Source organism: Corynebacterium sp. LaCa_205, from assembly GCF_057458085.1.
Map to the genome: position 1 here is coordinate 2,050,976 of NZ_CP190931.1, position 115,343 is coordinate 2,166,318.

Here is a 115,343-nt window from a genome sequence, read left to right on the forward strand (position 1 = left end):
GGAACGGGTTAGCCTTCTGGAAGACCATGCCGATGGTGTTGCGTACGGATACTGGGTCAACCTTTGGTCCGTAGATATTGGTGCCATCGAGCAGGATTTCACCCTTTACCGAGGCGCCGGGAATGACCTCGTGCATACGGTTGATGGTGCGCAGCACGGTGGACTTACCGCAGCCGGAAGGGCCGATGAATGCGGTCACGGCCTGGGCCGGGATCTGCATATTCACGTTCTGCACGGCGTGGAAGTCGCCGTAGAAAATGTTCACGTCATTGAGCGCGAGCTTAGACATTTGGGAGTTTCTCCTCTAGCAAGTGTATGGCGGAATCGAGTGTTACGGCGTTTTACTTCTTAACCGAGAACTTTGCGGACACGATGCGGGCCGCAATATTGAGGACGGCGATGAGGATAACCAGCGTCAAAGCTGCACCCCAAAGCTTGTCCAGCACGGCTGGCTGAGCGCCGGCCTTGTACATATCCAGCATCATCAACGGGAGCGAGGACTGAGATCCCTTGAAAGCGTCCCAATTGATGACGGAGGAGGAACCAACCAAGACCAGCACCGGCGAGGACTCACCCATCACGCGGGCAATCGCCAGCATGATGCCGGTGACGATGCCGGACAGGGCGGTAGGCAGAACGATACGGGCGATGGTCTTCCATTTTGGTACACCGAGCGCGTAGGACGCCTCACGCAAGTCCATTGGGACCACGCGCAGCATCTCTTCGGTATTGCGCACCACAATCGGAATCATCAGCAGTACCAGGGACAGCGCCACGGCGAAGCCAGAGCGGCCGAAGCCGAAGAGGGTAATCCACATGGCGAAGATGAACAGGGCTGCGACGATGGAAGGCACACCGGACAGGATGTCCACCATGAAGGTAGTGATGCGGCCAAGCCATCCACCCTTGGAGTACTCCACCAGGTAAATAGCGGTGAAGATGCCGATGGGAATGGAGATGACGGAAGCCAAAATGGTTTGCACGAAAGTACCCACGATTGCGTGGGCAGCACCGCCGCCAGCCGAGCTATTCATGATGCCGCGCTGGGAGGCGGTCCACCACTCAGGGTTGAGGATTACGCCACTACCGCGGGCGATGAGTTCCCACAGAACCCACACCAGCGGGACCATAGCCAAAATCATTGCGCCCCAGACCACTGCAGTGGCGATGTTATTGGTCATCTTGCGGGAGCCGGAGATGTCCAGGAATGTCGCGCCGCCTTGGGAGGCAGGCTTGGCATTAGTTGTCGTAGTCATTGATCCTCCCCTCCTTACTTCTTCTTCACGATGGCGCGGGCAATTGCGTTGACCACGAAGGTCAGCAAGAACAGCATGAGGCCGGCGGCGATGTAGGCACCAGCGCGCATCTCGTTACCGAACTCGGCAGATGCCAGGGCGATGGCCGTGGCGAAGGTCGTGCCGCCATCGAAAAGCGAGAAGCGGAAGTCAATCAGCGGGGAGACGACCATGTACAGCGCCATGGTCTCACCCAGCGCACGGCCCAGGCCGAGCATGGAGCCTGCGATATAGCCGGACATGCCGAATGGCAGCACGGTCATGCGGATAACTTCCCAACGGGTAGCGCCCAGCGCCAGGGCGGATTCCACCTGGCCTGGAGGGGTCTGCACGAAGACCTCGCGGGCGGTGGCCGCGATGATCGGCAGAATCATCACGGCGAGCACGATGCCACCGGTAAACAAGTTGCGGCCGGTAGCAAAAGAGGGCGAGTTATCGAAGACATGGAAGAGGAAGAAGCCGCCGGCCCAAGACTCCATCCAGGAGTAGAAGCCGGATAGCGCCGGGCCGAGAACCTGCCAGCCCCACAGACCATAAACAATGGAAGGAACCGCAGCGAGCATGTCCACCAGGAAGCCGAGAGGTTTGACCAAGCGGGCAGGCGCGTAGTTGGACAGGAAGATGGCAATGGCCAGGGCCACCGGCATAGCCAGCAGGAGGGCGAAGACGGAGATAAGGACGGTGGTACCGAACATGGTCGGGATACCGAACTTCATCGCAGAAGTATCGGTGGTCTCCCAACGGCCACCATAGGTAAAGAAACCCAAGATGCCGCCGTCGTTGACTCCCAGGGCGGGAACTGCACGCCACAGCAGGAAGGCGGCAATAGCCGCAATCATGACGGTAATAAGTGTTGCCGAAGCAGTGGACAGGAACTCAAAGACACGATCGCCTGGGCGCTTTACGCCGCTATTGGAGCTGGTGGTAGCTACTTCTTCGTGTCCGCTGGTGGAGACTCGCTCGGCAGCGGTGATATTCGCGTCCGCCTGCTCTGGAGCCGTGGTGAGATTATTGTCTGCCATGAGACTGTTAATCCTTTTCAGCGTTGAAAATGGAACATATCGTTACATACCTGCGCCCCCAAAGCGCGAATCGTGTGCGGCAGTGGGGGCGGGAGGTATTAAGCTTTTACAGCTTTAGCGCTTACTGCAAAGCGTCAACAGCAGCCTTCAGCTTGTCCAGGTGAGCACCCTCAACCGGGATGAAGCCTTGCTCAGCCAGCTGGTCGTCCTGGTGATCCAGGACGGTGGTGAAGAAGGACTTGACCAGCTTGGAGGTCTCCTCATCGTAGCCCTTGGAGCAGACGATGTTGTAGGTGGTCAGGATGAGCGGGTATGCACCCTCGTTATTGGAGGAGAACAGTGCCTCAGAGTCAACAACCATGTTGTGCTCGGAGTCGGTCTTCTTGAACTCCAGGTTTTCCAAAGCCTTGTTGACGGACTCGGTGGAGAGCTCAACTGGGCCGTGGCCGAAGTCAATCTTGGCCTTCTTAACGCCCTCGCCTTCCTTCTGGTCTGCAAAGCCAGCCTCGACGTAGGTGATAGCACCGTCGATGCTTGCAACCTGGTCAGCAACGCCGGAGGAACCGTTAGCGCCCTCACCAACAGAATCCGGGAACTGCTTGCCCTCGGAGTCCCAGTCGCCCGTAGCGGCCTTCAGGAACTTCTGGAAGTTTGCGGAGGTACCGGACTCGTCGGAACGGAAGATGACGGTGATGTCCTTGTCCGGCAGGTCGGTGCCCTCGTTGTCAGCGGCGATAGCCTTGTCGTTCCACTTCTTGATTTCGCCCTTGAAGATCTTGCCCAGGGTCTTGGTGGAAAGGTTGATCTCGGTGTCACCCAGGTTGTAGGCGATTGCAACCGGGCCGATGGTGGTTGGCAGGTGCCATGCCTCGTTGCCGTCGCAACGCTTAGCGGCAGCCTCGACCTCGCCCTCGTCTTCCTTCAGGGCGGAGTCAGAACCAGCGAAGTCAGCCTGGCCGTTGGTGAAGGCCTCAACGCCGGCGCCGGAACCGGAAGCATTGTAGGACAGGGAAGCGTCTGGGTGATCCTCGGAGAACGCGGTTTGGAAGTAAGACATTGCGTTCTGCTGGGAGGATGCACCGTCGCCGACGAGCTCGCCGGAGACGTCCTCGCCGCCAGCGGAATCGGAGGAGGAGCCAGACTCCTCAGAGCAAGCTACGAGAGCGGTAGAGGTTGCGGCTACGATGCCGAAGATTGCGGCGGTGCGCTTGAAGTTGCGAATCACGGGAAAACCCTTTCCGGTGCAGATCAGAGATTGATTGTCCGAGGAAACCGCATCTCCTAGAGAGATATTTCCCGCATCCCGCTTCGCTTTCTGGGGCGAGATGCAGGTGCGCAGGTGCGGTTAACTCACAAGGTGTAAAGCTATCCGCAGGATCTGACCAAAAGGGTGCCAATAGGTGAACACTGAGTGAACAAACACGGCTCACCCCATGACTTTAATCACATACACCCCATACGACGTGTTCTTCATCAACTTTAAAGCCCAGGCGCTCATATGCTTTCAGCGCCGGATCATTGTCCGCTTCCACATAAAGAATTACCCGCTGAGCACCCTTTTCCACCATGCGACGCAGACCAATCTGCAGCAGCGGTCCACCCAATTTCTTGCCGCGATAGTCCGCAGCCAAGCCCACCACGTAGACCTCACCGAATCCCGGGGCTTCCTCCGCATGCCATTTGGTCCAGTGGAAGCCGGCTAGGACCGGATCTCCTGCCGTATCCCACAAGAAGAGCAGGTCAGCGGGATCAAACCAATCCGCCTCCATGCCGCGGTGCAGGCGATCTATATCCCAGCCACCTTGCTCAGGGTGCCAGGAAAAAGCCTCATTATTTGCCTTGAGCCACTGCTCCTCCACAAACTCCTGCCCCCATTTTGCTACCGACTCGGAGTAATTGAGCGCCGTCAAAGGCACGTCCTCGGGACGGGCGACAGCAGCGAGCTCTTCTCCCCCAATACCCATAACCACTAGCTTACGGGTGACCTGCAGACCTCGGGAGTGTGCCAGGGCCTGTGCGGCCGGCAGGTTCCCGTGGGCCCAGGCCTGGAGATTGGGGGTTTCCGCGGCGGCGTCGTAAAGCAAAGCCCCATAGCCCTGTCCGCGGAAATCCGGGGCGATAAATAGCTCGGCGGTGGAACCATCCAGCCCAGCCACGCCGCACGGCTTCTTATCTACCCACGCCACCAAGTGGCGATGCTGCAGGCGGGAATCAGTGAGGCCATTAAGGAACTGCTCTGAAAGGGGCGCCATTCCATCCACACGTTCGGCCTGCTCAGCAAGCTCTTCTAGGCGGCTCTCCAGCTCCGGGGAGTCCGGCAGGTTTTCTTCCGTGATACTAAAGGCATTGCTAGTCATAGACCCCAGAATACGTAGGGTAAGAATGAAGGGGTGAGTGTTCTAAGAATTGACCGGCGCATCGTACACATCCTCCTCGTGGTGTGCGTATTCATTGCGGCCTGGGTGGCGGATGCCTGCGTGGCTATGCACACGGAACACAAGGTGGCACAGGCCGTAAAAGCCAATTCACGGCTGGAAAATACGCCAGATGTCTTTATCGGTGGCACCCCCTACGTGTGGGCTGCGGCCTCGAAGGAAATTCCCTATTTGGAGGTCAAGGCGCTCGACGTGGAGGTGCCCAAGCTGGGAATGGTCAATGCTTCGACCGTACTGCGCGATATTACAGTGACCCCAGAACAAGTAATGAACGGCGATATTGAGGGCGCGCCTGTTTCTACCTACTCGCGCGGCATTTCCTTAGACGGGGTGGCGTTGGGCCGCCTGCTGGGAATTACCGATCTATCCATTGCCAACCCAGACGATATCTCCCCTTCCGGTGGCACCTCCGCGGAAGCTGAGCTGACAGGCACCCTGCCTGGCGATACTCACAAGTCCACCGCCAAAGTCACCCTCCGCTTAGTCGGGCCGGAGTTTCGCATGCAGGTCTATGACACCGATGACGAGCGCCTGCAAAAGGCCTTTTCCCTCAACTTTGATACTCGCCAGCTTCCGCTTCCGGCCCAGGCTACCGCGGTAAAAATGCAGGGCGGCACCATCTCCTTCGAAATACAGCGCCGCAATATCAAGGTGCAGCTGGCCCAACTCTCTCCTCTGGAGATTGAAGGCTCGGAGCAAAGGGCCGTGGAAGAGGCAGAAAAGAAAGCCGCCGACACCAAGCACCGGGTGGGACCTGCGCCGCAGGCTAGCGCAGGCGGATAAAGTCCCGGAGCACTTCCTTCATCGTGCGCTTATGGACTTCTCTCCTATGCTGCGGGGCGAATACCTCGATGGCTTCCTTCACGGAGGCTAAGGTAACGGCATCGAAGCGCCCCTCAGATTCCCCGTCGGCCTGGAAGCGCTGCGGTTCGCGGCAGACCAGTTCGACGCGCATGGCATCGTCGAAGGCCACGGTCTTTTCTTTGGTGAGCTTATTGAGCCATCCACGTTTATCGGCACCAAAGAGGTGCAGCAGGCCGACGACGCCGCCAAGTCCGCTAAACTCCTCCAGGCCAAAAAGAGCAAGGCCCTCATCAAAAGAATTGCGCGGATTGGTCACAACCGGCAGAGGGCCTAGGAAGGTCCACGGGTTGGTATTGGAGGTAAACATGAGCGGCACATCGTCTTTGCGCAGCTGCTCGCCGATGCTGGATTCGGCCTTAACCGCAATATGCGGTGGATTCTTCCGCGCGCGGCTCCACGCCCGAATGGCAACATTGAGATAGCGCAGTGGAGTGGCAGAAAATCCTTGCTCGCGCGCTCGGTCCACGCGCGCCAAAACATCCGCATCCAAGCCGAAGCCGGCATTGACGGCAAACCAGCGATCGTTCCACGTGCCCAGGTAAATGGTGCGACGGAGGTTGCGCTCCAGCATGCGCGCCAATACGTGAGTGGCTTCCACCGGAGTGTTGGGAAAACCTAGAGCGCGCACGAAAACATTGGCAGACCCGGTAGGAATTACGGCCAACGCGGGGATGGAGTGGGGGTCGGGGCGCTGCCCATCGGCCGGGCCGAGGAGCCCGTTGACTACCTCGTTGACGGTCCCATCTCCGCCTACAGCGATAATGACGTCATAGTCATCCCTGGTCATTCCCTTGACCATCTCTTCGGCGTGGCCGGGGTGGTGCGTAAATTGCACCTTCAGGCGCAGCCCCTCCACCGCTTGTAGGCAAGGAACGATTTGGCGGAAAAGGGCGTTGGTTTGTGAGGTCGAGTTGGGATTCGAGATCATCAATGCATGCACGAGGCCCAAGTCTAGTAGTTAAATAGGCGGGTTCACGACTAGGCTGGACGCCCATGAGCGAAAATAAAAATGAAACCACTCCCGAAAACATCGAAACCACCGCGGCTTCCCACCCGGAAAATGATCCGGGAAAGCTCAACGGCAACGATGCCGTGAACCAGGCCGCCGAGCAGTGGAAAGACGCCGCTAGCCGCAATATCCCCGCTCTCGAGCTGGGCGATACCCCGGTACCGGACGATACCGCTAACCTGCGCCAGGGCCCATCGCTGCACGACGGCCTGCTAGGACTGCTCCCCCTCGTGGGCGTCTGGCAAGGCGAGGGCCAGGCACACGATACGCAGGGCCAGGAATATACCTTTGGCCAGCAGCTGGTCATCGCCCACGATGGCGAGAATTACCTCACGTTTAGCTCCCGTACCTGGAAGATTGATACCGAGGGCAAGCCGGAAGGCCCCTCCGTGCGCGAGACCGGCTTCTGGCGCATTTCTGAAAAGGATGAAATCGAGGTCACTTACACCTCTTCCAACGGCATTGTGGAAATCTTCTACGGCGAGCCGTTCAATGACCGCGCATGGCAGCTGGAGTCCGCCTCCACCATGGTCACCGAAACCGGACCGAAAAACCTGGGGCCGGGCAAGCGCATGTACGGCCTGATGCCCAATAACAACCTGGGCTGGGTAGACGAGCGCATGGTTGATGGGGAAATGCGCCCCTACATGTCCGCGGAGCTCACCCGTATCGCTGGCTAGTCCCCCAGCGCGTTATCAATAAGGTCTCGAATGACGTCCACGTTATCCGGGGCCTTTAATTTTTTGCCATTAAGCCGGGTGACCCGGGCGGCAACGCGCACCGAGGACACCAGCCACACTGAGTCCGCCTTTTCCAGATACTCCACGGTGAGCGGCTTGGCTTTGCAGCGATAGCCCTCCTTAGTGGCGTGGGCGAAAAGGGCCGCCTGCGTGGTTCCGGGAAGGATGCCGCGGCCGGCGGCGGTGCGCAGTTTCTCTCCCTTGACGGCCACCACGGTCGAGGTTGCGCCCTCGAGGATTTCTCCGGTGTCCGGATCGGTGAGGATGAGATCCTCAAAGCCCTTCTCTCGCGCCATGCGCAGCATCGCCATCGTGGCCGCATAGTTGAGCGTCTTGGCGGGTAATTCCTCAGCTACGTGCCACAGGCGCGGGCTGGTCATTACGGCTACGCCGTGCGCGCGCTGTTCTAGGACCCTTTCCTCGATGGGCTGCACCACGACCCAAGCGCTCGGCCGCCCCGTGGAGGCGCGTCCGCGGGTATAGGTCCAGGTGCATTTAGCATCCCCTGTCTCTTCCCCGCAGAAATCCGCAATTGCAAGGCGCGTGGCTTCTTCCCACTTCTCCATGGGTGGTTCCGGCAGATTCATGGTGCGCGCCGAATCGCAGAAGCGTTGCGCGTGCCGCTGCAGGTTAGCGGCTTTTCCTCCGCGTACGAGCAAGGACTCAAAAATGCCATCGCCGCGGGTGACCGCGGCATCATCCGCGTAGACGAGAGGCAGCGTAGACATATGCCTGCGTACCGACCCTCCAAAGGGCTCCACAACGTAGATGACCGGCTCTTTTCGCGGCGAGAACTTCATACCTTTGATTATGCCCTACCATCGGTAGTTGTGAGTTATTCTTCGCCTCTTCTGCAACGCACCGGTGCCGCGGAGCACCAGGGCGCAACCGTACTCGATGCCCAAGGCATGGCCTGGCACTATGGCAATCCGCTGGGTGAGCAACGAGCTGCCGATGGCGGCACCATAGTCATCGACCGTTCCCAACGCCGCGTCATCCGTGTCAGCGGCAAGGACGCCGCCGAGTTTCTTAATAATTTGCTTTCGCAAAAGCTGGATACCGCCCCCGTGGGCTTTAGCGCCGGTGCCCTTGACCTAGACATCCAAGGACATATCCTCCACCACATGGATATCGTCCGCACCGAAGACGCCTTTCTTATCGACGTCCCCGCGGCCCAATTCGACTCCCTTTTCAAGTTCCTCACCATGATGATCTTTTGGTCCGAGGTCACCGTAGAGGAGGCTGATATCGCCATCCTCACCCTCCTGGGTGAAACCGATATTCCCCTACCACCCATGGTGGAGTTTTCCCGCCAGGTTCAGTGGACCGGAATCAATCGCGTTGACCTGGGAGTTCCGCGCGAATCCTTGGTTGAGGCAACGAAGCTCTTGGAGGAATCCGGCGCGCGACTGGCCGGGCTTATGGCGTTTACCGCCGAGCGTGTGCGGGCCCGTGAGCCGGAGCTGGCAGCGGATCTAGATAATAAATCCATCCCCCACGAGGTACCGCAGTGGATTAGCCGTAGCACAGATAATCCGGCCCACGTCCACCTCGATAAGGGCTGCTACCGCGGTCAGGAAACGGTAGCGCGCGTGGAAAACCTCGGCCGCTCCCCTCGCCTATTGGTGCAGCTGCACCTCGACGGCTCAGCCCCGCAACGGCCGAATGTGGGCGATGACATTACTTTCAATGGACGTAAGGTAGGCCGCATCGGCACGATCGTGGATGACTGCGATTTTGGCCCCATTGCCCTAGGCCTCGTGAAGCGCTCTGCGCTGGACGCCGGCACCCTAGAGGTGGGCGATACGGCGGCTTCCATCGATCCTTCTTCCATCCCCGAAGATGAGGGCCCCAAGGCCGGACGTGAGGCGGTAAACCGGCTGCGCGGACGTTAGATCTCCCACTAGCTAGGGGGGCGGTGCGGAATTTTTTCGTCACACAGGCTATTGTGTCTTACAGGAAGATACTCAATAGACAAGTCGATGGGGCGCCCAAGAATCCCTGGCGCGCCCTACTAACCCAAGGGGGTCATGCACATGGGACGCGGACGCGCAAAGGCAAAGCAGACCAAAGTTGCACGCCAGCTCAAGTACAACTCACCCGAGATGGATATCGAGTCCCTACAACGGGAACTCGCCGCACAGCAAGAGGGTGACTCCCGCGATTATGAAGAGGATGACCCATACGCCGACTACGTCGATGAATGGGATGACGACCGCGACGAACGCTAATCTTCCGCTCGCCGCTGGATAGTTCAAGGGCCCTAGGATTTCCTAGGGCCCTTCCTCATGCCCTCCCCTAGCGGGGCAAGACACTATTAGAAATTTGGGTGCTCGCCGTGCATGAGCACGCGCGGCTCTTCGCCAGACGCGGAGCGAACGGTGCCCAGCTCCCACGCATCGATGTGGCGCGCAGTAAGCATCGCTAGGGCGCGGTCGCGGTCTTCAGGGTTGACCACGGCAATCATACCCACGCCCATATTGAAGGTCTTCTCCATCTCAGCCAGCTCCACCTTGCCCACTGAGGAAATGAGCTTGAAAATCTGACCCGGGGTCCACGAAGCACGGTTAATATCGGCGGCTAGGCCTTCCGGGATGACGCGCTCGAGGTTGCCGGCGAGCCCACCGCCGGTGACGTGGCAGAAGGTGGATACGGAGCACTCACTGGCCAAAGCCAGGCAATCCTTGGCGTAGATGCGGGTAGGCTCCAGCAGCTCCTCTCCGAGGGGACGGCCCAGCTCTTCTACGTGGCCGTCGAGAGGCATGCCAGCCTGCTCCAAAAGGACGTGGCGGGCCAAAGAGTAGCCATTGGAGTGCAAGCCGGAAGACCCCATGGCGATGAGCACGTCGCCATCACGGACCTTATCGGGGCCGAGCACGCCATCAGCCTCCACGACGCCCACCGCGGTGGCGGAGACATCGTATTCATTTTCTTCCATCATGCCGGGGTGCTCGGCGGTCTCGCCGCCCAATAGCGCGGCACCGGCCTGCACACACCCCTCGGCGATGCCCTTGACTACCTCGGCCACCTTTTCCGGCACGACCTTGCCCACGGCAATATAGTCCTGCAGGAAAAGCGGCTCCGCGCCGCAGACGACGAGATCATCGACGCACATGGCGACCAAGTCGATGCCGATGGTGTCGTGCTTGTCCATGGCCTGGGCCACGGCCAGCTTGGTGCCAACGCCGTCGGAACCGGCGGCCAGGATGGGCTCCTTGTAATCGCCCAACTTGAATAGGCCGGCGAAGCCGCCCAAGCCGCCTAGGACCTCCGGTCGGGTGGCGCGCTTGGCGTGCGGGGCGAAAAGCTCAACGGCGCGGTCGCCCTCTTCGATGCTGACGCCGGCTGCTGCGTAGGTATTGTCACTCATGGTTTCAAAAGTCCTTTGTTATTCGGTGCCGAGCAGGGTGCGCACGGCGTCTGCATTGGAGTTTCCGGCGGGCAGGCCGAGGGGGTACTCGCCCGTGAAGCAGGCGGTGCACAGCTCGGCACGGGGCTGCTCGGTGGCGGCCACCATCTCCTCAACGGAGACAAAGCCCAGGGAATCGGCGCCGATGGTGTCACAGATAGTGGCGCAGACGGTTTCCGGATCGTCGGAGGGGCTGGCATTGGCAATCAGCTCGCCTGGGGAAGCGAAGTCGATGCCATAGAAGCACGGCCACTTCACCGGTGGGGAGGCGATGCGCACGTGCACCTCAGCGGCGCCGGCTTCGCGCAGCATGCGGATGAGAGCGCGCTGGGTATTGCCGCGAACGATGGAATCATCCACCACGACCAGCTTCTTGCCGTTAATGACCTCGCGCAGCGGGTTGAGCTTCAAGCGGATGCCCAGCTGGCGCAGGGTCTGAGTCGGCTGGATGAAGGTGCGGCCCACGTAAGCGTTTTTGACCAAACCATGGGCGAAGGTAATGCCAGATTCGCGGGCGTAGCCCACGGCGGCTGGATTACCGGATTCGGGAACCGGGATGACGAGGTCCGCGCCCTCGGCCGGGTACTCGCGGGCTAGGCGGCGCCCGATGTCCACGCGGGAGGCATTCACGGAGCGACCCTTGATATCGCTATCTGGACGGGCCAGATAGACGTATTCGAAGACGCAGCCGTGACGCTTGGCCGGCGCGAAGTTTACGGAGCGGATGCCGGCCTCATCGATGGCGACGAGTTCGCCGGGCTCAATTTCGCGGATGAACTGGGCGCCACAGATATCGAGCGCGCAGGTCTCGGAAGCTACTACCCAGCCCTTGGCCAGGCGGCCAAGGACAAGCGGGCGCACGCCGTGTGGGTCGCGGGCGGCGTACATGGTGTGCCCATCAGTAAAGGTCAAGCAGAACGCGCCCTTAACTCGCGGCAGCAGGTCGCGGGCGGAGTCAAAGACGGAGGTGTCTTCATCCACGCCATCGGCAAGCAGCATGGACAAGCACATGGAGTCAGAAACGGATTCCTCGTGCGGCTTGATGAGGCCGCGTTGCACGGCTTCCTCGCGCAGCTCCAGGTAATTGACCAGATTGCCGTTGTGCCCAAGGGCAATGTCTACCCCGGTGGAGGAGGTAGAAAACATGGGCTGCACATTGGACCATTCCTTGCCGCCGGCGGTGGAATAGCGCGTGTGGCCCACCGCTACGTTTCCTTGGAGGGCAGACAAGGTGGATTCATCAAAGATATTGGCCACCAGGCCCATGTCTTTGAAGACGACGATGCGGTCATCATCGCCCACTGCAATGCCAGCGGCCTCCTGGCCGCGGTGTTGCAGGGCGAAGAGCCCAAAGTAGGTTAGCTTGGAGACTTCCTCCCCAGGAGCCCAGACGCCATAGACGCCGCATTCTTCGCGGGGCTCCTGCTCATTCTGATCGTCAAGATTGGTGATACTAGGAGTATGTACTTCTACCACGGCGTTTATATTAGCCTGTCGCGCCGCCGGAAACTAACGGAATGAGCGGCAACCACTGCGCGATTTCGCCCGCGCGGGAGCCGGAAGCATCCACGCGACCAGTGCCTACGGCCTCTTCCCAGTCCGCCAATCCGGTGGCAAGGCGCAGCCAGGTTTCCGGATCAGTCTCCACCACATTGGGTGGGGTGCCGCGGGTATGGCGGGGTCCTTCAATGCATTGCACCGCAACAAATGGGGGTACGCGCAGCTCCACGGAGTGACCCGGCGCGTCGGCTTCGAGGGTGCGGGCGGTGCGCCGGACGGCGTCGGCAAGCAGGGCCCTACCTGGCTTATCATGCTCCGCCGGGGCAGCAATCCAGTCTTTAATGGCCAAGACGGCCGCGCGGGTAGCGGCGGGATCGACGGGCTTTTTCATAACTACATCATAACTACTGTTATCTTGTTGTTTATGTCACCTACGCCTTCCGTTGCGGAAAATCAGAAATCGCCGGCGCTGACGCTGCGCTTTATGGCATCGCCAACCGACGTCACCATGGCCGGCGCCCCCGGCATCAGCGGCGGACGCGTCCTGGAATGGATTGATAAGGCCGCCTATGCCTGCGCCGTGCAGTGGTCCGGCCAGTACTGCGTGACCGCATACGTGGGCCATATTCACTTCACCCGCCCCATCCCTTCCGGGCACATCGTGGAGGTGCGCTCGCGCATCGCCATGACCGGCCGGTCTTCCATGCACATCGTCAATGAGGTGCTTTCGGCTGACCCGCGCGAAGGCATCTTCACCCGCGCCTGCGATTGCCTGGTCATCTTCGTAGCCAAGGACCCTGCCACTGGCAAGTCCACCCCGGTGCCGCCCTTCGTGCCGGAAACCGATGAACAGTGCCGCGTAGAAGAAGCAGCCAAGTCCCGCATTGAGCTGCGCAATGCCATCGAGGCGGAGATGGAAAAGCAAACCTATGACGGGCCTTCTGATGCACCGCGCATGGTCAATCGTTTCCTGGCCAAGCCCACCGACGTCAACTGGGGCGGCAAGGTCCACGGCGGCACGGCCATGCAGTGGATCGATGAGGCCGGTGCGGCCTGCACCATGGAGTGGTCCGCCGAACGCACCGTGGCCGTCTACGCCGGTGGCATCCGCTTCTACCGCCCAATTTCCATCGGTGACCTCATCGAGGTCGACGCCCGCATGATGCGCACCGATACCCGGTCGATGCAGATGTCTATCCACGTCCGCTCCGGCAACCCCCGCGGCGGCCGTGAGCACTTGCAAACCGCCATCCATGCCACCGTGGCCTATATCGCCCTCGATCATGATGGTCAGCCACAGGTGGCCCGCCCCTTCCATCCGCATACCGAGGAAGATAAGCGCTTGGCCGAGCACGCCACCGTGCTGCGCGAGCTACGCGCCAAGTACTCGCCAAAACCTTTGGTGGTGGCGCCGACAAATCAGCACATCGATTAACTGCTCTCCCCTCGTTTCGGTGTTAGCAAGTCCATAGTGGCAGCGGCAACCCCGTCTTTATGCTTTAGATGGATTTATACGCGGACGACGGTTTCCTGCCGTCTGCTCTTAAATCCACACAGAAACGAGGGAATATGCACACCCCAACGTTGCGCCGGTCGGTACGCACCGGCCTTGCCCTGATAGCTTCGGCCTGCCTCTTGGCGTCCTGCCAGAATCCGGATAACCGCCCAGCGGAAGAAACTTCGGCCACAACGCCCGAGTCTTCCGCCTCGCACAGCCCCACCAGTTCTGGGTCCGCCACCACGGAGGCAACCGAAACCTCCGCCACGGAAAGCGAGGGTCCACGCGCCACCGCCGAGGGACACGTGGTGGTCCTTTCTACCGGCGGCACTATCGCCAGCACACACGATAAGACTGGCGCGGTAGTACCTACCGTTACTGGTTCCAAGTTGGTGGAGCCGCTTTCTGGCACCTTTGACAACAACAAGCTCACCTTAGAGGTCAAAGACATTGCCAAGCTGGATTCTTCCGCGATGACCTTGGACGATACCGATAGCATTATCACGGCCGTAAACAAGGAACTGCGTCGCGATGATGTCGATGGTGTTGTGGTAACCCATGGCACCGATTCCATGGAAGAAACCGCCATCGCTGTCGATACCTTCCAAGACAGTGAGAAGCCGGTGGCCTTAACCGGTGCAATGCGCCCCTTTGATGATCCGAATCCAGATGGCCCGGATAACTTGGCGCTCGCGGTGAAGACCGTCACCGATCGCGCCAATAGGGGCCACGGCACGTTCATCGCCTTTGCGGATCATGTCATTCCTGCCCGCGGCGCTTTCAAGTCCGATACCTCCAAGGCCGATGGCTTTGCCAATAACAATGGCGAGAAGCAGCCTCAGCGCCCGAAGGCTCTGAAGTTTAAGCCGCTGGGCAATACCCGCGTCGATATTATCGCCGCCTACCCCGGCGCGCCAGCCGACCTTATCCAGCGCTCCCTCGATAGCGGCGCCGAGGGCATCGTCATCGAGGGCATGGGCGCCGGCAATATCGGCGACGAGCTAGCCCAGGCCGCTCAGGCCGCGGCCAAGAAAGTTCCAGTGGTGCTCACCACCCGCGTGGATCACGGCCCAGTGGAGGGCATCTACGGCGGGGCCGGTGGCGGTGCCACGCTTGCCGACGCCGGCGTTATCTCCTCTGGCACCCTGCGCGCTCCCCAAGCCCGTATGCTGCTTGCCGCCGCGATTACGACCGATACCGATCCCGCGGAGCTTTTCCCTGACGCTGACTAAGCAGCGCCTTGGACTACGACCATCCACACCGCCACGAGGTGCACCACCGCGGCCGCGATGGTCGCGGTGTGGAAGTGCTCGTGGTAGCCGTAGTAGCGCGCATTGCGCCCTGGCCACTTAAAGCCATAGACCAGCGCGCCTAGCGAGTACACCACCCCGCCGGCAAAGAGCAGCCAGACCACCGCGGCCCCTGCCTGCGTCCACAGTGTGGGCAGCAGCGGCAGCACCAGCCACCCCAGCGCTAGGTAGACCACCACGTCGAGCCAGCGCGGGTGGCTAATCCACACCAGGTTCAAAATCACGCCAAGAATCGCTCCTGCCCAGGCAACGCCTAGCATCCACGCCGCCTGCACCGGCGATAACACGATGAGACACAGCGGCGTATATGTCGCGGCGATAAATACCGAAATGGTGGCGTGATCTGCTCGCCGCCACCACTGCACGGCACGCGCACTAGCCCACGGGTAGCGGTGATAGAGCGCGGAGACGCCAAAAAGACCTACCAACCCCACGCCGTAGACAGTCACTCCAAGCCCTTGCCACCAGTGCAGCGTCATCCATGCATAGGTAATGAGCACGGTGGAGGCAATCACCGACAATAGCGCCGCTATTGCATGCCCCCAGCCACGGCTAAGCGGCCTAGGCCCGCGGTCCGCCATCCAATAGGTTCGCTGGACAAGACCCGGCCCCGGCGCGCTATCTGCATGCATCTGTGCCACGAGGTACTTCCCTTCTGCTAGCCGCAACCAACCCCAACAAGAAACTTACGATACCGTAAGTCTACGGGCGTGGCCGGAGGGCTTCAAGGAAAATCGCTTCGAAATGCTGCTAACTTTCCGCAGCCGAGCCTTCCTCTACCAGCCCATCAACAATGCGCACCGTCTCCATAGCCACGCGCGTGACCTTGCCTATCAGGTCCACGATGTAGCGCGGATTGCCCACCTCGTCGGCCCAATCGTTCGGGTCATTGACAATGCCCGAGGCCTTATCTTTCTTGACTTGGTAGCGGTCAATCAACCATGCCACCGCTGAGCGCGAGCCCAGCATGTACTCATCCGCCTCTGCAGGAATACCACCGATGGTCACCTGCTTGTTGTAGATAAGCTTGGTCACGTCATTGACATTCTTGCCTGTCTCCGCGTCCTTGCGCTTGGCCCACTTCATCTTGAGCACGCGCCACGTCTCACGGTCAGACTCATCACCCTTGACCTGAATGTCCAGCGGCCACGGTTCCACGGATTCATAGTTCACGTGCAGGTCCATTAATTCTTTACCAGCCGCAGCAAACTTGTCGAACTCCGCACGCGACGATGGCGTTTCAATATGCGGCAGCATCTTCTTCAAATCCGCCGCATACTTCGTGCGATAACCAGGATCATGCAGCTTGCCGTAGACAAAGTGGAAGATATCATCACCCGTAACGTCAGCGCCCAATGCCTCCCGATACAAGGCCTTAATCTCATCAGTGATGTTATCCACACGCACGTAGCCGTCAACAACCTCACCAACCTTGCCATAGATGCTGGCCTCGCCCTGCTTGACGACGTTCCCTTCACTAAACAGTCCTCCGTCGTCGGCCTCGACGGCGGACCAGGTGAAGCGGGGAAAGAATTGACTCGCAGTGAACACGTTCAAATCCGGAAGCAGAGTTGTTGCCAACAGACTGCCCGCAACGTTTGGATAAGGTCCGGCGATTGAGAACCCGATGTTGCTATGCCCCGTTGTTGGGAATATCGACGGGAGCTGGTATTGCCTATCATTCAAGGCTCGCTCAAAGTAGCCCATCTGCCTAGCGAATGGCCGATACAACGTTGGAAACACGCACCCACTATTGAGCTCAAGCTGCATGTTCTTAGCCGAAAGCCTTTTAAGAATTACCGTCCAGGAAATTCTTGATGCGTCTGCAAACTTCGGATTCCGCTGTAAAAACTTCGTAACATCTGCGTCTTTTGGCTTTATAATCTCCTCAGTTTCCATCCAGCCCTGAAGAGCATCTGTCGCTTCTGCATAGGTATCAGTGAGGACGCCAAGCTGGTTGAGAAGTTGGTCTTTCGTTTGCGCGTACGCCCAACTATCTCGCCCTGTCTTAAGTCCAGCAGAAAAAGTCTGGAAAATTTTTACGGACTTACCCTTTTTCTCACCAATAACCGGCCATTTTTCGAATTCTTCTGATCGCTGATTCAGCCAGTCACCTTCCTTGTTGGGTGTAATGGCTTGCCAGTCAATCGTTTCAATTGAGGAAGAGTCAACGACGCCAAGCTTCTCCTCGGCGGTGAGATAGTCGCCGATATCACGGTAGTGCAGCTCAAAGCCTGACTTTGTTGGATCTTTAATACCGACCATGACTGCAATCGTCGTGCGGCCACCATCCCGAAAAACGTTGCCAGCTTCTTTACGGCGCTGCTCTCCTGCAGTTCGAGCATTTCCACGCAAGTTAAAAATGTAAAGGTCGGTGAAGTCCTCGGCCATCGATAAGCGCACGCCGTCACCCGTGTTGCCGTCTATCCAGCCGCCGTTTGATACGAACGCGACCACACCTTGGTCACCGATGCGGTCTGTGGCCCAGCGGAAGGCGCGCAGGTACGAGTCGTACAAGGAGTTCTTATTAGTGGCTGTGGACTTCTCCGCATAGGTTTCTGCAATGCGTTTATCCAGGCTCGGATATTTCTGGTTGGCGTTCAAATCGTTGGCGGACTTTTGGCCGGCAGAATATGGCGGGTTACCAATCACCACGTTGATGGGCGCCTTCTTCTGACGCTCAATGGTGGCGTTGTTTTCGCGGAAGACTTTGAGATCCGGAATGTCGCCTTCTTCATGGATTTGAAAGGTATCCGCTAGAGCGATGTTGGTGAAGGGTACGTAGTCCGGAATTGGTTCCCCGTTGCGCTGCGCGGCTTCCTCGCGCAGCGCGTTGTAGGTGGTCTCAATATTGACCGCAGAGACGTAGTAGGCCAACAACATGATCTCTGTGGCGAAGAGCTCGTTGGCGTACTTGCGGGCTAGATCCTCTGGTTTGATAAGCCCGGATTGCAGCAAGCGGACCATGAACGTCGATGTACCCGCGAAGGGATCAAGGATGCTTACTCCCTCATCACTCAGGCCCCTACCGAAGTGTTTCTTGGATACGTCGTCGGCAGCGCGCAGGATGAAGTCCACGATTTCGACTGGGGTGTAGACGATGCCGAGCGCCTCAGCTTGTTTCTTGAAGGCCTTGCGGAAGAAACGCTCGTACAACTCCTTAATCACCTGCTGCTTACCGGAAGCGGAGGTCACCTCCGAAGCACGCACTCGCACGGACTCATAAAACTTCTCCAGGGATTCGGTCTCGGTATCGAGGTTCGCCTTGGACAAAGCCTTGACCATTTTCTCCATGACCTGGGCCACAGGGTTATGGGTAATGAAGTCATGGTTTTCAAACAGAGCATTAAAGACCGGTGCCGTAATCAGGTGCTGCGAGAGCATCGAGATGGCGTCCTCTTCGCTGATGCCATCGTTGAGGTTGTTACGCAGGCCTTCGACGAAGTCATCAAATTCGTTGCGGAGGTTGCCATCTGCGCTTTCAAGCAGCGATTTGATGCGGGTGATCTGATTCTCCGCGATGGTGGCCACGTCATCGGCCCAATCTTCCCAGTAGGTGCGGGTGCCGACTTTATCCACCAGCTTGGTGTAGATTGCCTCTTGCCATTGCTCTAATGAGAACAATGCAATCTGCTGCGTCATGGCCGTAGCATCGTCGAATGCCTCAGGGGACTTGGTGCTATCTGCCCCATCAAGCTTTTCTTTATCGCTTTTCTCTTTGTCACCAGACACGTGGTTGACGTCAATGGGCAGTTCATCTTGCGCATTCGCCCCGTTAAGCGCAATCGAATTCACCTTGGCGTTGAAACGATCATCGTGGGCGCGCAGCGCGTTGAGAATCTGCCACACCACCTTGAAGCGCTGATTATCGTTAAGCGCTTCCGAAGGCGAAACATTCGGTGGCACCGCCACCGGCAAGATGATGTAACCGTAATCCTTGCCCGCAGATTTACGCATTACGCGACCAACTGACTGGACCACGTCCACCATGGAGTTGCGTGGGTTAAAGAATACGACCGCATCCAACGCCGGCACATCCACGCCCTCGGACAGGCAGCGGGCATTGGTAAGCATACGACTTTCGTTTTCATCCGCCGGGGATTCGATCCAGGAAAGCTTGGTGCCACGCTCCATGGCGTTCATACCGCCATCAACGTGCTGTGCAGCAACGCGCAGATCAACGTTGGTCAAGGAGACATCATTCAGGACTGCCTTATCCTTAAGCAGCTCTTGGTGGGTGGCAATGAGCGAAGGATAAGTATCAGCGATAAGCTGTGAGGATTTAATGTCCTTGGCAAAGGCCACAGCGCGCTGCATAGCCTGGGCGTTTTCCTCAAAGCCGCCCTTCTTGCCCTGCAATTCACCAGAGCGCTTGGCCAAACCATTCCAAGCACCGATCATCGCCGAAGCCGTGGTGAGGTTTATCTGGTTGTCGTCGCTGCGAGCCATGGCCTCAGCAGCCACCGACTCATCAACCGTCATGACAAGAACCTTGTAATCAGTCAATAAGTCCTTATCCACTGCTTCCCCAAAGCCAAGACGGTAGAACTCGGGGCCATAGATGCCCTCATCATCCATGGAGGTCAACTCGGCGGAGTGCTCGGCGGCCTTGCCCTTTACCGCGTCGTCATAAAGCCTTGGGGTGGCAGTCATGTAGAGACGCTTAGAGGCCCTTATGTAGTTAGCATCGTGGATGCGTACAAAGTTGCTGGCATCTTCACCAGCCAAAGTGATCCCGGTGGTGCGGTGGGCCTCATCGCAGATGACCAAATCAAAATCATCTAGACCCTGCTGCTGGGCCTCGTGGACCGCTGGCAAGGACTGATAGGTAGAAAAGACGATATTGAGGCCCTTGGCGCGCTTGCCAGAAGCAAAGCGCTGCGTAATCTCCTCACCGTCCGTAGATACAGGAACCTCGAGGTCATAGACCGCAATGTCTTCCGCTTTCTTCGAAACCTTCGAATCCGAGCACACCGCGAAGGCACGCATGTCTAGGCGGCCTTGAGCAGTCCACTCCTTTAGTGTCTGCGACAACAAGGAGATGGAAGGAACGAGGAACAGAATGCGGGCTTTGCCACCATTCTCTTCTGCGACGCGCTCCGCCAGGCGCAGCGCGGTGAAGGTCTTGCCGGTACCGCAGGCCATGATGAGCTTGCCGCGGTCATGGGTCTTAAATCCTTCAATAGCCTTATCAATGGCAGTTTGCTGATGCGGGCGTGGTTCGAAAGTCTCGCGCTGCGAAAGGTTAATTTGGATATTTTTGTCTCGGACCTCAGAGCCCGGGAACGCCACGTCCCAGTTGATCGGGGACTCCGCAATGGTCGAAATGCCGATACGGCTGGTGGGAATCATCTGATTGGCTAACGCCGCTTCCGCATGTGAAGACCAATAATCAGTGGTGGAGATAATCATGCGGCTGCCAAAATATTCGCTGCCGTTTTCGGTCTCAAAGGAATGCCCTGAGGCCTCAAAGAAGGAATCGAGATGAGATTTCTGGATGCGAGCATTGGAAGCGTAGAACTTGCACTGGATGGCCATCCACGTGCCGTCATCCACGCGGCGGGCAACCAAGTCAATTCCCGTATCCGCCTTGCCGCCGTTATAGCGCCAATCAACCCAGCGGCTGACCTCATCAAATTGCGTTCTCAAAGTCGGATCGGTACGGAAAAAATTCACCATGAGCTTTTCAAAGGCGATGCCGTACTTCGCCTTTGGTTGGTTTTCGCGCAGCTGATCCAGTACCTCGGAGAATTTTGACATAACAGCATTATGCCTGACCTGCCAGCCATCCACTGGCTTACGCCGCCTAACTCTGGTCAATTTAGCACCGAGCGTTTAGGATCCTTCCCTTATAGGTCATCTTCTAAGTCATTGGCTTGAAAGAATTCAGTCATAGCCTGCAACAGGTGCTGGTTCCATACGCCGTGTGCGCTCAAGGCGGAAGCATGATCGGCATGCGGGCGCACGTACTCTTCAAGCTCTACGCCTTTGTCCTTCGCCCGCTGGCGAAAGTCATCGTAACTAGCCGGTGGAACTAACCGGTCGTGGTCACTGCGCACGATCATGATAGGCGGCATATCCGAGGTCAGATGCGTAGCTGAAGTCACGAAGTCCGCGCGGTCTGGATATTCCTTAGGCGTTCCACCCAGGTATTTCTCCACGGTATCGCGGGAGCCCTGCCCGGCATAGGGGTCGTCAGAATCATAAATGTGGCGCACATCCAAGGCCGGTGAATCCGCATAGACGGCGCTGGGAACAGCCGGCGTACCGGAACAGTCGGTGAAAGGCAGCTGGCTGGGGTGTGCGGCGACATCGGCAGTCGCGTTCAGGACCAACTGCCCACCGGCGGATTCACCATAGGTAAAGAAGCGCTCCGAGTCGCCGCCATAATCTGCGGCATGGGCGTTGACCCAGTTCATCGCGCAGCCCACCTGCCCCGCCGCCACCTTCCACGTGGGCTGTTCCCAGCTAGACAATGTGTAGTCAATGGATAATACGAGGTAACCACGCTGGGCCATCTGCCGCATATTGAAAGCCTGGGAGCGCTTAGTCATCTGGTCCCAACCGCCGCCGTGGACATACATCATCACCGGGTGCTTGTGCGGATGGCTGCTGCCGGAGCGAATACTGTGTGTCTCCGGAGAGTAGATATCCATGGTGAGGTCATCGCCGTTGAAGGAGTCATATGTCACCGTATGATCCGGGCCTTCATCGGCCTTCTCAATGCCGGTCCAAGTAAAGGTCGCCGGGATATCGACGTCGGTTCCCTGCTCTTTTGCGGCATGAATCTGTGTTCCCAATAAACCCACGCTCGCTACCAAGGCAATGCCAGCTAACACACTTGGCACGTAGCAGCTGCGCGAGGCCAACGCGCCCAGCACCGCCAAGATCACCAATACCAGCGCGATCAGCAACAGCGGCCCTATGTACTGCGGCCCGATGAGCGATCCAGCGCCCCAATATGAAATGTGCGGGGTAAAGGGCGAGACCGCTAGCCACAGCACCAGCATTGCTATAAGTGTCAACGGAATCGAGAGCAGCCGGGCGATAACCTTCATGCCCGCCAGGGTAGACCCCGGTGCTTAGAGTTCGTTGTGGCGGAGCCTACCTGGCCTTTGACAAAGACAAAGCAGGTTAGAAATACGACTTAGCTGGCTGTGTAGCTCGCCTACAACGCCACTGGCACGCTATCCCGAACATAAGTCGGAATGAATGTGTATTGTTCCCGTCTCCCCACACCTATAACAGAGGCCAAGAGCGCCCAGCATCAACTCGGCAGTGGCCACTCAGTAAACCTTGCCGATACTAAAAGGGAAGTTGGATGCCGAACTTATGTAGCAGACTTTCTATCTGCTGCCGGTTAATGTACACAGTTCCAACTGCAATAGTCAGTACGCTGAAGAGGGCACCAACTACCGCCCACATCTTCGGCTGTGAAGAGGCAACGCTACTTCCTGTTTGTGGCTTGTACCCGCTGTCCGCTGTGGAATCGATATGGGCTTGAGAGTGGTCAGAGATAGAACCAAGCGGCAGACAAGCGGACAGCTCATCGATGGTATAAAACGTCGAGCCCTCACTTATTGGCTCACACCCCTCCTTGAAGGGAATTTCCTTCTCGTTGTACAGCATGCGCACGAGGGTCTCGCCATTGTCATTCTGGAAGGCATCCCACTGGATATTTGCTCCCATCGGGGAGACCTTGTCACCACGCCAATCCGAGTTCTGCCAAGTGTAGAGCTCTCCTGCGGGAACTCCCTTCTCTGAGCCAGGTGTTTTCAGCAATGCGGCGAGCGGAATGATAGTTTCCGCGTGACCAAACCTATATTCCGCAGCTATATCACCACCAGCCGCGCGTTCCTGTACGCCCTCAATCATTTCCTCAAGCAGTGGCTCATAATTGTCATAAGAAACAGTGCGCCCCTCGATAGCCGGCCCTTTCTCATAGAAGTCTTCTACATCCAATAGGTATGCAAAGGTGGGCCCGCTCGCATCGTCCATGTACTGATCAAATATCCACCCCTCAGCAGGGGTTTTCTCCTCATGAGCAAGTGCTGGAGCAATGATGTACAGGTTGTAGAACTGCAGCGCGGCGTCCACTATTCCTTCTACTGTCTTGCCATCCTTTTCACGGGCGCTAAATGAAATGGACCCATCTTTTAGCTCATCGATAAAATCCGAGGTGAAAATCTTGGACAGCAACTCCTGCGATGCTTCTTGGGAGGCCGGCTTGGAATAAGCTTCCTGGATCTTTTCCTGTAGCTGCGGTGAGTCTTTCCACGCCGAATATTTTTCGTACGACGGTGACTTCTTATCTTTATGCGCATACATCAGGTCAGTGCGTGGCTCGATGGTGACATGCCCATCGTTGGTTCCGTCCACGAGGTTGTCAGCAAGAGTGGGAGCTTCCTTCAGCCACGCCGCACCGAAATTCCAACCAGAGTCATTAGCGCGGTCCTCACCCGAAGAGATGAATTTCACTTTTGAGTCGTCCCTGTCGATGCTGTGCATAAGCTCAGCATTGCGTTGCGCATTGCGCTGACCAATCCCCCGCAGTTCTTCCCGCCCAACTGCGGTGAGGTTTCCGTATCCGGCGTCTTGTCCGGCACCACCGGCCAATTCCTCATTCACGGAAATCATCGCTTCTACCTGCGGAATGAGCTTTTCTCCTAAATCCGTGAGCTCACCACGCTCCTGGGCATACTCCAGCATCTGCTGCGCGAGGTCGTCATACTTAAAGCTAGACAGTCCACGCGAGCCATGCCGATCCACCGTGGAGGTATAGATCTGTCGGAATCCTGCGGGAGCTTCGGAATACTCCCGCCCCTGCGGTTCATAGTGCTGCTTGGTGGAGTAATAGGAACCATGCTCGGCGGCCGTGGCTGGCACTGTTACACCAGAACACGCAACGGCGGCAATAAGAGCGAGAGTACGAATGCGCATTGGACGTTGGCTTCCATGAGTAGTGGATATCTTGAAGAGGGACACACTCACGGTAGGCCGCTGACGTTACGGAAAGGTTGCCTGAAAGGAAAATGATTGAAAAGAACTCGTCCCGACGCTGTTCTTAGCCTTTGTCACTGCTCCTACCGAGAATTAAAGCCCGGCCGAAGCCGGGCTTTCAGCATTGTCGCTTGGTTGCGTGTATGCAACGCCGGGAGATTTTACTCCACTACGGAGTTAGCACCCACCGCATGGTCGAAGAGGTCCGGCAGGGTGGCGGACCAGGCGGCGACCAACTGGGAGATGGCGACGGACTCGCCGCCGAGGGTGAGTGCACCGGTTTCGGTGGTCTCACCCACGATGGCGGCTGGGATGCCGAGCTCGCCGGCGCAGGCAAGCACCTGCTCGGCGCGGTCAGCGGTGGTGGCCACGAGCACGCGGGAGGCGGACTCGGAGAAGGCCGCGACGAATTCATCCTCGTGGACTGCGGAAAGGTCCAGGTTGAGGCCGAGGCCGGCGCCGTCGGCAGTCGCACTGGCGCGCTTAGCCATCTCAAAAGCAGCCACTGCTAGGCCGCCTTCGGACAGGTCGTGTGCGGCGGTAAGCAACTCATTGCCGTGGAAGAACTCAGCCAGGCGCTTCTCGTTGGCCATATCCACCTGCGGCGGCAGGCCATTGAGGGAGGAAGCATCGGAAGTATCGGCGCTTACCTGTTGCCAGATGGAGCCGCCGAACTCGTCCTTGGTCTCACCGAGGGCGATAAGTATTTCCTTTTCACCCACGGTGCCCAGCTCGTTGCCGATGGCCTTGTGCACGTCATCGATAACGCCCAGCACGCCAACCACCGGGGTGGGCAGGATTGGCTCCTCGCCGGTCTGGTTGTAGAAGGAGACATTGCCGCCGGAGACGGGGATGGAAAGCTCCACGGCGGCGTCGGCAAGCCCATGCACCGACTCGCGGAACTGCCACATCACGTCGGGGTTTTCCGGGGAACCGTAGTTCAAGCAGTTGGTAATCGCGACGGGCTTCGCACCGGTGACGGCGACGTTGCGATAAGCCTCCGCCAGCGCGAGGCGGGCGCCCATATTTGGATCCAGCTTGGTGTAGCGGCCGGAAGCATCGGCGGAAACAGCCACGCCGCGGCCGGTCTCCTCATCAATGCGCAGCACACCGGCATCCGCATGGTGGGACTGGACGGTGTTGCCGCGCACGTAGCGGTCATATTGGTTCATGATGAAATCGCGTGAGCACAGCGACGGGGAGGAAACGAGCTTCTGCAGGGATTCCACCAGACCACGCTTGTCGGTGCCCTGGTACTTCTGCAGCTCGTCCTGCCACTCCGGGCGGGCATAGGGGCGCTCGTACACAGGAGCCTCGTCCGCGATGGTGCCGGCGGGAGCATCCACGACGACCTCACCCTGGTGGCGGATAACCAGGTGATTGCCCTCGGTGACCTCGCCGATCTCGGCGCAGGTTACATCCCAGTGCGCGCAGATTTCGCGGAACTTCTCCACGTTCTCCGGAGACACAACGGCGCACATGCGCTCCTGAGACTCGGAGGCGAGGATCTCGGCCGCGGTCATATCCTTCGCACGCAGCGGTACATTATCGAGGTTGACCTCCATGCCGCCATCGCCGGCCGCTGCCAGCTCCGAGGTAGCACAGGCCAAGCCCGCACCGCCGAGATCCTGGATACCTACGACCACGCCGGCGTGGTAGAGATCCAGGCAGCACTCGATAAGAACCTTCTCTGCGAAGGGGTCGCCTACCTGCACTGCCGGCAGCTTGCGCTCGGCGCCGTCCTCGAAGGTATCGGAGGCCAGCACGGATACGCCGCCGATGCCGTCCAGACCGGTGCGGGAGCCGAAGAGCATGACCTTATTGCCCTTGCCGGAAGCAAAGGCTAGCTTCAAATCCTCCACCTTCAAGGTACCCATGCATAGGGCGTTGACCAGCGGATTACCGGCATAGGTCTCATCAAAGACGGTTTCGCCGCCAATATTGGGCAGACCCAGGGAGTTGCCGTAGCCGCCAATACCGGAGACCACGCCGGGCAGGACGCGCTTGGTATCGGGGGCGTCGGCAGGCCCAAAGCGCAGCTGATCCATTACGGCAATCGGGCGAGCGCCCATGGCCATGATGTCGCGCACAATGCCGCCCACGCCGGTGGCCGCGCCCTGGTAAGGCTCCACATAGGAGGGGTGATTGTGGGACTCCACGCGGAAGGTCACCGCGTTGCCGTCTCCGATATCCACCACGCCGGCGTTCTCACCGATGCCAGCGAGGATCTTCTCCCCCATCTCCTCAGTCATGGTCTCGCCAAAATAACGCAGGTGCGTCTTGGAAGACTTATAGGAGCAGTGCTCGGACCACATAACGGAGTACATGGTCAGCTCCGCATCGGTAGGGCGGCGGCCCAAGATATCGTGGATGCGCTGGTACTCGTCATCCTTCAGGCCGAGCTCCGCGTAGGGCTGCTGTTCATCCGGGGTGGACTGTGCCTTTTCTACGGTGTCATTATGAACGGTCATTAAAGTGGCCTCCTTAAACCGCCGGCGCCTGGGCGACGGCCTTGATGGCGGATACGAAAAGTCCCAGTCCGTCGGTGGATGGGCCGGTCAGCGTGTCAATGGCGTGCTCCGGGTGCGGCATGAGGCCCACGATGCGGCCAGACTCATCGCTGACACCGGCAATGCCGTTGACAGAGCCGTTGTAATTATCGGTATAGCGGAAGACCACGCGGCCCTCGCCCTCGATGCGGGCAATGTCATCATCACCGGCCTGGAAGCGGCCCTCACCGTGCTTGGCCGGCACCAGGATCTTCTGGCCCTGCTCAAACTCGCTGGTCCATGCGGTGGTGGAATTGGCCACCTCGAGGAAGGTATCGGTGCAGTGGAAGTGCAGGCCCTTATTGCGGGTCAGCGCGCCCGGCAACAGGCCCGCCTCCGTCAAAATCTGGAAGCCATTGCAAATGCCGAGCACCGGCATGCCCTGCTTCGCACGGTCAATAACGGACTGCATTACCGGCGCAAGCGCGGAAATAGCGCCCGAACGCAGGTAGTCACCATAAGAAAAACCGCCCGGCACTACGACCGCATCCACGCCGTGCAGATCGCTATCTGCGTGCCAGAGGCTTTTCACCTCTGCGCCGGCGGTGCGGGCTGCGCGAGCGGCATCCACATCATCCAGGGTTCCGGGGAAAGTGATTACTCCGATTGTTGCGGCCACTTACTTGACCTCCAGCCCAACAACCTCGTAGTCCTCGATGACGGTATTGGCCAGCAGTGTGGCGGCTACCTTATCTAGGTCCTCTGCGGTGACGGAGTCATCGACCTCGAGCTCGAAGCGCTTTCCCTGACGCACATCGCTGACACCGGATACCCCGATGCGACCCAGCGCGCGGACGACGGCTTGGCCCTGCGGATCCAGAATCTCCGCCTTGGGCATGACATTGACAACTACACGAGCCATGAAATATTTGCCTTACTGTATGGGGCTTTGGTCTGCGCGGCTTAGTCTAGTTGGCACCCCCGCCTTTTACCTAGACTCACCCCCGCTGTGTGGGTTTCACCCCGGTTGGGCAAACTCTACGTGAACCCCAAACGACGCTCTAGCAAACTTCGGCGTGCGCTCCCGCCTGGCCTGGCGCGGTGCTCTACTAATAGACGACGCACACTGTCGCTCTCTTTTTAAGGTTGAATCTATGTCTTCTCGCCGCCTCGGCGCGCTGGCACTTGCCACCGCCTTGTCTTCTGCCGCCCTTGCCGTTCCTACCGCCACGGCCGCAACCGATGGCTCCGCTGCCGTCATCTCCGAGGTCTACGGGGGAGGCGGCAATAAGGGCGCTGCCTTCACCCATGACTTCATCGAGCTCTATAACCCCACCGATGCTCCAATTGACCTGACCGGATACACCGTGGAGTACTTCTCCGCCTCCGGCAACACCGGCGGCAAGGTGGGGCTTTCCGGCACCATTGCCCCGCACGGCTACTTCCTGGTGCAGGGCGCGGCCGGCAATGGCGCGGGCGAGGCCCTGCCTGCCCCAGATGCCGAGGGCAGCCTCAATATGTCCGGCTCCAAGGGCTCCGTGCAGCTTGCCGACACCACCGGTACCCCCATCGACGCCATCGGCTACGGCGCCGCTTCCCTCAAGGAAGGCACCGCCGCCGCTGGCCTGTCCAATGCCAAGTCCGCCTCCCGCGACGCCGCGGGCACCGATAGCGATGACAACGCCGCCGACTTCACCACCGGCACCCCTACCCCGACCAATTCCGGTAACGAGGCCCCTGCCCCGCAGCCTGAGAATCCGGCCGAGCCCGAGCAACCTGCTCCCGAGGGCGTCACCGCCATCGCGGATATCCAAGGCACCGGCGCTGAGTCCCCGCTCAAGGACCAGACCGTTGCCACCGAGGGCGTCGTCACCGGCGTGTGGAGCCAGGGTGGCCTCAATGGCTTCACCATCCAGACGGGCGGGACCGGTGCCGAAGCTACCGATGCTTCCCAGGCCATCTTTGTCTACATGGGTGATAAGCCGGCCGACCAGTACCCTGACCTCGAGGATTCCGTTGCGGTCACCGGCAAGGTCTCCGAGTTCTACGGTTCCACCCAGCTCACCGCCTCCACGGTCACGCAGCTCGATACCCCGCTAGAGAAGGTCACCCCACTCAAGGTGGATCAGCTTCCCGATGGCAACGAGGCCCGCGAGCCCTTCGAGCACATGCTCATCCAGCCCGGCGAGCACACCGTAACCAATAACTACGCTCTCAACCAGTACGGCGAGATTGGCCTTGCCCCTGGCAAGGAAGCCTTCCGCCAGCCTTCCGATATCTTCTCCCCTTCCACGGATCCCAATTCCGATATCCAGAAGCTGACCAAGGACAACGCCGATAAACTGGTCACCTTGGACGATGGCCGCACCCGCGACTACTTAAAGACCGACCAGAATACCCCGCTGCCGTATATCGCCCAGGATGATGCCCACACCATCAAGTCCCTGCGTACCACCGATACCGTCTCTTTCCAGCACCCGGTCATCGTAGGCTTTTCTCACGAGCAGTGGCGCTTCCAGCCCACTACCCCAGTCACCGGCAACACCGCGGGCGCAGACCTGCCCATCTCTTGGGAGAACTCCCGCGAGGCTGAGCTGCACGCCATCGATGACGTCAAGGGCGAATACACCATCGGCGCCTTCAACGTTTTGAATTACTTCACCTCCCTGGGCGAGGAACTCGGCGGCAGCGCCTACACCGACCGCGAGGGCAATAAGGTCACGGTCAACCGCGGTAAGACCCGCGGCGCCTATACCCAATCCGCACTCGCGGACCAGGAACGCAAGATTGTCGCGGCCATCAACGGCCTCGATGCCGATGTCATCGGCCTTTCCGAAATCGAAGATGGCTACGCTGTCACCGGTGGCTTTGCCCAGCGCGATAAGGCACTCAAGCACCTGACGGAAAAGCTCAATGAGGCCGCCGGCTCCGATAAGTGGGCCTTCGTTCCTTCCCCGTCCAAGGACGCCGTACCAGACTCCCCGGATGTCATCCGCACCGCGTTTATCTACCACAAGGATGTGGTGAAGCCTGTCGGCGAGTCCCGCATCTTCCAGGACGATCGCTTCACCGGCACCGCCCGCGAGCCTCTTGCCCAGGAATTCCAACCGCTAAAGGAGGGCGAGGAGTCCTTCGTTGCCGTGGCCAACCATTTCAAGTCCAAGGGCTCGGTGGCCAAGGGCGATGCCGATTCCGGCGATGGCCGGGGCAATAACCCGAACGTGCGCAACGCGCAGGCACAGGCCGTCCTCGATGCCCTCCACAAGCAGGAAGACTGGAAGGATAAGCCGCTTTTCGCCCTAGGCGATTTCAATACCTATACTCACGAGACCGCGCTCGACGTCTTCCGCAACGATGGCTTTACCGTGCCCGCCGAAAAATATGGTGCCGATCCCTCCTACCAGTTCTCCGGCCTGCTTGGCACCTTGGACCACGTGCTGGCAAACAAGGTAGCCACCGGCACGCTTGACGACGCCCAAGTCTGGAACATCAATGCCGACGAACCCGTCGCCTTCGAGTATTCCCGCCGCAACTACAATATCGTCGACTTCTACGATGACTCCCCGTTCCGCGCCTCTGACCATGACCCAGTCAAGGTCGGTTTCACCCTCGGTGCGGACGACTCCGCCGGCCAGCCAGACGATCCTGCGGATGATCCTGCAGATGATCCGGCGGATAAGCCTTCCGATGAACCTTCCGATAAGCCAGAGGACAAGCCGTCAGAAAAGCCCGGTAAGCCTGGCTTCGGTTCCAACTCCAGCACTAGCTCTGTCGGCGCCGGTATCGCCGCTGCCATCGCGGCTATCGCCGGCCTCGTCGCCATCCCCGGCTTCCTCGCTGTGACCGGCAATCTCCAGAAGGCCATCCCGGCCCCGATCTGGGGCATGCTGCCGCAAGAAGTAAAGAACTTCATCACCAGCCTGCAGCGCTAATCGCCCACAGACGCAGACCCCGCTCGCTTCGGAGAAATCCTAAGCGTGCGGGGTCTTAATTTTTGCGATTTCAACGATTTCGTCCATCTAAAACACTACAACCGTTGACGGAAACAGGGTTTTAGATGGACGAAATCGTGCTACCGGACATAGACACCACCAACCATCCCCGCCACTTTTGTTCGCAGAACCTCTGACGAGGGAATGCGCTCCCTAATTTGGCAGGAAGGCGCCATAATCGGCAGGGGTCGCCCCAGCGTTAATAGCCCGGTCGGCAGCTTTGACGAAGTCATGGATCACCTTGCGGTCATCTAGGTTGCGGCCGGACACGGACAGGCGAACGGTATTGCCGCGCTGCGCGGACCGCTCTGCTGCACGAATGATGTTCTTGCGCCACCACTTAGCGGAGCCAAAGCCCTCGCCAAAGGACAAGTTACGGGCCTGGTGGAATTTGCCGGAATTGATCTGCAAAACACCGCGGGTAGAGGCTGCCACCTCAAACTTAAACTGTGGCAATACCTGCAGGGTGCCGGGAGACATGCGCCAGCGCGGCGGGGCGAAAATTGTGGGTTCGAAGCCGATCTTGGCCATCTGACGGGTCGCACCCGCGAGTCGCAGCTTTGCCTCGTGGGAGTCGAGATTCGCAAACTCTGCACGACGTCCCTGCACCGAGCGGTCGAAACCGTTGAGGATGAGTATGCGGCCGGCATCGGCTTGGTCTCGGAGCCAGCTTTTGGTGTCTTTATCTTTCGCAAGGTGCCAGTTGCCGTCGATATGCGGGGCAATAAGCAGGGAAACAGGAATCTCCTCTCGATCAAGGATCGAGAGGAGCCGGCTAGCCTGCTTCCGTGTGTCATCAAAGATGCTGGAGATCGATACCAGAAGGTGGCCATTCATAAGAAAAATTATCGCACAGGAATTTAGGATTCGCGCGCTGGCCCCCTATCCGGGTTTTACTTCTCCAGACCGGTGGCCTTATTGATCGTCCACGCATACTCGAAGGCGTTTTGGCGCCACTTTTCATAACGGCCGGACACTCCACCGTGGCCTGCAGCCATTTCAGTTTTGAGCAGGAACTCACCGCCGGTGGCCGTCGCCCGCAGCTGGGCAATCCACTTGGCCGGTTCAACGTAGAGCACGCGGGTATCGTTTAGCGAGGTAATAGCCAGGATGTCCGGATAGTCCTTGACCTCGATATTCTCGTACGGCGAGTAGGACTTCATGTAGTCATAGACCTCAGGATCGTGGTACGGGTCGCCCCACTCCTCCCATTCAGGCACCGTCAGTGGAAGCTCCGGCATGAGAATGGAGGTCAGCGGATCGACAAACGGCACGACGGCCTGGATGGCGGTAAAGCGGTCTGGGGCCATATTGGCGATTGCACCCATAAGCATTCCGCCGGCCGAACCGCCCTCGGCCACCATTTGGTCTGCGGTGGTCACGCCTCGGGCGATGAGGTCATCGGCAACGGCGATGAAGTCAGTAAAGGTGTTTTTCTTTTTGAGCATTTTGCCATCGTCGTACCATGTGCGCCCCATCTCGCCGCCGCCGCGCACGTGGGCGACCGCAAAAATCATGCCGCGGTCCATCAGGGACAGGCGGGTCACGGAGAAGGCCGGATCCACGCTGACCTCGTAGGAGCCATAGCCGTAGAGCAGAGTCGGATTCGGCTGGGTGCGGTCAAGATCGGCGCGATGGACAATGGAGACGGGGATGTCGGTGCCGTCGGCAGCCGTGGTCCACACGCGGTAGGCCACATAATCATCCGGATTATAACCACCGGGAACCTCTTGCTCCTTGAGCAGGGTGTACTCGCCGGTGTCCACGCGGTAATCGAAAAGCTGGGCGGGCTGGGTAAAGGACACATAGCTTACGCGAAGCACCGGCGCGTCCCACTCCGGGTTACCAGATACGGAAACGGTGAAAAGCTCTTCGTTGAAGTTGAGCTCTTCGAATTCGCCAAAGCCGTCGTTAATGCGCATGATGGCGGCACGGCCGATGCCGCCGCGGCGGTAACCCACCACAATTTGGTCGCGGTAGGTATCCACGCCCTCGATGCGGGTGGTTTCCTTATGAGGCAGCAGCGCGGGCAGATCCCGAAGAGCGGGCAGCTCGCCGTCGGCCTTGGTATAGCCCACCTCGAAGTTGGGGCCGGTGGCATTGTGGGTGACAATCCAGTAGTCCTCGCCCTTGACGACGACGTGATCGACGTCGTAGTCCACGCCGGATTCACGCTCCCACAGCAGGCGGAAGTCGCCCTCGGGGTTGTCCTCTTCGAGCACCCATACCTCAGAGGTCACCTTGGAGCTTATGCCAAGGAAGAGGTACTTATCAGAGCGGGCGCTGCCGATGCCGACGTTGAAGTGCTCGTCATCTTCCTTAAACACCTGCACGTCCTCGGACTGCGCGGTGCCTACCTTGTGGCGCCAAATGGTATCGGGACGCCATGCATCGTCGACGGTGGTGTAGAAAATAAAGCCGTCTCCAGCCCAGGTAGCGCCGTAGAAAATGCCCTCTAGGTGGTCGTCGAGAAGCTCGCCGGTCTCTAGGTCCTTGATGTAGAGTTCAAAGCGCTCATCTCCGGCAAAATCCACCGAATAGGCTAGGTAGCGGCCAGAATCAGAGATGGAGGCGGCACCGAACGCGAAGAAGTCCTTCCCCTCGGCCAACGCGTTGGCGTCAAGGATAATCTCTTCCCCGTCCGGGGTGCCTTCCTCCGGGATAACCGGGGCGGTCCAGGGGTCGGACCCCTCCTCTACTGGAAGGCGGCAGGAATAACCGTAGCTCTTACCTTCCTCAGTGCGGCCGTAGTACCAGTAATCGCCGCGGCGGGAGGGCACGGACATATCAGTCTGTTTGATGCGGGACTTAATCTCCTGGAAGATATTCTCCGTCATCTCCTCCAAGTGCGCGGTCTTCGCCTTGGTGTAATCATTTTCGGCGTTGAGGTAATCCAGGGTTTCCTGGGATTCCTTATCGCGCAGCCACTCGTAGTTATCCACGAACTCCCGGCCGTGGAAGGAACGGGTCACGGGGTGGACGGCGGCTACGGGGGCGGAAAGATTCTCGTTGCTCATGCCGTCCCACTGTACGCGTGGCACCCCGTGGTGCGGGAGCTTCGGCGGGGAGTTAGTCCTCGGGCGAGAGGAAATCAGCGAAATGCTTGCCGGACAGCCGCTCATAGGCCTCGATGTAGCGCAGGCGGGTGGCGGAAACGACGTCGGCAGGCAGCTGAGGTGGGGTGCCGTCGGCGGCTTGGTCCCATCCGGAGGCGTCGGAAGTCAGCCAATTGCGCACATACTGCTTGTCGAAGGATGGCTGAACCTCGCCCTCGACATAAGAATCAGCCGGCCAGTAGCGGGAGGAATCTGGGGTGAGGACCTCATCGGCCAGCACGAGCGTACCGTCCTGGTCGAGGCCGAACTCGAACTTGGTATCGGCGAGGATGATGCCCTTGTCCTCCGCAAGCGCGGCGGCCGTGGAGTAGATGCGCAAGGTGGCCGCGCGTAGCTCCTCGGCGCGCTCGGCGCCTAGCTTGTCCACCACGTAGTCGAAGGACACGTTCTCATCGTGCTCGCCCTGTTCCGCCTTGGTGGCCGGGGTGAAGATGGGCTCGGGCAGGCGGGAAGCCTCCACGAGGCCATCTGGCAGCTCGATGCCACACACGGTGCCATTGGCCTTGTACTCCTTCAAACCGGAGCCGGTGAGAAAGCCGCGGGCCACACACTCGAAGGGCAGCATGTCCAATTTCTTGACTACCATCGCGCGGCCGAGGCACTCGGCAGGGATGCGCTCATCATCGAGCGGGCCGGCCAGGTGGTTGGGAAAATCGATGGAATCGAAGAAGAACTTCGAGGTCGCGGTCAGCACGCGACCTTTATCCGGGATGGCCGGCTCTAAGGCGTGGTCGTAGGCGGAGATGCGGTCCGAAACCACCATCAGCAGGGTGTTTTCGTCCACATCGTAGATATCGCGGACCTTGCCGGAGGCAAGATGGGTATATGAAGAAAGCTCAAGACGCATGGCTTTCATTCTAGCGCCCAGGGGTGGCGAGTAGGTTTCGATCAAATAAGCCCCGAAATCCGCGCGGGATCCGGGGACTATTTGATCGAATTGCGAAGGGAGCCGGAAAATGCGGGCTAGAGGATTTCGCCCGGGGTATAGGCGGCGGCCTTGGGGTGCTCGCCTACCAAGGCGTTAATGCGGTTGAGCACCTGGTTGACCTGGGACTCGGCAGCGCCGATGAAGGCGTGCTTATCGGCCAGGGCGGCCTCGAGGTCGGACTCGTCCATGGGCAGGCGGTCATCGGCAGCAAGGCGCTGGACCAAGTCCTGCTCGCCGCCGTTTTCGCGCATATTAAGCGCAACGGCTACGGCGTTTTCCTTGATGACCTCGTGGGCAGTCTCGCGGCCCACGCCGGCACGCACGGCCGCCATGAGGATGCGGGTGGTAGCCAGGAAGGGCAGGTAGCGCTCCAATTCGCGGTCAATCATGGCGGGGAAGGCGCCGAACTCGTCGAGGACGGTGAGGAAGGTTTCGAATTGGCCGTCGAGGGCAAAGAAGGCGTCGGGAAGCGCGACGCGGCGGACGACCGAGCAGAAGACATCGCCTTCGTTCCACTGCTGGCCGGCCAGGTCTGCGGCCATGGTGAGGTAGCCGCGGAGGATGACCTGCAGGCCGCCGACGCGCTCGCAGGAGCGGGCGTTCATCTTGTGCGGCATGGCAGAAGAGCCGACCTGGCCTTCCTTGAAGCCTTCGGTGACGGTCTCATTGCCGGCCATCAGGCGGATGGTGGTGGCCAACGAGGACGGGGCGGCGCCGAGCTCCACTAGGGCGGAGATGGCGTCGAAGTCGAGGGAGCGTGGGTAGACCTGGCCCACGGAGTTGAAGATGCGGTGGAAGCCCAGGTAATCCGCGATGGCGGTCTCCAGGGAGGCAAGTTTGTCTTCGGAGCCGCCCATGAGATCCAGCATGTCTTGGGAGGTGCCCATCGGCCCCTTGATGCCGCGCAGCGGGTAGCGCGCGAGAAGGTCTTCGACACGCTCGATGGCCAGCAGCATCTCATCGCCGGCCGTAGCAAAGCGCTTGCCCAGGGTGGTGGCCTGCGCGGCCACGTTATGGGAGCGGCCGGCCATAACCAGAGACTGGTACTCGGCGGCATGACGGCCGATGCGGGAGACCACGGCAATGGCCTTATCGCGGATGATCTCCAGCGAGGTGTGGATTTGCAGCTGTTCCACGTTCTCGGTGAGATCACGGCTGGTCATGCCCTTGTGGATGTGCTCATAACCGGCCAACGCATTGAACTCCTCGATGCGGGCCTTCACATCGTGGCGGGTCACGCGCTCGCGCTCCGCGATGGACTCGAGGTTCACGTCTTCCACCACGGCCTCGTAGGCATCGATGGCTTTGGAGGGGATGTCTACGCCCAAATCCTTTTGGGCGCGCATAACCGCAATCCAGAGCTTGCGTTCCAGGATGATTTTATGCTCCGGGCTCCAGATGTTGGACAGCTCTGCGGAGGCATAGCGGGAGGACAGGACGTTGGAAATCTTCTTCTTTTCAGCCACGTGACTATTATTCCATGCCTGCCCCACCGCGGGGTGAAGGGTTAGAGAGAAATCTCACCGTCTTCTGCTCGCTTGCCGATGTCCCGGCGGACAAAACCACCCGCAAACTCGATGCCGTCGACGGTGGCGTAGGCGTCTGCTCGCGCTTCAGCCAGCGTGGATCCCTTTCCCAGCACGCTAAGCACGCGACCGCCCGCGGTGTGGTAGGCCCCGTCTGTGTGAACGGTGCCGGCGTGCAGGACGCGTTGCGGATCATCCAGCGCAGCTCCGGAGATGGCATCGCCCTTGCGCGGGGAGGCCGGGTAGCCTTCTGCCGCCATGACTACGATAACGGCGAAGCCATCCTCCCATTCCAGCGGCGCGAGCTCGGCCAGGGTGCCAGTCGCGGTGGCGTGGAGGGCCTCTGCTAGTGGGGACTTGAGAAGGGAAAGCACGGCCTGGGTCTCGGGATCGCCGAAGCGGCAGTTGAACTCGACTACGGCCGGGCCTTCTTCGCCCCACGCCAAGCCGGCATAAAGCAGGCCGGAATATGGGGTGCCGCGGCATACCATCTCCTTGGCCACAGGGACGCAAACCTCGTCCACGATGCGCTGCACGCCCTCCTCCGGCAGCCACGGCAACGGGGTGTACGCCCCCATGCCGCCGGTATTGGGGCCTTCGTCGTTGTCATAGGCGCGCTTGTGGTCCTGAGCTGGCAGCAGCGGGACGACGGTCTCGCCGTCAACCAGGCAGAAAAGCGAAATTTCAGGTCCATCGAGGAAAGACTCCAGCAACACCGGATTGCCGGCGGCAAGGACGGTATCTACGTGAGCGCGGGCAGCGGCGCGGTCCGCGGTGACCACCACGCCTTTGCCGCCGGCAAGACCATCGTCTTTGACCACAAACTGTGGGCCGAAGCGGTCGAGCGCGGCCTCAATGTCTTCCTCGGCCGCACCTGGGCGCAGCTGTTCCGCGCGAGCGGTCTTAACGCCTGCCGCCTCCATGACGTCCTTGGCAAAGGCCTTGGATCCCTCGATCTGGGCTGCTTCCTTGCTGGGGCCGAAGACCGCGATGCCGGCGGCGCGCAGGGCGTCTGCCACGCCAGCAACGAGCGGCACCTCGGGACCGATGACGACGAGATCTGCGGCGATATCCCGGGCCAGTTCTACCATGCGATCCACGTCATCTACCTGGGAGTATTCCGGGTGGACCGTGGCGAGAGTGGACATGGCCGCGCTGCCCGGCGCGGCGTGGATTTCGGTGCTCTGGGGGTCGGCGGACAGGCCCTTCACAAGGGCGTGTTCACGGCCGCCCGAACCAATTACGAGAATGCGCATGCCCACCATCATAACCAGCGGGTAGCCTGGCACACATGGCTTCTGTATTTAGCAAGATCATTAACGGTGAACTACCCGCTCGCTTTGTCTACCGCGATGAGACCTGCGTGGCTTTCCTCTCCATCGAGCCGCTGCGCTACGGCCACACCCTGGTCGTGCCCATCGAGGAAGTAGATAAGTGGACCGACCTGGATCCGCAGACCTGGGCCCACCTCAACGAGGTCGCCCTGGAAATCGGCGGTGCCATCAAGACCGCGTTCAATACCCCGCGCACTGGCTATATCATCGCCGGATTCGACGTCCCGCATACCCACATCCATCTCTTCCCTACCGAGAAGATGGAAGAGTATGACTTTGCCAAGGCCTTCGACGCCGATAACACCGACGATGCCGCGATGGATGAGGCGGCCGCCCGCATCCGCCAGCACCTGGGCTGCAACGAGGAAGGCTTTCGGGAGGAGGACTAGGACTCAGAGGGGGCGTCGGCAAGCGCGGGCAGGCGCACCGTAAAGGTGGTGCCGCGGCCGAGCTCGGAGTCGACGCTAATGCTGCCATCGTGCTGTTCCACTAGGGAGTGCACGATGGCCAAGCCCAAGCCGGAACCGCCGGTATCGCGGGTGCGCGAGGTATCCGCGCGGTAGAAGCGCTCGAAGATATGCGCCGCATCTTCTTTGGACATGCCTTTGCCATCATCGATGACATCGATCAGCACGTCATTGGCTTCACGGCGCAGGCGCAGCGTCACCGTGGCCCCCTCGCCGCCGTGGCGGATGCCATTGGTCACTAGGTTAAGCAGCACCTGGTGCAGGCGGCTGGCATCACCATTGACCACGGGGATGGACTTGGCATCATTGGCCACCGAAATCTCGCGGCCGGGGAAGGCCGCACGCGCGGACGAGCCTACGGACAGGGCCAGTTCCAATAGATCCACCGGACGCAGGTCGAGGCGTGTACCCTCGGCGCGGGTAAGCGCCAGCAAATCCTCCACCAGCAGGGACATGCGCTTCGATTCATCATCGATCTTAGAAAAGACCATGTCCACGTCCTTGGTGGCACCGGAGCGATAAAGCTCGGTATAGCCGCGCAGGCTAGTAAGCGGCGTGCGCAGCTCGTGCGAGGCATCACCTACGAAGCGGCGCATCTGTTCCTCTTTGTCCTGCGCACGCACGACGGAGCGCTGTAGCTGCCCCAGCATAATATTGAGCGCGGCGGCCAGCTGGCCCACCTCGGTATGCAGCGGCCACTTGGGAACGCGCTTGTCCAGGTCGCCCGCCGCGATTTCCGACGCCGTCTTTTCCACCACCCGCAGCGGCCGCAACGCCCTGCGGATAAACCAGAAACCCACGGCCGCAATGGCGGCCAAGGCGATGGCGGCGATGGTCACCTGCACCATCGCCAGGCCGTGCAGGATTTCCTTTTCATGGGTCATATCCTTAGCGATGACCGTGATGACGCCATTAGAATCCGCAAAAGCCAGCGCGCGCCACTTGGTATTGTTCTCGATGGACCCAACGGTGGTGGGATAGCCGCCAAGCGGGATATTCTCCGCATTCGGTGTGGTCGAAGACGGCCCCGAATAGCGGATGGTGCCATTGGGCAGGTAGTTCAGCACCACGTATTCGGTAGGCGGGCGCTTAGTGTGATCACCGATAAAGAAGTCATTGCTGATATCGCGTGCCCACGTAGTCGATGCGGAGCGCAGCTCATCATCGACGTTATTAAAGAGCACATTGCGCATAATGGAGTTCACCGCAAAGGACGAGCCTGTAATACCCAGCCCAGAGACTACGACAAGGAGGATGACCAACCACGTACGCAGCGGCATTGCCTGCGGAATCTGGGAAAACATCCGCCGCTTGGAGGACTTGTCCTCCCCCTCGTCTTGCCCTAGGCCTTCATGCCACATGGATTGCGGGCGCGCTGCCGCTGGCGCAGGCGCCTGGCCCTGGGTCTCCTGTGAATCTTCCATTACCACAGCACTTTAGGAGCGCGGGGTGCGCAGTACATAACCCACGCCGCGCACGGTGTGGATCAACTGGGTATCGCCCGTATCAATCTTGCGGCGCAGGTAGGAGATATAGGACTCGACCACGTTGCCATCGCCGCCGAAATCGTAGTGCCACACGTTATCCAAAATCTTGGACTTAGACAGCACCACTTCTTTGTTCTGCATGAGGTAGCGCAGCAGATTGAACTCGGTGGGGGAAAGCTCGATGAGCTCACCGGCCTTGGTGACCTCATGGGTGTCATCATTAAGCGTCAAATCTGCGTAGCTCATGGTGGCGTCGTTGGTGGATTCTTCCGCCGCACCACCGCGGCGCATGATGACGCGCAGGCGGGTGATGACCTCTTCCAAGCTAAATGGCTTGGTCACATAATCATCCGCACCGATGGTCAGGCCGTGGATGCGCTGGTCCACCCCATCCTTTGCCGTGAGGTACAGCACCGGGCCGTCCAGCCCCTCCTGACGCAGCTTTCCTAGCAGCTCGAAGCCGTCCATGCCCGGCATCATCACGTCCAGGATGTAGGCATCAGGGTTTACCTCACGGGCTACGCGCAGCGCCTCGTGGCCGGAATTGGCGCTGAAGACCTCGAAGTTCTGGAACTTCAACGATACGGTGAGCAGCTCCACAATATTGGGCTCGTCATCGACGACAAGAACCTTGGCGAGTTTTTTGTCTTCCATGTTCTCCTCAGACTCCCTTAAAGGTTGCGAATTTCTATCACGCAATCATGACACGCTTGCTTCCCAGCCTACTGAAGAGTTTCTGGCTGAATCCTGTGAACATAGATGCTCGCCCTGGTCGCCGCAAAAGAAAACCACGCCCCTCCCCTAGTGAGGAAGAGCGTGGTAACTAACGCGGCGCGCTATTTAGAAGTCCTGCGGGCGTGGGATGTTGCGCAGGTTGGACTTTGCCATGGTGATCATCTGGCCCACACCACCGTCCAGAACGGTGCGGGTTGCGGCCTTGGAGAAGCCCATGAGCTGCTCGATGGTCAGCGTTGGTGGCAGGGACAGGGCGTTGGGGTCAGTAACGACGTCGATAAGAGCCGGGCCGTTGTAGGCCAACGCCTTCTTGATCTGCTCCGGAGCTTCCTTCGGATCCTCGATGCGGAAGTGCTTGATACCGGAAGCCTCTGCAATCTTGGCAAAGTTGACAGACTCGTGGTCGGTCTCGTGCTCCGGTAGACCCTGCACCAGCATCTCCAGCTTGACCATGCCCAGGGAAGAGTTATTGAACACGAACATCTTGATAGGCAGGTTGTGGAGCTTTACGGTCAGCAGCTCACCCATCAGCATGGATAGTCCGCCGTCACCAGAGAAGGTGATGACCTGGCGGCCAGGGTTAGCGGCCTGTGCACCCAGCGCCTGTGGCAGGGCGTTGGCCATGGTGCCGTGGCGGAAGGAGCCAATCTGCTCGCGCTTGCCGTTGGCAGTGATGTAGCGAGCGCCCCACACGTTGCACATGCCGGTATCGACGGTGAAGATGGCGTCTTCATCCGCGTTCCTATCGATGAGGTCTGCAACGTACTCTGGGTGGATCGGGGTGTGCTTTTCCACGTTGGAGGTGTAGGCCTCCACGACGTGCTCCAGCTTGCCGTAGTGCTTCTTGAGCATCTTGTCCAAGAAGGAGCGGTCCTTCTTCTCATCCACGTGCGGCAGGATGTTCTCGATGGTAGCGGCTACGTCGCCGGTAACCGGATAAGAAATCTTGGTGCGGCGGCCGATGTGGGAGCCGTTGATGTCCACCTGTGCCACGTTGGCATCCGGCAGGAAGTCGTTATACGGGAAGTCGGTACCCAACAGGATGAGCAGGTCAGCCTCGTGGGTGGCCTCGTGTGCCGCACCGTAGCCCAGCAGGCCGTTCATGCCCACATCGAATGGGTTCTCGTACTGGATGTACATCTTGCCACCCAGGGCGTGGCCGATAGGAGCCTTAATCTTCTCCGCCAGCTTCAGCACCTGTTCGCGGGCATCCTTGGCGCCAGCGCCAACGAAGAGGGTGACAGTCTTAGCCTCGTTGATGGCCTGGGTCAGGGCCGCAGCCTCGGCTGGGTCCGGGAAGACGACTGGGCGACCAGTAGAGATCTTGGACTCCACAAAGGAGTCATCGTCGGCGTCCTGCATGGAGACGTCGCCCGGGATGACCAGGACGGAAACGCCGTTGCCTGCCATAGTGGACTGGATGGCATGGTGCAGGACAACACCGCCCTGCTCAGCGGAATTGACCATCTCGCAATAACCAGAGCACTCCTGGAAGATTGCCTCTGGGTGGGTCTCCTGGAAGAACTTGGAGCCGATCTGGCGGGATGGAATATGGGAAGCCAGTGCCAGAACCTTGGCGCCGTTGCGGTGGGCGTCATACAGGCCCTGGATGAGGTGAGTGTTGCCCGGACCGCAGGATGCAGCACATACTGCCAGCTTGCCGGTGGTCAGGGAATCTGCCTCAGCGGCGAAGGCTGCAGCCTCCTCATTGCGGACGTGAATCCACTCGATGGAGGAGCGACGAACTGCATCCACAATCGGATTCAGAGAGTCACCGACCAGGCCATAAATGCGCTCGACACCCTGCTTTTCTAGGGTGTCAACTAGCTGTTCTGCATAGTTACGTGCCATTAATTATCATCCTTAACTCTTAATTGGTGCTAATACCACTGTGCTACTTACACCGCAGGAAAGTCCACTATTCTCCTATACACTCACACACTGCGTCCAGCTGTGAGGAAGGTAATACTAACCTATCTTTGGCTGTAAACTATAACGACCGTTCGGTACTGTTTACTCTGCTATGAGTATCCACCCACCCCGCGCAGGAAGCGTTTCCACCCCGGCCTCCACGGCCACGCAGCGGTGGTCTTTCTGCGCCGTCATCTCTCTGGGGTTACTCATGGTTGGGCTGGATAATTCCATCCTCTACACCGCATTGCCGCAGCTATCGCAGCAATTGCATACCACCGATACCCAGCAACTATGGATTATCAACGCCTACGCGTTGGTACTCTCCGGTCTCCTTCTCGGCACCGGCACGCTAGGTGATCGCACCGGTCACCGGCGGATGTTCCTCATCGGTCTGGCCATTTTTGGCGGCGCCTCCCTACTCGCCGCCTATTCCCCCAGCGCCTGGGCGCTGGTCCTAAGCCGGGCTTTCCTAGGCTGCGGCGCCGCCATCATGATGCCATCGAGCCTTGCACTTATCCGCCTTACCTTTCCCGATGAGGTGGAGCGCAACACGGCCATTGGCATCTGGGGTTCTGTCGCCGTCATCGGCGCGGCGGCCGGCCCCACCGTGGGCGGCTTCTTTTTGGAGCACTTCTGGTGGGGCTCAGTATTCCTACTCAATGTCCCGGTCGTGGCCCTTGCCCTCGCGTTGACCTTGCTCCTAGCTCCGCCAAACGCCCCAAATCCCCTTAAACACTGGGACTTTCCTTCGTCCCTGTATTCCCTTATCACTCTTACCAGCCTGGTATTGGCCATAAAATCCCTGTCACACGCGTGGCCGGTGAGCGTCGCTGCGGCTGCCGTCTTCGTCTGCGGCGCGCTCGCCTTTGCCCACCGCCAGACCCGCTTGGCAGATCCCCTTCTGACCTTCGACATCTTTGGCTCCCGCGTCTTCAGCGGCGGGGCCTTAGCGGCCGGCGGTGCCATGTTCGGTATGTCCGGCCTAGAGCTACTCAGCACCCAAAAGCTGCAGCTTGTCGACGCCCTCTCACCCCTCCACGCCGGCCTTATCATCTCCGCCATGGCGCTATCTGCCATCCCTACCTCCATCCTGGGCGGCGCCACATTGCATCGCCTGGGATTCCTCCCGCTCATAAGCGGCGGATTCCTCCTTATGGCCACCGGCATGACCCTGCTGCTCGCAACCCGAGGCGAGACGCTTGCCCTACTCGTTGTCGCCCTCGTCCTCACCGGCCTAGGCGCGGGCCTTGCCATGTCCGTATCCTCAACCGCCATCATCAATGCCGCGCCCCTCCACCGCACCGGCATGGCCGCTGGCGTAGAGGCGGTCTCTTATGAATTTGGCACCCTGATTTCCATTGCCCTGACCGGAACCCTCGTGCCTTTACTCATGGCCCGCGAACTCCCACCTCACCTCGCAGAACTAGGAACCGACGCGCTGCATCACCCCGCTTCCCACGCGACCGCCGCCAGCGCCTACAATGCCGGGTATCTTTCCACCATTGGCGGCCTAGCTTGCTTCGCCTTGCTCCTAGCCGCGATAACCGCCTGGTGCTTCCGCGATAACCCCAAATCAGGAGATCCCCATGCCGCGAATCAACAAAAAGACCGCAGCCCTTGAAGCCGCGCTCGATATCATCGCCGCCGAGGACGTCTCCGGCCTTACCTATGACTCCCTTGCGCAGGCGACCGGCATGTCCAAGTCCGGTCTCATCTACCACTTTCCTACCCGCCACAACCTGCTGGTAGATTGTCACCGTTTTTGCGCTGAGCGCTGGGAAGAAGAGCTCGAGCAACTCGCCGGCGGCCGCCCTGCCAGCGAACTCAGTTGGGCCGAGCGCTCCCGCGCCTTGGTGCTCTCCATGGGCAAAAAGGATCCGCTCGTCAAGCTGCTGATGTGTGTGCACTCCCAGACTCACCCAGATTTTTCTGCCCAATGGGCAGATGTGGATGCACGGTGGATGGTGGATCCCTCCGCCGCCGAGACCGACGAGGATGACCTGCTCGTCATGTTGCTTAGTACGGGGCTGTGGGTGCACGATCACCTCAACCAGCGCAAGCTCTCCCCCGCTAACCGCCAACGCATGGTTGACCGGCTTTTTGGGCTTATTGATGCCCCCACAAAACACCACGAAGGCTAGGCCCACGCTGGACCCAGCCTCCTTTTGAGCTGGAGACGAGACTTGAACTCGCAACCTACGCATTACAAGTGCGTTGCGCTACCAATTGCGCCACTCCAGCACCGCGGGAGATATCCCGCTCGTTGCATAGTACCCGAGCACCAACGCTAAAGGGAAAGCCGGTCCCCCATCTATGCATTGACAGGGTACAGGGGCTAAAGTTCAGGCAGAATCTATCCCACTTTCTCAGCGCTTTTTCGAGGGTTATTTCCGTGTCATTTTTGTCCGCTATGCGGGAGCGCCTGCGCGCTTCCTCGGGCCAAGTAGCCATCATCGACGCGGCTAAAGCCGCACCGCCGCCATCGCCACTCGCCCCGGTCGATCTCCATGATGCCGCCCAGGTCACCGGCGTCATGGAGATCGCCGCCCGCATTGGTGAAATCCTCATCGGCGCCGGTACGGCTAACTCGGATGCCCGCGCCCAGGTACACCTGGCGGCATCTTCCTATGGCTTGCACTACTGCCACGTGGATATCTTGATGAATACCATCACCATCCACACCACCATCGGCACCGGCGAGCAGCGCCAAAACCTGCACGTCTTCCGTGTGGTGCCGAGCATTGGCGTGGATTTTTCCAAGCTCTCGGCCGTCGATAAGCTCATTCGCTCTATCCACTCCGGCCAGATGCCACCGGCCATGGCGGAGCAGCGCCTCGACGAGATTGACCGCATGCCCGCCCCTTATAAGCCGGCCACGGTCATGCTCGGCTGGGGCGCGATGGGTGGCCTGATTTCCATGATGCTCGGCGGCGATCTGCTCGTCGGCGTGGTGGCCTTTGTGGTTTCCGCCTTCATCATGGGTCTGAACGCTTGGTTGGCCAACTATCGCTTGCCGCCCTTCTATCAGAATGTGGTCGGTGGCTTCTTCGCTGTCTTCCCTGCCGCCATTTTGTACAACGTGGCGGCCTCGTTCGGCATTAATTTCTCGCCGGCACAGATCATCGCCTCCGGCATCATCGTGCTGGTAGCGGGTCTAACCTTGGTGCAATCGCTGGTCGACGGCATCACGCGCGCCCCCGTAACCTCCTCCGCCCGCTTCTTTGAGGCGCTGCTATCTACCGGCGCCATCATCGCTGGCGTGGGCGTGGGCATCCAGCTGGCTGATTCGCTGGGCTTTAACCTGCCGCCGCTGGCCACGCTGGCCCCGCCGGTCTACCACGAGATTCCGCTGCTGGTGGTGCTCGGTGGCACCGGCTCCGCCGCCTTTGCGCTAGCCTGCGGGGCTGCCTGGATCGAGATCACCATGTCGGGGCTTACCGCCGCGGCCGGCATGATCTTCTATTACTTCGTGGTGGTGCCGTTTGGCATCGGCCCGGTGATTGCCTCGGGCCTGTCCGCTGTGGTCGTCGGCCTGGCCGGCGGCTTGATGTCGCGCCGTTGGGGCATCCCGCCGCTTATCACCATGATCGTGGGCTATACGCCGATGCTCCCCGGCCTCATGCTCTACCGCGGCATGTACGCCTCGCTCAATGAGCAGATGATTACCGGCTTTACCAACATGGCAATGGCGCTAGCCATTTCCGGCGCCCTGGCCGCCGGAGTGGTGTTAGGCGAGCGCGTGGCCCGTCGCCTGCGTCGCCCGCAGTACTTCCGCCCCTACTCCACGTTCAAGCGCATCGGCCGCTTCTCCTTCCATAAGGCCACGCACTTGGCCCGCAAGGCCCCGCGAATCCCGCGCGTGCCCATGTCCCCGTTTGCCCCGCGCGTCAATCGCCCGGAGTTACCACCCAAGCTCGGGCCGAAGCAGCCGCAGCAGCACCCGCGCCACGAGGCCCAAAACCACGGGCCGCGTACCCGCTCCGCCGCGGACCTGTGGCCGGAGGATTCTCAGTGGCCGGCGCAGCCGCAGCAGCACGAGAAGACCACCTATACCGTGCCGGGCACCGAAACGTTTCGTGCCCAAAAACCGGAGCAGCCGGGCACCGAATCCGGACCCGAGCGGTCTTAAACGCCGCCGGTAGCGTACAATATTTGCTCTGATAGCTTTTCTTGCAAGCGCTTAAGTAGTTTCCACAACGTTCAGGAGGACACGTCGTGCCACCCAAGGTCCAAGACACCCACCCACAGGCTGACCAGAATCACGCCCTTGAGGAGGAGACCTCCCGCGCAGCCCGCCGCATCGTGGCCACCTACGCCCAAGACTTCCTCGACGGCGTGACCCTGATGTCCATGCTGGGCGTGGAGCCCAAGGGCTTGGTACACAAGAAGGTTCTGGCGGAGCAGGCCGATGCCGCCCCGAAGAAGTCGACCAAGAAATCCAGCAAGAAGTCCACGAAGAAGTCGACCAAAAAGTCCACCAAGAAATCGACAAAGAAGTCGACCAAGAAGGCCACGAAGAAAGCGACGAAGAAGGCCTCTAAGAAGGCAACAAAGAAGTCTGCTAAGAAGTCTTAAGTTATTCTTGCACCATGAGTGAGCATGGCAATGACTTCGTGGTGGTGGCCAACCGCCTGCCGGTTGATCTAGAAACCCGGCCCGATGGCAGCCATACGTGGACACCCTCGCCAGGCGGACTGGTCACCGCCTTGTCCCCGGTCCTGGAGTCCCATCAGGGCTGCTGGGTAGGGTGGCCCGGCGTGACTGACACCGCACCTGAGCCCTTCCGCACCGATGCCGGCGTGCTGCTGCATCCGGTCAAGCTCACCGAGTCCGATTTCGAGGGTTTTTATGAGGGCTTTTCCAATGCCACCCTGTGGCCGCTCTACCACGATCTCATAGTCACCCCTACCTACGACCGCGATTGGTGGCACGCCTATCGCGAGGTCAACCTGCGCTTTGCAGATGAGGTAGCCGAGGTCGCCGCCGAGGGTGCCACCGTGTGGGTCCAGGACTACCAGCTGCAGCTTTTGCCCGGCATCCTGCGCCAAAAGCGCCCCGATCTCACCATCGGGTTCTTCTTGCATATCCCCTTCCCCTCTGCCGATCTCTTCCGCCAGCTGCCGTGGCGCGAGGAACTCGTGCGCGGGCTGCTCGGCGCGGATCTCATTGGCTTCCACTTGGAGGCCAATGCCCGCAACTTCCTCGAGCTCGCCCACCGCCACGGCCTCGACGTGGAAGGCGAGGCCAGTACCCGCGAGGTCACCGCACATATTCACCTACCGCAGGGCCGCACCATCGGCGTGGGGGCTTTTCCCATCTCTATCGCCGCGAAGGACTTTGCCAGGTTCACTGCGGAGGATGAGCGGGACGTCGCCAAGCTGCGCGAAGAGCTGGGCTCGCACCAGCGCATTATCCTGGGAGTGGATCGCCTCGATTACACCAAGGGCATCCTGCAGCGGCTGACTGCTTTTGAGGAGCTGCTGGAGTCCGGAGCACTCGACCCGGAAGAAGTAGCAATGGTGCAGCTGGCCACGCCGTCGCGCGAGCGACTTGATCATTACAAGGCCACCCGCTCCAAGGTGGAAGAGGCCGTCGGCCGCATCAACGGGCGCTTTGCCCGCGTGGGACACCCGGTGGTGCACTACCAGCACCGGGGCGTGGCTAAAAGCCTGCTGCGCAGCTATTACCGGATGGCCGATGTCATGCTGGTCACCCCCTTCAAGGATGGCATGAATCTGGTGGCCAAGGAATACGTGGCCTGCCACGACGATGGTTCGGGCGCGCTAGTGCTCTCTGAGTTTGCCGGGGCTGCCGATGAGCTCAGCCAGGCCTACCTGTGCAACCCCTTCGATATCGAGTCCGTCAAGGCCGCCTTGCTCAATGCGCTCACCGCGCTTGACGATGCCCCCTCTGCCATGTCCCAGCGCATGCTCGCCATGCACCAGCAGGTCACTGAGCACGACGTACAGCTATGGTCCCAGTCCTTCCTGAGCTGCCTGCGCCATGCCGACGCCGAGGAGGCTGGCGCATGATTCCTCGCTGTGCCCGCCTCATTACTCCGCTCGCCGCTGCGTGCGCCGCCACGCTGCTAGTTGCCTGCGGCTCCGGCGAAGAAGAGCCCCAGGCCCCTGGTGATGAGCAGATCCTGGATAAACAGTGGCAGGTAGTCTCCATCAACACCACCCCGGATGCTGCCTCTACCATCCCGGAATCCATCCCGCAGGCACCCACGTTGAGCTTTGGTGAATCTACGCTGGTAGGCACCACCGGCTGCACCCAAATGGTGGGAAAGGTGACCTATTCCGCCGATGAGGAGCGCCAAAATATCCAGGATGGCAACCGCCTGCACTTTGATGAGGTGGATTATGACGAGACCGCCCAGGATTGCCATGGCGCGTCCGTGTGGGCCGATAACCTGCTGCGCAACTTGATATCCGCTGGCCGCGATTTCCACTACACCGTCAATAGCAATAACCAGCTGGTCTTAGAGCTGGTTACAGACGAGGTAGACTCGCCGTCTATCAAATTGGTTTCCCTCGGCAATTAAATACGTAGGCTGGAAGCCATGACGCTTTCCACCACCATCAAGGCCCTTGCCGCCGCCAAGCACCTCGCGGTGGTCTCGGATTTTGACGGCACGCTCTCCCCCTTTGCCACGGCCATCTATGACGTCGAGATGAACCAAGACTCCCTGCGCGCCTTGGATAAACTTGCTCATCTGCCGCATACCACCGCGGCCGTGCTGTCCGGCCGCCACCTCGCAGGCCTGCAGCGCGTGTGTCCACTGCGCGAGCCCGTGCTTTTTGGCGGCTCCCACGGTGCCGAATCCTCTTGGGAAGAAACGGATCTAACTCCCGCGATGCGCGAGCATCTGACCGCCAAGGAAACCGAGATCCGCGCAATTATGGAGCGCTTCCCAGGCGCGGATATCGAGGTCAAGCCGTTCCAGCGCGTACTGCACCTGCGGGCGCTCGAGGAATCCGATCCTGAGGCGGCCGCCCAGGCTTATGAAGCCGGTCTCGCACTCGATCCGGGCGGCTTCCCACGCACGGCCGGTAAGTCCGTCGTGGAGTTTTCTGCCACTCAGGCCACCAAGGGCACGTGGTTAGACGAGCTACGCGAGCGTACCGGCGCCACTGCCATGGTCTTTTTGGGCGATGATGTCACCGACGAGGACGGTTTCCGCGCCCTCCATCAGCCGCCGGACGTCGGTGTCAAGGTAGGCGAGGGCGATACGGCGGCCGTAGTGCAGCTTGCCGACGTCGACGCCGTCGCCCACTTCCTCACTGAGCTTGCCACCGCCCGCGCGGCCCATATAGGTCACTCCCGCGGCGACGACGCCTAGCCGGTAAACCCCGGCCTGCCCCGACTTAACGCGGTGGTGCCACGGTCCGCCCCGCCGCGAAATTCGTCCGCAGTACCCGCCGCGACACCGCCGGCACGGCCGCCGCCGCATTATCCGCGGCGGCGATGAGGTTAGAGAGCATGTGGCCGGCGGCGGCGCCTTTGGCCTTATTGGGCTGGATGATGGTCGTCAAGCCAAGGCGCTGCGCCGCATCGATGCCGTCAAAGCCGGTGACGGAAAGCTCACTGGGAATATCGATGCCCCGTTCGCGCGCATAGGTCATCACGCCCAGCGCCATGGAGTCGGTGGTGCACAGGACTGCGGTGAGGTCAGGGTGGGCGTCGAGAAGCAACTGCGCGGCCGCCCGCGTGGTTTGCGCATCATTGATGTGCTGGGTGACCACGGGCACGGTTTCCGGCGCGATCCCCGCCTGCGCAAAGACGTCCATGGCGCCCATGACGCGGGCGTGCTGCACGTGCATATCGGCCTCTTGCAACTCCTCCCAGGAAATGGGGCCATCGTGGCGCTCGCGTTTGAGGCGAATGGCCAGCACGCCAATCTTGCGGTGGCCGGCCTCCACCAGCGCGCGGGCGGCCGGAGCAATGGCGGCTCGGTCATCGATCCCTACAAAAGGCAGGCCCGAATCCGTCGGCTGATCGCAGACCACCACCGGCAGCCCGCGCCCGCGCGCCGCCTCCAGGTAGGCATCCCCGGCCGCCACGGAATAAACCACAAAACCATCCACGGCGGCCGAGCCGACCAAGCTGGTCGCCTCCGCTTCCCCCTCCGGGCCGGCCGGGATGAGGGTAAGCATGCTTTGCGCGCCGGCCGAGGCCTCCGCCATGCCGGCCAAGAAATCCACCGAGGCCATGTCTTCGAAGGCATAGGACAGGTGCTCAGTCAGCAGCACGCCCACCGCACCCGCACGGCGGGTGCGCAGGCTGCGAGCCGTGGGGTCCGGCCCGGGGTACCCTCGCGCTTTCGCCGCTGCCAGAATGCGCGCGCGCGTCGCGGCCGAGAGCTGGTCCGGCCGGCTATAGGCATTGGACACCGTCGTGCGCGAAACACCCAGTTCGGCGGCCAGCGAGGCCAGCGTCTTGCGGGTGGGGCTGCGTTTCACCATGGCCGTAAGCTTACCCCCGGCCGCGTTTTCAATACATATTCAATTGACAACAATTACCATCAACAGCACACTGGGAGCTATGCATAACTCACTTCGCGCAACCGCCACCCTCCTCGCGGCCGGCGGCCTCCTCCTCACCGCCACCGCTTGCTCCTCCTCTGACTCTCAAGACTCGGCCGCCGAGCCCGGCGCTCAGAAGAAAATCTCTATCGTCGCTTCCACTTCTATCTGGGCCGATGTTGCCCAAGCCGTGGCCGATACCGCCTCCGGCGTGGACATTGAGGTCAAACCCATCGTGGAGGGCAATGGCGTCGATCCCCACCACTTCGAGCCTTCCGCGGCCGATATCGCCAAGGCCGAAGACGCGGACCTGCTCGTAGTCAACGGCGGCGGCTACGATTCTTGGATTTACCAGGCCGTCTCCGAGCAAGACAACATCATCTCCGCCCTGCCGCTGACCGACCACGGCAAGCTGGCCGATGACCCCAATGTCATGACCATCGACGCCGCCAAGGCCACCGCCAAGAAGGACCCAAAGAAGGTCACCAATATCGAAGGCAACGAGCACATCTGGTACGACCCAGCTGCGCTCGACGAGGTCGCCGGTAATATCGCGGACCAGATCAATGAGCTCAATACCGATGCGCACGCCAGCACCGAGCGCGTGGACTCCCACGTCAACCGCCTGCGCGACAAGCTCAAGGAGCTACCGGGCGATCTCTCCTACGCCCAGACCGAGCCGATTGCGGACTACATCATGAAGTACACCTCCGGCAAGGACGTCACCCCAGAGGGCTACCGCAAGGCCACCATTTCTGAGGGCGAGCCCACCGCGGCCGACCTTGCCGCCTTCACCAAGGCCATCAAGGACCACAAGGTGGACCTTCTCATCTTTAACCCGCAGACCGAAACCGATACCGCCGGCCGTATCAAGTCCGCCGCGGAGGATGCGGATGTCAATATCGTCGAAATCGGCGAGACCCCGCCGGATGGCAAGGAGTTCTGGACCTACTATGACGAGGTCACCGACTCCCTGGGGAAGCTCTAGTGCTCATCCAATTTCATGACGCAGCGGTTGCCCCGCTGTGGTCCAGCCTTAACCTCGCCGTTGACCGCGGCGAGTTTATCGCCGTTTTGGGCCCCAATGGCGTGGGCAAATCCACCCTGCTCGGCACTATCTTGGGCACCCGCAAACTCACGGCCGGCAGCGTCGACGTAGACTGCCGCGTCGGATTCATCCCGCAGCAGCGCATGTTCCCGGCCGACCTGCCCCTGCGCGCCCGCGACTTAGTATCGCTCTCCCTTGCGCACGGCGCTTTCCGACGCCGCCGCCCTCCCCGCCACCGCGTCGACGAGCTCCTCGCCGAGGTAGGTGCCACCGGCCTGCGCGACCGCCGCGTAGGACAGCTATCCGGCGGCCAGCAGCAACTTATCCGCCAGGCCCAAGCGCTGGCCAATGACCCAGAGCTCATCCTTGCCGATGAGCCGCTGCTCTCGCTCGACCCGGCGCGCCAGCAAGACACCGTGGAGAAGCTAGATGCGCTACGCCGCGAGCGCGGCACCTCCATCATCTTTGTCACCCATGGCATCAATCCGGTACTCGGAGTGACCGATAAGGTGCTCTACCTTGCTCCCGGCGGTCATACCTTCGGCGCGGTGGATGAGGTTATGCGCTCCGATGTCCTTTCCGAGCTCTACGGTTCCAAAGTCAACGTCTTAAACGTCGATGGGAGGCTTATCGTTGTCTAGCTTTATGGAAGACACCCAGTACCTGCTCAGCGTGGATTTTGTGCAATCCTCGCTCATCGCCTCCGCGCTGCTGGGCATCCTGTCCGGCGTGATGACCTCGCTCATCGTGCTGCGCCAGATGTCTTTTTCCGTCCACGCCACCTCCGAGCTCGCGCTCATGGGTGCCTCCGCCGCACTACTTTTCGGTCTCAACTTGGGCTTTGGTGCCGTCGCCGGGGCCATCGTGGCCGCCATCATCCTCGCCGTACTGGGCTTTAAGGGCCAGCAAGACAGCGCCATCGGCGTGGTCATGAGCTTTGGTCTAGGACTGTCGGTGCTATTTTTGCACCTCTATCCGGGCAACGCGAATACCGCGATGACGCTGCTGACCGGCCAGATCGTCGGCGTGTCCTCGGCCTCGGTATGGCTTTTGGCCGCAACCACCGTAGTCATCCTCGCCGCCGTAGCCATCCTGTGGCGCCCCATGCTCTTCGCTTCGGCCGACCCAGTTATGGCCCAGGCGGCCGGCGTGCCGACCCGTTTTATTTCGGTCGCCTTCGCCGTACTCGTCGGGCTCGCGGCCGCTCAGTCGGTACAAATCGTCGGCTCGCTGCTTGTCATGGCGTTGCTTATCACCCCCGGCGCAGCGGCCGTGCAGGTTACTTCCTCGCCCCTGCGCGCGGTCATGTGGGCCACCATTTTCGCCGAGGTGTCGGCCGTGGGCGGCTTCATCTTATCGCTCGCGCCCGGTCTTCCGGTTTCGGTATTTGTCACCACCATTTCCTTTGTTATCTATCTGGTGTGCCGGCTCATTGGCTGGCGGCGCAATAAAAGCGCAGTGCGCGACGAGGTCGCCGCTAAACGCTTCCACGCCGACTGCCACACCACGGCCGAGGAGCACCACGCCGACTAAACTGGGCGGCTATGCACGTACACCGCCGCACCGCGGATGTGGATGGCCGCACCCGCCGCTTCCTCATCATCACGCCGGATAATCCCGGCCCGCATCCGGACCTGCTGCTCTTCTTCCACGGCTCGTTGCAATCCGGCAACGTGATGCGCCGCTTTACCAATGGCACCTTCGACGAGCTTGCCGATGCCACCAACACCATCCTCGTCTACCCCGACGGCGTGGATCGCCATTTCAATGATTGCCGCAGCATCCTACCGGTCACCGCCCGCACGGAGAACGTTGATGACATCGCCTTCGCCACGTATCTCGTTGAAGCTATGCAGCGCGAGTTCGGCACCGCGCGCACCTTTGCTTGCGGCTATTCCAATGGCGGTCAGATGGTGCTCCGCCTGCTTTTCGACGCTCCCTTTACCCTCACCCGCGCCTGCATCTTCGCCTCCACCTTGGGCGAGGGCGATAACCACGCGCCCAGCAACCCGGATGGCTACCGGCCCACGCCGCTGCTGTTTTTCCACGGCACCGCGGACCCATATGCGCCTTATGAAGGCGGTGTGGCCGGGCTGGACGCCGAGCGCACCCGCGGCCGCGTGCTCTCCGCTCCTGCCACCGCGGAGTACTTTGCGTTGGCCAATGGCTGCCAGCCACCGCGCGACTACCACCCCGCCCCGGATGTCACCGCCACCGAATACGCCGGCGATTTTCCCGTCGAACTATGGACCATGGAGGGCCTTGGCCACGTGATTCCCTCTAGCATGAGAACCGACCCGCGCATAGGCCCCAATACAGATTCCTTCCGCGCTGTGGATAAGGTCCGCGACTTTTTCGGACTCGGCACCGCGCAGTCCTAGTTATCCACAGCGGCGCGCCTTATCCCTCGCCCCAGCTCGCGTCCCGCACCTAATGTGTGGAGCCATGAACGCGCTGCACACTTTCTTGACAGGCCTGGCCGCCGGCATGGACATCATCGCCGACTGCCACGGCCTTTCCAAGCGCGCGCTTATCGACGCCGGCTGTCCCGATACCACCGCCACCCGCCTGCTCACCCTCGCCGATACCTACTTCGGCCCAACCGCGTTTAGCCGCCTCCAGCGCGAATCCATCGCCGCCGCTCGCACCAATGGGCACAGCCTTACCGCGCTGCTGGCCATCGAGCGCTACGCCACTCGGCTGAGAAATAAGCGTCAGGCCTGGGCGCTGCGGCGGGAACTGTGCGGGATGAAGGGGGATGCCTCGGACGTCGAAAAGCGGGGGCGTAAACGCGTGCGCGAGATTAAAGGCCCGCCGCAGCGCACACCCGGTGTCAAGCTCTACCGCCGCGCCGAGGGCCCCTGGACTATGACGATTACCGGCAAATCCGCCGATATTGCGGATATGCATGCCGCGCTGGATAAAGATGCCCCGCTAGATTCGGTGCGCAAGATTTTCCAGGGCAAGACCGCCGCCTCCGGTGCGTCCGTGACCACCAATGTGGTGCTGCGCTTGGACGAGCTCGACCGCGTCGTCGACTGCGCGGGCGATGACGTGACACTGCAGCTCACCAATGGCGCCCGGATGACCGGCGCAGACCTCGTGCGCCGCGCATTTACCGAGCATGGCTATGTCACCCTCATCCATCCCGTTAAAGGCCCGGTGAATCTGTATCGCACGGAGCGGCTCGCCTCACCCAAGCAGCGCACCATGGCGGCCGCGGAAAATCCCACTTGTCCTTGGCCCCAGTGCAATTATCCCGCCGACGAATGCCAAGTCCACCATCTCACCGCCTGGCGCCACGGCGGCGAGACAAACCCCGAAAACCTCACCATCGCCTGCCCGTACCACAACGGCGTCAACGACGATGACCCCAACGGCCCGCCAGTTCGCGGCCGCCTGGCCCGGGTGAATGGCACCATTAGGTGGCTGCCGCCCTGGGCAGAAGGCGGCTAGAAACTCTCGCTAGAGACTACTGGGCCGCGCGGCGCTGGCGTGCGAATTCGGAAAGCACAGAACCGGCCGCGACGGAAGCATTGAGGGACTCGACCCAATCCGTCATAGGGATGGACATGATGACGTCGCAGTTTTCCCGCACGAGGCGAGAAATCCCCTTGCCCTCGGAACCGATGACGATGACCACGGGGTCCGTCGCGCCGTTATATGTATCCAGCGTGTGCTCGCCGCCGGCATCTAGGCCGACGACCTGGTAGCCGCTCTTTTGGAATTGCTGTACGGTGCGGGTGATATTCGTCGCGCGGGCGACCGGCAGGCGCGCCGCCGTGCCGGCCGAGGTACGCCACGCCACGGCAGTCACGGATGCGGAGCGGCGCTCTGGGATGATGACGCCGTCGCCACCAAAAGCTGCCACAGAGCGAATCACCGCGCCGAGGTTGCGCGGGTCGGTGATGTTATCCAAGATTACGAACATACCCGGACGCGCACTTTCGGCCGCACGGGAAATGAGCTCGTCGACATCGGCGTATTTATACGGCGGGATCTGCAGCCCAATGCCCTGGTGCATGCCGTTGCCGGTCATGCGGTCCATCTCGTGGCGCTGCACCTCGATGATGGGGATATTGCGGGTATTGCACATGGCCACGGCCTCAGACAGGCGCTTATCGTTGCGGGTACCGGCCACGATATAGAGCGTGGTGGCCGGAACCTTGGCATGCAGGCACTCGATGACTGGGTTGCGGCCCACGACCATCTCGGCGGTCTCCTTTTGGTGACGGCCGGAGTTGCGGCGGTCGCGCTCCAGCTTGGCCTTGTGCTTGGCGTGGTAAATGCGGTCCTCTGCCTTGGGCGTCGGGCCCTTGCCGGCCAAGCCCTTGCGGCGCTGGCCGCCGGAGCCCTTGGTTGCGCCCTTCTTATTAGTTTTGCGGATTCCCGCGCCACCGCGGCCGTGGGTACGTGCCATAGTTTATTGTCCTTTCGGAGTGCTTAACGCTGCGCCAGCGACCAGGTCGGGCCGTCTGGGGTATCGGTGATGGTGATGCCGGCGGCCGCGAGGCGGTCACGGACGGCGTCGGCAGTAGCGAAGTCCTTGTCCGCGCGCGCCTGGGTGCGCCGCTCCAGTTCAGCCTGCACCAGCGCATCCAACGCGGCATCCGCCCCGCTAGCTTGCGCTCCATCTTCCCACTCCAGCGGGTCAAAGCCAAGTACGTGTGCCATCGCCCGTACCTGGCCGGCCAGCGTGCGCGCCCCGGCTTCATCGCCGGCGGCAAGGGCCTTATTGCCGGCGCGAACGGTGGTGTGGATTTCCGCCAGCGCCTTGGGCACCGCGATATCATCATTCATCGCGTCTTCAAAGCCCTGCGTCCACTCGCCCAGCTCCAGGTCATCGAAGTGAGCGAGGAAGTCCTCGATGCGGCGGTAGCCTGCGGCGGCCTCGGTCAGCGCGGCCTCGGAATACTCCAGCACGGAGCGGTAGTGCGCCGAGCCCAGGTAGTAGCGCAGCTCCACCGGACGCACCAGCTCGAGCATATTCGGAATAGAGAGCACGTTGCCCAGCGATTTCGACATCTTCTCGCCCGACATCGTCACCCAGTGGTTGTGCATCCAGTAGTTGGCAAACTTATCGCCGGCCGCGTGCGACTGAGCAATCTCGTTCTCGTGGTGCGGGAACTGCAGGTCCAGCCCGCCGCAGTGGATATCGAAATTGGAGCCCAGGTAATAGGTAGACATGGCCGAGCACTCCAGGTGCCAGCCCGGTCGGCCGTCGCCCCAGGGGGTGGGCCAGCTGGGTTCGCCCGGTTTCGCGGCCTTCCACAGGGCAAAGTCTTGGGCGCCGCGCTTGGCGGAATCTTCGCCCTCGCCCTGTTCCATTTCTTCTACCTTGTTGCCGGACAGCGAACCATAATCCGAGCCTTCGGCCTTGGTCCATGCGGCAACGTCAAAGTAGACGGAGCCTTCGGCGGGGTAGGCAAAGCCGGCGTCGATAAGCCGCTGCATATAGTCGACCATCTGGGTGACAAAGCCGGTCGCGCGCGGCTCTACCGAAGGCGGAAGCACGCCCAGGGTGTTATAGGCCTTGGTGAACTCGCGCTCATACGTGGATACCCACTCCCACCAGGGGCGATTATTCTCGGCCGCCTTGGTGAGGATCTTGTCATCGATATCGGTGACGTTGCGCACCAAGGCTACGTCATAGCCCTGGGCGAGCAGCCAGCGGCGCAGGATGTCGAAAGCGACGCCGGAGCGCAGGTGCCCGATGTGCGGCTGGGCCTGCGGGGTGGCGCCGCACAGATAAATCGAGGCATGGCCGGGGCGGATCGGCTCGAAATCGCGTTGGCTGCGGGTGGCTGTGTCATAAATGCGCAAAGTACTCACGCCACTTAGTCTAATTGACGCGTGCGCGGGGTTAGTGCGGTGGGCTAGGCGCGCCAGACGACGGCCGTAGCAACCGCCGCACGCCCCTCCTTACGGCCGGTGAACCCCAGGTGGTCCGTCGTGGTAGCAGATACGGACACGGGGGCACCAAGGATTTCGCTCAGTACGGCCTCGGCCTCTTCGCGGCGCGGACCCATCTTGGGGGTCTGGCCGATGAGCTGGGCGGCGGCGTTGCCGATGATAAAGCCCTCAGATTCGAGGAGCTGGCGGCATTCGCGCAGCAACTTCGCGCCGGAAACGCCATCGTATTCGGGGCGGCCGACGCCCACGAAGGAGCCGAGGTCACCGAGGTGGGAGGCGGATAAAAGGGCGTCGACGAGCGCGTGCGCTACAACATCCCCATCGGAGTGGCCCTCGCACCCGTCAACGCCTTCGAAGAGCAGGCCGGCGATCCAGCAATCCTTGCCGGCCTCGATTTGGTGGGCGTCGGTGGCAATTCCAACGCGCGGGATAATCGGATTAGTCATGGGTCTCCTCGGTCAGGGCGTGGGCCAGGGTGAGATCGATGGGCGTGGTGATCTTGAAAGCCAGGGTATCGCCCGGCACGGTTGCCACGCGCTCGCCGTGCCATTCCATGAGGCTGGCGTCATCCGTGGCGGTAAATTCGGGCTGCTGGGCCCAATAATCGAGGTTGGCCTGGCGCAGCGCGGACAGGCGGAAGGCCTGCGGGGTTTGCACTGCGCGCAGGCGGGAGCGATCGGGGGTGCTCAACACGGCCTCATCCGCGACTTCCTTGATGGTATCGGCCACCGGAACCACCGGCACGGCCGCGGGAGCGCCTTCCAGCACCCGCTTGGCGACGCCCCGCACCATCGCCGGCGGCGTCAACGCACGGGCCGCATCGTGGATGAGCACCACGGCATCCTCGTCCGGGATTGCTTGCAGGCCGGCCCACACGGAATCGGCGCGCTCGCTGCCACCGTGAACGAGGCGAATCGGGGCGGCGCTTGCAGCGTCAGTAGCACCAACGGCGTCGATGCGGCCGATAATACGCGCGGCCTCAGCCTCCATGTCCGGGCTGACCAGGACGATAATTTCATCGACTACCCCGGAGGCCAGCAATGCTCGCACGGAGCGTTCCAAGAGGGTGCGGCCGCGCAGCTCGACATAAGCTTTGGGCACCTCGGCGCCGAGGCGAGTTCCCTGGCCTGCGGCCGCGATGAGCGCGATGACGCGCGGTTTAGTCTTCGTCGTCGAAGGAGAGGTCATCGAGATCGATGTCGTTGTCGATATCGGTGGTGATGGACTTATCATCTACCAATCCGGCGGCGCGGTGGCGCTCGATGGTGGCATCGATTTCTTCCATCATGGTGTCGGCCTTCTTCTCATCGACCGGCTTGGCCAGTGCGAGCTCACCTACCAGGATGGTGCGGGCCTTGCCAAGCATGCGCTTCTCGCCGGCCGAAAGGCCGCGATCCTGGTCACGGCGCCACAGGTCACGCACGACCTCGGCGACCTTATTAATATCGCCGGAAGCCAGGCGCTCCTGGTTAGCCTTATAACGGCGGGACCAGTTGCCGGCCTCTTCGACGTCCTCGTCACGCAGCACGGAAAAGACCTTTTCTAGGCCTTCCTTGCCCACGACGTCGCGCACGCCGACGTTATCGGCGTTCTTGATGGGCACGCGGACGACCAGGTCGGACTGGTTGATGTGCAGCACCAGGTATTCGAGCGTCTCGCCGCCCATTTCGCGGGTCTCGATATCCTCGATGACGGCCGCACCGTGGTGCGGGTAGACGACGACCTCGCCGACCTTATACTCCATTGCCACTCCTTGTGTTCCCGATTTATCCCGGTTGACTAAGGCCCCTATTTTATCACGCACGGTCACCCCGACTGCGGATACCCCCGTATACCCCCACGGTCTACCCGCCCGATTTGGGACAACTGTGTACTTTATTGCGAAAGGGACTAGGCTAAAGCGTTGACAAGCCCTGTGATCGCAATTGATGGAGGATGCTCAACGTGCAGTCCCTGAAGTCCGCCGCCCGCCGCGGTGCCATTATTTCCGTTACCGCCGTCTCCGCTCTGGCGTTGGCTTCTTGCTCGGCGGGTCATGTCACCCAGACCGCTGAAAAAGTGGCTGCGGTCGATGGCGCTTCTGCAAGCACGGAAGATAATAAGGCTGCAGTTCGCGATGTCACCATCCTGGTAGAGCCGGACGGCACTGCTGCACTGAAGTTCAGCGCCATTAACCAGGGCTACGACACCGATGTCATTTCCTTGGAGTCCGTGAAGGTCGATGGCCAGCGCGTTGAGATGAAGCAGCCACAGCCGCTGCACCGCGATGAGTCCATCATCGCTGATTCTCAGAAGAACCTGGAAGCTAACCCCCAGCAGGATTCCGAAACCGTCCAGTACATCGCCACCAAGTTGAAGAATGATGACTACGGCTACGCCGGTGACCGCCCGGTTACCTTCGAGTTCTCCAATGGCTCCATCGACGTAAACGCCACCATCGCTGCCACCCAGATGCAGTCCGGCGAGTTCGACCGCGACGTCGAGTCCTCCGAGGGCTACACCTCCGAGGCTCCGAAGAACTAAGCCACACTACTTTCCAGCCCCGCTCCCAGCCCGTTTCGGGCTGGGAGCGTCTGTGTGTTTTAGGCTAGAAGCCATGGCCAAGAAAACCCGCCCCATCCATACCTGTTCCGAATGCGGCTACGTCTCGCCCAAATGGCTCGGGCGATGCCCGGACTGCGGTGCGTGGGGCACGCTGGAGGAAAAGGCACCGGTGGTGGCGGTGCCAGGGGCGTCGGCAAGCAAGGGCGTAGCCCCGTCGAGTCCGGCACAGCCGATTACCAAGATTGGGGCGCAGGCAACAAAGACGGTGCGCACCGGTATCGGCGAGTTGGATCGCGTGCTGGGAAGCGGCATCGTGCCGGGCTCGGTGGTGCTTATGGCCGGCGAGCCCGGCGTGGGCAAATCCACGCTACTGCTGGAAGTAGCCTCGCGGTGGGCACAGCTCGGCCGCACCGTGCTCTACGCGACGGCCGAGGAATCCGCCGGCCAGGTCCGCTCCCGCGCCGAGCGCACCGGCGCCTTGCAGGAAACTTTGTATTTGGCGGCCGAGTCCAACTTGGATGGGGTCTTCGGGCACGTCGATAAGCTGCAGCCTAGCCTCATCATCGTCGATTCGGTACAGACCATGCATGCCGTAGGTGTGGAGGGTGTATCCGGTGGCGTGGCACAATCGCGCGCGGTAACGGCCGCGCTGACGTCATTGGCGAAATCCACGGGCATTCCGGTGCTACTGGTCGGCCACGTCACGAAGGACGGCAACGTGGCCGGGCCACGCGTGCTGGAGCACCTTGTCGACGTCGTCTTAAACTTCGAGGGCGACCGCCAATCCAGCCTGCGCATGCTGCGCGGCATCAAAAATCGCTTTGGTGCCACCGACGAGGTGGGCTGCTTCGAGCAGACCTCCGGCGGCATTCGGGAGGTAGCGGATCCCTCCGGGCTATTCCTCTCGCACCGCGGTTCTACGCCGGATGGCTCGGCCGTGACGGTCGCGATGGACGGGGTGCGGCCGATTCTGGCGGAGGTGCAGGCGCTGACGGTGGACCCGGTGGCGAAAAACCCGCGGCGGGTGGTTACCGGGCTAGATTCCAACCGCGTGCCGATGGTGCTCGCGGTGCTCCAGGCCCGCGCCGGCCAGCGCACCAATGATAAAGATGCCTACGTCGCCACGGTCGGCGGCATGCGCATTACGGAAACCGCGACGGATTTGGCGGTGGCGTTGGCGACGTGGTCCTCGTTGCACGAGCAACCGCTGCGGGCCAAGACGGTTGTCATTGGCGAGGTGGGCCTGGCCGGCGAGTTGCGTCCAGTGCCCAATGTGGAGCGGCGCTTAATGGAGGCCGCGCGGCTGGGTTATAAGAACGCGATTGTCCCACGCGGGGAAATCGAGCCAGTAGACGGCATTCGCGTCCACCAAGCTGGGACGCTAGGGCAGGCCATCGCTGCGGTGGCGAGGTAGCACCTAGCGCAGCGTGAAGTCCTGCGGCGGGGAGGAGTTATCGCCGATGATGGTGTGGGCGAAGTAGGCGCCTGGCTCAGCCGCGGGGCGATTGGTGCATTCGCCTAGCTTGGAGGCTTGGCGGGACCATTCGGCCTCGAATTTTACGTCCTTGCCGGCCGGGAAAGTCTGCGAGCCGGTCTGCACGGAAGCATAGCAATCCGTATCGGACCACACGCGCTCGTTATCGGCCATCTTGTAGACTTCGAAGCGCAGCAGGTTCTTGTCTAGGTCGATTTTGCAGTCTGCGGCCGTGGGGTTGGTGACTGTCATGAAGAACTTCGGCAGTTCGCCCTCCGGCACGGAGTAATTCAACATGGAGGTGCGCACCTGGAGGTCTGCCAGGTCGCAGGTCTTTTTTGCGGCTTCGGAGCTCGCGGCCGCGGAGCTGGACGGCTCGCTTTCGGCAGACACGCTTTCCGACGCCCCCTCGGCCGACGCCTCCGCGGAGGTCGCGGAGGTTTCTGGGGCGGCAGAAGATGCGGTCTGCTCCGGCGTAGGCGCGGGTGCGGCGGTATCGGCCGGCTCATCGCTGCTGCCCCCGAAGGCAGCCACAGCCGCCCAGATCAGCACCACGACCAGCACGAGTACGATGATGAGCGCCGCTACTCGTCGGCGCTTGTAAATCTCTTCTGGTAGGGGCTTTTTCTGCGTCACGCTGTCAATTTTAAGCGGTGGGCACGGGCCGGTGCGCTAAGCCCGCGCCGCGTGTCAGGCGGGCTAGTCCACTCCGAAGGTCTGCAGGGTTTCCACGCTGGAATCTTCCAGCAGGTAGCGCGCGCCGATAACGCCCAGGGCACCCTCGTCGAGCAGTCGGCGGACGTTGGGCACGCTGGCAACCAGCTGGGCGACGGTCTGGCGGGTGTGCTCCCGCTCGACGTCGTCAGTCGTGGCATGTGGGCCCGCCACCAGTGCGGAGGCGGCAACCTTCTCGATGATGGGACGCTGCAGGCCGGTGGGCAGCTCGCCGCCGGACACAAAACCGGTAGCCGCGCCCACCGCGCCGCAAGATTGATGGCCGAGGACTACCAGCAGGTTGGGTTTGAGGGCGGCAAGGGCGTAGTCGAGGGAGGCTAGAACGGCGTCGTCAAGAATGTGGCCGGCAGTGCGGATGACAAAGGCATCGCCGAAGCCGATATTGAAGACGTGCTCGATAGGGGCGCGGGAGTCGGAACAGGAAATAACCACCACGCGAGGGTCCTGGCCGTGAGTTAGGCCCTCGCGGTTATAAATCTCGCGCACGTCGACGGTCTCGCCGTCCAATACGCGCTGATTTCCCGCCTTGAGGGCCTCCCATACGGCCTGCGGTTCGTGGGCAATATTACGTAAAGGCATAGGCCATATTCTAATGCCCTAGACTATCTCCCACGATGGATTCGCAAGCTCTTCTTTCCTGGTTCGATGCCAATGAACGAGACCTGCCCTGGCGCCGGCCTGGCACAAGCGCGTGGGGTGTGCTGCTCAGTGAGGTCATGAGCCAGCAGACCCCAGTCGCGCGCGTGGCTCCGGTGTGGGAGGACTGGATGCGGCGCTGGCCCACCCCGGCAGATTTTGCCCAGGCTACTCGAGCGGAGGTCTTGCGCGCCTGGGGCAAGCTGGGCTACCCGCGGCGCGCGCTGCGCCTGTGGGAATGTGCCGCGGCCATCGGCGAAGGCGAGGTACCGGCGGACGTCGATGAATTGCTGCGCCTGCCTGGCATTGGGGATTACACCGCGCGCGCCGTGGCCTGTTTTCATTTCAGGCTAAACGTACCGGTGGTCGATACCAATGTGCGGCGGGTGTATACCCGCGCAGAAGAGGGCCGGTTCCTTGCGCCGCAGCCATCGAAGCGGGAGCTGGCGGCCGTGGCAGAGCTTTTGCCGGCCGAGAATGGGCCGCGCTTTTCGGCCGCACTCATGGAGTTAGGCGCGCTGGTGTGCACGGCGAAGAATCCCGCCTGCGAGCAGTGCCCACTGCGCACTAGTTGCGCGTGGCAGCTGGCTGGTCGACCGCAGCCGAGTGCGGAGGAGCAGGCGCGGGCGAAAAAGCGGGTGCAGAAGTTTGTAGGCACAGACCGGCAGGTGCGAGGCAAGATTTTGGATGTGCTGCGCGCAGCGAACGGGCCGGTTCCGCAGTCCGAAATTGATGTGGTCTGGCCCGATGCGGCGCAGCGCTCCCGGGCGTTGGCTTCGCTGCTTGCCGACGGCCTCGCCGAGCAAAACGACGCTGGCCTGTTCCACCTCCCTATTTAGGGGGTTAATAATGGCCAGCTATAATCGCAGGTCGCGATCCAGGGCGTGTGATCTGGTTAACGCCAGCGGCCGCGGAAATTGAATCCGCCCGGCAGGTTCACCCACATGCCGCCGCGGGAATTAAAGGTGACCGGCCCTACCTTGGTAGACATCGACGCGCCGGATCCAGAGACGTTGATCCAGCTATTCTTGCCGGTCTTTTTTCTTGAACGATACTGAAGTCCCATAAGCATTTATTTTAGCAATTCCACTTCCACCGTTCCTACTGCGCAGTAGGTTTTGGTCATGGAAAAGATTTGTATGAGACTCCTCACAGTTTGTTCACTAATCCTCGGGTCGCTCTTTCTGCCGCCAGCTGCCAACGCGGCGGTGACTTCAGCTCACCCGGCGCCGCACCTGGCAGAATCGGCGGGCCAGGCGCAGGTGTTTACATATGACACCACCACCGATGCCGGCAAGCCGGTGCAAGCCTCGGCTACCTTGTACGAGCCCACTGCACCGTGGCGTGGCAAGGGCGAGCGCCCGACCATCGTCTTCGGACCAAGCACGCGTGGGCAGGGCGACCAATGCGCGCCGTCGCGCGCGGGCATGCAGCTGGGGTCGGTGGGCCTGAGCAAAGTGGGCTCTCCCACCATTAATGCCAGCTACGAGTACTCATTTTATATGATGGCCCTGCGCCACGGGGCACGCGTTATCGTTGCCGACCTTATTGGGTTGGGCATGCCAGGACACCACACGTATGTAAACCACATTGAAGAAGCACACGCGCTTCTCGACGCCGCCCGCTCCGGCCTAGAACTCGCGCACGCCCCGAAGGACGCCCCTATTGGCTTTGCGGGCTATTCGCAGGGCGGCGGCGCCTCGCTCTCCGCAGCCGAGTATGCCGAACGCTACGCTCCTGACCTCAACGTAGCCGGCACATACGCTGGCGCGCCGCCAACGGACCTGCCGGAGACTATGCGCAGCATTGACGGTTCAGCTATCGCCCACGTGCTGGGCTATGCCATTAATGGCTTTTCTGAGCGTAGCCCAGAATTCCGCGATGCAGTGTTGGCGGAACTCAACCCACGAGGCATTGACTTCTTACGTTCCGCGGCCACCAGCTGCACGGGCGATTCTGTTCTCATGTGGGGCTTTACAAATACCCGAATGCTTACCCGCACCGGGGAATCCTTGTCCGAGATTGTGGAACGCAAACCTGTCGTTAAGGAAACTTTAGAGCGCCAAAACCTGGGCAAAGCGGTGCCAAATGCACCGGTAATGATGGCTAGCTCACCTAGTGATGATTTAATCTCTCATGACCAGGTACGCAGGACTGCTGGAGCGTACTGCTCTATGGGCGGAACCATCGATTTCGTAGCCGCACCCGGCACCGCAACGATTCCACGCACTGGAATCGACCACGCCGTGCCCTTGTACCTAGAGATGCCGGTCGGGTTGCAGTATCTCTTTGACCGCTTTGAGGGCAAACCGGCACCCACTAACTGCACAGCATAAATAGATTCCTGGGCGCAAATAAAGCCGCCCAGTTCTCGCAGGGAAAGCGAGGGCTGGGCGGCTTTAAGGCGCTATAGCGCCACTACATCGGCTGGCCGGCGCCTGCTGGCGGCGGGTTATGGCCATCGTCATCGGAGTCGGAACCGGAGCCGGACTCTAGGTCGGTTCCGGCGGCGGTGGAGCCGCCATCGCCCGGAACGTCCGGGGTGATGGTGTCGGGCTCGCCGGCATCGGTGGAGTCGGCGTCGTTTTCGCGCACCTCGGCGTCGTCAAGCTGCGGCTCCTCGGTGTCCTCCGGCAGAAGCTTCGGGCGTGGGCTGAAGGTGAACTTCGCGCCAGTGTTGTCCTTGGACTCGCCGTCCCAGCCCTCGACGTCGACGGTGATGATCTCACCGGCGCCGATTTCGCCGAAGAGGATCTTCTCGGAGAGCTGATCCTCAATCTCGCGCTGGATGGTGCGGCGCAGCGGACGAGCACCCAATACTGGGTCGAAGCCTCGCTTAGCCAGCAGGTCCTTGGCCTTCTGCGTGAGCTCGATGCCCATATCGCGCTCATCCAGCTGCTTGGCCACGCGGCCGATGAGCAGCTCGACCATTTCCACAATCTGCTCCTGAGTGAGCTGGTGGAAGACAACGATGTCATCGATACGGTTCAAGAACTCCGGGCGGAAGTGCTTCTTCAGCTCGTCGTTGACCTTCTGCTTCATCCGATCGTACTGAGCATCCGCATCATTTTCGGAAGAGCCAGTAAAGCCCAAGCCCACCGGCTTCGAGATGTCCTGGGTACCCAAGTTCGACGTGAAGATGAGAACGGTGTTCTTGAAGTCAACAACGCGACCCTGGCCGTCGGTAAGCCGGCCATCCTCTAGCACCTGCAACAAGGTGTTGTAGATCTCCTTGTGGGCCTTCTCAATCTCATCAAAAAGCACGACGGAGAACGGCTTGCGGCGAACCTTCTCGGTCAGCTGGCCGCCCTCTTCGTAGCCAACGTATCCCGGAGGAGCACCGAAGAGACGAGAAGCGGTGAAGCGGTCGTGGAACTCGCCCATATCGATCTGGATGAGGTCATCATCCGAACCGAAGAGGAAGTTAGCCAGGGACTTCGACAGCTCGGTCTTACCCACACCGGACGGGCCAGCGAAGATGAAGGAGCCGGATGGACGGCGCGGGTCCTTGAGGCCTGCACGGGTACGGCGGATGGCGCGGGAGACGGACTTGACCGCCTCGTCCTGGCCAATGATGCGCTTGTGCAGCTCTTCTTCCATGTTGAGCAGACGGTTGGATTCCTTCTCCGTCAGCTTCAGGACAGGGATGCCGGTCCAGTGCGCCAGCACCTCTGCAATCTGGTCCTCGCCAACCTCGGCGATTTCCTCGAGGTCACCGGAACGCCACTGCTTTTCCTTCTCAGCGCGCTCCTCGCCCAGCTTGCGCTCCTTATCGCGCAGGCCAGCTGCCTTTTCGAAGTCTTGGGCATCGATGGCCGCTTCCTTTTCCTTGCGGACCTCAGCGATGCGGTCATCGACCTCGCGCAGGCCCTTTGGCGCGGTCATGCGCTTGATGCGCATGCGCGCGCCAGCCTCATCGAGAAGGTCAACGGCCTTATCCGGCAAAAAGCGGTCATTGATGTAGCGATCCGAGAGGGAAGCTGCAGCGTGCAACGCCTCATCGGTATAAGACACGCGGTGGTGAGCCTCGTATTTATCGCGCAGGCCCTTCAGAATCAAGAAGGTGTCATCTAGGGAAGGCTCGTCTACCTTGACCGGCTGGAAACGACGCTCGAGAGCGGCGTCCTTTTCGATGTGTTTGCGGTACTCATCCAAAGTGGTAGCACCGATGGTCTGCAGCTCGCCACGGGCCAGCTTTGGCTTAAGCAAGGAAGCTGCATCGATAGCACCTTCAGCAGCACCGGCACCGACCAAGGTGTGGATCTCATCGATGAACAAGATGATATCGCCGCGCTGGTTAATCTCCTTGAGCACCTTCTTCAGGCGTTCCTCGAAGTCACCGCGGTAACGAGAGCCGGCCACCAGGGAACCTAGGTCAAGCGAGTAGAGCTGCTTGTCCTTGAGGGTTTCCGGGACCTTGCCGTTGACGATGTCGAGCGCCAAGCCCTCGACCACGGCGGTCTTACCAACGCCCGGCTCACCGATGAGCACCGGATTATTCTTCGTGCGGCGAGAGAGCACTTGCATAATGCGCTCTACCTCGGACTCGCGGCCAACGACAGGATCAAGCTTGCCGTCCTTGGCAGCCTGGGTGAGGTTGCGGCCGAATTGATCAAGCACCAGGGAATTGGAACGCTCACCGGAACCACCGGAGCCGCCACGAGCGCCGGCGCCAGCACCTGCACCGACGGGACCGGAGCCTTGGCCATTGGAGGAGCCGCCCTCCTGCTGGCCGCCTTCGTAGCCGGACAGCAACTGGATAACCTGCTGGCGCACGCGTGGCAGGTCGGCGCCGAGCTTGGTCAGCACCTGCGCGGCGACGCCATCGCCCTCGCGAATGAGACCCAGCAGCAAGAACTCAGTACCGATGTACTTGTGTCCCATCTGCAGGCCCTCACGCAGGGAGAGCTCAAGAACCTTCTTGGCACGTGGAGTAAAGGGGATGTGGCCGGTGTGTGGCTGGCTACCCTGGCCGATGATTTCCTCGACCTCACGGCGGACATCCTCCAGGGAAATACCCATGGATTCCAGTGCCTTGGCAGCGACGCCTTCGCCTTCATGGATAAGGCCGAGCAAGATGTGCTCGGTGCCGATGTAATTGTGGTTAAGCATGCGTGCTTCTTCCTGCGCCAAAACGATGACGCGGCGAGCACGATCGGTAAACCTCTCGAACATGATTCCCCTATACTTTCGCTTCTAATGTGTCACCCACTCTAACGCGGCAATCCGCCGATCATTTCCGGTTTTACTCCCAGATGCCCGCAATACCGCGATAATTCCCCATCTTCGCAGCTCACACGGGTGTACGCCGGTAGCGAACAGGGGCACGGGCATGTAATCTGGAATCGTTTTATTGTTCCCCGCCCCTCTTCCGCACTGTTTAAGGAAATCTCCACCGTGCCGCAACTTCCTGAGTTCTTCGCCACCCAACACAACCTGCACGAATTGGCAGTAGTGGATGAAGCTCCTTCCTCTACACTCTTTGCCGTGGAAGACGGGGCCACGCACCAGCCGCTGAGCGTGGAGATTTTCGCCCCAGGAATCACCGGCATGGTGGAAAAGTCCACCGCGTTACATGGATTGCATCACCCGGCTATCGCACCGCTGGTAGGCACGGGCACTACCGCAGACGGGCAAGAGTTTATTGTGCGCGAGGGGTTTGTCGGCACCCAGCTTTCGCAAATACCCAATAATCTCAGCCGCACGGACGCGGCGGAGATCTTTGGCCCCCTGGCCGGTGCGGTGGACTTTTTGATCTCTCGCAAGCAGGCAGACTTTGCGGTTCATGGGCTGAGGGAGGCCCGGGTGGGCGTCGACAAGCAACGGCAGATTTCGGTACTGGCCGCGGCCGGCCCGTCTCCCGAGGAGCACGGCGAAGCGGTAGAGGCATTCGAGCAACTCGTCGCGCGCAAGTGCCCGGACTATAAGGCCACCGGCACGGCGGATAGCGCCAAGGATGTGGTGGCGCATCTGCGCCCGCAGGGAGAGTTCGATACCGCACAGATCCCGCGCGTGCAAGCCCCCGAACCGCGCCCCCAGCAGCAATTCGCCCCGCCGCAGCCACAGCCACAGCCGCAGCCGCAGCAGCAGGCGATGGCCCAGCCCATGGGGCAGCAACCCATGGGGCAGCAACCCATGGGGCCAGCGCCGCAGAAGAAGGGCAAGGGCGGTCTCATTGCGTTGATTAGCGTGTTGGCGGTGGCCGCGATTGCCGCCGCGGCGGCGCTGTGGTTCTTCTTGTCCTACCCCAGCTGGAATGACAAAGAACAAAACCTGGCGGATGCGTACCCGAACCTGGTGAGCTCCCGTAGCGGCCAGGAGGGCTTCGATGGGGCAAAGTGTTCCTCGCGTGAGCCGGAGTCTGGCCAGGAGGCCAAGATTTCCTGCGTGGGCGATGGGTTTAGCTATATCGTGACCTACTACCCCAGCATAGAAGAGCGCGATGCCATGCTTCCCGACGCCGAGCCGGTGGAGCTTTCCAATGACCAGTGCACCATCCAAAGCTATGAGACCACCGCGGATGTTCCTACCTACGTCATGGCCGTTGAAGGCACCCAATCCGCGTTCCTCGTGTGGGGCGATAAGGCTGAAAACGAGCGGCTGAACCTGCCGCTGTGCGCCTCTTAAATCGCACTCTCAGAGTTTCCGGCCCGCCGCGCATAGCGTGTGCGGGCCTTATTCCTGTCCTAGTGGCTACTCCGTCGACGGCACGCGCTTGAGGAAGGGGGCCAGCACAATAACCACCAGCGAGAGCACGCCTGCAAAAAGGAATGCCCAGTGCGCACCGTAAGCGGTGGCAGCAGCATCATTCATGCCTTGTGCCAGGCCAGACTTGGTGCCACGGCTAAGGAACGTCATCAAAAAGGCAGTGCCGGCCGCGCCCGCCAGCTGCTGCAAAGTATTAAGGATGGCGGAGCCGTGCGAGTAGAGCTCATCCGGCAGGGAGGCCAGGGACGTCGTCATCAGTGGCGTCATCATGAGCGCAATGCCGAGGGCGAATAGGACGTGCATAGCAATGACCATCCACACAGCGCTGTCCTCAGTGAGCAGGGTCATCAGCCACGTACCCGCGGCAAGGAGAAGGGCACCTGGAATCATCAGCGGACGGGGCCCGTGGACATCATAGAGGCGGCCTACCATCGGGGAGATGCCGCCTTGCAGCAAGCCGCCGGGCATGACGACGAGCCCGGTGACCAGGGAACTTACCGCCAAAGAGGTCTGCAGGTAGATGGGCAGGACATTGACCACGCCAAGCAATAGCCCGAACATCAAAAGCATGCCGAGTACCGCCACGGTGAAGTTCGGAACCTTAAATGGTCGCATATCCAGCAGGGCGCGATTGTCTTTAGCCAGGCGCACTTGCCGGAGGGTAAAAAGCGCCAAGGCCACAAGTCCTATGGCGAGGACGAGGATGTCTATGAGGCCTTCGCCCTCCAGAATATTTTCTAGGGACGATACGGCATATACCAACCCGCCAAAGGCAAGGACGGACAAAATAACTGAGGGGAAATCCAGCGGGGTATCGCGTTTATCGCCCACGTTGACTAGGCGGAGGTAGCCGGCGACGCCGATGAGGCCGAGCAGCGGAACCATGGTCCAGAAGATGACGTGCCAGGTGAACATGCTAAGAACCAGACCGCCCACCGTAGGTCCGAGCGCTGGGGCCACGGAAATGACCACGGAGATAATGCCCATGACGCTGCCGCGACGCTGCGGCGGGACGAGGGTCATCGCCACCGTCATCAAGGTGGGGATCATCAACGCAGTACCCGCCGCTTGGAAAACGCGCCCCACCAGCAAGATGCCGAAGGCTGGGGCGAGTGCCGCAAAGACTGTACCGGCAAGGAATACACCCGCGGAGGCGAGAAAGATCTGGCGGGTGGTGAATTTATCCATGAGAAAGCCGGTGGTCGGGATGACCACGCCCATGGTGAGCAGGAAAGCGGTAAGCAACCACTGGGCGGAGGTAGCCGGGATGTCAAAGTCCGCCATGATGGCAGGCAATGCCACCGAAAGGGCGGTCTCGTTCAGGATCATCACCATCGCACCAAGGACGAGGATGGTGAGGTTGATTTTTACCTCTGCGGAAATGTGCGGATCTGGTTTCTGAGACACCCAGATAGGATACTGAGGCCGCCGATATGGGGAAAGTCGGGGAGTATAATTTTAATGTCTTCCTCCGCGCGGTCAGACCGCGCCACCCGAATATATAGAGAGGCCATCCCAGTGCGTTTTCTCCAGGATTCCCGCCCGCCGTACGAATTGACCTATTCCGATGTGTTCATGGTGCCCAGCCACTCCGAGGTGGGCTCGCGCCAGTCGGTGGATCTCACCACTGAGGACGGCACTGGCAATACCATCCCGCTCATCGTGGCCAATATGACCGCCGTGGCCGGTCGCCGCATGGCCGAGACCATCGCGCGCCGCGGCGGGCTCACTATCCTGCTACAGGACCTATCCCTGGATGCGGCCGCAGAGACCATCGCCTCCGTGAAAGCGGCTGACTTGGTCTATGACACCCCCATTATCGTGAAGCCGCACCATACCGTGGGCTATACCAGCAACCTTTTGCACAAGCGCGCTCATGGCGCGGCCATCGTGGTCGACGGGGACATGCCCATCGGCATTATCACACCGAAGGATCTGCGCGGGCAGGATAATTTCACCGCCGTCGGCCAATTGATGACCACGGATCTGGTGACGCTGCCGGTAGGCATCGACCCGCAGGAGGCCTTCACCAAGCTGCGCAAAACCTCGCGGAAGCTGGCGCCGGTGGTCAACCCGGATGGCACCCTGGCCGGAATCCTCACGAGGAAGGGGGCGGTGAGGGCCAAGATGTATAAGCCGGGCGTCGACAAGCAGGGCCGCTTACACATTGGTGCGGCCGTGGGCATCAACGGCGATGTGGAAGGCCGCGCCCGTGCCCTAGCGCAGGCGGGAGCCGACGTCTTAGTCATTGATACCGCACACGGGCACCAAGACAGCATGCTCACCGCTTTGCGCAAGGTAAAAGCGCTGGACTTGGGGCTTCCCATTGCTGCCGGCAATATCGTCACAGCGGAGGGCGTGCGCGAACTGGCGGCCGCCGGCGCAGACATCATCAAGGTCGGCGTGGGCCCGGGCGCGATGTGCACCACCCGCATGCAAACGGGTGTGGGCCGCCCGCAATTCTCGGCCGTCCTGGAGTGCGCTGCGGCAGCCCGCGAGGTTGGCGCCCATGTCTGGGCCGATGGCGGCGTGCGCGACCCGCGCGATGTCGCTCTTGCCCTGGCCGCCGGTGCCTCCAATGTTATGATCGGCTCCTGGTTCGCCGGAACCTTTGAATCCCCAGGTGACCTGCACAAGGACGCCGATGGCACCTTCTACAAGGAGTCCTTTGGCATGGCTTCGCGCCGGGCGGTGCGCGGCCGCAACTCCGATACGGAGGCCTTCGAGCGCGCCCGTCGCGAGATGTTTGAAGAGGGGATTTCTACCTCGCGCATCTACCTCGACCCCGAGCACGGCGGCGTAGAGCATCTCGTGGACCGAATCATTTCTGGCGTCCGTTCCTCGTGCACTTACGCCGGCGCCAATTCCTTGGCTAGCTTCCACGAACGCGCCACCGTGGGTGTGCAGTCCGCCGCCGGGTTCGCGGAGGGGCAGCCGCGCGCCACAAACCGTTAATAGGCTGCATGCTACGTTGACAGATATGCTTTCTCGCTATGACCAAGCGGCCTCCCGCGCGGCCGCACAGGTTATGGGGCGCTACTCCACCAGCTTCTCGCTGGCCACGCGGCTCTTGCGCGGGCGGGTGCGCGCCGATATCCGCCACTTATACGCGGTGGTGCGCATTGCCGATGAGCTTGTCGACGGCGCCGCTGCCCAAGCCCACACCGACCCCGCCGCCGCTTTGGATGCCTACGAGAAAACCATCCTGGCCGCACCGCAGCAGCGACTGCACACGGATCTCGTGGTCCACGCTTATGCCTTAACCGCGCGTCGCTGTGGCTTCCCCCGCGAGTACCTTGTTGCCTTCTTTCACTCCATGCGCGCGGATCTTAAACAACGCGAGTATTCTTCGGCCGAGCTGCAGGACTATATCTACGGCTCGGCAGAAGTCATTGGGCTTTTGTGCCTACAGATTTTCCTAGCCGAGGAAAGCGTTTCACCCGCCGACCGCACTGCCATGGAACGCGGCGCCCGCGCGCTAGGTTCGGCATTCCAGAAGATAAACTTCCTGCGTGATTTGGGCGAGGATAGCTCTACTTTGGGGCGCACCTATTTTCAGCAGGCCCCATCCGGCCGGATTGATGAGGCCACCAAGTCCGCGCTCATCGCAGAGATCCGCCAGGAGCTTGCTACCGCCGCGCTCACCATCGACTTGCTACCTGCCTCCGCACGGGTTGGTGTGAGCGCGGCGGCGGATATCTTTGCCGAGCTGACCAATCGCCTCGCCGCAACCCCTGCTACGGACCTCGCCACCACGCGCGTATCCGTGCCCAACCACACCAAGGCTTGGTTAGCGGCCCGCGCAGTGCGCCGCCGCGGCCACAGCAAGCACGCCCCACACCCAGCCGAAGATTAAGGAGAACGTCATGCACGCCGTCGTCATCGGAGCCGGCATCGCTGGACTCGCCACCGCCGCCTTGCTCGGCCGCGAAGGATACGAGGTCACCGTGGTGGACTCGCTGGATGAGGTGGGAGGCCGCGCCGGCAGCTTTGCAGAAGACGGCTTTCGCTGGGATACGGGCCCGTCCTGGTATCTCATGCCCGAGGCTTTCGATCATTTCTTTGCGCTCTGCGGCACCTCTACCGAGGCGGAGCTAGATCTGGTGGACCTCTCCCCCGCCTACCGTGTTTTTCATGGGGATGCGCCCGTAGACGTGCACTCCGGTATCGAGGAAGTCACCGCGCTGTTCGAGTCCTTGGAACCCGGCGCGGGAGACAAGGTCCGGCAGTACTTGGCGCAGGCCAGCGATACCTATGACATGGCGCTCGAGCACTTCCTCTACACCACCTTCTCCGCGCCGCTCAATTTGGTGCACCGCGATATTCGCACCCGGCTTTCTCGCCTCGTGGCGCTGCTTGCGGCAAACCTGCAGCAGCACGTGGGCCGTAACTTCGCTGATGCCCGCCTGCGCCAGATTCTGAGTTATCCGGCGGTCTTTTTATCCTCCGAGCCGGCCGCCGCCCCAGCCCTATATTCCCTGATGAGCCACACCGACCTGGTGGAGGGGGTGCGCTACCCACAAGGTGGTTTCGCCGCCGTGGTCCAGGCCGTCTACCGACAAGCGAAGAAGTTTGGCGCCACCTTCCGTTTGGGCGAGGAGGTTACCTCCATCAAGGTATCTAATCGGCAGGTAACGGGCGTGCGCACGAACAAGGGCGCCATCCACGCCGATATCGTGGTCTCCGCAGCGGACTTGCACCACACCGAGACCCAGCTTTTGCCGCCGCAGCTGCGCACCTACCCGGAGCGTTACTGGGGCCGGCGCAATCCGGGCCTGGGTACCGTGCTCATCTTGGCCGGGGTGAAGGGCAAGCTGCCCGAGCTGGCACACCATACGTTGCTCTTTAGCAAGGACTGGGATCCGGATTTCCGCGCCGTCTATTCCGGCCCAGAGCCCTCCCGGCCGTTGGGGGCCTCCGAGTCCATCTACGTGTCCAAGACCTCCGCCACCGACCCAAGTGTCGCCCCCGAGGGCCACGAAAATCTCTTCATTCTGGTGCCGGTGCCGGCCGCGGAGGCGCCCGGGTTTGGCAATGCCTATCACGCTGAGGAGTCCGAGCGCGTTGCTGCGATTGCCGACGCCGCCCTCAACCGCATCGCGGCCACGGCCGGAGTGCCGGATTTGCGAGAGAGGGTCGTCGTCAAGCGCACGCTCGGCCCGGCCGATTTTGCCGAGCGCTACCATGCCTGGTCGGCCGGCTCCATCGGACCGGCACACACGCTGCGACAGTCGGCGTTTTTGCGCGGACGCAATGCCTCACGCAAGGTAAACGGCCTCTACTATGCGGGGGCTACCACCGTGCCGGGCGTCGGTGTGCCAATGTGCCTGATTTCGGCCGAGAACATCATTAAGCGCCTGCGGGGCGATAAATCCGCCGGCCCACTCGTGCGCTAAAAACTTAGATATCCAGGAGAACTACTCGCCCGCTGCCACTCGAATCCACGCATTTGGGCAAGCGGTTTTCCGGCTTTGCGTCATCTAAGAACTTTGGCGCGGATACATCGCACGCCCAACCTTCGAGCCTGAGGAAGCCGCGGGTATTTACTTCCTCCGGCTTAAAGTCGTGGTTCACGTAGCTATCTACGACCTGCATAGCTTTGGTGCAGTTCGTGCCATCGACTTGCACGTAGACGTTCTTTCGTCCCCATTTTGTATCCATCTGCCCACAGATAGTGCCCATTTTGGCGTTGCCGTTGGAATCGGGCTTAGGTGGGAAGGTATCGGAGTAGTACTGACCGTTGTCTTTTACGGTGAAATGATGTCCCTTCGCTGTGACCGTGAACTCATCCGAGTTTGGTGCCTCGAAGGTAACGCCTTCAATTTCTACCTTCTCCCCTGCCTTGAGCTGTTTCGACGGAGTCATATCACCTGGATCCACCGCGCCAGATGGGAAGAATCCCTCCCCCTTTTTGAAGCTGACCATATTAGCCTCCCACTGCGGCTGGTTTGGGTCTGGCATTAGGGGTGGATCTGCGAACTGCACGGTGCACCACGGGCCTGCGGAGAGCTCTTTAAAGGAGCACGAAACTTTTCCATCGGGACTTTTAACTCCCCACGCCTTCGACTGCGCGTATTCGGGGCCCTTCGCCAAAAAGTCCTCGGCCGAACGCATGGTCAGCCCCGAGGAATCCACCTTCTTTTCTGATTCGGTAGTTTCTTCCGCTGTGCTCTCTGGGGAGGAAGCTTCCGCCGAGCTAGTTGCGGTGCTTTCGGTCATCCGTGGACGGAATTGGGGCGCTTCCTCGTTACTGTCAGCAGAGGAACATGACGCAAGCCCAACGGCCAATACAGGTAGGGCAAGGATAGGGAGAATTCTTTTCATGCCTCGCATTTTTCCATGCGGTGAGAAACTGCGCTGGTCTTTTGCAGCAGGGGTGCAGGAACGAACATGAGCAGGAAATAGCAAAGCCGTCAGCCCGCGCGGGCTGACGGCCAAGCGATAGGACGCTAGGTGCTACTTCTGCTCGGGTTTGACCAGCGGGAAGAGCACGGTTTCGCGGATGCCCAGGCCAGTCAAGGCCATGAGTAGACGGTCCATGCCCATGCCCGTACCGGCTGTAGGCGGCATGCCCTGCTCCATAGCCGCGAGGAAGTCCTCATCCAGCACCATGGCCTCATCATCGCCACCGGCGGCCAGGCGGGCCTGATCCTCAAAGCGCTCGCGCTGGATAACCGGGTCCACGAGCTCGGAGTAGCCGGTTGCCAGCTCGAAACCGCGCACGTAGAGGTCCCACTTTTCGGTCACGCCCGGCTCGGAACGGTGCTGGCGGGTCAACGGGGAGGTCTCAACCGGGAAATTCTTGACAAAGATAGGGCCTTCGAGCTGGTCCTCGCACAGGACCTCCCAGATTTCCTCGACCAACTTGCCGTGGCCCCAGCCGCCGTCCTTAGGGACGTCGAGACCAATGACGTCTGCAATGCCCTTGAGCGTCTCGACGTCAGTATCGATGGTGACCTCCGGCTGGCCCGGGAACTTACGCTGCAGGGCCTCATTCAGGGAGGGGTACATCTCGATTTCCGGCCATTCTTCGCCACCGAAATCGAACTCGGTGCCATCGGCAAGGGTGACGGTGGTCGAGCCGAAGACATCGCGGGCAACAGCCTGGATGGACTCACGCGTCATGCGGGCACAATCGTTGTAATCGCCCCACGCAGCGTAGGTCTCCAGCATGGCGAACTCTGGCGAGTGGGAGCGGTCAACGCCCTCATTGCGGAAGTTGCGGTTGATTTCAAAGACGCGGTCAATGCCGCCCACGACCGCGCGCTTCAAGTACAACTCTGGAGCGATGCGCAGGTAGAGGTCAATATCCAGCGCATTGGAGTGGGTGATAAACGGGCGAGCGGCTGCGCCACCGTGCAGGGTCTGCAGCATCGGGGTCTCGATTTCTACAAAGTCCTGGCTTTCCAGGTAATTGCGCAGCGCGCGCATGACCTTGACGCGAATCATGGCGTTCTTGCGGGCATCTTCGCGGATAATGAGGTCGTTATAGCGCTGGCGCACGCGGGTATCTTCAGCCATATCGGCGAAGGACACCGGCAACGGGCGCAAGGACTTAGCGGCCATGGTCCATTCGGAGACCATGATGGACAGCTCGCCGCGGCGCGAAGAAATCACGCGGCCGCGCACGGAGATGAAATCGCCCAAGTCGACGTCGGACTTCCAGGCGTCGAGACGCTCCTTGCCTACCTCTGCGAGGGAAAGCATGGCCTGCACCTGGGTGCCATCGCCATCTTGCAAGGTGGCGAAGCACAGCTTGCCGGTATTGCGCATAAAGATAAGGCGACCAGCAATTGCGTGGGTGACCTCGGTTTCCTCACCAGCGGCAAGGTAGGTTACGCCTTCTTCGTTTCCCGGCTCTTCGCCTTCAGCCACGACGCGGAAATCATGGCGCAAATCCTTTAAGGAGATGGTGCGTTCAACGGTTACCGGGTAGGCCTCTACGCCGGATTCCAGCAGGCGATCGCGCTTTTCGCGGCGGATGCGCAGCTGCTCAGGGACATCGTTTACTTCATTATTCTTCTGCTCGCTCACGTTAGCCAAGGGTAGTCGATCCCCACCGCAGCACGCGATTTAGCCCACGCCACCCTCTCCCGGGAAAGGATTTACGCATAATTCACTTCACTGTCACCTCGGGGTCAACACACAGTTACGAAGATGACCTTTTATATATGGCTGTCCCCATATGCAATCAATATTTTTCGACATTTTTGGAGCAATACCCATGGCGCTTAAGGGCCGCAATCTTCTCTCTAGTCTCTTCGCATCCTCTCGTTCCAGTCTGACCTGCACTTACAAGTGTGGCAATGCGTGCTTCGGAGAGTGCGAGAACAAGTCCGATAACCCGTACTTCGGTGATCAGTTCTCCCGTCGTACCGCCCTGCGCGCGGGCAGCCTGTCCGTCGTAACCGTCGGCGGCGGCGCCGCGCTGGCTGCCTGCTCTAGCCCAGACGATGCTTCTACTGAGGCGTCTTCTTCCGAGGGCAAGGGCGGCAAGACCTCTGAGGCGAACGTCGAGCTAACCTCCGCAGAGGGCATGAAGTTTGACCCAGTACAGCCGAATGAAAAGGACGAAGTAGTCATCCCGGATGGCTACGAGCAGTCCGTGCTCATCGCGTGGGGCGATCCGCTGTTTAAGGACGCGCCGGAATTCGATGACAAGAATCAGACCGCCGAGGCAGCAGAGAAGCAGTTCGGATTCAACAATGACTTCGCCGGCCTCATCGAGCACCCGGACGATGACAACCGCCTTATCTACGTTTGCTCCCACGAGTACACCACCGAGCCGCAGATGTTCCCCAACTACGATGCGGACAACCCCACCGAAGAGCAGGCCAAGATTGGCTGGGCTGGCCACGGCCACTCCATCGTGGAAGTATCCAAGGTAGGAAACACCGGTGAGCTCAAGCGCGAGTTTGGCCCGCTCAACCGCCGCATTACCGCCACCACCGAATTCACCTTGGTCGGCCCGGCTGCCGGTTCCGATTTTGTGAAGACCTCCGCCGATAAGACGGGCAAGAAGGTCAAGGGCACTCTGAGTAACTGCTCCGGTGGCATCACCCCGTGGAACACCATGCTCTCCGGCGAAGAGAACTTTGACCAGTACTTCGCTCACGCCAAGCTGGATGACAAGAAGGCGCAGGAGTCCCTAGAGCGCTTCGGCATGGAAGATGGCGAGTCCCAGCGCAAGTGGGAGCGCTTTGATAAGCGTTTCGACGTCTCCAAGGAGCCGAACGAGCCGAACCGCTTCGGCTGGATCGTCGAGATTAACCCACTAGATCCTAAGTCCACCCCGGTCAAGCACACCGCTCTGGGCCGATTCAAGCACGAGGCCGCCAACATCCACATCGCCTCCGATGGCACCGTGGTGTGCTACGCCGGCGATGACTCCCGCTTCGAGTACATCTACAAGTTCATCTCCACCAAGAAGTACAAAGAGGGCGACATCGAGCACAACCTCACCATCTTGGACCACGGCACCTTGTACGTAGCCAAGGTAGAGGGCAACTCCCCAGCCGACGAGATTGACGGCTCCGGCGTACTGCCCGAAGACGGTGCCTTCGACGGCGAGGGCAAGTGGATTAAGCTGCTGACCTCCGATACGGAAAACAATAAGTTCGAGTCCCACGTCGACGGCATGTCTGCAGAAGAGGTTGCGGTCTACACCCGTGAGGCCGCCGATAAGGTGGGCGCGACCAAGATGGACCGCCCTGAGGATATGCAGGTCCACCCAGACTCGGAGAAGGTCTACGTTGCCCTGACCAACAATAAGTACCGTGGCGCTACCGGCGAGAACGCCAAGAAGAACAAGGAAGAGCCTATGGAATGGGCTCCTATCAAGGAGAACAAGAACGGCCTGGTCATGGAGATTGAAGATGACCACGCTGGCGAGAAGTTCACCTGGAACCTCTTCTTGGTCTGTGGCGATCCGAAGGAGGCTAATACCTACTTCGGTGGTTTTGACAAGGAGAAGGTCTCCCCGATTTCCTGCCCGGATAACCTGGCCTTCGATAGCCACGGCAATCTGTGGATCTCCACCGACGGTAACGCGTTGGAGTCCAACGATGGCCTCTACGCGGTGACCACCGAGGGCGATACCCGCGGTGAGCTGAAGTGCTTCCTTACCGTTCCGGCAGGTGCCGAGACCTGTGGCCCCATCGTCACCGATGAGCGCGTGATGGTCAACGTCCAGCACCCAGGTGAAACCGATGATGCCACCTTTGAAAAGCAGACCTCTCACTGGCCTGACGGTGGCAAGTCCACCCCACGCCCGGCAGTGGTTGTGGTGTGGAAGAAGGACGGCAATATCGGCGTCGATAAGAAGTAACCACCACCTGGTTTAAGTACCCACCGCGCGGCCCTTGTTCCTGCTCGAGCAAGGGCCGCGCTTTCGTCTATCCACGGCGACTGAACCAAAAGTCTCCGGGTACCCTTCAAATATAAATCCACCCATCGGTCTCCCCCACAGGCAAACACATATGTGAGTTATGGCATACTATTCGCACGTGTGATGCACGCCACCTGCCCGTCTGTGAGGAGACACACACTATGAACTCTCTTGTCCTCGCCGTCATCGGTATCGCGATGATGGTCGCCGGCTATCTGCTCTACTCCAAATTCCTAGGGCGAAGAATTTTCCGGCTATCCCCGAATTACTCCACCCCGGCCCACACCATGGAAGACGGCGTGGATTATGTCCCGACCAATAAATACGTCCTGTGGGGGCACCACTTCACTTCCGTAGCGGGTGCAGCACCGATCATCGGTCCTGCCGTAGCCGTTATCTGGGGCTGGGTACCGGCCTTTCTCTGGGTGACCATCGGCACCATCTTCTTCGCAGGTTTGCACGATCTCGGCGCTCTGTGGGCCTCCCAACGCCACAAGGGCCAATCCATTGGTACCTTGTCTGGGCGCTATATCGGCAAGCGCGGGCGCAACCTCTTCCTCATCGTCATTTTCCTGTTGCTTTTGATGGTGAATACTGCCTTCGCAGTGGTCATCTCCAACCTGTTGGTATCCACTCCCACGGCCGTCATTCCCACGTGGGGCGCCATCGCCGTCGCGCTACTTATCGGCCAAGCCATCTACCGCCTGAAGTGGAACCTACCGCTGGTATCTATCGTGGGTGTGATCGCGCTCTACGCGCTGATGATCATCGGTGACCGCGTTCCCGTGGTCTTGCCGGATACCGTCCTGGGGATTCCCGCCAACGGCGTGTGGATCATCTTGTTATTCATCTACGCCTTCATCGCTTCGATGCTGCCGGTATGGGTGCTGCTGCAGCCACGCGATTACATCAACGGCCTGCAGCTTTTCGTAGGTTTGGCCATCTTGTACGGGTCTTTCCTTATCACTCGGCCCTCAATTATGGCGCCAGCGTTGCGCGATAACGTACCAGACGGCACCCCGGGCATCTTTCCACTGCTCTTTGTCACCATCGCCTGCGGCGCTGTCTCCGGATTTCACGGCGTGGTGGCCTCCGGTACCTCTTCCAAGCAGGTGGATAAAGAAACCGACGTGCGCTTTGTGGGCTACTTCGGCGCGGTGGGCGAGGGCTTGCTCGCACTGGGCACCATCATCGCTACTACCGCTGGCTTCAAGACCGCCGCGCAGTGGGAAGAAATCTACTCCGAGTGGAACGCCGGCGGCGTGGACGCCTTTGTGCAAGGCGGCGGCGCGCTCATGAATGAGGGCTTGGGTATTCCTACCTCCCTTTCCGGCACCATCTTGGCCACCATGGCCGTGCTTTTTGCGGCTACCACGATGGACTCGGGTGTGCGCCTGCAGCGTTTGGTGGTCCAAGAAATCGGCGAAATCATAGGCGTACGCATCAAGGCTTTGGCCGCCACCGTCATTGCGGTGGGCTTGGCCTTTGGGCTGACCTTCTCCGCCGGCGTGGATGGCTCGGGCGGCATGACCATCTGGCCGCTATTCGGTACCACCAACCAGCTCATGGCAGGACTCTCCTTGGCCATCGTGGTAGTCATCCTCACCCACCTACGTCGGCCGACGTGGCCAGTGGTCATCCCGCTCATCTTCGTTACCGCCATGTCCCTGTGGGCCGCGCTCCTGCAGCTAAAGTCGCTATTTACTAGCCAGAACTGGCTGCTGTTCTGCATGGACGCCATCATCGTGGTGGCCACCATCTGGGTCATTGTGGAGGCCGTCGGTGCCATCTCTCGTGCCCGCAAGGAGGCTCCACTGGAGTGGTCCGATGCTGATCTTGACGCCCCGCTGCCCGAGCATGCTCGACAAGCTTAGGGCTTTCGGGGCCGGTCTCAACGAGTTCTACCAGGCCCCGTACCGCGCCAGTTTTGCCAGGGCTCAGCAGCAGGAAGACGATCTCTTCATGATGCTGGTGGCCTCGGAGGCTCTGGGCATTCCCAACCCGGCCAGTTACTACACCCTGGAGCTTTTGCCGTTGGTCTATGAGGATTTCCACGCCTGGCATACGCGCATGGGAATGGAAAGATCCCCGCTGGAGAATATTCAATGTTGTTAGAGACCGCCCCCATCATGTTCTTTGGCGGCAAGGGCGGGGTGGGCAAGACCACCTTGGCCACCGCCACCGCGCTGCGCCTGTCCCGTGATCACCGCGTCTGCTTGGTCTCTACGGACCCAGCGCACAACCTGGGACACATCTTTGGCACCGCGCTTGGCGATGCCCCCGTGGCCCTCACCCCTTCCCTCTCCGCCATCGAGATCGACCCGGCGCGCGCCACGGAACAACATCTTGCGCAGGTAGGTTCTGCGATGCGCCGTTTCATGCCCGAGCATCTGCACGGCGAGGTCACAAAGCACCTGGACTTGGCCCGGCAATCGCCCGGCACGCAGGAGGCAGCACTATTGGAGCGTATCGCGGCGCTCGTCGGCGAAGAGTCCGACGTCGATTTCCTCATCTTCGATACCGCCCCGTCTGGGCATACCTCGCGGCTAATGGCTCTGCCAGAAATCATGGCCGCCTATACCGATGGGTTGCTTTCCCGGCGCGAGAAGTCCGATAAATTTGGCTCACTGGTACGCGGAATGTCGCCCGGCAACAGCGCGAATAATGACCCCGTGGACCGGCGCAATCAGGAAATTCGCGCCACTCTTTTCCAGCGGCGCGAGCGCTTTTCCCAGCTGCGCGCGGCGCTGACTTCACCGCGCACGGTCTTCCATATTGTCCTTACCGCCGAGCGCCTGCCCGTACTCGAGTCAGCCGAGTTCCACGCGGACCTCACCGGAAATGGCGTGCGCGTGGGGTCCATGCTGGTTAACCGCCGTACCCCTGCCAACCAGGGAGAATTCCTCGCCGCCCGTCGCGCGGCCGAAGATGAGGCGCTCGCACTTCTGCGCGCCAAGCTCCCGCAGACCCCAGTGCGCGAGGTTCCGTGGCTGCCGGAGGAAGTGGGGACTCCGGGGGCCGTCGAAAAGCTGGCGGAATTTCTCTAGCTCTTCTCCCAACCAGCCCCATCAGGATTTCTAGTCTGCTAAAACCGAAATATGACTTTGCTCACCAAGGAATACCTGTCCCAGTTGCGCAAGGAGGCTGCGGCCGATTCACGGCTGCGGCTGGCCCGCAACACCATCACCAACGTTGGCGCGGCCAAGGCGGCGCTTGACCGCGACCGCATTACCGCCTTATACCCCACCACGGAAACCAAGCTGGATAGCTTGGATGTAACGGATCAAAAGCGCTCCGGCCGCTGCTGGATGTTCGCTGCGTTAAACGTCTTCCGCCACCGCGCTGCGCAGGAACTCAACGTAGATAATTTCGAGTTTTCCTTCACCTATCTGCAGTATTTTGACAAGCTGGAGCGGGCCAACCTGGTTCTCAATCAGCTGCTGGATAAAAAGGACGCTGGTTGGGATGAGCACACCGTGGCCGCAGTGCTCGACCACGCTGGAGCCGACGGCGGCTGGTGGTGCTTCTTTAGCAACCTGGTGGCCAAGTACGGCGTGGTACCTGCCGAGGTCATGCCGGAGGTCCGCTCGTCTGGACATACCGCGGAAATGAACCGCGATCTCGCCACGGTGGTGCGTCGCGCCGCCGCGCTAGATGGCCCGCGCGAGGACATCCTTGCTCAGGCACGCAAAGATTTCCACCGCATCCTGGCCATCCACCTGGGCACCCCGCCCGAGGAATTTACCTGGGCGTATCGCACCAAGGACGAGCAATTCGTGCGCCTGCACTCCACCCCGCGCGAGTTTGCCAAGAAATACCTACCCCACCTCGACGAGTTCGTGGTGCTGGCTGATGACCCCCGTTCCACCAACCCCAAGCATCGCGTATTTAGCAGCGCCGATGAAAGCAATGTGCTGGGTGGCGCGCCACAAGAGTACTTAAACGTCACCGTGGAAAAGCTCAAGGAGACCGCCAAGCGCAGCCTAGCCGCCGGCGAGCCGGTGTGGTTTAGCTGCGACGTCAACCGTCAATTCTCTTTCCTCAACGGCGTATGGGACGAGGGACTGGTGGATACCGATGGCCTCTACGGCATCGATTCCACCATGACTAAGGAGGAGCGTTTTACCTCCGGCGAGACCGCGCCTACCCACGCGATGGCGCTCACCGGTGTGGATGGGGACCGAGCTTGGCGCGTGGAGAACTCTTGGGGCTCCAAGCCACCACGCAAGGAAGACGGCGAGGATGTGCCCGGCAAGGGCTTTGCCACCATGTCCGATGCCTGGTTTGACCAGAACGTCTTCCACATCGCCGTGCGCAAGGAGCACCTGAGCGATGAGCTTTCTCAGGCGCTAGATACCGAACCGATTGAGCTTCCCCTCTGGGACCGGATGAACTAAGGAGAATCGAGAAATGACCGAGATTAACCCGAACGAGGTTCATGCCGCCAATGCTGAGCTCGCCAGTGATGCCACGCTGCGCTTGGTACGCAATGGGGTGGCTCAGGAAGGCGTCGATAAGCTCAGCCTCGACCGCGAGGTACTGCACACCCTTAACCGGGTGACCAGCCATAAGCTAGATTCCTGGGGCGTGGCCGACCAGAAGGCTTCGGGCCGCTGCTGGATTTTTGCCGGCCTGAATTCCCTGCGCGGTGGGCTGATGGACAAGGCCAAGCTTAAAGATTTTGAGCTTTCCCAGACCTATATTTACTTCTTTGACAAGCTCGAGAAGGCCAATTGGTTCCTTAGCGCCATGGCTGAGCTGAAGGACCGCGATATTACGGACCGCACCGTAACCAAGCTCATGGATGATCCGATCGATGACGGCGGACAGTGGTCCATGTTTGTCGCACTGGTGGAAAAATACGGTGTAGTACCGCAGTACGCCATGCCGGAAACCGCTTCTTCGGAGGCCACGGCGATGTTGAACCGTAACCTGCAGACCGTGCTGCGCCGCGCCGCGCACCGGATCCGCAGCGGCGAAGAGGGCGCGCACAAGCAGGCGCTTGCCGACGTCTACCGTATCCTCACCGCCAACCTGGGCCTGCCGCCGGAGGACTTTGTCTGGCAATATCGCGATAAGGATGATGAGTTCCACCGCGCGGGCACCTTTACCCCGCAGGAGTTTGCCAAGGAATACCTGCCCGCAGACCTCAGTGAGTACGTGTGCGTGGTCAATGATCCCCGCAATGCCTACGGCAAGCTCTACACCGTGGAATACCTGGGCAATGTGGCCGGCGAGCGCGTAACCTATCTGAACGCGCCGGTGGAGGTGCTGCGCGATGCCGCGCGTGACTCCATCAACGATGGCCAGCCAGTGTGGTTCGGCTGCGATACTGACCAGCAATCCGATGATGAGCACGGCGTGTGGGCCAAGCACCTGCACGATTATGAGGCCTTCTACGGCGTGGAGATGGATCTGGACAAGGCACAGCGTTTGCGCCTGCACGAGTCCATGATGACCCACGCGATGGTGTTTACCGGCGCCGATATCGCCGAAGAGGGCGCAGTACAGAGCTGGCGCGTGGAGAATTCCTGGGGCCCAAAGAAGGCCGATAAGGGCTTTTGGACCATGGCGGATGACTGGTTCGATGAGTTTGTCTTCGAAATTGCCGTGCACCCCTCCCGCCTGCCGGAGCAATACCAAGCGGCGCTGCAGTCCGAGTCCGTGACCACCCTGCCGGCTTGGGACCCGATGGGAGCGCTGGCGCGCTAGGCCTGCGGTGCGCCCAAGCGGCGCACATAGAGCATGCACACCAAGTCGCGGTCCTCGTTGACCGCTATGGTGCGCTCGCCTACCTGGCTAAAGCCGCGGGCGTCATAGAACTGATAAGTGCAGCCGTCATCGGTAAACAGGTAGACATTCTTTCCCGCGTGGCGGGCTTCGAAGGCTTCAAGCAGCGCCGTGCCCACGCCGCTCACACCGGAGTTAGGGTCGGCGACGAGGAAGCCGATCTCGCCATCAATGGGATGCTCGCCTAGGTACTTGAGCAGCATGTCCTTATTGGCAGCATCATAGTCATCGCGGTGCCCGCCGGGGCGTAGGTTATTGAAGATTTCCACCGCATGGACATAAGCCTTGCGCCACCATGGATACGGCAACGCAGGCTTGCCTTTCATGGAGGCTAAAAGTACACCGAGAAAGCGGTCACCATCATAAGCGGCCAGGATATCGGTGGCCTTGGCGCGCTCTAAATCCCAAAAATAGCGGCCATAGGCGCGCTCGAAGCGAGGATTTTTCACAAACCAGTGCAGATGCATGCCTTCAATGGCAAAGGAAATGGCCTGGGGTTCATCGCGCGGGTCTAAGTCGCGGATCTGGATATCGGTCATTAGTCCTCCGATAGCTGTTGGGAAGCGGCATCTTGTGCGCGCTGTTGCTCGCGTTGCTGTTCGCGTTCGAGCTCGGCCTTGGCTTCGTGTTCTTCAATATTATTAAAACCGATGCCCAGCGGCAGGCCCACATTATCGATGAGCCGGACGCCACCGATTGTCGCGGCAACAAGCAGGCGGGCATCACCTTCTACGGGAGGGGCCCCTAAATCTCGACCGCGCGCCTCGAGATACTCGGGTTCAACCCCCGCGGCGCGAAGCACCTCCGCGGCAACCTCACGTACCTTCTGCGCACCGGCCTCGGCGGCGTGCGCGCCAGCGGTGAGCGCGGCAGATAGTGCCGCGGCCTGCTCGCGGGATTCGGCCGGCACGTGGGTATTGCGCAGGCTCATTACCACGCCGTCGGGCATGCGCACAGCGGGTACGCCTTGCACACGGACTCCTAGGTGGAAGTCCTGGACCGCATGGTGGATGGCAAGGAGAAGCTCGTAGTCCTTCTCGCCTAAAAGGACGTCGGTTGGCGCAAGCGTCAAAATGAGCGCGAGGTAAAGCGTGAGATCCCCGCTGAGATCCGGCTCGAGAGCGGTGGCGGCGTCGGCCGGTGCTACGGCGATGCGGCGTCCGTGTGGCCACAAGGACTCGGGCGAGTACTCCCACACGATGTCCACTCCTTCGGCCCGCAGAAGCTCAAGGTCCTCCTTCTGCGGGGACTGCAGGGCCACGACGGTAACGGCGCCCCGGATGCGCTTCGCCGCGCGCACCAGCGCGATATGACCGGCGTGCACGCCGGTAGTCAGCGGCACGAAGGCGACCGGGCGGCCAGTCTTGTGAAAAGCACTACCGACCATGCGGATGCGCTCAATATCGTTGATGACGGTAGCGTTTCCCAGCTCCAGGCTCATCGGCTCTCCTCTTGTAGGGCCCACATTTCTAGCTCTTCGCGGCCGTCCACCTCTCCTAGGCGGCGGGCAACTTCCACGTAGCTGCGCCGCAAGCCGGGGTCAGTGGCGCCGCGGTAGGCGGCGATAATTTCTTCGGTGTCCATGTCCTCACCCACCAGGGGTGGCTCTTCTGAGGGCGAGAGGAAATGAGCATCAACCGCCGCAGAGATATGCAAGCGCCGCAGCATTTCGGCGTAGTAGGCGCGGGCGGCAAAGGGGGCACGTTCGGCGTCGGAAAGCGCTACGGTCTCTGCGTAAAACTCGGCGATATTAAGTTCCACCACGGTCTCGCCCAACTCATCCAGGGTGGTCACCGCCCAGCGCTTCAGTGTAAATGGGGCGAGCGCCGCGACAACGCAGCCGTGGGTTTCCAGGGGATCCAATACCTGCACTCCGCGCGAAAGGCAGGTGTGGAAGACGATTAGTCCGCGATGGACGTGTGGCTCGAGTAACTCCACGGTAGCTTCCAGACGGGCATCGCCCACGGCGATGATGAGGGCCTCAAAAGAGGCAAGTTCGGCCGGGTCCGAGAGCATCTGCACCTCATGGCCGGCGCGTTCCATGGCATTGGCCAAGGTAAAGCCAGCCAGGCTCCGGCCGAAGAGGGCTACCCGCATGCGTGGCGGGCGCATTTATTTATCCTTCTTCGCCTGGGCCAATAGCTCGGCCACGGAAACCGCGCCTTCGCGCTTATCGTCGCTGCGGCGGCGTCCGCGGGAATCGGGCTCCTCGGCGGCCGCGCGGTGATGGGAGCGGGCTGCCTTCTGGCGCACTGGCTCGGACTTTTCTGGGGCCACGTGTTGGCCGGAGCCCGGGTACTCCGCACGCTCATCGCGCTGCGATGCCGGCTGCTGCGGGATGTCCTGGGTCTCGTCATTGGCCGTGGTCGCAGCCTCCGGCTTACGGTGGCTGCCGTGGTGCTCGCTGGAGGCGGAAGCGTGGGTGGTCTTCAAGGAGTCATCGCCACCGGTATCCCAGCGCACGGCCTGGAAACCGCCGGTATTAAAGGTAGAGGCGCCAGAAGACTTGCCGGAGGTACGCTGCGCGCGCGTCTTTTCACTAATGATGTCATTGAGTGGGTTGGACTCAGCGTGCGCCGCGGACGGCTGGTTCCCCAGGCGGCCGGCGATAGCATCGGCGGACGGGGCGCCGGAAGAAGACTGGGTGAAGTCCACGTTGCCTTCCTCCGCATCCGGGCGCGCGGCGGCCGCGGTCTGGGCCTCCAGCTGCATGATGCGGCGGGCTTCTGCGTGTAGGGCGGCCGGCTCATAGGTGAATTCGTGGCCGGAAAGATCCTCAATCTGCTTGCGGATGGACGCCAGCTCGGTGCGGATCTCATCGAGCAGTTCCTGGTCCGGTAGGGGCTGGCCATCGGCCGCGCGGGCTTGCTTCAGCTCGGCGCGGTGGGCGCGCTCCTGCAGTTCCAGCTTGGTCACGGATTCTTCGGCCTGGCGGCGGTAGCGCATCACTAGGAAGAAGCCGAGCACAGCGGCCCATAGGGCGGCGATGAGCGCAATCTTTAGCGCTGCGGCAGAGCCGGAAATCAGCATGACGATGCTGGCTAGGACGGCCAGCACCACGAGGACGATGAGCCCGATCTGGCCCAGATCCGGCTTGGACGTCTTGGCGGAAGTAGTGTGAGAAGAAGAGCGCGGCTCAGTCATGCTCACTAATGTACCGTTTGTACCCCATCTGGTGGGGGCGGGGTCTCACAGTGTCGCTCCAGCCGCAGGCCAGCAGCGCACATGGCAAGGCCACCGAGCGCCGAGGCAATGACCCCCACCAGGTCATCGGAGGCGGCCGCAAGCGTGCCGGCGTTGGGGATAACGTAGACGGCCACGCCTGCATAGATTCCCCCCACGATGGCTCCGGTCCACGCCGAGGCCTTGCCCACCAGCATGAACTGCGTGATGGTCATGGGATTAAGCTGCGAACTATCTAGGCCGATGCCATGCTCGTCCTCGGTGGCTTGGTCCACCTTCCAGGTCAGCACTAAGCAGATGACCGCCATGAGCCACAGCGTGGCCGAAACCGTCACTGGGATGTGCAGCATGGAGCCATAAAAACGCGTAGTGAGGATGGCCGCGGCGGCGGCAAAGAAGACCCCGGTGCCAATGAGGGCACCCAACGAGGTCCGTTTCATAGCTCCTCCATCATGCCCAACCGGCGAATATCGGCGCGCTCCTTCGGGTCGAGTGCTGCCACCCGCTTGGCGACGCCCTCCCCACTCAACCTAGCACCACCATCGGCCGCCAACCAGGGAATCAGCACGAAGGCGCGCTCGTGGGCATAAGGATGCGGGACGGTGAGCTCCGGGTCATCGGAGGTGTATCCCTCGATGTCCACGATGTCTACGTCTAACGTGCGCGGGCCCCAGTGACGCACCCGCACCCGCTCCGCGGCCTCCTCGAGCTTCTGCCCGCGGCGCAGCAGTTCCTTGGGTGACTCGTCCACATCCACAATGAGCACGGCATTGAGGAATTCGTCCTGGTCCGTTACTCCCCACGGCGGGGTGGCATAGACCGGCGAGGCGGCAACAATGTCGCCGGCGAATTCGTCGAATACCGTGCGCAATAGCTTCACGCGGTCATCCATATTGGATCCGATGGATAGCACCGCGCGCATTAGAGCGTCCTCGCGTGCTTGCGGGAGCGGCGGGCGACCACGACGACATCGGCAAAAGTGCGCGGAATCGGTGCCTTCGGCTTATGAAGCGTGACCTCGACGGCGTGCAGGCCCTCGAAGGTAGCCATGATGGTATCGGCCACCTCGCTAGCGACGGTCTCGATGAGGTCGCGGGCGGGGCCTTCGATGATGTTTGCAGCGACGTCGGCAAGCTCGGCGTAATTGATGGTCTTGGTCAGATCATCGGTAGCGGCGGCCTCGGCGAAATCGGACCAGCAGGTGATGTCCACGATGAAAGGCTGGCCGGTACGCTTTTCTTCCTCAAAGACGCCGTGGTAGCCAAAGCATTCCAGGCCGGTGAGTTCAATGCGGTCTGCCATGATTTACTCCTCAGGTTTACGTGATAGAGCCGTGGACTTCATAGTTCCATTGCCATCAGCGCCATTGCTATAGCTGCCGCTGGCGTTGACCCCGCCTGTGTAGTCATTGCCGGCGTTCCAAGCGGCCGCCACATCCACGGCGTCGCGGGAGACAGCAACCTCATGCACGCGCACACCCCACGCCCCCATCTGGGCGGAAATGGCGGTTACGGCCGCGGTAGCGGGATCGGCCAGCAGCGGGCTGGACTCCACGCCGCGATCCTCCCGAATGGCGGCCAGGAAGCGTTTACGGGATGCTCCTACCAGGAGGGGAAATTCGCCGCCGAGGAACTCCGGCAGGGCCTTGAGCAACGCCCAATTATCCTGCGGGGTTTTGGCAAAGCCCAAGCCCGGATCGAGCACGATATTATCGCGGCGCACGCCGGCGTCTAGCGCGTTATTCGCCAGGCGTTCTAGGGTTTCTCGCACATCGCGCACCACATCGCCGCCGTGATCCGCGCTGCCGGCCGCGGAGCCGAATGCGCCCTCCTGCAGCGTACGCCAGTGCATGAGGCACACGGGCACGCCGGCCTCGGCCATCGCGCGATACATCTCAGGATCCGCCAGGCCACCAGAGACATCATTAATCATGTCCACGCCGGCCGCTGTCGCCGCACGTGCCACCGAGGCGCGCATCGTATCCACGGAGGTGCGGATGCCGAGCTTGCTCAAGGCCTGAATGACGGGCACCACGCGGCGCTCCTCGACGTCCGCCTCCACGCGGACCGCGCCCGGGCGGGTGGATTCGCCGCCGACGTCAATCATGTCAGCACCCTGCGCCACGAGCTCGCGGGCGTGATTAATGGCGGCATCAAAGTCCAACCACCGGCCGCCATCGGAAAAGGAATCCTCCGTAACGTTGACGATGCCCATCACCAGAGTGCGATTGCTCCGGGTCAGATCCGAAACCGAGGTTGCCTGCTGCATGGCGTGCTCCTTAAGGCTTTTAATGGTGAACCGAATTTAGCTACGAATCAGGCTGAGTACCTCTGCACGAGAGGCGGCATTATTTTTGAAGCCTCCGCGCACCGCGGAGGTGGTTGTCGTCGCACCGGGCTTGCGGATGCCGCGCATGGCCATGCACAAATGCTCGCACTCGATGACCACGATGACGGACTGCGCGCCAAGGACCTCCACCAGGGCATCCGCGACCTGCTGGGTCAGGCGCTCTTGGACCTGGGGGCGCTTGGCGTACATATCCGCTAGGCGGGCAAGCTTGCTCAAGCCGGTGACGTGGCCGTCTTTACCTGGGATATAACCAATGTGCGCCACGCCGTAGAACGGCACCAAGTGGTGCTCGCAGGTGGAATAGATAGGGATATCGCGCACCAGGACCAGTTCTTGGTGGTCCTCGGCGAAGGTCTTGTGCAAGACCTCGGTTGGGTCTTCGTGCAGGCCGGCAAAGACCTCGCGGTAGGCGCGGGCCACACGGGCCGGGGTTTCGCGCAAACCCTCGCGGTCGGGGTCCTCCCCCACTGCAAGGAGCAACTCGCGTACCGCCGCCTCCGCCCGGTCCTGGTCGAAGGGGGCACGGGCGGGAATGTGATTATCAGGCATTAGTTATCTTCTTGCTTGTCGTCCTCGCGCGCATAGGGATTCTTGCGGCGATCCTTCTCGTCCCAGCCAGGGCTAAACCACTGGCTGGTCTCAGCCTCAGCATCCGCGCCGGCATCCGGCTTGTGATGCTTACCGCCGCCCGTAGCGGGGCGTGCGGCAGGGCGTGCCGTCGGACGCTCAGCGGGTTCGGAAGGCTGAGCCGGCCGATCAGGCTGTGCGCCAGCTCGTTTGGTGTCTGTGGACTCCTTGCCCTGGTTTGTTGGGGTGCTTCCCAACTCGCGGGCGGTGTCCGGATCGACGTAATCGCCAGCGTGCTGGCCAAAGTTGAAGCCCACTTCACCCTTCGGTTCTTCACCGGCGAGGCGGCGCTCACGGGCGGCCCTGGAGGCATCGAGAAGCGTCATGCGCTTAGGCAGCTCCTCGCCGCGCTCCTTAGCCAGCTCGACCGGGGTCTTGACCGGCGCATAACCAATCTGGCGGGGGAAGCGATCATCCTCGCCTGGGAAAACGTCGAAGGCTTCGCGTGGCTCGATGCCATCGAAGATTCGCTCCAGGTCGGGGCGGCGCAGGGTTTCCTTCTCCAGCAAGGCCTCTGCCAGCTTATCCAGGTAGTAGCGGTTATTGCGCAGGATGTCATAGGCCTGCTCGTGCGCGCGCTCGAGCAAGTAGCGCATCTGCTCATCGATCTTGGAAGCAACCTCATCGGAGTACTCGATGGAGCCGCCGCCACCCATCTGGCTAAAGGGATCGCCCTGCTCCTTGCCGTACTTCACGGTGCCGAGCTCCGGCGAGAAACCGTACTCGGTGAGCATGGAACGAGCGATCTTGGTGGCGTTTTCGATATCGGAGGACGCACCGGTCGTCGGCGCACCGAAGACCAGTTCCTCGGCCGCGCGACCGCCCATGGCAAAGACCAGGCGGGAGAAAAGCTCATCGCGGGTGTACATGCCCTTGTCATCTTCCTGCGAAGTCATGGCGTGGCCGCCGGTGCGACCGCGGGCCAGGATGGTGACCTTGTACACGCGCTCAATATCCTTAAGGGCCCACGCGGAAAGCGTGTGTCCGCCCTCGTGGTAAGCGGTGACTTTCTTCTCGTGCTCGGAGATGATCTTGCCCTGGCGGCGCGGGCCGCCCACGACGCGGTCGGTGGCCTCTTCCAAAGCGTCATAGGTAATGACGTTGCCGCCGATGCGGGCGGTAAGCAAAGCGGCCTCGTTGAGTACGTTGGCCAGGTCCGCACCGGACATGCCGGCAGTGCGCTTGGCCAGCTGCGCTACGTCAACCTCTTCTGCCAGCGGCTTATTCTTCGCGTGCACGCGCAGGATCTGCTCGCGGCCGGCCAAGTCCGGGTTGGTGACCGGAATCTGGCGGTCAAAGCGGCCTGGGCGCAGCAGCGCCGGATCGAGGATGTCCGGGCGGTTGGTGGCGGCGATGAGGATTACGCCTTCACGGTCACCAAAGCCGTCCATTTCTACCAGGAGCTGGTTGAGGGTCTGCTCGCGCTCATCGTGGCCGCCGCCGGTGCCGGAACCGCGCTGGCGGCCCACGGCGTCAATCTCGTCCACGAAGATGATGCAGGGGCTATTTTCCTTCGCCTGCTTGAACAGGTCGCGCACGCGGGAGGCACCCACGCCGACGAACATCTCCACAAAGTCAGAACCGGAGATGGAATAAAACGGCACGCCGGCCTCGCCAGCCACGGCGCGGGCCAGCAAGGTCTTACCGGTACCCGGAGGGCCATAAAGCAGCACGCCGCGCGGGATCTTGGCGCCTAGGTCGTGGTAGCGGGTGGGGTCATCCAAGAAGTCCTTGATCTCTTGCAGCTCGTCCACGGCTTCGTCCGCGCCGGCCACGTCCTCAAAAGTATTGGTCGGCATATCCTTGGTCAGTTCCTTAGCCTTGGACCCGCCGATACCAAACATGCCGCCTGCACCCTGCTGCATGCGGGACATGAGCCAGAAGAGCACACCGAAGAGGATGATCATCGGCAGCAGCATGCTGAGCATGGAGCCCAAGAAGGATTCCTGCGTGACATTGGTCTGGTACTTCTGGGCACCAGAATCCTTGACAGAGTTAAAGACCTGCTCGGAGGCGCGGGCCGGGTACTTGGCCACAATCTCCTTCACGCCTTCGCGCTCATCTACCGTGATTTCGTCCTTGAGCTTGATGCGCAGGCGCTGCTCGCGGTCATCAATTTCCACCTCATCGACGTTTTTGTCTTTAAGCTGGGTCAGTGCAACGGAGGTATCCGCTTGCACGTAGCCGCGGGCATCGTTGCTAAAGAAGGTAAAAGCGTACAGCGCGATAAGGATAAGTGCCGCAATCCCGCCGTAGCGAATAATCTTGTTATTTTTCATTACTGCGCGATTTTAGTCGGTGGTGTAGACATCAGGGTGAAGGGTGCCCACGTAGGGCAGATCGCGGTAGCGTTCCGCATAATCTAGCCCGTAGCCGATGACGAATTCATTAGGGATATCAAAGCCCACATCCAAAAGGTCGATATCGGCCTTTACTACCTCCGGCTTACGCAGCAGCGTGACCACATCAAGCGAGGCTGGGTTTCGCCCCTTCAGGTTCCGAATAAGCCATGACAGGGTAAGGCCGGAATCAATAATGTCTTCCACAATAAGCACGTTGCGCCCCGCAATATCGCGGTCCAGGTCCTTCAAGATGCGCACCACACCGGAAGAAGAAGTGGAGGCACCATACGAGGACACGGCCATAAACTCCAACTCGGAAGGGATGGATAGCTTGCGCGCGAAGTCCGTAAGGAAGAAAGCCGCACCCTTGAGCACGCAGACCAATAGCAGGTCTTGCTCAGCGTCGGCATACTTTTCAGAGACCATATCCGCGAGTTCTTGGACGCGGTTTTGCAGTTCCTCTTCTCCAATGAGGATTGCTTCTACATCGTCACCGTAGCGGTTTGCGGGAACGGCGAAGTCTTTCTTGTCGTGCACGAGTGGGCTCCTTTAATGACCAGACAACAGTGCCAGTTTGCCACCTATACGGGCTACTTCCAACCTCTGCCCCACCTGCCGCGCCGATCGCACAGCCACCGGCCCTTGCCCGTGCCAGTGGGTACACAGCTTAGCGACGTCCCCCACTCCCCTCCGGGTTACCTCTACCCCTTCGCTGACTAGCCACGCCGCGATCGCTCGCCGACGCCGCGGTTCTGCCATTGCCGCCAGCTCCGCGCAGTCCGTGGTGGGTGGGGTGTAGAGGGCGGCGTCGTCAAGCGCGGCGTCACGTGCCGCTTGCGCCAGCGCTGGCACTGCATCCCCGCCAATGATGCGGCTCAGCTGCGGGATTACCTCGCGGCGCAGCGCCACGCGGCGGAAATTCGTGTCCGCATTCTGCGGATCCTGCCACACCGAAAGCCCCAATTCCGCGCAGGTGCCCTCGGTATCGGCGCGGCGCACGCCTAATAGTGGGCGCACCACGCGGGCGCCTTCCACCTCGCTGCGCTCGCTCATGCCGGTCACTCGCCCGCGCAGCGCCCCCAGCAGCAGCGTTTCCGCCTGGTCATCGGCCGTGTGCGCCACGGCTACTTCTAGCTCTTCGGCCGCACTGGCGGCGGCTAGGGCCCGGTACCGCGCCACCCTTGCGGCCGCCTCCATCGACTCTGGACCCGCCCCGCCGGCCTCAACGCTGAGCACCCGCGCCCGCGCGCCCAGTTCTCGGGCTTGCTCAGCAGCGCGCTCGGCTTGCGCCCGCGACCCCTCTTGCAAGCGGTGGTCCACGCATAATGCGAGCACGTCGTGCCCCTCAGCCACCAGCGCCGCCAGCAGCGCCAAAGAATCCGCGCCTCCGGAAAGTCCCACCGCCACGGTGCGGTTGAGGGAGGCGGCGCGCACGCCGCGTCGACAAGCTAAAAAGTGCGGTGAGACCCGCGGCCAAAAGGGCTTTTTAGAACTCATGCAGCGCAGAAGCCAACGCGTCCTGGGCCTTGCGGGCGGCCAAGATATCGCCGTCATTGACCAGGAAAGCAAAGGCATAAACGCGACCCGAATTGCCCTGCGCGGTGCCGGCCAGGGCCGACACGCCCGTCAGCGTGCCGGTCTTGGCGCGCACATAGCCCTTGGCCGCGGAATCGCCGTAGCGCTCATGCAGGGTGCCATCGCCACCTGCCACCGGCAGATAGGACGCCAACGGGCGTAGGTGCGGATCCTTCACCGCCCCATTAATAAGTTGCGTCAAAAGCCCGGCCGTGAGCCGATTGTCTTCCGATAACCCGGAATTGTCCTTAATATCCACGTCTTCGACGTCGAAGCCCTGCTCCCGCAGAACCTCGAGCGTGGCCTGCGTATCGCCTTCAAAGCTGGCCTCTTTACCGCGGGACACAGCCAACTCGCGGGCAATGGCCTCGGCCATGACATTATCCGAGTGCCGCACCATCTCCCGGGCGCGGTCCGACAGCGGCGCCGAGTCCACACTCGCTACTTCCTGCGCATTCTCGGCCACGGAGCCCATGCCTGCCTCGCTTGCGCCGAGGCGTTCGCCCAGCTGCTTAGCGACGTCCAAAGCCGGCGTATGGCTGCGCGGCACATCCCCCGTCGTCGTCCCCAAACGCCCGCCGTAGAGCATGGCCGGTTCCATCGGCGCGACGAAACCGCCGTCCACGTTTTCCGGGTCCCAGCCCGGGGCCTGCGGCTCGCCTTTCCACGCAGAGGTATCAATGAACACACCATCGACCTGGTCGATGTTCTGAGAAATCTGCTCAGCTAAGTCATCGAGCTGCTCGTGGGTCATCCATACATCACCCGCAGCCTTGATGACCACGTTCTTCTCATTCGCACCGCGGTAGACCTTAGTGGTGATTTTCTCGTTCTCATCCAGCGCCAACGTCGCCGCCGCGGCAGTGAGCACCTTCGTGGACGAGGCCGGGGTCAGCCGCTTATCCGCGTCCCGCTGCCACACCACGTCTCCGGTCTCGGTATCAATTACCTCGCCGCCGAACGTGGCAAGGTCCTTATTCTTAGAGAGCTCGTCCAGCTTCGCGCTTAGCGCATCCAGGTCCGCTTCCCCCGGCTCGGCGGTGCGCAAAGGCTCCTCAGGAGCCTGCACCGCCTGCGCTTCTCCGTGTGAGAGATCGCCGTATTCGCGCTGGAGGGTAACGCCAAGCGCAGCCGTACCTCCGACCGCTGCCGCTACCACGAGCGCGGTCGCTGACCACCAAACATGCTTTGTTTTCATTGCCTTTAACCCTAGCGCGAATCCGCAACGCGCTAGACTATGGGCAGTAATTGATACCCAATCCCCCATGGAGGACATCGCTGTGAGCGTTGAAGTAACCATTGAAATCCCGAAGGGCTCCCGCAACAAGTACGAGGTTGACCACGAGTCCGGCAAGGTCTACCTCGACCGTTACCTGTTCACCCCGATGGCCTACCCGGCTGACTACGGCTTCATCGACCACACCCTGGGCGAGGACGGCGACCCGCTCGACGCCCTGGTCATCCTGCCGGAGCCGGTCTTCCCGGGCGTAGTCGTTGAGGCCCGCATCGTCGGCGTCTTCAAGATGACCGACGAGGCCGGCGGCGACGACAAGCTACTCGCCGTCATCGATGACCCGCGCTGGGAGCGCTACCAGGACATCGACGATGTGGAGCAGCACATCAAGGACGAAATCGAGCACTTCTTCGTCCACTACAAGGACTTGGAGCCGAACAAGGAAGTATCCGGCTCCGGCTGGGGCGACAAGGCCGAGGCAGAGAAGATCCTCGAAGAGGCTAAGGCTCGCTTCAAGTAAGCGCTTCTGCCGCACGTTAACGGCGGCACTGTGAAGGTACGTTTCCGCAGACGGTGGGGACCGAAGAGGTTTCCCACCGCGCGCCGAAGCGTACCTTTCGCGTTTTCCGACTAATCACTGTCGTTCACGGTACATAGTGGCGAAAAATAGCGTGTTTCGGGGCGTTATTTGCCGTGAACGTTAAAGGCACCTGTGGACGAAAACCGCGCCTTAGAAGCCACAATGGGAGGCAAGCCAGCCGTCGAGCTCAGATTCCGGAGCATCAGGAGCGATGGGGTCCTCGACGAACTCCTCACCTGTGCACGCCTTGTCCTTGGCAGTAGTGAGCATGAGCGAGCGGCCGTCCGGGTAATCCAGCACCACGTTGGCGGAGGCGTAGCCGGCGGTCGGCTCGCCGAAGGTGCGCACGTTGTCCAGGCCGCGGAAGGTCAGGAGGATGGCTTCGGCGGAGGAGGCGGCGTCGATGGCGGCATCGAGGAGCTCCGCGTTGGTCGGGTCCTCTTTCAAAGCCTCGCGGGCGCGCTGAAATTCTTCACTCTCGCCATAGATTCCGGTATACGCTGCGGTATCCACCACCGCGGTGTTGATGTGTTTTTCGCTGGCGTTGAAAAGAAAATAGGGCTAGCCCAGCAGCGCCCCGCCATAGGAGGGGCCGAGGAAGTACACGGCGGCGAACACCGCGATAAAGGCAACGCTGAAGAGTCCGCCAAGAATTTTCAGTACAGTTTTCATTCTTTTTTCATTCTTTTCGACCTCCTGTGCGCAGCACGTAGCCGCGCAACGGTTCAACAAGGACAATGGCAAGAAGCGTGACCACCCAGCCCACCGCCAGGAAGCCGAAGGCCATAAGCAGGCGAGCGCTCACATCGACGTCGCTTTGCTCGACGTTGGAGAAGAACATCAGCGAAGCAATTCCGCCGCCGAAGAGAAAACCGAAGGAGCTCAAGGCCACGACCGGCCCCATGACGGTCAGCGCCCCGGAGCGGAACTGGAAGCCGCGCGGCACGCCCATCAAATCCAGAGAGCGGATGAGCTCCTTGTCCTCGAAGATGCCGGAAACCTGACCCAGGATGATGGACATGGTGGTCAACGTGAAGCCGAAAACGAGGGTTAGTACAACGCCAGTGGAGATGTCCTTGAACACCACGTTCATTCCGGGATCTTCTTCGAGCACCGAGGCCAAGGCATCGGAGCCCAGGGGCGCGGCAACGAGGAAGCCGGCCAGGTAGCCGAAGAAGCCGATGGCAGCGCTGCGCCGCCATGCCGGGCGGGCATTGCCCGCCACGCGCTGGCAGGCCACGAAGTGCGCGGTTCCGGGGAAGAGGGAGAAGACGTGCGCGCCCAACTGCAGGATGAAAGGCGCGATGAGGTTGATGCTCATCAGCATGCCAAACATGACCACGATGACCATCGCGGTGGGCGGGCCCGCCTTGCCCGTGAGGAACACGCCGCCGACTGCCACGATGATGAGGAAGACGATGGCGCGCCACCAGCGGTAGGCCGCGGGCATCTGGCGTTTGGCCACGCCCAGCGGGCTCACCCGCACGCGGCGCATGCCGTACAGTGCCGCGCCGATGGCCAGGAGGAAGAGCACGCCGGCCACGGCTATATATCCCCACCAGGGCAGCAGAATCTCTGTCAGGTCAATGGGCCGCATTTGGAAGTCCAGCTGGGTAAAGACCGGTGCGACGAGTAGGCTAATCAACCCGCCGAGCACGATGCCGATCACCGCCTGGAGGCCGGTTTCCACAATTGCCATGCGCTCCACCTGGCGGGAGCTTAAGCCCAGCAGGCGCAGGGTGGCTAGGCGCTGCTCCCTTCCGGACGCACCCAGGACGGCGGCCTGGGAGGTGAGGTTAAACAGCGCGGGAAGGATGAACGCGCAGGAAAAGAGAGCCAGGGCGAACCAGGGATAGAGGAAGGCCTCCATCTCGTTGCCAAAGGCCTCCTTGAGGGCGGGCGCGGCGTCCTCGACGTGCTGGGCGCGCTCCCAAAACATCCAGGTACCGCCCGCAACCAAAAAGGCGATGGCGGAACCGATGGTCAGGCTCACAATCGCCAATAGAGAGACGATGCCCGTGCCCGAGCGCGCGCGAATGGATTCGCGCTGCAGGTCATAGACCAAGGTGGCGGTGTTCATCGAATCACCCCCAGGCGGCGGTCGTCGTGAATGATGCCATCGCGAATCTCCACGCGGCGCTGCATCCAATCGGCCACCTTCGGGTCGTGCGTGACCATGACCAGGCTCGCCCCGGCCTGGCGCACGATGGTGGTGAGCATCTGCATGACCTCGTGGCCGGTGGACTGATCCAGCGCACCGGTCGGCTCGTCGGCGAAGACAACGCCTGGGTTCGCCACTAGCGCACGCGCAATGGTCACGCGCTGAGCCTGGCCACCGGAGACCTGCGCCGGGCGGCGGTCCGCCAGGCCACCCAGGCCCAGCTGATCAAGAAGCTCCATCGCGCGCCTGCGGGCCGCACCCCGCCCCATACCGTTAAGCATGGCTGGCAGCGCCACGTTATCCACGTTGCTGAGCTCCGGCAGCAGCTGACCATCCTGGAAGACGAAGCCGAAGTTGCGCAGGCGGGTGCGGGAGCGGGGGGTGTCGGAAAGCGCGGAGAGCTCCTCGTCCCCGTAGCGCACGCTACCGTGCGTGGGGGTGAGCACGCCGGACATGCAGTGCAGCAGCGTGGACTTGCCGGAGCCAGACGGCCCCATGACAGCCACGAGCTCGCCCGGTTCAATGTCGAGGGAAATTCCGGCGAGCACCGGGCCGCCGCCGAAGTCCTTGGTGATGTCTGTCAGGGAAAGTATCTGTGCCATGTCTCTCATTTCACCGTGCCGGGCCCGCAGAAAGAACAGCCCTAGCGTTGCTCTTTAAGGTAGTGCCAGCACTACCCCTGTAGTTCGGGACACCCGATATGCTGTGAACCGTGTTCCGAAAGAAGCCCCAACCCACCACGCACGAGCAGCAGCAGGCGCAGCAGATTGCGCAGCTCACGGCCTCGCGCCGCGCCATCGCGGACGCCTACGAGGTCGAGCGCGCCCGCATCGAGCGCGACCTGCACGACGGCGCGCAGCAATACCTCGTGGCCGCGAGCATGAAGTTGGGCGAGGCTCTTCTCGACGCCCCCGCTGGCCTCACCGAGCTCCTCACCGCCGCAAAGCAGGACGTGGACCGCGGCCTGAATTCCCTGCGCGCCACGGTGCACGGTATTCACCCACAGGTGCTGCAGGATCACGGCCTGGTCGCCGCGCTTGCCGACGCCGCCTCCTCCCACGGCCCCCACGTCAGCGTCTTTGCCCCGCATTCTCTGCCTGAGCTCTCCGCCTCCGTGCTGGCCTGCGGCTATTTCTTCGGCACGGAAGCTTTGACGAATGCGACCAAGCATGCGCCGGGCGCGCCGGTTTCGGTGCTGGTGACCTCGGACGATTCGCTGCGCATCACCGTGGTGGATGAGGGCCCCGGCGGCGCACAGGTCGTCCCCGGGCGCGGCCTGGCGGGGATGGCCGAGCGTCTTGCTGCCTTCGGCGGAGAAATGTCTTTGTCCTCACCGCCTGGCGGCCCGACCCGGGTGGCCGGGTCCATTCCCCTTCTTCTCGATCGCGGACAGCCAGGAGTGTAAAAGATGAGCTTAAGGATTGTGGTAGCGGATGACTCCGCCATTCTGCGCGAGGGCCTGGCCGGCCTGTTGGAGCGCCGCGGGCACTCTGTAGTGGACCAGGCTTCCTCTGCCCCTTCGCTCGAGGCTGTGGTGGATAAACTGCGCGACGACCTGCCAGACATCGTCATCACGGACGTACGCATGCCGCCGGGCATGGGCGACGATGGTTTGAAAGCCGCCGTGAATTTGAGAAACGCCTACCCGGGCCTGCCTGTCATGGTGCTCTCCCAATACGTGGCCCCGGCCTATGCGGTGGAGCTCTTCGACTCCCCCGAGGCCGGCACCGGCTACCTTTTGAAGGACCGTGTCTCCGAGGTGCGCGACTTCCTGGCCAGCCTGGACGTGGTGGCCCAGGGCGGCACCGTCATCGACCCCACCGTGGCTCAAGCTCTCATGAGCTCCGGACGCAGCGGCTTGGGCGAGCTCACCCCGCGCGAGCGCGAGGTTCTCGAATTAATGTCCCGCGGCAAGTCCAACAAGGACATCGCCGCCGAGCTCGTTTTATCCGCCGCCGCGGTGGCCAAGCATGTCTCCAACATCTTCACCAAGCTTCGCTTAGACCCCAGCGAGGACAACCGCCGCGTCAAGGCGATTCTGGAGTACCTCTCCGCGCACCGTTAAAACGCGCACGCAGGCCTCCGCGGGGCCAGCGCCGTGTGTGTCACTTTGACCCGATGCGCCACACAAGAATCGCCGCGGGCAGCCCGCACGACGCTCACGGTAAATAGAGCGCGAACCCCCCAATTTCCGACGCTATTTACAGAAAACGACATCGACTCCTCACACGAACCGACGATTTAAGTGCCACAGCCAGATCCGCGGCTTGCACCTGCGTGCTCTCCGCCAGAACCCGTTCTTCAACACGACGAATCACGCGGTCCTTCACATTTTTATTCCGGGCAGGTGTGGCCTAACTTTCTGGCCGGTTTGTGCTCTGATTCAGCAAGGTGCGAGTTTTAACCTTCACTAGGTTGAGATTCCACAGTCGAGCCTCATCGATCATAGCGAATTCGGTGGTGTCCTCATCCGAGATGTCCACTTCGATGGTGACAGCATTGCCTGCGGAAGAAATGATGGTGTAGTTAAGCCCTTCAAGCCTGTCAATTAAGGTGGTGACCGCTTCGCTTCTCGGGGAGGTCTTGCCCGAAAGCGCAGTAGCAATATCAACGAGCTTCTTTTCATCGATTGCTTCATCGCCGCTGTCGATGAAGCAATATTGTTGAATTGGCGATCCATCCTCTACAGGAGCGATGGAATGCTCTTCCGCTGAACCAACTTTTCTAAGTGTCAGCGTCCCGGTGACGTCCTCAAAAGCTAGCTGCTCCCGTGGACTGCGGTTGTTGCAGGCAAAGTGAATGGTGTCGCCTTCCCTCTCAGTGATAACAATTCCTGAATCACCAGTCATGCATTCGTATCCAGGTTCGACTCCTTCCATGTAACTATGGAGGTATTCGTTAAAGACACTGAGCCAGTCTGACTTTTGTCCGGTTCGCAGACGAAAGCCTGCGCTATTGCTAACGCCATCGGTAAGACGAATGCTGTTTTCTGTCTCATTATCAAAGAGCACGAACTCAGCGCTAAAGGTCCTAAGCCTCATTGCAGTGGGAGCCGTTCCTTGGCGAACTTCAAATTCGAGGTTGACAATATATTCGGTGTGAGGCTCCAAGCTCACCTCGATATCGCTTTCAATGGTTATGCCATCGATTTCAAGCGTGCCTTGTCGAAGCTCTGTCCGCATCTCTGCCAGACTTTGCATCAAAAATTTCCCTTTCAATTCAGATGAGCGTTGAAAGCGTGGCGGAGAAGCCCCACTCTCGCCATGAACAGAAAGCCGTACCGTGGGCTGTACGCCACTCTAATCACAACCAAGACGGGTTCGCCTGAATTCATCTCAGTTGCCGCTGGAAATTCATGCCCTGCGCACATCCGCCGCGGATGCCAAGGATTTGGACCAAGGCATACTCTAAGCCTCGACTACAAGGGGTTAAACGCCGAAGCAGATAACTGTTTGGGCTACAAATCTGGCGAGACAAGAGCTAAAGCTGCTGGAACAGACAATTGACGCAACGGGCCGAGCTCGCATGTTGTCGCCGTCCCTAGTTCCTCACGGCTCTTCTCGGACGCGGCACGCGGAGCAGCATAAGGACCTATGCGTGACTAGGGTATGAGGCATGAAAAACGTTCAACCAACCGAAGTACCAGAAGGCGCTCAGCTCATTGATGTCCGCGAGAATGATGAGTGGGCAGTGGAGCGCGCGAAGGGCGCGACCCACATCCCGATGAGCGAGATTACGGGTCGCATCCAGGAAATCGACCCAGATAAGGATATCTACGTAATCTGCCACGCAGGCGGTCGCAGCATGCAGGTCTGCCAGTATCTAGAACATGCGCTGGGCTGGGACACCATCAATGTGGATGGCGGCACGGATAAGTGGAAGGCTTCTGGGCTCCCCATCGAAACGGATTAATTGGCCTTAACCAATCTTTTGCGATTATGATGATGGTATGGCTTCCACGAATAATTCTGTAATCCCAACGACCCTGCTTGAGTCCCCGTCGTTCCAATTGGAGCGCCTCCGCCGCCGCACCCGCGATGGCGTAGAGGCTGCTTTGCAGACCAAGCAGACAACGCTGCGCGAGTACTGGGTCCTTACCTGTCTGGTCGACGCGGATGCCGCGTCGCAGTCTTATCTGTCCGAAACCCTGGCCATTGACGCCTCTGACATGGTGCGTCTTATCGACGCCCTCGAGGACCGCGGCTGGGCAAAGCGCGAACGCGACCCAAAGGATCGCCGCCGCCAGATCGTCGCTTCCACCAAAAAGGGCACAAAGGCCCACAAGGACCTGGCGGTGCTGGTCGCTACCGCCGAGGACGAGGCATTGGATGAGTCCACCAATAAGCAGCTCAAGCATCTGCGAAAGTTGGCTAAGTCCATCATTGCCGCGGACGAAGAAGAGGCATAAATGGCGGGTCCCGAATCGCTCGTCCCACAGCAGTACCTTCTAGGAAGCGCGGCACCGCGGCCGCGCACGCTGTGGGACATCATTACCACCACCGCGGAAATGAACCCCGATGCCGCCGCGCTTGATGACGGCGAAATCATCACCTATTCCGAGCTCATCCACGAGGTCGAGGCATGGGCTGCCGAGCTGCACGCCAATGGCGTGCGCCGCGGCGATCGCATCGGCATTAGGATGACCTCCGGCAAACGCGAGCTCTACCTCGCCATTTTGGCGACCTTGGCGGCAGGCGCAGCCTATGTGCCTGTCGACGCCGATGACCCTGACGAGCGCGCCGAGATGGTTTTCGGCGAAGCCGATATCGATGGCGTTTTCACGGACGACGGATTCCGCTTCCTGCGGGACTCCGCGCGCCCGGACGCTCCTGCCGAGAAGACGAATGCTCCGCGCCCAGAGGACACCGCGTGGATCATCTTCACCTCAGGTTCGACCGGCAAGCCCAAGGGCGTGGCCGTCAGCCACCGTTCCGCGGCCGCCTTCGTGGACGCGGAAGCGAGCCTCTTTTTGGTCAACCACCCGCACGGGCCCTTAGGTCCTGAGGATCGCGTGCTCGCCGGCTTGTCCGTCGCCTTCGACGCCTCCTGCGAGGAAATGTGGCTGGCCTGGGGCCACGGCGGCTGCCTGGTCCCAGCACCGCGGTCTCTGGTGCGTTCCGGCATGGATTTGGGCCCATGGCTCATCCGCCGCGACATCACCGTCGTGTCTACCGTGCCCACCCTGGCGGGCCTCTGGCCGGCCGAGGCTCTCGACAATATCCGCCTACTCATCGTCGGCGGCGAGGCCTGCTCGCAAGAATTAGTGGACCGTTTGGCCACCGAGGACCGCGAGATGTGGAATACCTACGGCCCCACCGAGGCCACCGTCGTCGCCTGTGCGCAGCAGATGCTGCCGGGCCGGCCGGTGTCCATTGGATTGCCGCTTAACGGTTGGGACCTGGTGGTCGTCGATAAGCAGGGCATGCCCGTGGAAATGGGCGGCGTCGGCGAGCTGGTAATCGGCGGCGTGGGACTGGCGTCCTATCTGGATCCGGCCAAGGACGCGGAAAAATACGCACCGCTGGAGTCCATGGGCTGGCAGCGCGCCTATCGCACCGGTGACCACGTTCGCCTGGAAGAAGACGGGCTGTACTTCGTCGGCCGCGTGGATGACCAAGTAAAGATTGGCGGGCGCCGCATCGAGCTCGGCGAGGTCGAAGCTAATGTTGCGGCGCTAGATAACGTCTACAACTCGGCCGTGGCCGTGCAAAAGACTCCCGGCGGCGAGTCCGTTCTGGTGGGCTATGTTTCCCTCGAGGATGAGTCCAAGGGCTTCGATCATGAGGCCGCGCATGCGCGCCTGGCCGATACCATGCCGGCTGCACTCGTCCCGCGCATCTGCGTGATGGAGGAGCTACCGGTGCGCACCTCCGGCAAGGTGGATAAGAAGGCCCTGCCGTGGCCGCTGCCTGGAGTGGGCGTGGAATCGACCACGCTGACCGAGACCGAAAAATGGCTCGCGGAGCTATGGGTGGAAACCCTCGGTGTATCCGTGGAGGATGAGAACGCCGACTTCTTCTCGCTCGGCGGTACCTCCCTGGCGGCCGCGACCCTGGTGGGGCATATCAGGGAGCGCTACCCCACCGTGGCCGTGCGCGACCTCTACGATCACCCGCGCTTGGGTTCTCTGGCGGAGCTCATCGGCGGCGCCGAGCCGCGCCCCGCGGCTGCCGACGTCCCCATGCGCGAGGTCACCAAGGTCGGCTTTGGCACCCGCCTCGCCCAGACCTTGATTCAGATTCCGGTCATGACCCTGGCCGCATCCAGCTGGCTGGCTTGGCTTATGTTGGGCTCCACCGTGGCGGCATCACTGGGCTTCGAGTGGGCCACTGCTTTCCCGTGGTGGCTGGTCATCGCCATGCTCATTGTCTTTGTCACCCCGGTGGGGCGCATCCCCCTCGGCGGCTACGGTGCGCGGCTCATTACGGCCGGCATTAAGCCTGGAGACTACCCGCGCGGCGGTTCTACGCACCTACGCATCTGGGCGGCTGAGCGCTGGGCTAATGCCGCTGGCGCGAGCTCCCTGGCCGGTGCCACGCGCGTGAATAACTACGCCCGTGCGCTCGGAGTCAAGGTCAAGCGCGGCGTGGACCTGCACTCCCTGCCGCCAGTTACCGGCCTGCTCACCTTGGGCAAGCACGCCGCCATCGAGCCCGAGGTGGATCTTTCCGGCTACTGGCTAGACGGCGATATCTTGCACGTGGGCGCCATCGACGTGAAGGAAGGCGCCCGCGTGGGCGCGCGCTCCACGCTGCTGCCTGGCACCATGGTGGGCAAGTACGCCCACGTGGAGGCCGGTTCCACCGTCACTGGCCGAAAGAAGATCAAGGACGGCCAGCGCTGGTCCGGCTCCCCTGCCCAAAAGGTGGGCCGCTCCAAGCACCGCTTCCCGTCCCATACGCCAAAGCGCCGGCCGTGGTGGGTGGCTATCTATGACGCCACCTCCGTCCTCCTCGCCATCCAGCCGGTCGTGGCGCTGGCGATAGGCGCGGCCATCGTCCTCGCCCTTGTGCATTCCACGGGTGGCGATAGCTTCATCGGTGCGGTCTTCTTCGCGCCCGTCGGCGCGCTGGCGGCCTTTGCCACCTATATGCTGCAGACCTGGCTGGGCGTGCGCATTCTCTCGCTGGGCATTAGCCCGGGCGTGGCACCCGTGCGCTCGGCCACGGGCTGGCGCCTGTGGGCCATCGAGCGCCTCATGGACGAGGCGCGCACCAAGCTTTTCCCGCTCTATGCCTCCCAGCTGACCCCAGCCTGGCTGCGCTCGCTCGGCGCGGAGATTGGCGCCAACGTGGAAATCTCCACCGCGGTCATGATCCCCAAGCTCACCGAGGTCAAAGAGGGTGCCTTCCTGGCCGATGACACCATGATCGGCGGCTACGAGCTCGGCGGCGGCTGGATGCGCACCGGCGAGACCAAGGTGGGTAAGCGCTCCTTCGTGGGCAACTCCGGCATCACCGCACCCGGCCGCAAACTATCCAAGAACTCGCTGGTTGCCGTTCTTTCTTCTACCCCGAAGAAGACGAAGGCCGGCGCCAACTGGTGGGGTGCGCCGCCAGAGCGCATGCGCCGCGTGACCGTAGAGGTGGACTCCCCCGCCAACTCGGGTGAGGCGCTGACCTATAACCCGGGCTTTGCCGTCAAGGCCGCCCGCGGCGTGGTGGAAACCATGCGCCTTTTGGCACCGATGTTTTCTGCCATGTTGCTCGCGGCAACCCTTAGCGTCTACGACTTGCTTCTCGACGCCCTCGGCTTCCCCCTGACCTGGCTCCTCTCCGGCCTCGTGCTCATGGGCATGGGTGCGGTGGCCATGGCCGTCACCGTCGCGGTGAAGTGGATCTGCGTGGGCAAGCACCGCGCGGCTGACCACCCGCTGTGGTCCGCTTTTGTCTGGCTCAATGAGCTGCAGGACGCCTTCGTGGAGGTCGTCGCCGCGCCGTGGTTCTTCCAGCACACCTACGGCTCCGGCGAGATCAACCTGGGGCTGCGCGCCCTCGGCGTGGAAATCGGCCGCGGTGCGTGGATCGATTCCTACTGGTTCCCGGAAACGGACCTCATCCGCGTCGGTGAGGCCGCCACCGTGGGCCCTGGCACGGTGGTGCAAACCCACCTTTTCCAGGACCGCGTGATGAGCCTAGATACCGTCACCATCCAGGACGGCTCCACCCTGGCCGCCCACTCGGTGGCGCTGCCTGCCTCGCTCATCGGCACTGCATCCACCGTGGGTCCCGGCTCGCTGGTTATGCGCGGTGACCGCGTGCCCACCAACGCCGTATGGCAGGGCAACCCCATCGAGCCGTGGGAGCGATAGGTCGCCGGCCATAATCTGCGCCCTACCGCGCGAAGTCCTGGTATTTAATCATCTCGCCGGACTTGAAGTCCCAGGCCTCCACCCGGACACGGTCAGCAAACACCTTGACCCGCAGTCCGGTGGAGGCCTCTTCCTTTTCCTTAACAATTTTTTCGTCGTTATCGCCATCCGGTAGGTACTCATTGAGAATGGCGCCGGTGTTGACCACGGGGAAGCCGGTACGGCCAGCCTCACCAGTGCCGTCATAGCGGCGGGTTCCCCACCAGTTATTCTGACGCAGCGAAGAGTGGCTGTGGCTGCTAAACCACACGATGTTGTTGTACTTATTGACCACGTTGGATAGCGTCTCGAGGTCCTCAAAGTCATTCTGGTACCACGCCGAATGAGACATCGATACCGTCTGCGGCAGCAGCGGATGGCTAAAGACCAACGCCGGAGTGCCCTTAGCATCCCAATAAGCCAGGCGCTCATCTAGCCAATCGAGCTGCTCCTTGCTGATGCGCTGGAACGGCTCCTTGCCGTGGCGCAGAATATCGGAATAAAACTCGGTATTTACCGAAATGAGCGGCACCCCATCCACCACTTCTTCCTTCCACGGTTTATCCTGGCCGGAGTATTTGAGAAAGCGATCCAGGTAAGTCTTAGAGCCTTCCTTGCCATACATTTCGTGGTTGCCGATGGTCCACAATTCCTTGCCCGAATCGTGCGGCACCTCGCTGTGCGCGGCCAAGAAATCATCCCACTGCTGCTGCGAGCCATCGTCCACGAGGTCGCCGTTGAGCACCAGCGCCCCGGCCTTGTCCTCCATACCGTTCAACTGGCGGACCGCGTCTTTGTAGTCTTGGGGGTCGCCCTGGACGTCGGAAAGCACGTCCACGGTAGCCTGCGGCGAGCCCTGAAGCTCACCGAGCGGCTTGACGACGCCCACGTTATCCACCGCCCACCACCAGTCATCATTGCCGTTGTTGTAGCTGAAGCTAACCTGCATATTCTTCGCGCCGGCTGGCACGTCCACGCCAATGGACTCGTGCTTGGAGAAGACATCCTTATCAAAGACGGCGATTTCCTGGGCTTCCCCGCCATCGAAGGAGACAGTCACCGTGGCATTTTGCCCGTCCTTGCCCTGGCGGTAATGGTGGTCGAATTCCACATTCACCCGCTCCTGCCCCGCCACCGGGATGGCCGGGCTCTTTAGACCCGCGGTCATGGAATCGCCTTCGGCCAAGCGCTGCTGCTTGTTGTCGATGATGGCGAAGGTGTCATGCGCCTGGGTGAAATAGTGGCGCATATCGGTACCAGATGCCCAGGTCCAATGGCGCATATCGCCAAAAGTCCAGCCCTTCCAGCGGGCCTCGCCCGAGTCCACGCCGTGCACGTCGGTCTTCCACCCCTCCGGCGCGCGGTGAGTAAACCATGCCGGGGTATCCACCCCGTCGAAGCTTTCCAGCCACAGCACCCGAGACTCAGTGGCGTCCTCCTGCTGCACATCGTCTCCTGTGGAGGAACCGTGGGAGGAGCTCGGTGAAGAACTCAGCGAAGAGCCGAATGACGACCCCAATGAAGAACCATGGGACGAACCCGGAAGCGAGGACTGGGCCGCAGCTCCGGGCGCGCCTACTATTGCGGTAAGCGCCAGGATAGATGAGAAAGCACAGAGTTTATTTTTCATAATTCAATTTCTATCCGTCCTGGGCAACGACGCGGTTACATATACGTAAACTCTTGGCAAGCACTACATGCCTGCCAAGAGTCCTCACTTTGAGGTCCGCGTGAAGTTAGGCGTGGCGGTCGAGCCAGTCCACGACGGTATCGAGAGCCTGATCGGCAGCCGGCTCATTAAAGACCTCGTGCTTCTGCCCCTCCCAGGTCACGTACTCCACGTCCTTGGAGGAGATGGAGTTATACCAATCCTGGGAGAAGTACGGCGGAACGATTCCGTCTTTGGTGCCGTGCATGATGAGCGTCGGTGCGGTGAAGAGGTCCGCATTGACGGCGTCGTAATTCGCAATTGCCGCCAGCTGCAAGGCCGTGCCGGCACTGGTCTTCTGCGCAATGAGCGGGCTAGAGGCATACTCGTCCTTCACCGCTTGGTTAGTGGAGATACCATCCGTAAATGGATTAGACAGCTGAATGTCCTTGCTCCACTCCGGCGATTGTGCGCCGATTTCGGTGCGGTGCGGAATCAGGTTCTGCGCATAGTTCGCATTAAAGCTGGTGAGTTGGGCTAGCGGCAAGCGTTCAAAGATGGTGGGATCCAGCTTCTTCTGGGTCTCAGAAATATCATCCGGCGTGATGTTCTTTCCCGCAACATTCTTGCCCGAAAGGTTCAGCGGCGCGCCGCCACCGTTAGTGATGATGCCATCGACCTTGCCCGGCTCACGAATGCCATAGGCCTCCACGGTCAGCGAGCCCATCGAGTGGCCCAGCAGGAAGGTCTTTACTCCCTGATTTTCTTCCTTCGCCATGTCCACGACACGGTCGAAATCATCGAGGATGTACTGGAAATTATCGATATGCCCCATCGGTACGCTGCCGCCGGCGGATTTGCCGTGGCCGCGGTGATCTACGCGGTAGACGTTGTAGCCTGCATCGAGCAAGCGCTTGGCGACGTAATCGTAACGCCCCGAGTGCTCAGATACACCGTGCGCCAAAACCACCGCACCGCGTGGGCTTGCCACCTTCTGCTTCCGGTAGTAGATCTTTACACCCTGACCGCGCTGGCTATCGAAGTAGCCATCCTCGTCAGAAACCTGCTTGTCAGAGACGGTCGGGCGTCCCAATACATCTGGCTTCTGGTCTGCCGTTGGGGCCGGTGCCTCTTGAGCAGCTGCGCCAACTGTAAACGTTCCAGATACCGCCACTGGTGCCGCCATGACAGCAGCCGCCGTCAAGCAAGCGGTTATATGCTTCTTCATCATCACCGTCTCCTCTTTAGTGTTGTATCTCATAGTGCTTTCCCGGATGAGATTGAGATAACAGTGATGCTAAATACGCGACGATATAAAGCACAAATAACTTCCAATTATGTAACCTACGGTTCCGTAAAATAACCGCACGGAAACGGACTTTTAGGAAGAACAAATTTTGCCAAAACTATTGCCCAAATCCACCCCCGTTACCCCCTTAATACAAAAAGCGGGAAACTCGAAGTTTCCGAGTTTCCCGCCGTCGTGATGGCTAATCCAGCTAAAGCTTAGTCACCAATCTGGTCGCGACCACGCTTAACAATATTCTCATCAACCTCGCCCACCAGCTCGTGATCCTTGTTCGTATACTCGAACTTGGACAGTACATAGCGCATAGCGTTAATGCGGGCACGCTTCTTGTCGTTGGACTTAATGGTAATCCACGGCGACTCTTCCGTATCCGTATAACGGAACTGCTCTTCCTTAGCACGGGTGTAGTCGTCCCACTTATCCAGCGAGGCCAAGTCCATCGGGGACAATTTCCACTGGCGCACTGGGTCAATCTGGCGAATAGCGAAGCGAGTGCGCTGCTCCTTACGAGTAACCGAGAACCACAGCTTGGTCAGGGAGATACCCGAGCCCAGAATCATATTCTCCAGCATCGGAACCTCGCGAAGGAATTCCGCGTGCTGACTTTCGGTACAAAAGCCCATAACCCGCTCCACCCCGGAACGGTTATACCAAGAGCGGTCAAAGAAGACGATTTCACCACCGGCCGGGAAATGCTCGATGTAACGCTGGAAGTACCACGAGGTGGACTCACGCGGCGACGGCTTTTCCAATGCCACTGTGCGGGCACCGCGCGGGTTCAGGTGTTCGTTAAAGCGCTTGATAGTGCCGCCTTTACCGGCTGCGTCGCGCCCCTCAAAGATAATAATATGACGCTGACCAGTTTCCTTGGTCCAGTTCTGCCACTTCAGCAATTCAATCTGCAGCGCACGCTTAACGGACTCGTACTCATCGCGAGTCATGCGTTCATCGTAGGGGTAATTTTCACGCCAAGTCTGAACCGGGGAACCATCCGGCATGATCAGCGAAGGGTCATCCTCATCGGTTCCGTCGACGACGTAGCCGTCTGTTTTTGCCAGGTCAATCTCGGGAAGATCGTCGTCTTTAATATCAGCCATGCATTAAGTGTAACCCGAATATAGACAGCAAGCGCGTTAAACTTTCGAAGTTATCCCTTCCCTAAGAAGTTATCCCTTCCCTAAACAGCCACCAAAACGAAAAGAAGGCCTACCGAGACGGTAGACCTTCTTGCTTCAGTGAGCTTTAAAGCTCAGAACTGGAGGATGTTCTTATACGAACATGCCGATCAGCTTGGAAGCGCCTTCAGCAATGGACAGCAGCGGAGAAAGAACCTCGTGGATAGAGTTGAACAAATTGCTGCTCAATTCTACGAAGCTGCCGAAGTTGGAGGAAAGTTCCTGCATTTTAGTGTCTCCTTATTGAAGGTTGGTTGATGGAAAGGTCTTGCTTACTTGGAGCTCAGTTCTTCCAAGCCGTTACCGAAAGTCTCGAAAGCTTCCTTCAGGGCCTCAAATCCTTCAGCGACGCCTTTCCAGTCCTGGATGCCCTGAACAATCTTGCCCCAGCCTTCCCAGGTAGTTACGAAGTTATCCAAGTGCATCTGAATGGTGGAGAGATCCGTGTTTGAACTCCTAAAATAGATCCGAAGCTACTGCCGCGGAGGGGTTTGCAGTTTGCAGACACCCTCAGCGGGCGTCACAAAAGATATTTTGACACAAGTTTGAACGAAATCAAGTCAAATTTGCATAGATGCCCCATCACGCAGGCAACTTGATAAGGATAAGTTTATGGCTTTTGGAGGCATTAAAATTTTTTACCTTAACTGAAAGGCTACTAAACTGGGCTTTTACATTACGCTTTAAATAGCTAGGTTAGCTCAGGCTTAACACTGTAACGCTTCCGGAGTAACGAACGATAGGTAGGCGCAAAACCCACTCTCCGAGAGCGAAAAACCTTTTTAAATTCCGCCCCTTCAGCTACCCCTATACGGGGTCACTGGGGTGCATGGTTCGCATGTTAAAAGCTGTGGCGGAGAATCGCGAGCCATATAGCGCGGTGAATTTCCCAAAAGCTCTCCGATCTCCAGCCCCAATTGAAACCGACTATGACGAGCACATTCGGAAAGTCATCTCGTAAAGACGCAGCGTTCACATATCGCATCACTTAAAGAAAATGGTGCAGACACGCCGAAGCGCCCCGTTTCATGCGCTCTAAAGCACAGAAACGGGGCGCTCAGGCTGATGCTAGGCCCGTTGTTATTGGCGGCCTATGGGGTATAGGGCGTTAGAAGCCCATGCCGCCCATGGCGTCAGCGTCCGGCATGCCGTTGTTGGCTCCGGCCGGCTCAGGCTTGTCGGCAACGACGGCCTCGGTGGTCAGGAACAGAGCTGCAATGGAAGCAGCGTTCTGCAGTGCGGAGCGGGTGACCTTGACCGGGTCATTGATGCCAGCCTCCATGAGGTTGACGTACTCACCGGTAGCAGCGTTCAGGCCCTCGCCTGCTGGCAGGGAGGAAACCTTGTCAGCAACAACGCCCGGCTCCAGACCAGCGTTGTGTGCGATCTGCTTCAGCGGTGCGGACAGGGCCTCGCGGACGATCTTGACGCCGGTAGCCTCATCGCCCTTGAGGTCATCCAGGGAATCCAGGACGGAAGCAGCCTGCAGCAGGGCTACGCCACCGCCGGCAACGATGCCTTCTTCCACGGCAGCCTTTGCGTTGCGGACTGCATCCTCGATGCGGTGCTTGCGCTCCTTGAGCTCGACCTCGGTAGCGGCGCCGACCTTAAGGACGGCAACGCCGCCGGAGAGCTTAGCCAGGCGCTCCTGGAGCTTCTCACGGTCGTAATCGGAATCGGAGCTTTCGATCTCAGCGCGAATCTGCTTGATGCGGCCGTCGATCTGCTCCTGGGAGCCAGCACCCTGAACGATGGTGGTCTCATCCTTGGTGACAACGACCTTGCGTGCCTGGCCCAGGTACTCGAGCTCGGCGGTCTCGAGGGAGAGGCCGACCTCTTCGGAGATGACCTGGCCGCCAGTGAGGATGGCCATGTCCTGCAGGGTGGCCTTGCGGCGATCGCCGAAGCCAGGAGCCTTAACGGCAACGGACTTGAAGGTGCCGCGGATCTTGTTCACCACGAGGGTGGACAGGGCCTCGCCCTCAACGTCCTCGGCGATGATCAGCAGCGGCTTGCCGGACTGCATGACCTTCTCCAACAGCGGAACGAGGTCCTTGATATTGGAGATCTTGGAAGAGACCAGCAGGATATATGGGTCCTCCAGGACTGCCTCCTGGCGCTCCATATCAGTAGCGAAGTAGCCGGAGATGTAGCCCTTGTCAAAGCGCATGCCCTCGGTTACCTCGAGGTCAACACCGAAGGTATTGGACTCTTCCACGGTGATAACGGAGTCCTTGTTTACGGAGCCGTTGCCCACGGTGTACATAGCCTCGGCGATCTTCTCGCCGATGGCCGGGTCAGCAGCGGAGATGCCAGCGGTGGTAGCAATCTGCTCCTGGGTTTCTACTTCCTTGGCGGAAGACAGCAGGGAGTCCACAACCTTCTTGGTTGCGGTCTCGATGCCGCGCTTGATGCCCATAGGGTTGGAACCTGCGGCTACGTTGCGCAGACCCTCGCGTACCAGAGCCTGTGCCAGCACGGTTGCGGTGGTGGTGCCGTCGCCAGCGACGTCATCGGTCTTCTTAGCTACTTCCTTGACCAGCTCGGCGCCGATCTTCTCATAAGCATCCTCGAGCTCGATTTCGCGAGCGATAGAAACACCATCGTTGGTAATGGTCGGCGCGCCCCAGGACTTTTCCAGGACGACGTTGCGGCCCTTAGGGCCGAGGGTGACCTTGACGGCGTCGGCCAGCGTGTTCAGGCCGCGCTCAAGGCCGCGGCGGGCCTCTTCATCAAAAGCGATAATCTTTGCCATTGTGTTTGTGCTCCTTGGTTTATTGAGGACGACACTCACGTCTTTCTCGCTGCGGACGCCCGCGACGGCATGGCTGGTGAGTGTGAACCAACCTCAACCACAACGATGTAGATTTATCTGGCACTCATACTGTGCGAGTGCTAACGACTATTCTGGCACTCTCCCATCGCGACTGCAAGAAAAAATGGCGCCCCCGCGAAGGGACGCCATTATATAAGGAAT

Annotated in this window: 101 protein-coding genes and 1 tRNA gene (1 of these 102 cut by a window edge); 40 read left to right on the forward strand and 62 right to left on the reverse strand. The window is 60.8% G+C overall.

Going from position 1 to position 115,343, the window contains the following annotated elements; all coding sequences use genetic code 11:
* The 5 genes from pstB to mshD all read right to left on the reverse strand — a co-directional run.
* A protein-coding gene (pstB, locus tag ACP8J1_RS09945; RefSeq protein WP_023019857.1) for a phosphate ABC transporter ATP-binding protein PstB crosses the window boundary here: on the reverse strand, positions 1–289 show its 5' end (the start). 485 nt of this gene lie to the left of the window's left edge; 289 of the gene's 774 nt are visible here — the first part of the coding sequence; the start codon lies at positions 287–289; its stop codon lies off the left edge, out of view.
* 52 nt (positions 290–341) lie between these two features.
* The gene (gene pstA / locus ACP8J1_RS09950; protein WP_005325819.1) at positions 342–1,256 is read right to left on the reverse strand and encodes a phosphate ABC transporter permease PstA; all 915 of its coding nucleotides are present in this window, start codon (positions 1,254–1,256) and stop codon (positions 342–344) included.
* A 14-nt stretch (positions 1,257–1,270) separates the two neighbouring features.
* Complete coding sequence (gene pstC / locus ACP8J1_RS09955; protein WP_023019858.1) at positions 1,271–2,317, reverse strand: phosphate ABC transporter permease subunit PstC; 1,047 nt, start codon at positions 2,315–2,317, stop codon at positions 1,271–1,273.
* 121 nt (positions 2,318–2,438) lie between these two features.
* Positions 2,439–3,542, reverse strand: a complete 1,104-nt coding sequence (gene pstS, locus ACP8J1_RS09960) for a phosphate ABC transporter substrate-binding protein PstS (protein ID WP_023019859.1) — start codon at positions 3,540–3,542, stop codon at positions 2,439–2,441.
* Between the two features lie 214 nt (positions 3,543–3,756).
* Positions 3,757–4,674, reverse strand: a complete 918-nt coding sequence (gene mshD, locus ACP8J1_RS09965) for a mycothiol synthase (RefSeq protein ID WP_023019860.1) — start codon at positions 4,672–4,674, stop codon at positions 3,757–3,759.
* 33 nt (positions 4,675–4,707) lie between these two features.
* On the opposite strand from mshD, the gene ACP8J1_RS09970 reads away from it, so the two are divergent.
* The gene (locus ACP8J1_RS09970; RefSeq protein WP_023019861.1) at positions 4,708–5,535 is read left to right on the forward strand and encodes an LmeA family phospholipid-binding protein; all 828 of its coding nucleotides are present in this window, start codon (positions 4,708–4,710) and stop codon (positions 5,533–5,535) included.
* Here ACP8J1_RS09970 and ACP8J1_RS09975 read toward each other — a convergent pair.
* Positions 5,519–6,556, reverse strand: coding sequence for a diacylglycerol/lipid kinase family protein (locus ACP8J1_RS09975; RefSeq protein WP_156900708.1), 1,038 nt, complete (start codon positions 6,554–6,556; stop codon positions 5,519–5,521). The genes ACP8J1_RS09970 and ACP8J1_RS09975 overlap by 17 nt on opposite strands.
* A 53-nt stretch (positions 6,557–6,609) precedes the next feature.
* Here ACP8J1_RS09975 and ACP8J1_RS09980 point away from each other — a divergent pair, with 53 nt between their 5' ends.
* Positions 6,610–7,305, forward strand: a complete 696-nt coding sequence (locus ACP8J1_RS09980) for a heme-binding beta-barrel domain-containing protein (protein WP_023019863.1) — start codon at positions 6,610–6,612, stop codon at positions 7,303–7,305.
* On the opposite strand, the gene ACP8J1_RS09985 is transcribed toward ACP8J1_RS09980, so the two are convergent.
* The gene (locus tag ACP8J1_RS09985) at positions 7,302–8,165 is read right to left on the reverse strand and encodes an aminodeoxychorismate lyase (protein WP_023019864.1); all 864 of its coding nucleotides are present in this window, start codon (positions 8,163–8,165) and stop codon (positions 7,302–7,304) included. The two genes, ACP8J1_RS09980 and ACP8J1_RS09985, sit on opposite strands and share 4 nt — an antisense overlap.
* Before the next feature lie 30 nt (positions 8,166–8,195).
* Between ACP8J1_RS09985 and ygfZ the strand changes: the two genes are divergently transcribed.
* Both ygfZ and ACP8J1_RS09995 read left to right on the forward strand, forming a co-directional pair.
* A complete protein-coding gene (ygfZ, locus tag ACP8J1_RS09990; RefSeq protein WP_302517687.1) occupies positions 8,196–9,260 on the forward strand; it encodes a CAF17-like 4Fe-4S cluster assembly/insertion protein YgfZ in 1,065 nt (354 codons plus the stop codon).
* A gap of 141 nt (positions 9,261–9,401) precedes the next feature.
* Positions 9,402–9,596 carry a DUF3073 domain-containing protein gene (locus tag ACP8J1_RS09995; protein ID WP_023019866.1) on the forward strand — a complete coding sequence of 65 codons (195 nt, stop codon included), beginning with the start codon at positions 9,402–9,404 and terminating at the stop codon, positions 9,594–9,596.
* A gap of 86 nt (positions 9,597–9,682) precedes the next feature.
* Here the strand turns inward: ACP8J1_RS09995 and purM are convergent, their stop codons facing one another.
* The 3 genes from purM to ACP8J1_RS10010 are packed head-to-tail and all read right to left on the reverse strand — an operon-like array spanning position 9,683 to position 12,665.
* Entirely contained in the window at positions 9,683–10,735 is a 1,053-nt protein-coding gene (purM, locus tag ACP8J1_RS10000) for a phosphoribosylformylglycinamidine cyclo-ligase (RefSeq protein ID WP_023019867.1), read from the reverse strand.
* An 18-nt stretch (positions 10,736–10,753) separates the two neighbouring features.
* Complete coding sequence (gene purF, locus ACP8J1_RS10005) at positions 10,754–12,250, reverse strand: amidophosphoribosyltransferase (RefSeq protein WP_023019868.1); 1,497 nt, start codon at positions 12,248–12,250, stop codon at positions 10,754–10,756.
* Positions 12,251–12,260: 10 nt separating this feature from the next.
* A complete protein-coding gene (locus tag ACP8J1_RS10010; protein WP_023019869.1) occupies positions 12,261–12,665 on the reverse strand; it encodes a sterol carrier family protein in 405 nt (134 codons plus the stop codon).
* A gap of 33 nt (positions 12,666–12,698) precedes the next feature.
* Here ACP8J1_RS10010 and ACP8J1_RS10015 point away from each other — a divergent pair, with 33 nt between their 5' ends.
* On the forward strand, positions 12,699–13,709 hold the full coding sequence (locus ACP8J1_RS10015; RefSeq protein ID WP_023019870.1) for an acyl-CoA thioesterase: 1,011 nt from the start codon (positions 12,699–12,701) through the stop codon (positions 13,707–13,709).
* Between the two features lie 134 nt (positions 13,710–13,843).
* Positions 13,844–15,004 (forward strand): asparaginase, encoded by a 1,161-nt coding sequence (locus tag ACP8J1_RS10020; RefSeq protein ID WP_023019871.1) that lies wholly within the window; start codon positions 13,844–13,846, stop codon positions 15,002–15,004.
* Here ACP8J1_RS10020 and trhA read toward each other — a convergent pair.
* The 7 genes from trhA to purS all read right to left on the reverse strand — a co-directional run bounded on the left by trhA (position 15,001) and on the right by purS (position 27,493).
* Complete coding sequence (gene trhA / locus ACP8J1_RS10025) at positions 15,001–15,714, reverse strand: PAQR family membrane homeostasis protein TrhA (RefSeq protein WP_034655974.1); 714 nt, start codon at positions 15,712–15,714, stop codon at positions 15,001–15,003. The genes ACP8J1_RS10020 and trhA overlap by 4 nt on opposite strands.
* A 118-nt stretch (positions 15,715–15,832) precedes the next feature.
* Positions 15,833–20,842, reverse strand: coding sequence for a DEAD/DEAH box helicase (locus ACP8J1_RS10030; RefSeq protein WP_034655519.1), 5,010 nt, complete (start codon positions 20,840–20,842; stop codon positions 15,833–15,835).
* Positions 20,843–20,931: 89 nt separating this feature from the next.
* Positions 20,932–22,140, reverse strand: a complete 1,209-nt coding sequence (locus ACP8J1_RS10035; protein ID WP_023019874.1) for an alpha/beta hydrolase — start codon at positions 22,138–22,140, stop codon at positions 20,932–20,934.
* 247 nt (positions 22,141–22,387) lie between these two features.
* Positions 22,388–24,022, reverse strand: a complete 1,635-nt coding sequence (locus tag ACP8J1_RS10040) for a histidine phosphatase family protein (RefSeq protein WP_023019875.1) — start codon at positions 24,020–24,022, stop codon at positions 22,388–22,390.
* A 221-nt stretch (positions 24,023–24,243) separates the two neighbouring features.
* Positions 24,244–26,553: a phosphoribosylformylglycinamidine synthase subunit PurL gene (gene purL / locus ACP8J1_RS10045; RefSeq protein ID WP_302517681.1), complete on the reverse strand. Its 2,310-nt coding sequence runs from the start codon at positions 26,551–26,553 to the stop codon at positions 24,244–24,246.
* Between the two features lie 13 nt (positions 26,554–26,566).
* Positions 26,567–27,250: a phosphoribosylformylglycinamidine synthase subunit PurQ gene (gene purQ, locus ACP8J1_RS10050; protein ID WP_023019877.1), complete on the reverse strand. Its 684-nt coding sequence runs from the start codon at positions 27,248–27,250 to the stop codon at positions 26,567–26,569.
* Positions 27,251–27,493 carry a phosphoribosylformylglycinamidine synthase subunit PurS gene (gene purS / locus ACP8J1_RS10055; protein ID WP_023019878.1) on the reverse strand — a complete coding sequence of 81 codons (243 nt, stop codon included), beginning with the start codon at positions 27,491–27,493 and terminating at the stop codon, positions 27,251–27,253.
* A gap of 232 nt (positions 27,494–27,725) precedes the next feature.
* Between purS and ACP8J1_RS10060 the strand changes: the two genes are divergently transcribed.
* On the forward strand, positions 27,726–30,503 hold the full coding sequence (locus tag ACP8J1_RS10060) for an ExeM/NucH family extracellular endonuclease (RefSeq protein ID WP_023019879.1): 2,778 nt from the start codon (positions 27,726–27,728) through the stop codon (positions 30,501–30,503).
* Between the two features lie 213 nt (positions 30,504–30,716).
* On the opposite strand, the gene ACP8J1_RS10065 is transcribed toward ACP8J1_RS10060, so the two are convergent.
* The 5 genes from ACP8J1_RS10065 to purD form a co-directional block, all read right to left on the reverse strand.
* The gene (locus tag ACP8J1_RS10065; protein WP_023019880.1) at positions 30,717–31,400 is read right to left on the reverse strand and encodes a DUF2334 domain-containing protein; all 684 of its coding nucleotides are present in this window, start codon (positions 31,398–31,400) and stop codon (positions 30,717–30,719) included.
* A gap of 56 nt (positions 31,401–31,456) precedes the next feature.
* Complete coding sequence (locus ACP8J1_RS10070) at positions 31,457–33,580, reverse strand: S9 family peptidase (RefSeq protein WP_034655521.1); 2,124 nt, start codon at positions 33,578–33,580, stop codon at positions 31,457–31,459.
* Positions 33,581–33,632: 52 nt separating this feature from the next.
* On the reverse strand, positions 33,633–34,526 hold the full coding sequence (locus tag ACP8J1_RS10075) for a phosphoribosylaminoimidazolesuccinocarboxamide synthase (RefSeq protein ID WP_034655979.1): 894 nt from the start codon (positions 34,524–34,526) through the stop codon (positions 33,633–33,635).
* A gap of 116 nt (positions 34,527–34,642) precedes the next feature.
* Positions 34,643–36,073, reverse strand: coding sequence for an adenylosuccinate lyase (gene purB, locus ACP8J1_RS10080; RefSeq protein ID WP_023019883.1), 1,431 nt, complete (start codon positions 36,071–36,073; stop codon positions 34,643–34,645).
* Between the two features lie 41 nt (positions 36,074–36,114).
* Positions 36,115–37,389, reverse strand: a complete 1,275-nt coding sequence (gene purD / locus ACP8J1_RS10085; RefSeq protein WP_034655982.1) for a phosphoribosylamine--glycine ligase — start codon at positions 37,387–37,389, stop codon at positions 36,115–36,117.
* Between the two features lie 35 nt (positions 37,390–37,424).
* Between purD and ACP8J1_RS10090 the strand changes: the two genes are divergently transcribed.
* The gene (locus ACP8J1_RS10090) at positions 37,425–37,856 is read left to right on the forward strand and encodes an HIT family protein (RefSeq protein WP_023019885.1); all 432 of its coding nucleotides are present in this window, start codon (positions 37,425–37,427) and stop codon (positions 37,854–37,856) included.
* Here ACP8J1_RS10090 and ACP8J1_RS10095 read toward each other — a convergent pair.
* The 3 genes from ACP8J1_RS10095 to ACP8J1_RS10105 all read right to left on the reverse strand — a co-directional run bounded on the left by ACP8J1_RS10095 (position 37,853) and on the right by ACP8J1_RS10105 (position 42,007).
* On the reverse strand, positions 37,853–39,358 hold the full coding sequence (locus tag ACP8J1_RS10095) for a sensor histidine kinase (RefSeq protein WP_023019886.1): 1,506 nt from the start codon (positions 39,356–39,358) through the stop codon (positions 37,853–37,855). The genes ACP8J1_RS10090 and ACP8J1_RS10095 overlap by 4 nt on opposite strands.
* Before the next feature lie 12 nt (positions 39,359–39,370).
* Complete coding sequence (locus ACP8J1_RS10100) at positions 39,371–40,075, reverse strand: response regulator transcription factor (protein ID WP_023019887.1); 705 nt, start codon at positions 40,073–40,075, stop codon at positions 39,371–39,373.
* Between the two features lie 186 nt (positions 40,076–40,261).
* A complete protein-coding gene (locus ACP8J1_RS10105) occupies positions 40,262–42,007 on the reverse strand; it encodes a pyruvate dehydrogenase (protein WP_023019888.1) in 1,746 nt (581 codons plus the stop codon).
* A gap of 172 nt (positions 42,008–42,179) precedes the next feature.
* Here ACP8J1_RS10105 and ACP8J1_RS10110 point away from each other — a divergent pair, with 172 nt between their 5' ends.
* Complete coding sequence (locus ACP8J1_RS10110; protein ID WP_023019889.1) at positions 42,180–43,691, forward strand: MFS transporter; 1,512 nt, start codon at positions 42,180–42,182, stop codon at positions 43,689–43,691.
* On the forward strand, positions 43,657–44,211 hold the full coding sequence (locus tag ACP8J1_RS10115; protein ID WP_023019890.1) for a TetR/AcrR family transcriptional regulator: 555 nt from the start codon (positions 43,657–43,659) through the stop codon (positions 44,209–44,211). The genes ACP8J1_RS10110 and ACP8J1_RS10115 overlap by 35 nt, the downstream gene beginning before the upstream one ends.
* 27 nt (positions 44,212–44,238) lie before the next feature.
* On the opposite strand, the gene ACP8J1_RS10120 is transcribed toward ACP8J1_RS10115, so the two are convergent.
* Positions 44,239–44,311, reverse strand: a tRNA-Thr gene (locus tag ACP8J1_RS10120).
* A gap of 151 nt (positions 44,312–44,462) precedes the next feature.
* Between ACP8J1_RS10120 and thrE the strand changes: the two genes are divergently transcribed.
* From thrE to otsB, 5 genes are all read left to right on the forward strand, one after another.
* Positions 44,463–46,199, forward strand: a complete 1,737-nt coding sequence (gene thrE, locus ACP8J1_RS10125) for a threonine/serine exporter ThrE (protein ID WP_023019891.1) — start codon at positions 44,463–44,465, stop codon at positions 46,197–46,199.
* An 86-nt stretch (positions 46,200–46,285) separates the two neighbouring features.
* On the forward strand, positions 46,286–46,645 hold the full coding sequence (locus tag ACP8J1_RS10130; protein ID WP_023019892.1) for a hypothetical protein: 360 nt from the start codon (positions 46,286–46,288) through the stop codon (positions 46,643–46,645).
* A gap of 14 nt (positions 46,646–46,659) precedes the next feature.
* Entirely contained in the window at positions 46,660–48,102 is a 1,443-nt protein-coding gene (locus ACP8J1_RS10135) for an alpha,alpha-trehalose-phosphate synthase (UDP-forming) (protein WP_023019893.1), read from the forward strand.
* Positions 48,099–48,617 (forward strand): META domain-containing protein, encoded by a 519-nt coding sequence (locus ACP8J1_RS10140; protein WP_023019894.1) that lies wholly within the window; start codon positions 48,099–48,101, stop codon positions 48,615–48,617. The genes ACP8J1_RS10135 and ACP8J1_RS10140 overlap by 4 nt, the downstream gene beginning before the upstream one ends.
* A gap of 18 nt (positions 48,618–48,635) precedes the next feature.
* Positions 48,636–49,415: a trehalose-phosphatase gene (otsB, locus tag ACP8J1_RS10145; protein ID WP_023019895.1), complete on the forward strand. Its 780-nt coding sequence runs from the start codon at positions 48,636–48,638 to the stop codon at positions 49,413–49,415.
* Between the two features lie 25 nt (positions 49,416–49,440).
* Here otsB and ACP8J1_RS10150 read toward each other — a convergent pair whose 3' ends face one another.
* Entirely contained in the window at positions 49,441–50,538 is a 1,098-nt protein-coding gene (locus ACP8J1_RS10150; protein WP_023019896.1) for a LacI family DNA-binding transcriptional regulator, read from the reverse strand.
* A 79-nt stretch (positions 50,539–50,617) separates the two neighbouring features.
* On the opposite strand from ACP8J1_RS10150, the gene ACP8J1_RS10155 reads away from it, so the two are divergent.
* The 5 genes from ACP8J1_RS10155 (at position 50,618) to ACP8J1_RS10175 (ending at position 55,102) form a co-directional block, all read left to right on the forward strand.
* A complete protein-coding gene (locus ACP8J1_RS10155; RefSeq protein ID WP_023019897.1) occupies positions 50,618–51,586 on the forward strand; it encodes a metal ABC transporter solute-binding protein, Zn/Mn family in 969 nt (322 codons plus the stop codon).
* Positions 51,586–52,287, forward strand: a complete 702-nt coding sequence (locus ACP8J1_RS10160; protein WP_023019898.1) for a metal ABC transporter ATP-binding protein — start codon at positions 51,586–51,588, stop codon at positions 52,285–52,287. The genes ACP8J1_RS10155 and ACP8J1_RS10160 overlap by 1 nt, the downstream gene beginning before the upstream one ends.
* The gene (locus ACP8J1_RS10165; RefSeq protein WP_198010436.1) at positions 52,265–53,179 is read left to right on the forward strand and encodes a metal ABC transporter permease; all 915 of its coding nucleotides are present in this window, start codon (positions 52,265–52,267) and stop codon (positions 53,177–53,179) included. The genes ACP8J1_RS10160 and ACP8J1_RS10165 overlap by 23 nt, the downstream gene beginning before the upstream one ends.
* A gap of 11 nt (positions 53,180–53,190) precedes the next feature.
* Positions 53,191–54,027, forward strand: coding sequence for a CE1 family esterase (locus ACP8J1_RS10170; RefSeq protein WP_023019900.1), 837 nt, complete (start codon positions 53,191–53,193; stop codon positions 54,025–54,027).
* A 64-nt stretch (positions 54,028–54,091) separates the two neighbouring features.
* Positions 54,092–55,102 (forward strand): HNH endonuclease signature motif containing protein, encoded by a 1,011-nt coding sequence (locus ACP8J1_RS10175; RefSeq protein WP_034655525.1) that lies wholly within the window; start codon positions 54,092–54,094, stop codon positions 55,100–55,102.
* Positions 55,103–55,118: 16 nt separating this feature from the next.
* On the opposite strand, the gene rlmB is transcribed toward ACP8J1_RS10175, so the two are convergent.
* Genes rlmB through ACP8J1_RS10200 form a run of 5 tightly spaced genes read right to left on the reverse strand, consistent with a single transcriptional unit; the run spans position 55,119 to position 59,303 of the window.
* A complete protein-coding gene (rlmB, locus tag ACP8J1_RS10180; RefSeq protein WP_023019902.1) occupies positions 55,119–56,066 on the reverse strand; it encodes a 23S rRNA (guanosine(2251)-2'-O)-methyltransferase RlmB in 948 nt (315 codons plus the stop codon).
* Positions 56,067–56,089: 23 nt separating this feature from the next.
* Complete coding sequence (gene cysS / locus ACP8J1_RS10185; protein ID WP_023019903.1) at positions 56,090–57,478, reverse strand: cysteine--tRNA ligase; 1,389 nt, start codon at positions 57,476–57,478, stop codon at positions 56,090–56,092.
* Between the two features lie 44 nt (positions 57,479–57,522).
* Positions 57,523–58,005 (reverse strand): 2-C-methyl-D-erythritol 2,4-cyclodiphosphate synthase, encoded by a 483-nt coding sequence (gene ispF / locus ACP8J1_RS10190; protein WP_023027768.1) that lies wholly within the window; start codon positions 58,003–58,005, stop codon positions 57,523–57,525.
* Positions 57,998–58,747 carry a 2-C-methyl-D-erythritol 4-phosphate cytidylyltransferase gene (gene ispD, locus ACP8J1_RS10195; RefSeq protein ID WP_023019905.1) on the reverse strand — a complete coding sequence of 250 codons (750 nt, stop codon included), beginning with the start codon at positions 58,745–58,747 and terminating at the stop codon, positions 57,998–58,000. Before ispD ends, ispF begins: the two co-directional genes overlap by 8 nt.
* Positions 58,719–59,303: a CarD family transcriptional regulator gene (locus ACP8J1_RS10200; RefSeq protein WP_005325718.1), complete on the reverse strand. Its 585-nt coding sequence runs from the start codon at positions 59,301–59,303 to the stop codon at positions 58,719–58,721. The genes ispD and ACP8J1_RS10200 overlap by 29 nt, the downstream gene beginning before the upstream one ends.
* Before the next feature lie 191 nt (positions 59,304–59,494).
* Here ACP8J1_RS10200 and ACP8J1_RS10205 point away from each other — a divergent pair, with 191 nt between their 5' ends.
* Together ACP8J1_RS10205 and radA are read left to right on the forward strand one after the other, a co-directional pair.
* A complete protein-coding gene (locus ACP8J1_RS10205; RefSeq protein ID WP_034655526.1) occupies positions 59,495–60,082 on the forward strand; it encodes a hypothetical protein in 588 nt (195 codons plus the stop codon).
* Positions 60,083–60,155: 73 nt separating this feature from the next.
* The gene (radA, locus tag ACP8J1_RS10210) at positions 60,156–61,517 is read left to right on the forward strand and encodes a DNA repair protein RadA (protein ID WP_486696649.1); all 1,362 of its coding nucleotides are present in this window, start codon (positions 60,156–60,158) and stop codon (positions 61,515–61,517) included.
* A 3-nt stretch (positions 61,518–61,520) separates the two neighbouring features.
* Here radA and ACP8J1_RS10215 read toward each other — a convergent pair whose 3' ends face one another.
* On the reverse strand, positions 61,521–62,213 hold the full coding sequence (locus ACP8J1_RS10215) for a hypothetical protein (protein ID WP_486696651.1): 693 nt from the start codon (positions 62,211–62,213) through the stop codon (positions 61,521–61,523).
* 63 nt (positions 62,214–62,276) lie between these two features.
* Positions 62,277–62,891 carry a carbonic anhydrase gene (locus tag ACP8J1_RS10220; protein WP_023019909.1) on the reverse strand — a complete coding sequence of 205 codons (615 nt, stop codon included), beginning with the start codon at positions 62,889–62,891 and terminating at the stop codon, positions 62,277–62,279.
* Positions 62,892–62,926: 35 nt separating this feature from the next.
* On the opposite strand from ACP8J1_RS10220, the gene ACP8J1_RS10225 reads away from it, so the two are divergent.
* A complete protein-coding gene (locus tag ACP8J1_RS10225) occupies positions 62,927–63,787 on the forward strand; it encodes an HhH-GPD family protein (RefSeq protein ID WP_023019910.1) in 861 nt (286 codons plus the stop codon).
* A 56-nt stretch (positions 63,788–63,843) separates the two neighbouring features.
* Here the strand turns inward: ACP8J1_RS10225 and ACP8J1_RS10230 are convergent, their stop codons facing one another.
* On the reverse strand, positions 63,844–64,014 hold the full coding sequence (locus ACP8J1_RS10230; protein ID WP_080970400.1) for a DUF4236 domain-containing protein: 171 nt from the start codon (positions 64,012–64,014) through the stop codon (positions 63,844–63,846).
* A gap of 142 nt (positions 64,015–64,156) precedes the next feature.
* Here ACP8J1_RS10230 and ACP8J1_RS10235 point away from each other — a divergent pair, with 142 nt between their 5' ends.
* On the forward strand, positions 64,157–65,284 hold the full coding sequence (locus ACP8J1_RS10235; RefSeq protein WP_232212554.1) for a lipase family protein: 1,128 nt from the start codon (positions 64,157–64,159) through the stop codon (positions 65,282–65,284).
* Between the two features lie 82 nt (positions 65,285–65,366).
* Here the strand turns inward: ACP8J1_RS10235 and ACP8J1_RS10240 are convergent, their stop codons facing one another.
* Positions 65,367–68,123 carry an ATP-dependent Clp protease ATP-binding subunit gene (locus ACP8J1_RS10240; protein WP_023019912.1) on the reverse strand — a complete coding sequence of 919 codons (2,757 nt, stop codon included), beginning with the start codon at positions 68,121–68,123 and terminating at the stop codon, positions 65,367–65,369.
* A gap of 222 nt (positions 68,124–68,345) precedes the next feature.
* Between ACP8J1_RS10240 and ACP8J1_RS10245 the strand changes: the two genes are divergently transcribed.
* Positions 68,346–69,575, forward strand: coding sequence for a hypothetical protein (locus tag ACP8J1_RS10245; protein WP_023019913.1), 1,230 nt, complete (start codon positions 68,346–68,348; stop codon positions 69,573–69,575).
* A 66-nt stretch (positions 69,576–69,641) separates the two neighbouring features.
* Here the strand turns inward: ACP8J1_RS10245 and ACP8J1_RS10250 are convergent, their stop codons facing one another.
* On the reverse strand, positions 69,642–71,063 hold the full coding sequence (locus tag ACP8J1_RS10250; RefSeq protein WP_486696655.1) for an MDR family MFS transporter: 1,422 nt from the start codon (positions 71,061–71,063) through the stop codon (positions 69,642–69,644).
* 111 nt (positions 71,064–71,174) lie between these two features.
* On the opposite strand from ACP8J1_RS10250, the gene ACP8J1_RS10255 reads away from it, so the two are divergent.
* From ACP8J1_RS10255 to crtI, 3 genes are read left to right on the forward strand one after another with little or no spacing between them, the layout of a single operon-like run.
* Positions 71,175–72,611: a GuaB1 family IMP dehydrogenase-related protein gene (locus ACP8J1_RS10255; RefSeq protein WP_302517659.1), complete on the forward strand. Its 1,437-nt coding sequence runs from the start codon at positions 71,175–71,177 to the stop codon at positions 72,609–72,611.
* A 25-nt stretch (positions 72,612–72,636) separates the two neighbouring features.
* Positions 72,637–73,512: a phytoene/squalene synthase family protein gene (locus tag ACP8J1_RS10260; protein ID WP_023019916.1), complete on the forward strand. Its 876-nt coding sequence runs from the start codon at positions 72,637–72,639 to the stop codon at positions 73,510–73,512.
* A 10-nt stretch (positions 73,513–73,522) separates the two neighbouring features.
* A complete protein-coding gene (gene crtI, locus ACP8J1_RS10265) occupies positions 73,523–75,052 on the forward strand; it encodes a phytoene desaturase family protein (RefSeq protein ID WP_023019917.1) in 1,530 nt (509 codons plus the stop codon).
* Between the two features lie 4 nt (positions 75,053–75,056).
* On the opposite strand, the gene ACP8J1_RS10270 is transcribed toward crtI, so the two are convergent.
* Together ACP8J1_RS10270 and lysS are read right to left on the reverse strand one after the other, a co-directional pair.
* Entirely contained in the window at positions 75,057–75,980 is a 924-nt protein-coding gene (locus ACP8J1_RS10270) for a hypothetical protein (protein ID WP_023019918.1), read from the reverse strand.
* 132 nt (positions 75,981–76,112) lie between these two features.
* Complete coding sequence (gene lysS, locus ACP8J1_RS10275) at positions 76,113–77,690, reverse strand: lysine--tRNA ligase (RefSeq protein WP_023019919.1); 1,578 nt, start codon at positions 77,688–77,690, stop codon at positions 76,113–76,115.
* A 190-nt stretch (positions 77,691–77,880) separates the two neighbouring features.
* On the opposite strand from lysS, the gene ACP8J1_RS10280 reads away from it, so the two are divergent.
* The 6 genes from ACP8J1_RS10280 (at position 77,881) to ACP8J1_RS10305 (ending at position 85,755) form a co-directional block, all read left to right on the forward strand.
* The gene (locus ACP8J1_RS10280) at positions 77,881–79,983 is read left to right on the forward strand and encodes a PhoX family protein (protein ID WP_023019920.1); all 2,103 of its coding nucleotides are present in this window, start codon (positions 77,881–77,883) and stop codon (positions 79,981–79,983) included.
* A 221-nt stretch (positions 79,984–80,204) separates the two neighbouring features.
* Positions 80,205–81,917 (forward strand): carbon starvation CstA family protein, encoded by a 1,713-nt coding sequence (locus tag ACP8J1_RS10285; protein WP_023027769.1) that lies wholly within the window; start codon positions 80,205–80,207, stop codon positions 81,915–81,917.
* The gene (locus tag ACP8J1_RS10290) at positions 81,901–82,158 is read left to right on the forward strand and encodes a cory-CC-star protein (RefSeq protein WP_034655984.1); all 258 of its coding nucleotides are present in this window, start codon (positions 81,901–81,903) and stop codon (positions 82,156–82,158) included. The genes ACP8J1_RS10285 and ACP8J1_RS10290 overlap by 17 nt, the downstream gene beginning before the upstream one ends.
* On the forward strand, positions 82,149–83,090 hold the full coding sequence (locus ACP8J1_RS10295) for an ArsA family ATPase (protein WP_023019923.1): 942 nt from the start codon (positions 82,149–82,151) through the stop codon (positions 83,088–83,090). Before ACP8J1_RS10290 ends, ACP8J1_RS10295 begins: the two co-directional genes overlap by 10 nt.
* A gap of 51 nt (positions 83,091–83,141) precedes the next feature.
* Complete coding sequence (locus ACP8J1_RS10300; RefSeq protein WP_023019924.1) at positions 83,142–84,440, forward strand: C1 family peptidase; 1,299 nt, start codon at positions 83,142–83,144, stop codon at positions 84,438–84,440.
* 13 nt (positions 84,441–84,453) lie between these two features.
* Positions 84,454–85,755 carry a C1 family peptidase gene (locus ACP8J1_RS10305; protein ID WP_023019925.1) on the forward strand — a complete coding sequence of 434 codons (1,302 nt, stop codon included), beginning with the start codon at positions 84,454–84,456 and terminating at the stop codon, positions 85,753–85,755.
* On the opposite strand, the gene ACP8J1_RS10310 is transcribed toward ACP8J1_RS10305, so the two are convergent.
* The 13 genes from ACP8J1_RS10310 to dacB are packed head-to-tail and all read right to left on the reverse strand — an operon-like array spanning position 85,752 to position 97,107.
* Complete coding sequence (locus tag ACP8J1_RS10310; protein WP_023019926.1) at positions 85,752–86,372, reverse strand: GNAT family N-acetyltransferase; 621 nt, start codon at positions 86,370–86,372, stop codon at positions 85,752–85,754. The two genes, ACP8J1_RS10305 and ACP8J1_RS10310, sit on opposite strands and share 4 nt — an antisense overlap.
* Positions 86,372–87,274 carry a pantoate--beta-alanine ligase gene (locus ACP8J1_RS10315; RefSeq protein ID WP_023019927.1) on the reverse strand — a complete coding sequence of 301 codons (903 nt, stop codon included), beginning with the start codon at positions 87,272–87,274 and terminating at the stop codon, positions 86,372–86,374. Before ACP8J1_RS10315 ends, ACP8J1_RS10310 begins: the two co-directional genes overlap by 1 nt.
* Positions 87,271–87,945 carry a 6PGD fold domain-containing protein gene (locus tag ACP8J1_RS10320; protein WP_023019928.1) on the reverse strand — a complete coding sequence of 225 codons (675 nt, stop codon included), beginning with the start codon at positions 87,943–87,945 and terminating at the stop codon, positions 87,271–87,273. The genes ACP8J1_RS10315 and ACP8J1_RS10320 overlap by 4 nt, the downstream gene beginning before the upstream one ends.
* Entirely contained in the window at positions 87,946–88,977 is a 1,032-nt protein-coding gene (locus ACP8J1_RS10325; RefSeq protein ID WP_023019929.1) for a DUF6779 domain-containing protein, read from the reverse strand.
* A gap of 5 nt (positions 88,978–88,982) precedes the next feature.
* The gene (locus ACP8J1_RS10330; protein WP_023019930.1) at positions 88,983–89,456 is read right to left on the reverse strand and encodes a DUF3180 domain-containing protein; all 474 of its coding nucleotides are present in this window, start codon (positions 89,454–89,456) and stop codon (positions 88,983–88,985) included.
* Positions 89,453–89,938, reverse strand: a complete 486-nt coding sequence (gene folK / locus ACP8J1_RS10335) for a 2-amino-4-hydroxy-6-hydroxymethyldihydropteridine diphosphokinase (RefSeq protein WP_023019931.1) — start codon at positions 89,936–89,938, stop codon at positions 89,453–89,455. Before folK ends, ACP8J1_RS10330 begins: the two co-directional genes overlap by 4 nt.
* Positions 89,938–90,318, reverse strand: a complete 381-nt coding sequence (gene folB, locus ACP8J1_RS10340) for a dihydroneopterin aldolase (RefSeq protein ID WP_023019932.1) — start codon at positions 90,316–90,318, stop codon at positions 89,938–89,940. Before folB ends, folK begins: the two co-directional genes overlap by 1 nt.
* 3 nt (positions 90,319–90,321) lie before the next feature.
* Positions 90,322–91,284, reverse strand: a complete 963-nt coding sequence (gene folP / locus ACP8J1_RS10345; protein WP_023019933.1) for a dihydropteroate synthase — start codon at positions 91,282–91,284, stop codon at positions 90,322–90,324.
* Between the two features lie 36 nt (positions 91,285–91,320).
* Complete coding sequence (gene folE, locus ACP8J1_RS10350) at positions 91,321–91,914, reverse strand: GTP cyclohydrolase I FolE (RefSeq protein ID WP_023019934.1); 594 nt, start codon at positions 91,912–91,914, stop codon at positions 91,321–91,323.
* A complete protein-coding gene (gene ftsH / locus ACP8J1_RS10355) occupies positions 91,914–94,271 on the reverse strand; it encodes an ATP-dependent zinc metalloprotease FtsH (RefSeq protein ID WP_023019935.1) in 2,358 nt (785 codons plus the stop codon). Before ftsH ends, folE begins: the two co-directional genes overlap by 1 nt.
* A gap of 12 nt (positions 94,272–94,283) precedes the next feature.
* Positions 94,284–94,871: a hypoxanthine phosphoribosyltransferase gene (hpt, locus tag ACP8J1_RS10360; protein WP_023019936.1), complete on the reverse strand. Its 588-nt coding sequence runs from the start codon at positions 94,869–94,871 to the stop codon at positions 94,284–94,286.
* A gap of 12 nt (positions 94,872–94,883) precedes the next feature.
* Positions 94,884–95,831 (reverse strand): tRNA lysidine(34) synthetase TilS, encoded by a 948-nt coding sequence (gene tilS / locus ACP8J1_RS10365; protein ID WP_034655534.1) that lies wholly within the window; start codon positions 95,829–95,831, stop codon positions 94,884–94,886.
* Complete coding sequence (gene dacB / locus ACP8J1_RS10370) at positions 95,821–97,107, reverse strand: D-alanyl-D-alanine carboxypeptidase/D-alanyl-D-alanine endopeptidase (RefSeq protein WP_023019938.1); 1,287 nt, start codon at positions 97,105–97,107, stop codon at positions 95,821–95,823. Before dacB ends, tilS begins: the two co-directional genes overlap by 11 nt.
* Positions 97,108–97,189: 82 nt before the next feature.
* Here dacB and ACP8J1_RS10375 point away from each other — a divergent pair, with 82 nt between their 5' ends.
* Positions 97,190–97,663, forward strand: a complete 474-nt coding sequence (locus ACP8J1_RS10375) for an inorganic diphosphatase (RefSeq protein WP_023019939.1) — start codon at positions 97,190–97,192, stop codon at positions 97,661–97,663.
* A gap of 210 nt (positions 97,664–97,873) precedes the next feature.
* Here the strand turns inward: ACP8J1_RS10375 and ACP8J1_RS10380 are convergent, their stop codons facing one another.
* From ACP8J1_RS10380 to ACP8J1_RS10390, 3 genes are all read right to left on the reverse strand, one after another.
* A complete protein-coding gene (locus ACP8J1_RS10380) occupies positions 97,874–98,239 on the reverse strand; it encodes a S41 family peptidase (RefSeq protein WP_023019940.1) in 366 nt (121 codons plus the stop codon).
* 163 nt (positions 98,240–98,402) lie between these two features.
* Entirely contained in the window at positions 98,403–99,803 is a 1,401-nt protein-coding gene (locus tag ACP8J1_RS10385) for an FtsX-like permease family protein (protein WP_023019941.1), read from the reverse strand.
* On the reverse strand, positions 99,800–100,486 hold the full coding sequence (locus tag ACP8J1_RS10390; RefSeq protein WP_023019942.1) for an ABC transporter ATP-binding protein: 687 nt from the start codon (positions 100,484–100,486) through the stop codon (positions 99,800–99,802). The genes ACP8J1_RS10385 and ACP8J1_RS10390 overlap by 4 nt, the downstream gene beginning before the upstream one ends.
* A gap of 110 nt (positions 100,487–100,596) precedes the next feature.
* On the opposite strand from ACP8J1_RS10390, the gene ACP8J1_RS10395 reads away from it, so the two are divergent.
* Positions 100,597–101,289 (forward strand): sensor histidine kinase, encoded by a 693-nt coding sequence (locus ACP8J1_RS10395; RefSeq protein ID WP_023019943.1) that lies wholly within the window; start codon positions 100,597–100,599, stop codon positions 101,287–101,289.
* 3 nt (positions 101,290–101,292) lie between these two features.
* Positions 101,293–101,949 carry a LuxR C-terminal-related transcriptional regulator gene (locus ACP8J1_RS10400; protein ID WP_023019944.1) on the forward strand — a complete coding sequence of 219 codons (657 nt, stop codon included), beginning with the start codon at positions 101,293–101,295 and terminating at the stop codon, positions 101,947–101,949.
* Between the two features lie 289 nt (positions 101,950–102,238).
* Here the strand turns inward: ACP8J1_RS10400 and ACP8J1_RS10405 are convergent, their stop codons facing one another.
* Complete coding sequence (locus ACP8J1_RS10405) at positions 102,239–103,084, reverse strand: hypothetical protein (RefSeq protein WP_302517647.1); 846 nt, start codon at positions 103,082–103,084, stop codon at positions 102,239–102,241.
* 415 nt (positions 103,085–103,499) lie between these two features.
* Here ACP8J1_RS10405 and ACP8J1_RS10410 point away from each other — a divergent pair, with 415 nt between their 5' ends.
* Genes ACP8J1_RS10410 through ACP8J1_RS10420 form a run of 3 tightly spaced genes read left to right on the forward strand, consistent with a single transcriptional unit; the run spans position 103,500 to position 108,195 of the window.
* Complete coding sequence (locus ACP8J1_RS10410) at positions 103,500–103,796, forward strand: rhodanese-like domain-containing protein (RefSeq protein WP_023019946.1); 297 nt, start codon at positions 103,500–103,502, stop codon at positions 103,794–103,796.
* A 37-nt stretch (positions 103,797–103,833) separates the two neighbouring features.
* Positions 103,834–104,292: a MarR family winged helix-turn-helix transcriptional regulator gene (locus ACP8J1_RS10415; RefSeq protein WP_023019947.1), complete on the forward strand. Its 459-nt coding sequence runs from the start codon at positions 103,834–103,836 to the stop codon at positions 104,290–104,292.
* Entirely contained in the window at positions 104,293–108,195 is a 3,903-nt protein-coding gene (locus ACP8J1_RS10420) for a Pls/PosA family non-ribosomal peptide synthetase (protein WP_023019948.1), read from the forward strand. It begins immediately after the preceding gene.
* Positions 108,196–108,217: 22 nt separating this feature from the next.
* Here ACP8J1_RS10420 and ACP8J1_RS10425 read toward each other — a convergent pair whose 3' ends face one another.
* The 6 genes from ACP8J1_RS10425 to groL all read right to left on the reverse strand — a co-directional run bounded on the left by ACP8J1_RS10425 (position 108,218) and on the right by groL (position 115,121).
* Complete coding sequence (locus ACP8J1_RS10425) at positions 108,218–109,864, reverse strand: metallophosphoesterase family protein (protein WP_034655537.1); 1,647 nt, start codon at positions 109,862–109,864, stop codon at positions 108,218–108,220.
* A gap of 106 nt (positions 109,865–109,970) precedes the next feature.
* Entirely contained in the window at positions 109,971–111,113 is a 1,143-nt protein-coding gene (locus ACP8J1_RS10430; RefSeq protein WP_034655540.1) for an alpha/beta hydrolase, read from the reverse strand.
* A 275-nt stretch (positions 111,114–111,388) separates the two neighbouring features.
* The gene (ppk2, locus tag ACP8J1_RS10435) at positions 111,389–112,288 is read right to left on the reverse strand and encodes a polyphosphate kinase 2 (RefSeq protein WP_023019951.1); all 900 of its coding nucleotides are present in this window, start codon (positions 112,286–112,288) and stop codon (positions 111,389–111,391) included.
* Positions 112,289–112,459: 171 nt separating this feature from the next.
* Complete coding sequence (locus tag ACP8J1_RS10440; RefSeq protein WP_023019952.1) at positions 112,460–112,594, reverse strand: hypothetical protein; 135 nt, start codon at positions 112,592–112,594, stop codon at positions 112,460–112,462.
* Between the two features lie 44 nt (positions 112,595–112,638).
* A complete protein-coding gene (locus ACP8J1_RS10445) occupies positions 112,639–112,785 on the reverse strand; it encodes a hypothetical protein (protein ID WP_302517642.1) in 147 nt (48 codons plus the stop codon).
* Positions 112,786–113,474: 689 nt separating this feature from the next.
* The gene (gene groL, locus ACP8J1_RS10450; protein ID WP_023019954.1) at positions 113,475–115,121 is read right to left on the reverse strand and encodes a chaperonin GroEL; all 1,647 of its coding nucleotides are present in this window, start codon (positions 115,119–115,121) and stop codon (positions 113,475–113,477) included.
* Positions 115,122–115,343 lie beyond the last annotated feature (222 nt).

Bases quoted from the DNA above. Each gene is read 5' to 3' on its own strand.
- ACP8J1_RS10230 (WP_080970400.1), bottom strand. From the start codon at position 64,014: ATGGGACTTCAGTATCGTTCAAGAAAAAAGACCGGCAAGAATAGCTGG.
- trhA (WP_034655974.1), bottom strand. From the start codon at position 15,714: ATGCATGCAGATAGCGCGCCGGGGCCGGGTCTTGTCCAGCGAACCTAT.
- ACP8J1_RS10175 (WP_034655525.1), top strand. From the start codon at position 54,092: ATGAACGCGCTGCACACTTTCTTGACAGGCCTGGCCGCCGGCATGGAC.
- ACP8J1_RS10140 (WP_023019894.1), top strand. From the start codon at position 48,099: ATGATTCCTCGCTGTGCCCGCCTCATTACTCCGCTCGCCGCTGCGTGC.
- ACP8J1_RS10015 (WP_023019870.1), top strand. From the start codon at position 12,699: ATGTCACCTACGCCTTCCGTTGCGGAAAATCAGAAATCGCCGGCGCTG.
- pstC (WP_023019858.1), bottom strand. From the start codon at position 2,317: ATGGCAGACAATAATCTCACCACGGCTCCAGAGCAGGCGGACGCGAAT.
- ACP8J1_RS10065 (WP_023019880.1), bottom strand. From the start codon at position 31,400: ATGAATGGCCACCTTCTGGTATCGATCTCCAGCATCTTTGATGACACA.
- ACP8J1_RS10220 (WP_023019909.1), bottom strand. From the start codon at position 62,891: ATGCCTTTACGTAATATTGCCCACGAACCGCAGGCCGTATGGGAGGCC.
- ACP8J1_RS10270 (WP_023019918.1), bottom strand. From the start codon at position 75,980: ATGAAAAGAATTCTCCCTATCCTTGCCCTACCTGTATTGGCCGTTGGG.
- ACP8J1_RS10325 (WP_023019929.1), bottom strand. From the start codon at position 88,977: ATGACTGAGCCGCGCTCTTCTTCTCACACTACTTCCGCCAAGACGTCC.
- ACP8J1_RS10300 (WP_023019924.1), top strand. From the start codon at position 83,142: ATGACTTTGCTCACCAAGGAATACCTGTCCCAGTTGCGCAAGGAGGCT.
- ACP8J1_RS10035 (WP_023019874.1), bottom strand. From the start codon at position 22,140: ATGAAGGTTATCGCCCGGCTGCTCTCGATTCCGTTGACACTTATAGCA.
- ACP8J1_RS10385 (WP_023019941.1), bottom strand. From the start codon at position 99,803: ATGAACACCGCCACCTTGGTCTATGACCTGCAGCGCGAATCCATTCGC.
- ACP8J1_RS10410 (WP_023019946.1), top strand. From the start codon at position 103,500: ATGAAAAACGTTCAACCAACCGAAGTACCAGAAGGCGCTCAGCTCATT.
- ACP8J1_RS10415 (WP_023019947.1), top strand. From the start codon at position 103,834: ATGGCTTCCACGAATAATTCTGTAATCCCAACGACCCTGCTTGAGTCC.
- ACP8J1_RS09985 (WP_023019864.1), bottom strand. From the start codon at position 8,165: ATGAAGTTCTCGCCGCGAAAAGAGCCGGTCATCTACGTTGTGGAGCCC.
- purS (WP_023019878.1), bottom strand. From the start codon at position 27,493: ATGGCTCGTGTAGTTGTCAATGTCATGCCCAAGGCGGAGATTCTGGAT.
- ACP8J1_RS10070 (WP_034655521.1), bottom strand. From the start codon at position 33,580: ATGAGCAACGAGAATCTTTCCGCCCCCGTAGCCGCCGTCCACCCCGTG.
- ACP8J1_RS10315 (WP_023019927.1), bottom strand. From the start codon at position 87,274: ATGAGCCTGGAGCTGGGAAACGCTACCGTCATCAACGATATTGAGCGC.
- pstA (WP_005325819.1), bottom strand. From the start codon at position 1,256: ATGACTACGACAACTAATGCCAAGCCTGCCTCCCAAGGCGGCGCGACA.
- ACP8J1_RS10155 (WP_023019897.1), top strand. From the start codon at position 50,618: ATGCATAACTCACTTCGCGCAACCGCCACCCTCCTCGCGGCCGGCGGC.
- groL (WP_023019954.1), bottom strand. From the start codon at position 115,121: ATGGCAAAGATTATCGCTTTTGATGAAGAGGCCCGCCGCGGCCTTGAG.
- ACP8J1_RS10330 (WP_023019930.1), bottom strand. From the start codon at position 89,456: ATGAAACGGACCTCGTTGGGTGCCCTCATTGGCACCGGGGTCTTCTTT.
- rlmB (WP_023019902.1), bottom strand. From the start codon at position 56,066: ATGGCACGTACCCACGGCCGCGGTGGCGCGGGAATCCGCAAAACTAAT.
- ACP8J1_RS10400 (WP_023019944.1), top strand. From the start codon at position 101,293: ATGAGCTTAAGGATTGTGGTAGCGGATGACTCCGCCATTCTGCGCGAG.
- ispD (WP_023019905.1), bottom strand. From the start codon at position 58,747: ATGACCTCTCCTTCGACGACGAAGACTAAACCGCGCGTCATCGCGCTC.
- ACP8J1_RS10305 (WP_023019925.1), top strand. From the start codon at position 84,454: ATGACCGAGATTAACCCGAACGAGGTTCATGCCGCCAATGCTGAGCTC.
- ACP8J1_RS10030 (WP_034655519.1), bottom strand. From the start codon at position 20,842: ATGTCAAAATTCTCCGAGGTACTGGATCAGCTGCGCGAAAACCAACCA.
- ACP8J1_RS10260 (WP_023019916.1), top strand. From the start codon at position 72,637: ATGCTTTCTCGCTATGACCAAGCGGCCTCCCGCGCGGCCGCACAGGTT.
- ACP8J1_RS10105 (WP_023019888.1), bottom strand. From the start codon at position 42,007: ATGGCACGTAACTATGCAGAACAGCTAGTTGACACCCTAGAAAAGCAG.
- ACP8J1_RS10150 (WP_023019896.1), bottom strand. From the start codon at position 50,538: ATGGTGAAACGCAGCCCCACCCGCAAGACGCTGGCCTCGCTGGCCGCC.
- ACP8J1_RS10225 (WP_023019910.1), top strand. From the start codon at position 62,927: ATGGATTCGCAAGCTCTTCTTTCCTGGTTCGATGCCAATGAACGAGAC.
- dacB (WP_023019938.1), bottom strand. From the start codon at position 97,107: ATGAAAACAAAGCATGTTTGGTGGTCAGCGACCGCGCTCGTGGTAGCG.
- ACP8J1_RS10075 (WP_034655979.1), bottom strand. From the start codon at position 34,526: ATGCGTCTTGAGCTTTCTTCATATACCCATCTTGCCTCCGGCAAGGTC.
- ACP8J1_RS10110 (WP_023019889.1), top strand. From the start codon at position 42,180: ATGAGTATCCACCCACCCCGCGCAGGAAGCGTTTCCACCCCGGCCTCC.
- mshD (WP_023019860.1), bottom strand. From the start codon at position 4,674: ATGACTAGCAATGCCTTTAGTATCACGGAAGAAAACCTGCCGGACTCC.
- purL (WP_302517681.1), bottom strand. From the start codon at position 26,553: ATGACCGTTCATAATGACACCGTAGAAAAGGCACAGTCCACCCCGGAT.
- ACP8J1_RS10115 (WP_023019890.1), top strand. From the start codon at position 43,657: ATGCCGCGAATCAACAAAAAGACCGCAGCCCTTGAAGCCGCGCTCGAT.
- ACP8J1_RS10320 (WP_023019928.1), bottom strand. From the start codon at position 87,945: ATGCGCCCGCCACGCATGCGGGTAGCCCTCTTCGGCCGGAGCCTGGCT.
- ACP8J1_RS09980 (WP_023019863.1), top strand. From the start codon at position 6,610: ATGAGCGAAAATAAAAATGAAACCACTCCCGAAAACATCGAAACCACC.
- ACP8J1_RS10420 (WP_023019948.1), top strand. From the start codon at position 104,293: ATGGCGGGTCCCGAATCGCTCGTCCCACAGCAGTACCTTCTAGGAAGC.
- ACP8J1_RS10430 (WP_034655540.1), bottom strand. From the start codon at position 111,113: ATGATGAAGAAGCATATAACCGCTTGCTTGACGGCGGCTGCTGTCATG.
- ftsH (WP_023019935.1), bottom strand. From the start codon at position 94,271: ATGAAAAATAACAAGATTATTCGCTACGGCGGGATTGCGGCACTTATC.
- ACP8J1_RS10200 (WP_005325718.1), bottom strand. From the start codon at position 59,303: ATGGAGTATAAGGTCGGCGAGGTCGTCGTCTACCCGCACCACGGTGCG.
- ppk2 (WP_023019951.1), bottom strand. From the start codon at position 112,288: ATGGCTGATATTAAAGACGACGATCTTCCCGAGATTGACCTGGCAAAA.
- ACP8J1_RS10100 (WP_023019887.1), bottom strand. From the start codon at position 40,075: ATGGAAGACAAAAAACTCGCCAAGGTTCTTGTCGTCGATGACGAGCCC.
- ACP8J1_RS10170 (WP_023019900.1), top strand. From the start codon at position 53,191: ATGCACGTACACCGCCGCACCGCGGATGTGGATGGCCGCACCCGCCGC.
- ACP8J1_RS10020 (WP_023019871.1), top strand. From the start codon at position 13,844: ATGCACACCCCAACGTTGCGCCGGTCGGTACGCACCGGCCTTGCCCTG.
- ispF (WP_023027768.1), bottom strand. From the start codon at position 58,005: ATGACTAATCCGATTATCCCGCGCGTTGGAATTGCCACCGACGCCCAC.
- folK (WP_023019931.1), bottom strand. From the start codon at position 89,938: ATGCGCGCGGTGCTATCCATCGGATCCAATATGGATGACCGCGTGAAG.
- radA (WP_486696649.1), top strand. From the start codon at position 60,156: ATGGCCAAGAAAACCCGCCCCATCCATACCTGTTCCGAATGCGGCTAC.
- tilS (WP_034655534.1), bottom strand. From the start codon at position 95,831: ATGAGTTCTAAAAAGCCCTTTTGGCCGCGGGTCTCACCGCACTTTTTA.
- purM (WP_023019867.1), bottom strand. From the start codon at position 10,735: ATGAGTGACAATACCTACGCAGCAGCCGGCGTCAGCATCGAAGAGGGC.
- ACP8J1_RS10425 (WP_034655537.1), bottom strand. From the start codon at position 109,864: ATGAAAAATAAACTCTGTGCTTTCTCATCTATCCTGGCGCTTACCGCA.
- ACP8J1_RS10405 (WP_302517647.1), bottom strand. From the start codon at position 103,084: ATGCAAAGTCTGGCAGAGATGCGGACAGAGCTTCGACAAGGCACGCTT.
- ACP8J1_RS10010 (WP_023019869.1), bottom strand. From the start codon at position 12,665: ATGAAAAAGCCCGTCGATCCCGCCGCTACCCGCGCGGCCGTCTTGGCC.
- ACP8J1_RS10285 (WP_023027769.1), top strand. From the start codon at position 80,205: ATGAACTCTCTTGTCCTCGCCGTCATCGGTATCGCGATGATGGTCGCC.
- ACP8J1_RS10135 (WP_023019893.1), top strand. From the start codon at position 46,660: ATGAGTGAGCATGGCAATGACTTCGTGGTGGTGGCCAACCGCCTGCCG.
- ACP8J1_RS10205 (WP_034655526.1), top strand. From the start codon at position 59,495: ATGCTCAACGTGCAGTCCCTGAAGTCCGCCGCCCGCCGCGGTGCCATT.
- purD (WP_034655982.1), bottom strand. From the start codon at position 37,389: ATGCGCATTCTCGTAATTGGTTCGGGCGGCCGTGAACACGCCCTTGTG.
- ACP8J1_RS10165 (WP_198010436.1), top strand. From the start codon at position 52,265: ATGGGAGGCTTATCGTTGTCTAGCTTTATGGAAGACACCCAGTACCTG.
- ACP8J1_RS10280 (WP_023019920.1), top strand. From the start codon at position 77,881: ATGGCGCTTAAGGGCCGCAATCTTCTCTCTAGTCTCTTCGCATCCTCT.
- otsB (WP_023019895.1), top strand. From the start codon at position 48,636: ATGACGCTTTCCACCACCATCAAGGCCCTTGCCGCCGCCAAGCACCTC.
- ACP8J1_RS10440 (WP_023019952.1), bottom strand. From the start codon at position 112,594: ATGCAGGAACTTTCCTCCAACTTCGGCAGCTTCGTAGAATTGAGCAGC.
- ACP8J1_RS10390 (WP_023019942.1), bottom strand. From the start codon at position 100,486: ATGGCACAGATACTTTCCCTGACAGACATCACCAAGGACTTCGGCGGC.
- folB (WP_023019932.1), bottom strand. From the start codon at position 90,318: ATGGCAGACCGCATTGAACTCACCGGCCTGGAATGCTTTGGCTACCAC.
- crtI (WP_023019917.1), top strand. From the start codon at position 73,523: ATGCACGCCGTCGTCATCGGAGCCGGCATCGCTGGACTCGCCACCGCC.
- ACP8J1_RS10040 (WP_023019875.1), bottom strand. From the start codon at position 24,022: ATGCGCATTCGTACTCTCGCTCTTATTGCCGCCGTTGCGTGTTCTGGT.
- folP (WP_023019933.1), bottom strand. From the start codon at position 91,284: ATGCAGCAGGCAACCTCGGTTTCGGATCTGACCCGGAGCAATCGCACT.
- ACP8J1_RS10310 (WP_023019926.1), bottom strand. From the start codon at position 86,372: ATGACCGATATCCAGATCCGCGACTTAGACCCGCGCGATGAACCCCAG.
- ACP8J1_RS10095 (WP_023019886.1), bottom strand. From the start codon at position 39,358: ATGGAAGATTCACAGGAGACCCAGGGCCAGGCGCCTGCGCCAGCGGCA.
- ACP8J1_RS10295 (WP_023019923.1), top strand. From the start codon at position 82,149: ATGTTGTTAGAGACCGCCCCCATCATGTTCTTTGGCGGCAAGGGCGGG.
- ACP8J1_RS10090 (WP_023019885.1), top strand. From the start codon at position 37,425: ATGGCTTCTGTATTTAGCAAGATCATTAACGGTGAACTACCCGCTCGC.
- ACP8J1_RS10290 (WP_034655984.1), top strand. From the start codon at position 81,901: ATGCTCGACAAGCTTAGGGCTTTCGGGGCCGGTCTCAACGAGTTCTAC.
- ACP8J1_RS09995 (WP_023019866.1), top strand. From the start codon at position 9,402: ATGGGACGCGGACGCGCAAAGGCAAAGCAGACCAAAGTTGCACGCCAG.
- ACP8J1_RS10240 (WP_023019912.1), bottom strand. From the start codon at position 68,123: ATGTTCGAGAGGTTTACCGATCGTGCTCGCCGCGTCATCGTTTTGGCG.
- folE (WP_023019934.1), bottom strand. From the start codon at position 91,914: ATGCCTGATAATCACATTCCCGCCCGTGCCCCCTTCGACCAGGACCGG.
- ACP8J1_RS10060 (WP_023019879.1), top strand. From the start codon at position 27,726: ATGTCTTCTCGCCGCCTCGGCGCGCTGGCACTTGCCACCGCCTTGTCT.